General features: G+C 70.4%; 95 protein-coding genes and 1 other RNA gene (1 of these 96 only partly in view). 61 read left to right on the top strand and 35 right to left on the bottom strand.

Annotated features, from left to right (window positions below; genetic code table 11):
* The first annotated feature begins 322 nt into the window (after window positions 1-322).
* Complete coding sequence (gene hpf / locus OHA77_RS13800; protein ID WP_406318469.1) at window positions 323-979, top strand: ribosome hibernation-promoting factor, HPF/YfiA family; 657 nt, start codon at window positions 323-325, stop codon at window positions 977-979.
* A 95-nt stretch (window positions 980-1,074) separates the two neighbouring features.
* Window positions 1,075-1,779 carry a response regulator transcription factor gene (locus tag OHA77_RS13795; RefSeq protein ID WP_326820206.1) on the top strand — a complete coding sequence of 235 codons (705 nt, stop codon included), beginning with the start codon at window positions 1,075-1,077 and terminating at the stop codon, window positions 1,777-1,779.
* Between the two features lie 51 nt (window positions 1,780-1,830).
* Here the strand turns inward: OHA77_RS13795 and OHA77_RS13790 are convergent, their stop codons facing one another.
* Together OHA77_RS13790 and OHA77_RS13785 are read right to left on the bottom strand one after the other, a co-directional pair.
* Window positions 1,831-3,012: a winged helix-turn-helix domain-containing protein gene (locus tag OHA77_RS13790; protein ID WP_406318468.1), complete on the bottom strand. Its 1,182-nt coding sequence runs from the start codon at window positions 3,010-3,012 to the stop codon at window positions 1,831-1,833.
* A 93-nt stretch (window positions 3,013-3,105) separates the two neighbouring features.
* Window positions 3,106-3,378: an HGxxPAAW family protein gene (locus OHA77_RS13785; protein WP_406318467.1), complete on the bottom strand. Its 273-nt coding sequence runs from the start codon at window positions 3,376-3,378 to the stop codon at window positions 3,106-3,108.
* A 237-nt stretch (window positions 3,379-3,615) separates the two neighbouring features.
* On the opposite strand from OHA77_RS13785, the gene secA reads away from it, so the two are divergent.
* Window positions 3,616-6,417, top strand: coding sequence for a preprotein translocase subunit SecA (secA, locus tag OHA77_RS13780; RefSeq protein WP_406318466.1), 2,802 nt, complete (start codon window positions 3,616-3,618; stop codon window positions 6,415-6,417).
* 124 nt (window positions 6,418-6,541) lie between these two features.
* On the opposite strand, the gene OHA77_RS13775 is transcribed toward secA, so the two are convergent.
* The 4 genes from OHA77_RS13775 to OHA77_RS13760 form a co-directional block, all read right to left on the bottom strand.
* Window positions 6,542-7,051, bottom strand: a complete 510-nt coding sequence (locus OHA77_RS13775) for an Rv3235 family protein (RefSeq protein ID WP_406318465.1) — start codon at window positions 7,049-7,051, stop codon at window positions 6,542-6,544.
* A gap of 205 nt (window positions 7,052-7,256) precedes the next feature.
* Complete coding sequence (locus tag OHA77_RS13770; RefSeq protein WP_406318463.1) at window positions 7,257-8,591, bottom strand: PTS transporter subunit EIIC; 1,335 nt, start codon at window positions 8,589-8,591, stop codon at window positions 7,257-7,259.
* 126 nt (window positions 8,592-8,717) lie between these two features.
* Window positions 8,718-10,133 (bottom strand): PTS transporter subunit EIIC, encoded by a 1,416-nt coding sequence (locus tag OHA77_RS13765; protein ID WP_406318461.1) that lies wholly within the window; start codon window positions 10,131-10,133, stop codon window positions 8,718-8,720.
* 36 nt (window positions 10,134-10,169) lie between these two features.
* Window positions 10,170-10,910 carry a GntR family transcriptional regulator gene (locus OHA77_RS13760; RefSeq protein WP_326820213.1) on the bottom strand — a complete coding sequence of 247 codons (741 nt, stop codon included), beginning with the start codon at window positions 10,908-10,910 and terminating at the stop codon, window positions 10,170-10,172.
* 159 nt (window positions 10,911-11,069) lie between these two features.
* On the opposite strand from OHA77_RS13760, the gene OHA77_RS13755 reads away from it, so the two are divergent.
* The 5 genes from OHA77_RS13755 to ptsP all read left to right on the top strand — a co-directional run bounded on the left by OHA77_RS13755 (window position 11,070) and on the right by ptsP (window position 15,002).
* Window positions 11,070-12,104 carry an SIS domain-containing protein gene (locus OHA77_RS13755; protein WP_326820214.1) on the top strand — a complete coding sequence of 345 codons (1,035 nt, stop codon included), beginning with the start codon at window positions 11,070-11,072 and terminating at the stop codon, window positions 12,102-12,104.
* Between the two features lie 52 nt (window positions 12,105-12,156).
* The gene (locus OHA77_RS13750) at window positions 12,157-12,393 is read left to right on the top strand and encodes a PTS glucose/sucrose transporter subunit IIB (protein WP_326820215.1); all 237 of its coding nucleotides are present in this window, start codon (window positions 12,157-12,159) and stop codon (window positions 12,391-12,393) included.
* A 52-nt stretch (window positions 12,394-12,445) separates the two neighbouring features.
* Window positions 12,446-12,895 (top strand): PTS glucose transporter subunit IIA, encoded by a 450-nt coding sequence (locus OHA77_RS13745; protein ID WP_406318458.1) that lies wholly within the window; start codon window positions 12,446-12,448, stop codon window positions 12,893-12,895.
* Between the two features lie 170 nt (window positions 12,896-13,065).
* The gene (locus OHA77_RS13740) at window positions 13,066-13,323 is read left to right on the top strand and encodes an HPr family phosphocarrier protein (protein WP_326820217.1); all 258 of its coding nucleotides are present in this window, start codon (window positions 13,066-13,068) and stop codon (window positions 13,321-13,323) included.
* Window positions 13,320-15,002, top strand: coding sequence for a phosphoenolpyruvate--protein phosphotransferase (gene ptsP / locus OHA77_RS13735; protein ID WP_406318457.1), 1,683 nt, complete (start codon window positions 13,320-13,322; stop codon window positions 15,000-15,002). Before OHA77_RS13740 ends, ptsP begins: the two co-directional genes overlap by 4 nt.
* Before the next feature lie 121 nt (window positions 15,003-15,123).
* Here ptsP and OHA77_RS13730 read toward each other — a convergent pair whose 3' ends face one another.
* A complete protein-coding gene (locus OHA77_RS13730) occupies window positions 15,124-15,837 on the bottom strand; it encodes a hypothetical protein (protein WP_406318455.1) in 714 nt (237 codons plus the stop codon).
* Window positions 15,838-15,939: 102 nt separating this feature from the next.
* Between OHA77_RS13730 and OHA77_RS13725 the strand changes: the two genes are divergently transcribed.
* The 3 genes from OHA77_RS13725 to OHA77_RS13715 are packed head-to-tail and all read left to right on the top strand — an operon-like array spanning window position 15,940 to window position 18,203.
* Window positions 15,940-16,581: a TetR/AcrR family transcriptional regulator C-terminal domain-containing protein gene (locus tag OHA77_RS13725; RefSeq protein WP_406318454.1), complete on the top strand. Its 642-nt coding sequence runs from the start codon at window positions 15,940-15,942 to the stop codon at window positions 16,579-16,581.
* A gap of 42 nt (window positions 16,582-16,623) precedes the next feature.
* Window positions 16,624-16,851 (top strand): hypothetical protein, encoded by a 228-nt coding sequence (locus OHA77_RS13720; protein ID WP_406318453.1) that lies wholly within the window; start codon window positions 16,624-16,626, stop codon window positions 16,849-16,851.
* Window positions 16,852-16,889: 38 nt separating this feature from the next.
* Window positions 16,890-18,203, top strand: a complete 1,314-nt coding sequence (locus OHA77_RS13715; RefSeq protein ID WP_406318452.1) for a glycoside hydrolase family 3 protein — start codon at window positions 16,890-16,892, stop codon at window positions 18,201-18,203.
* A 139-nt stretch (window positions 18,204-18,342) separates the two neighbouring features.
* On the opposite strand, the gene OHA77_RS13710 is transcribed toward OHA77_RS13715, so the two are convergent.
* From OHA77_RS13710 to OHA77_RS13700, 3 genes are all read right to left on the bottom strand, one after another.
* Window positions 18,343-18,468 (bottom strand): hypothetical protein, encoded by a 126-nt coding sequence (locus tag OHA77_RS13710; protein ID WP_326820223.1) that lies wholly within the window; start codon window positions 18,466-18,468, stop codon window positions 18,343-18,345.
* Between the two features lie 80 nt (window positions 18,469-18,548).
* Window positions 18,549-22,907: an HAD-IC family P-type ATPase gene (locus OHA77_RS13705; RefSeq protein ID WP_406318450.1), complete on the bottom strand. Its 4,359-nt coding sequence runs from the start codon at window positions 22,905-22,907 to the stop codon at window positions 18,549-18,551.
* Between the two features lie 84 nt (window positions 22,908-22,991).
* Entirely contained in the window at window positions 22,992-24,092 is a 1,101-nt protein-coding gene (locus tag OHA77_RS13700; protein ID WP_406318449.1) for a hypothetical protein, read from the bottom strand.
* Between the two features lie 282 nt (window positions 24,093-24,374).
* Here OHA77_RS13700 and OHA77_RS13695 point away from each other — a divergent pair, with 282 nt between their 5' ends.
* From OHA77_RS13695 to OHA77_RS13675, 5 genes are all read left to right on the top strand, one after another.
* On the top strand, window positions 24,375-25,019 hold the full coding sequence (locus OHA77_RS13695; protein WP_406318447.1) for an HAD family hydrolase: 645 nt from the start codon (window positions 24,375-24,377) through the stop codon (window positions 25,017-25,019).
* Between the two features lie 152 nt (window positions 25,020-25,171).
* On the top strand, window positions 25,172-25,678 hold the full coding sequence (locus tag OHA77_RS13690; RefSeq protein ID WP_406318446.1) for a DUF6912 family protein: 507 nt from the start codon (window positions 25,172-25,174) through the stop codon (window positions 25,676-25,678).
* 133 nt (window positions 25,679-25,811) lie between these two features.
* Window positions 25,812-26,249, top strand: coding sequence for a DUF2690 domain-containing protein (locus tag OHA77_RS13685; RefSeq protein ID WP_406318444.1), 438 nt, complete (start codon window positions 25,812-25,814; stop codon window positions 26,247-26,249).
* A gap of 137 nt (window positions 26,250-26,386) precedes the next feature.
* Complete coding sequence (locus OHA77_RS13680) at window positions 26,387-27,022, top strand: HAD family hydrolase (protein ID WP_406318442.1); 636 nt, start codon at window positions 26,387-26,389, stop codon at window positions 27,020-27,022.
* Between the two features lie 129 nt (window positions 27,023-27,151).
* Window positions 27,152-27,823, top strand: coding sequence for an HAD family hydrolase (locus OHA77_RS13675; RefSeq protein ID WP_406318440.1), 672 nt, complete (start codon window positions 27,152-27,154; stop codon window positions 27,821-27,823).
* A gap of 21 nt (window positions 27,824-27,844) precedes the next feature.
* On the opposite strand, the gene OHA77_RS13670 is transcribed toward OHA77_RS13675, so the two are convergent.
* Window positions 27,845-29,272 carry a pyridoxal phosphate-dependent decarboxylase family protein gene (locus OHA77_RS13670; RefSeq protein ID WP_406318439.1) on the bottom strand — a complete coding sequence of 476 codons (1,428 nt, stop codon included), beginning with the start codon at window positions 29,270-29,272 and terminating at the stop codon, window positions 27,845-27,847.
* Between the two features lie 125 nt (window positions 29,273-29,397).
* On the bottom strand, window positions 29,398-30,924 hold the full coding sequence (locus OHA77_RS13665; RefSeq protein ID WP_406318437.1) for a penicillin-binding transpeptidase domain-containing protein: 1,527 nt from the start codon (window positions 30,922-30,924) through the stop codon (window positions 29,398-29,400).
* A gap of 110 nt (window positions 30,925-31,034) precedes the next feature.
* On the opposite strand from OHA77_RS13665, the gene OHA77_RS13660 reads away from it, so the two are divergent.
* From OHA77_RS13660 to OHA77_RS13650, 3 genes are all read left to right on the top strand, one after another.
* A complete protein-coding gene (locus tag OHA77_RS13660) occupies window positions 31,035-31,955 on the top strand; it encodes a LysR family transcriptional regulator (protein ID WP_406318436.1) in 921 nt (306 codons plus the stop codon).
* Entirely contained in the window at window positions 31,952-32,803 is an 852-nt protein-coding gene (locus OHA77_RS13655; RefSeq protein WP_406318435.1) for a serine hydrolase, read from the top strand. The genes OHA77_RS13660 and OHA77_RS13655 overlap by 4 nt, the downstream gene beginning before the upstream one ends.
* Before the next feature lie 73 nt (window positions 32,804-32,876).
* The gene (locus tag OHA77_RS13650) at window positions 32,877-34,814 is read left to right on the top strand and encodes an acetoacetate--CoA ligase (RefSeq protein WP_406318433.1); all 1,938 of its coding nucleotides are present in this window, start codon (window positions 32,877-32,879) and stop codon (window positions 34,812-34,814) included.
* A gap of 33 nt (window positions 34,815-34,847) precedes the next feature.
* Here the strand turns inward: OHA77_RS13650 and OHA77_RS13645 are convergent, their stop codons facing one another.
* Window positions 34,848-36,302, bottom strand: coding sequence for an FAD-binding oxidoreductase (locus OHA77_RS13645; protein ID WP_406318431.1), 1,455 nt, complete (start codon window positions 36,300-36,302; stop codon window positions 34,848-34,850).
* A gap of 998 nt (window positions 36,303-37,300) precedes the next feature.
* Here OHA77_RS13645 and OHA77_RS13640 point away from each other — a divergent pair.
* Window positions 37,301-42,178: an NAD-glutamate dehydrogenase gene (locus tag OHA77_RS13640; protein WP_406318430.1), complete on the top strand. Its 4,878-nt coding sequence runs from the start codon at window positions 37,301-37,303 to the stop codon at window positions 42,176-42,178.
* 181 nt (window positions 42,179-42,359) lie between these two features.
* Here OHA77_RS13640 and OHA77_RS13635 read toward each other — a convergent pair whose 3' ends face one another.
* Window positions 42,360-43,400 carry a hypothetical protein gene (locus tag OHA77_RS13635; RefSeq protein ID WP_406318429.1) on the bottom strand — a complete coding sequence of 347 codons (1,041 nt, stop codon included), beginning with the start codon at window positions 43,398-43,400 and terminating at the stop codon, window positions 42,360-42,362.
* A gap of 99 nt (window positions 43,401-43,499) precedes the next feature.
* On the opposite strand from OHA77_RS13635, the gene prfB reads away from it, so the two are divergent.
* The gene (prfB, locus tag OHA77_RS13630) at window positions 43,500-44,618 is read left to right on the top strand and encodes a peptide chain release factor 2 (protein WP_326820239.1); all 1,119 of its coding nucleotides are present in this window, start codon (window positions 43,500-43,502) and stop codon (window positions 44,616-44,618) included.
* A gap of 90 nt (window positions 44,619-44,708) precedes the next feature.
* Here the strand turns inward: prfB and OHA77_RS13625 are convergent, their stop codons facing one another.
* Entirely contained in the window at window positions 44,709-44,900 is a 192-nt protein-coding gene (locus OHA77_RS13625; protein ID WP_406318428.1) for a hypothetical protein, read from the bottom strand.
* 235 nt (window positions 44,901-45,135) lie between these two features.
* Between OHA77_RS13625 and ftsE the strand changes: the two genes are divergently transcribed.
* The 9 genes from ftsE (at window position 45,136) to OHA77_RS13580 (ending at window position 56,229) form a co-directional block, all read left to right on the top strand.
* The gene (gene ftsE, locus OHA77_RS13620) at window positions 45,136-45,825 is read left to right on the top strand and encodes a cell division ATP-binding protein FtsE (protein ID WP_012888192.1); all 690 of its coding nucleotides are present in this window, start codon (window positions 45,136-45,138) and stop codon (window positions 45,823-45,825) included.
* 30 nt (window positions 45,826-45,855) lie between these two features.
* Entirely contained in the window at window positions 45,856-46,761 is a 906-nt protein-coding gene (gene ftsX, locus OHA77_RS13615) for a permease-like cell division protein FtsX (protein WP_406318427.1), read from the top strand.
* An 86-nt stretch (window positions 46,762-46,847) separates the two neighbouring features.
* Window positions 46,848-47,315 (top strand): SsrA-binding protein SmpB, encoded by a 468-nt coding sequence (gene smpB / locus OHA77_RS13610; RefSeq protein ID WP_184755839.1) that lies wholly within the window; start codon window positions 46,848-46,850, stop codon window positions 47,313-47,315.
* Between the two features lie 2 nt (window positions 47,316-47,317).
* Window positions 47,318-49,204 (top strand): penicillin-binding transpeptidase domain-containing protein, encoded by a 1,887-nt coding sequence (locus OHA77_RS13605; RefSeq protein ID WP_326820242.1) that lies wholly within the window; start codon window positions 47,318-47,320, stop codon window positions 49,202-49,204.
* A 338-nt stretch (window positions 49,205-49,542) separates the two neighbouring features.
* Window positions 49,543-49,927, top strand: a transfer-messenger RNA (tmRNA) gene (gene ssrA / locus OHA77_RS13600).
* Between the two features lie 162 nt (window positions 49,928-50,089).
* On the top strand, window positions 50,090-52,081 hold the full coding sequence (locus tag OHA77_RS13595; protein WP_406318425.1) for a protein kinase domain-containing protein: 1,992 nt from the start codon (window positions 50,090-50,092) through the stop codon (window positions 52,079-52,081).
* 3 nt (window positions 52,082-52,084) lie between these two features.
* Window positions 52,085-54,952 (top strand): BTAD domain-containing putative transcriptional regulator, encoded by a 2,868-nt coding sequence (locus OHA77_RS13590; protein WP_406318424.1) that lies wholly within the window; start codon window positions 52,085-52,087, stop codon window positions 54,950-54,952.
* Between the two features lie 79 nt (window positions 54,953-55,031).
* A complete protein-coding gene (locus OHA77_RS13585) occupies window positions 55,032-55,652 on the top strand; it encodes a hypothetical protein (RefSeq protein ID WP_406318423.1) in 621 nt (206 codons plus the stop codon).
* Entirely contained in the window at window positions 55,636-56,229 is a 594-nt protein-coding gene (locus OHA77_RS13580) for an OmpA family protein (RefSeq protein WP_406318422.1), read from the top strand. Before OHA77_RS13585 ends, OHA77_RS13580 begins: the two co-directional genes overlap by 17 nt.
* A 17-nt stretch (window positions 56,230-56,246) precedes the next feature.
* On the opposite strand, the gene OHA77_RS13575 is transcribed toward OHA77_RS13580, so the two are convergent.
* The gene (locus tag OHA77_RS13575; protein WP_406318421.1) at window positions 56,247-57,137 is read right to left on the bottom strand and encodes a S1C family serine protease; all 891 of its coding nucleotides are present in this window, start codon (window positions 57,135-57,137) and stop codon (window positions 56,247-56,249) included.
* Between OHA77_RS13575 and OHA77_RS13570 the strand changes: the two genes are divergently transcribed.
* Window positions 57,124-57,330, top strand: coding sequence for a hypothetical protein (locus OHA77_RS13570; protein WP_406318420.1), 207 nt, complete (start codon window positions 57,124-57,126; stop codon window positions 57,328-57,330). The genes OHA77_RS13575 and OHA77_RS13570 overlap by 14 nt on opposite strands.
* A gap of 84 nt (window positions 57,331-57,414) precedes the next feature.
* On the opposite strand, the gene OHA77_RS13565 is transcribed toward OHA77_RS13570, so the two are convergent.
* Window positions 57,415-58,878, bottom strand: a complete 1,464-nt coding sequence (locus OHA77_RS13565) for an AMP-binding protein (RefSeq protein WP_406318419.1) — start codon at window positions 58,876-58,878, stop codon at window positions 57,415-57,417.
* 133 nt (window positions 58,879-59,011) lie between these two features.
* Between OHA77_RS13565 and OHA77_RS13560 the strand changes: the two genes are divergently transcribed.
* The 9 genes from OHA77_RS13560 to OHA77_RS13520 all read left to right on the top strand — a co-directional run bounded on the left by OHA77_RS13560 (window position 59,012) and on the right by OHA77_RS13520 (window position 73,278).
* The gene (locus OHA77_RS13560) at window positions 59,012-60,004 is read left to right on the top strand and encodes a hypothetical protein (protein WP_406318418.1); all 993 of its coding nucleotides are present in this window, start codon (window positions 59,012-59,014) and stop codon (window positions 60,002-60,004) included.
* A 54-nt stretch (window positions 60,005-60,058) separates the two neighbouring features.
* Window positions 60,059-62,272 (top strand): acyl-CoA dehydrogenase, encoded by a 2,214-nt coding sequence (locus tag OHA77_RS13555; RefSeq protein ID WP_406318416.1) that lies wholly within the window; start codon window positions 60,059-60,061, stop codon window positions 62,270-62,272.
* Between the two features lie 66 nt (window positions 62,273-62,338).
* Entirely contained in the window at window positions 62,339-64,159 is a 1,821-nt protein-coding gene (locus tag OHA77_RS13550; RefSeq protein ID WP_406318415.1) for a hypothetical protein, read from the top strand.
* A 133-nt stretch (window positions 64,160-64,292) separates the two neighbouring features.
* Complete coding sequence (locus tag OHA77_RS13545) at window positions 64,293-64,424, top strand: hypothetical protein (protein WP_326820252.1); 132 nt, start codon at window positions 64,293-64,295, stop codon at window positions 64,422-64,424.
* Between the two features lie 138 nt (window positions 64,425-64,562).
* A complete protein-coding gene (locus OHA77_RS13540) occupies window positions 64,563-65,900 on the top strand; it encodes a glycosyltransferase family 4 protein (RefSeq protein WP_406318414.1) in 1,338 nt (445 codons plus the stop codon).
* Window positions 65,890-70,152 (top strand): alpha-(1->3)-arabinofuranosyltransferase family protein, encoded by a 4,263-nt coding sequence (locus OHA77_RS13535; protein ID WP_406318412.1) that lies wholly within the window; start codon window positions 65,890-65,892, stop codon window positions 70,150-70,152. Before OHA77_RS13540 ends, OHA77_RS13535 begins: the two co-directional genes overlap by 11 nt.
* Window positions 70,149-71,222, top strand: a complete 1,074-nt coding sequence (locus OHA77_RS13530; RefSeq protein ID WP_406318411.1) for a DUF3068 domain-containing protein — start codon at window positions 70,149-70,151, stop codon at window positions 71,220-71,222. The genes OHA77_RS13535 and OHA77_RS13530 overlap by 4 nt, the downstream gene beginning before the upstream one ends.
* Window positions 71,219-72,076, top strand: coding sequence for a hypothetical protein (locus tag OHA77_RS13525; RefSeq protein WP_406318410.1), 858 nt, complete (start codon window positions 71,219-71,221; stop codon window positions 72,074-72,076). Before OHA77_RS13530 ends, OHA77_RS13525 begins: the two co-directional genes overlap by 4 nt.
* A complete protein-coding gene (locus OHA77_RS13520) occupies window positions 72,046-73,278 on the top strand; it encodes a hypothetical protein (protein WP_406318408.1) in 1,233 nt (410 codons plus the stop codon). The genes OHA77_RS13525 and OHA77_RS13520 overlap by 31 nt, the downstream gene beginning before the upstream one ends.
* Here the strand turns inward: OHA77_RS13520 and OHA77_RS13515 are convergent.
* Window positions 73,259-74,002, bottom strand: coding sequence for a class I SAM-dependent methyltransferase (locus OHA77_RS13515; protein ID WP_406318406.1), 744 nt, complete (start codon window positions 74,000-74,002; stop codon window positions 73,259-73,261). The genes OHA77_RS13520 and OHA77_RS13515 overlap by 20 nt on opposite strands.
* Window positions 74,003-74,145: 143 nt before the next feature.
* Here OHA77_RS13515 and OHA77_RS13510 point away from each other — a divergent pair, with 143 nt between their 5' ends.
* Complete coding sequence (locus OHA77_RS13510; protein ID WP_406318405.1) at window positions 74,146-76,023, top strand: hypothetical protein; 1,878 nt, start codon at window positions 74,146-74,148, stop codon at window positions 76,021-76,023.
* A gap of 608 nt (window positions 76,024-76,631) precedes the next feature.
* Here the strand turns inward: OHA77_RS13510 and OHA77_RS13505 are convergent.
* Window positions 76,632-77,849 carry an acyltransferase family protein gene (locus OHA77_RS13505; RefSeq protein WP_406318403.1) on the bottom strand — a complete coding sequence of 406 codons (1,218 nt, stop codon included), beginning with the start codon at window positions 77,847-77,849 and terminating at the stop codon, window positions 76,632-76,634.
* A 118-nt stretch (window positions 77,850-77,967) separates the two neighbouring features.
* On the opposite strand from OHA77_RS13505, the gene OHA77_RS13500 reads away from it, so the two are divergent.
* The 7 genes from OHA77_RS13500 (at window position 77,968) to OHA77_RS13470 (ending at window position 84,873) form a co-directional block, all read left to right on the top strand.
* Window positions 77,968-78,885 carry a DUF3068 domain-containing protein gene (locus OHA77_RS13500; RefSeq protein WP_406318402.1) on the top strand — a complete coding sequence of 306 codons (918 nt, stop codon included), beginning with the start codon at window positions 77,968-77,970 and terminating at the stop codon, window positions 78,883-78,885.
* 263 nt (window positions 78,886-79,148) lie between these two features.
* A complete protein-coding gene (locus tag OHA77_RS13495; protein ID WP_406319820.1) occupies window positions 79,149-80,021 on the top strand; it encodes a decaprenyl-phosphate phosphoribosyltransferase in 873 nt (290 codons plus the stop codon).
* Complete coding sequence (locus OHA77_RS13490) at window positions 80,018-81,343, top strand: FAD-binding protein (protein ID WP_406318400.1); 1,326 nt, start codon at window positions 80,018-80,020, stop codon at window positions 81,341-81,343. The genes OHA77_RS13495 and OHA77_RS13490 overlap by 4 nt, the downstream gene beginning before the upstream one ends.
* A 114-nt stretch (window positions 81,344-81,457) precedes the next feature.
* On the top strand, window positions 81,458-82,201 hold the full coding sequence (locus tag OHA77_RS13485; RefSeq protein WP_406318398.1) for a decaprenylphospho-beta-D-erythro-pentofuranosid-2-ulose 2-reductase: 744 nt from the start codon (window positions 81,458-81,460) through the stop codon (window positions 82,199-82,201).
* Window positions 82,202-82,295: 94 nt separating this feature from the next.
* Window positions 82,296-83,408 carry an NAD(P)H-dependent flavin oxidoreductase gene (locus OHA77_RS13480; RefSeq protein WP_406318397.1) on the top strand — a complete coding sequence of 371 codons (1,113 nt, stop codon included), beginning with the start codon at window positions 82,296-82,298 and terminating at the stop codon, window positions 83,406-83,408.
* A gap of 602 nt (window positions 83,409-84,010) precedes the next feature.
* Complete coding sequence (locus OHA77_RS13475; protein ID WP_406318395.1) at window positions 84,011-84,400, top strand: hypothetical protein; 390 nt, start codon at window positions 84,011-84,013, stop codon at window positions 84,398-84,400.
* On the top strand, window positions 84,397-84,873 hold the full coding sequence (locus OHA77_RS13470) for a hypothetical protein (RefSeq protein WP_406318394.1): 477 nt from the start codon (window positions 84,397-84,399) through the stop codon (window positions 84,871-84,873). The genes OHA77_RS13475 and OHA77_RS13470 overlap by 4 nt, the downstream gene beginning before the upstream one ends.
* 555 nt (window positions 84,874-85,428) lie before the next feature.
* Here OHA77_RS13470 and OHA77_RS13465 read toward each other — a convergent pair.
* Window positions 85,429-85,695 (bottom strand): hypothetical protein, encoded by a 267-nt coding sequence (locus OHA77_RS13465; protein WP_406318393.1) that lies wholly within the window; start codon window positions 85,693-85,695, stop codon window positions 85,429-85,431.
* Window positions 85,696-85,801: 106 nt separating this feature from the next.
* Between OHA77_RS13465 and OHA77_RS13460 the strand changes: the two genes are divergently transcribed.
* From OHA77_RS13460 to OHA77_RS13450, 3 genes are read left to right on the top strand one after another with little or no spacing between them, the layout of a single operon-like run.
* Window positions 85,802-86,101, top strand: a complete 300-nt coding sequence (locus tag OHA77_RS13460) for a helix-turn-helix domain-containing protein (protein ID WP_406318392.1) — start codon at window positions 85,802-85,804, stop codon at window positions 86,099-86,101.
* Between the two features lie 7 nt (window positions 86,102-86,108).
* Complete coding sequence (locus OHA77_RS13455; RefSeq protein WP_406318390.1) at window positions 86,109-86,579, top strand: DUF5753 domain-containing protein; 471 nt, start codon at window positions 86,109-86,111, stop codon at window positions 86,577-86,579.
* The gene (locus tag OHA77_RS13450) at window positions 86,570-86,809 is read left to right on the top strand and encodes a DUF397 domain-containing protein (RefSeq protein WP_406318388.1); all 240 of its coding nucleotides are present in this window, start codon (window positions 86,570-86,572) and stop codon (window positions 86,807-86,809) included. Before OHA77_RS13455 ends, OHA77_RS13450 begins: the two co-directional genes overlap by 10 nt.
* Before the next feature lie 114 nt (window positions 86,810-86,923).
* On the opposite strand, the gene OHA77_RS13445 is transcribed toward OHA77_RS13450, so the two are convergent.
* Both OHA77_RS13445 and OHA77_RS13440 read right to left on the bottom strand, forming a co-directional pair.
* Entirely contained in the window at window positions 86,924-87,325 is a 402-nt protein-coding gene (locus OHA77_RS13445) for a DUF6247 family protein (RefSeq protein ID WP_406318387.1), read from the bottom strand.
* Between the two features lie 19 nt (window positions 87,326-87,344).
* A complete protein-coding gene (locus OHA77_RS13440) occupies window positions 87,345-87,506 on the bottom strand; it encodes a hypothetical protein (protein WP_406318385.1) in 162 nt (53 codons plus the stop codon).
* A 415-nt stretch (window positions 87,507-87,921) separates the two neighbouring features.
* Between OHA77_RS13440 and OHA77_RS13435 the strand changes: the two genes are divergently transcribed.
* Window positions 87,922-88,293: a DUF6247 family protein gene (locus OHA77_RS13435; protein ID WP_406318384.1), complete on the top strand. Its 372-nt coding sequence runs from the start codon at window positions 87,922-87,924 to the stop codon at window positions 88,291-88,293.
* Window positions 88,294-88,542 (top strand): hypothetical protein, encoded by a 249-nt coding sequence (locus tag OHA77_RS13430; protein WP_406318383.1) that lies wholly within the window; start codon window positions 88,294-88,296, stop codon window positions 88,540-88,542.
* 179 nt (window positions 88,543-88,721) lie between these two features.
* Here the strand turns inward: OHA77_RS13430 and OHA77_RS13425 are convergent, their stop codons facing one another.
* Both OHA77_RS13425 and OHA77_RS13420 read right to left on the bottom strand, forming a co-directional pair.
* On the bottom strand, window positions 88,722-88,940 hold the full coding sequence (locus tag OHA77_RS13425; RefSeq protein ID WP_406318382.1) for a hypothetical protein: 219 nt from the start codon (window positions 88,938-88,940) through the stop codon (window positions 88,722-88,724).
* Window positions 88,941-89,064: 124 nt separating this feature from the next.
* Window positions 89,065-91,986 carry a S8 family serine peptidase gene (locus tag OHA77_RS13420; RefSeq protein WP_406318381.1) on the bottom strand — a complete coding sequence of 974 codons (2,922 nt, stop codon included), beginning with the start codon at window positions 91,984-91,986 and terminating at the stop codon, window positions 89,065-89,067.
* 155 nt (window positions 91,987-92,141) lie between these two features.
* Here OHA77_RS13420 and OHA77_RS13415 point away from each other — a divergent pair, with 155 nt between their 5' ends.
* Window positions 92,142-93,140 (top strand): hypothetical protein, encoded by a 999-nt coding sequence (locus OHA77_RS13415; RefSeq protein ID WP_406318380.1) that lies wholly within the window; start codon window positions 92,142-92,144, stop codon window positions 93,138-93,140.
* A gap of 447 nt (window positions 93,141-93,587) precedes the next feature.
* Here the strand turns inward: OHA77_RS13415 and OHA77_RS13410 are convergent, their stop codons facing one another.
* Entirely contained in the window at window positions 93,588-94,403 is an 816-nt protein-coding gene (locus tag OHA77_RS13410) for a crotonase/enoyl-CoA hydratase family protein (RefSeq protein WP_406318379.1), read from the bottom strand.
* Window positions 94,404-94,613: 210 nt separating this feature from the next.
* Here OHA77_RS13410 and OHA77_RS13405 point away from each other — a divergent pair, with 210 nt between their 5' ends.
* The 5 genes from OHA77_RS13405 to OHA77_RS13385 all read left to right on the top strand — a co-directional run bounded on the left by OHA77_RS13405 (window position 94,614) and on the right by OHA77_RS13385 (window position 100,981).
* Window positions 94,614-96,164: an acyl-CoA synthetase gene (locus OHA77_RS13405; RefSeq protein ID WP_406318378.1), complete on the top strand. Its 1,551-nt coding sequence runs from the start codon at window positions 94,614-94,616 to the stop codon at window positions 96,162-96,164.
* Window positions 96,165-96,308: 144 nt separating this feature from the next.
* Complete coding sequence (locus tag OHA77_RS13400; protein WP_406318377.1) at window positions 96,309-97,196, top strand: Zn-ribbon domain-containing OB-fold protein; 888 nt, start codon at window positions 96,309-96,311, stop codon at window positions 97,194-97,196.
* On the top strand, window positions 97,197-98,216 hold the full coding sequence (locus OHA77_RS13395) for a thiolase domain-containing protein (RefSeq protein WP_406318376.1): 1,020 nt from the start codon (window positions 97,197-97,199) through the stop codon (window positions 98,214-98,216).
* Window positions 98,216-99,367 carry a thiolase domain-containing protein gene (locus OHA77_RS13390; RefSeq protein WP_406318375.1) on the top strand — a complete coding sequence of 384 codons (1,152 nt, stop codon included), beginning with the start codon at window positions 98,216-98,218 and terminating at the stop codon, window positions 99,365-99,367. The genes OHA77_RS13395 and OHA77_RS13390 overlap by 1 nt, the downstream gene beginning before the upstream one ends.
* An 18-nt stretch (window positions 99,368-99,385) precedes the next feature.
* Window positions 99,386-100,981: an acyl-CoA synthetase gene (locus OHA77_RS13385; RefSeq protein WP_406318373.1), complete on the top strand. Its 1,596-nt coding sequence runs from the start codon at window positions 99,386-99,388 to the stop codon at window positions 100,979-100,981.
* A gap of 113 nt (window positions 100,982-101,094) precedes the next feature.
* On the opposite strand, the gene OHA77_RS13380 is transcribed toward OHA77_RS13385, so the two are convergent.
* Window positions 101,095-101,655 carry a hypothetical protein gene (locus OHA77_RS13380; protein ID WP_406318371.1) on the bottom strand — a complete coding sequence of 187 codons (561 nt, stop codon included), beginning with the start codon at window positions 101,653-101,655 and terminating at the stop codon, window positions 101,095-101,097.
* A 359-nt stretch (window positions 101,656-102,014) separates the two neighbouring features.
* On the opposite strand from OHA77_RS13380, the gene OHA77_RS13375 reads away from it, so the two are divergent.
* Window positions 102,015-102,407 carry a DUF1622 domain-containing protein gene (locus tag OHA77_RS13375; RefSeq protein WP_326820309.1) on the top strand — a complete coding sequence of 131 codons (393 nt, stop codon included), beginning with the start codon at window positions 102,015-102,017 and terminating at the stop codon, window positions 102,405-102,407.
* Window positions 102,400-102,642 carry a hypothetical protein gene (locus OHA77_RS13370; protein ID WP_406318370.1) on the top strand — a complete coding sequence of 81 codons (243 nt, stop codon included), beginning with the start codon at window positions 102,400-102,402 and terminating at the stop codon, window positions 102,640-102,642. Before OHA77_RS13375 ends, OHA77_RS13370 begins: the two co-directional genes overlap by 8 nt.
* Before the next feature lie 136 nt (window positions 102,643-102,778).
* Here OHA77_RS13370 and OHA77_RS13365 read toward each other — a convergent pair whose 3' ends face one another.
* The 9 genes from OHA77_RS13365 to OHA77_RS13325 all read right to left on the bottom strand — a co-directional run.
* The gene (locus OHA77_RS13365; RefSeq protein ID WP_406318369.1) at window positions 102,779-103,162 is read right to left on the bottom strand and encodes a YbaB/EbfC family nucleoid-associated protein; all 384 of its coding nucleotides are present in this window, start codon (window positions 103,160-103,162) and stop codon (window positions 102,779-102,781) included.
* Window positions 103,163-103,244: 82 nt separating this feature from the next.
* On the bottom strand, window positions 103,245-103,544 hold the full coding sequence (locus OHA77_RS13360; protein WP_406318367.1) for a hypothetical protein: 300 nt from the start codon (window positions 103,542-103,544) through the stop codon (window positions 103,245-103,247).
* Window positions 103,541-109,360, bottom strand: a complete 5,820-nt coding sequence (locus OHA77_RS13355; protein WP_406318366.1) for a T3SS effector HopA1 family protein — start codon at window positions 109,358-109,360, stop codon at window positions 103,541-103,543. Before OHA77_RS13355 ends, OHA77_RS13360 begins: the two co-directional genes overlap by 4 nt.
* Entirely contained in the window at window positions 109,360-109,701 is a 342-nt protein-coding gene (locus OHA77_RS13350) for a hypothetical protein (protein WP_406318364.1), read from the bottom strand. Before OHA77_RS13350 ends, OHA77_RS13355 begins: the two co-directional genes overlap by 1 nt.
* Window positions 109,702-110,143: 442 nt before the next feature.
* A complete protein-coding gene (locus OHA77_RS13345) occupies window positions 110,144-111,457 on the bottom strand; it encodes an ABC transporter substrate-binding protein (protein ID WP_406318362.1) in 1,314 nt (437 codons plus the stop codon).
* 247 nt (window positions 111,458-111,704) lie between these two features.
* On the bottom strand, window positions 111,705-112,619 hold the full coding sequence (gene murQ, locus OHA77_RS13340; protein ID WP_406318361.1) for an N-acetylmuramic acid 6-phosphate etherase: 915 nt from the start codon (window positions 112,617-112,619) through the stop codon (window positions 111,705-111,707).
* Between the two features lie 37 nt (window positions 112,620-112,656).
* On the bottom strand, window positions 112,657-113,664 hold the full coding sequence (locus tag OHA77_RS13335) for an ABC transporter ATP-binding protein (RefSeq protein WP_406318359.1): 1,008 nt from the start codon (window positions 113,662-113,664) through the stop codon (window positions 112,657-112,659).
* Window positions 113,661-114,674, bottom strand: a complete 1,014-nt coding sequence (locus OHA77_RS13330) for an ABC transporter ATP-binding protein (RefSeq protein WP_326820318.1) — start codon at window positions 114,672-114,674, stop codon at window positions 113,661-113,663. The genes OHA77_RS13335 and OHA77_RS13330 overlap by 4 nt, the downstream gene beginning before the upstream one ends.
* A 4-nt stretch (window positions 114,675-114,678) precedes the next feature.
* A protein-coding gene (locus tag OHA77_RS13325; RefSeq protein WP_326820319.1) for an ABC transporter permease crosses the window boundary here: on the bottom strand, window positions 114,679-115,343 show its 3' portion. Its footprint extends 265 nt past the window's final position; the window shows 665 of its 930 coding nt (coding positions 266-930); its start codon lies off the right edge, out of view; the stop codon is at window positions 114,679-114,681.

Genomic DNA, 115,343 nt, shown 5'->3' with positions numbered 1-115,343 from the left:
GATGCGGATAGCGTCTGAGCCATGGCACCCGCTCGGGTCCGTGGTTGCGCCGGGCCGACTCCCGTAAGAGAGCCGGTTCGGTTAGCCGATGCCAGCCGCAGGCCAAACGGTCCACGTAAGACGACTTCTTGTCGATCGATCACGGTGCGGCTTAGAGGTAAGTCCTGCCTTCCCGGGGAGCCAGATGTTCCTCGCCAGAAGAGAAGGGCATGTAGTGGCAAAGAGCTGCGAAACCCTCAGCAGGCGGATGTGGGGACGAAGACCAGGTCGGCCGAGCGGGTGCCGCAGCACTACATCGCCGAGGTTCGAAGGGGGTCCGTGCATGGACATCATCGTCAAGGGTCGGCACACCGGAGTGAGTGACCGATTCCGTGACCATGTGAACGCCAAGCTGGCCAGGATCGAGCGTCTGGACCACAAACTCATCAGTGTCGATGTGGAGGTGACCAAGGAGAGCAATCCGCGGATCACCGACCAGCGCGAGCGGGTCGAGCTCACCATCCACTCGCGTGGCCCCGCCGTACGGGCCGAGGCCACGGCCGACGACCGTTTCGCCGCCCTCGACATCGCGCTCGGAAAGCTTGAGGGAAGACTCCGGCGCCTCGCTGACCGGCGAAAAGTCCACCACGGCAACCACTGCCCGCCCTCGGTCGCCGAGCTGACCGCCACCGCCCTCGCGGAGACTCTCGAATCCGCGCCCGCGCGGCTGTTCGACGGCGCCGGGCTCGAGCAGGAGGCCCGGGAGGGTGCTCCCGAGGACAAGGCCATCATCCCGATCCAGATGGACGGTGACGGGCCGCTGGTCGTCCGGGAGAAGACCCACCAGGCCGATCCGATGACCATCGACCAGGCTCTCCTGGAGATGGAGCTGGTCGGGCACGACTTCTACCTGTTCCGTGACAAAGAGAGCGGTCAGCCGAGCGTCGTATATCTGCGACAGGGCTACAACTACGGCGTTCTGCGCCTCGTCGAACCCTGACCAACACGTTTGAAGATCCTCTCCGACCAACCCGCGGACCCGTCAACCCGTGTAATCATTGCGGTCCAACGGCTCTGGCCCCCCGAGGAGGAGGCGTGACGGAACCCGACGAGGCGACCCGCCCTGCCAGGAGCGGCGACCCGATCCGCGTGCTGATCGTCGACGATCACGCGCTGATCCGGCGCAGCCTGGAAATGGCCCTGTCCGCGGAGACGGACATCGAGGTGGTCGGTGAGGCGAGCGACGGCCAGGAAGCGGTCGAGCTCGCCGACCGTCTCACCCCCGATGTCATGCTCATGGACGTACGGATGCCCCGGAGGAGCGGCATCGAGGCCACCCGTGAGATCAAGGCCTCGGTGCCGAGCACGCGGATCATCATGCTGACCGTGAGCGACGAGGAGGAGGACCTCTTCGAGGCGATCAAGGCAGGCGCCACCGGTTACCTGCTGAAGAACGTCCAGCTCGACGAGGTGCCCGAGGCCGTGCGCGGGGTCCACGAGGGGCAGTCGCTGATCAACCCGGCGATGGCGGCCAAGCTCATCAGCGAGTTCGCGAACATGAGCCGCAAGGAGGCCGAGCGGCCTCCCCAGCTCCCCGTCCCCCGGTTGACCGACCGGGAGATGGAGGTGCTCCGCCTGGTCGCCAAGGGGATGAACAACCGCGAGATCGCCAAGCAGCTGTTCATCTCCGAGAACACGGTGAAGAACCACGTCCGCAACATCCTGGACAAGCTCCAGCTCCACTCCCGGATGGAAGCGGTGGTCTACGCGGTCCGCGAGCGGATGCTCGAGATCACCTGACGCGCCGGATGCGGCGCCCCGGCCAGGGGCGCCGCACCCGCGCGCAGGGGATCAACGGGTCAGGGCGTCCTGGAGGGGCGTCGACAGGTCCGGATCCACCCGGTCGACGCGTACGGCGTCGCAGCCCACCCAGCTCGCGGCCTCCCACAGGGCGTCGGCCAGTGCCCCGGCGCCCCTGTGCCGGTTGACGCCGGGCTCCAGGCTGACCTGGCGGCCGACCAGGGTGGAGCCCTCGCGTGCCGGGTCGACCCGGCCGATCAGCCGGCCTCCGGCGAGGACGGGCATCGTGAAATAGCCGTGGACGCGCTTCTCCCTGGGGACGTAGGCCTCAAGGCGGTGGTTGAAGCCGAACACGCGGGCGGTCCTGCCGCGGTCCCAGACGAGGGAGTCGAACGGCGACAGCAGGGTCGTGCGGTGGCGGCCGCGCGGCTCGGTCTCCAGGGCGGCGGGATCGGCCCATGCGCTCGCCGACCGGTCGGGCCAGCCGGAGACCCGGACCGGGGTGAGACCGGCGTCTCCGCCGAGCAGCGCGCCGTCGAGAAGGGCCGCCGCGGCGGGCTTGAGGCGGAGGAAGTCGACAAGGTCGGCCCGGGTGGCCACGCCGAGGGCGCGTCCGGCGATCCCGGCGAGGCGGGTGACGCACTCGGCGTCGGAGGGGTCTTCGGCCAGGAGGTGGGCGGGGATCGCGCGCTCGGCCAGGTCGTAGACGCGGCGCCAGCCGACGCGGCGGGTGCAGACGACCGCGCCGGTGTCCAGCAGCCACTCGATGGCGATCTTCGAATCCGACCAGTCCCACCACGGGCCGCCCTTCTTGGCGCCCCCGATGTCGGCCGTGGTGATGGGTCCGTGCTCGCGGACCTGCTCCAGGATCTTGTCCACGCTGTCGGGCAGCTCGTGCCAGCGATACCTCCTGGCGTGGAAATACCTGCGCCGGAAGGCGTAGAGCGGCCAGTGGTCGATCGGCAGGACGCAGGCGGCGTGACACCAGTATTCGAAGGCCTGGGCCGGGTCGTCCCAGTAGGCGCGCTCGACGTCCTGCCTGCCGACGGCGCCGAGGCGGGCGTAGGCGACGAGTTCGTGCGAGCGGGCCAGGACGGAGATCGTGTCGAGCTGGACGGCCCCCAGCCGGCGCAGCGTCGCGGGGGCGCCGCCGCGACGGGAGCCGGCGCCCAGAAGACCCTGGGCGCGGAGGATGACCCGGCGCGCCTCGTCGGCGGAGAGGGCGACCGTCATGATTGATCCGCGGGAGGGGAGACCGGCAGGCGGTGGAAGGTCGGCATGACGCAGAGGGTAGCGCGCCACACCGACAAAATAGCTACACCGGTGTCAGTCGGACCGATCCCCGGGAGGCGACCGGTACGGCACGCGCGGGTCGTCGAGGACGGTGTCCCGGAAGACCCCGAAGACGGGCAGGAGGATCCCGCCCAGGACGCACGCGGCCACGCCCATCCAGAACAGCGCCCACATGGGGCCCAGGCACAGGCCGGCTCCGCCGACGGCGAAACCCGAAATGACCACGGTCACGGCCAGCCACGAGGACGCCCTGCCCGTATGGACCGTCCGGGGCGCGTCGTCCGCCATCGCCGTGCCTTCCTTCATGGTGCGACGCGCCGTATGCTCAGGCTCTTCACGATGCGCGTTTGCAAACTGACATACCCTTTAGGGTGGTCACTACTCCCTATAAAAGGGACGTGAGGAACTCCGCAGACGCCCGATGCGTCTTTCAGGGTGGCTGTGCCTGGTGGTAGAACCGCCTACGATGGCAGCGGAGAACCGTGTCTCGTCCTCATCCGGGCCGGTCCGGCCACGGAAGACCTGCGAGGAGCTTTACCTAAAGTGCCAGCCTTTCTCGATAAGATTCTTCGCGCAGGCGAAGGCAAGCTTCTGCGTAAGCTCAAGCGCATCGCCGACCAGGTCAACTCCATTGAGGACGACTTCAAGAGCCTGACCGACGCCGAGCTCCGTGCGCTGACCGCCGAATACAAGGAGCGGCACGCCGCGGGCGAGACGCTCGACGACCTGCTTCCCGAAGCCTTCGCCACCGTCCGGGAGGCCTCCCGGCGCGTGCTGGGCAAGCGCCACTTCGACGTGCAGATCATGGGCGGGGCCAGCCTGCACATGGGCAACATCTCCGAGATGCGCACCGGCGAGGGCAAGACCCTCACCTGTACGCTTCCCGCCTACCTCAACGCCATCTCCGGCAAGGGCGTCCACGTCATCACGACGAACGACTACCTGGTCAAGGTCGGCGCGGACGAGATGGGCCGCATCCACCGCTTCCTCGGTCTCGAGGTCGGCGCGATCCTGGCGAACATGGCGCCCGACGAGCGCCGCAAGCATTACAACGCCGACATCACCTATGGCACGAACAACGAGTTCGGCTTCGACTACCTGCGCGACAACATGGCCTGGTCGCTGGAGGAGTGCGTCCAGCGCGGCCACAACTTCGCCATCGTCGACGAGGTCGACTCGATCCTCATCGACGAGGCCAGGACGCCGCTGATCATCTCCGGCCCCGGCGAGCAGTCCGGCAAGTGGTACGCCGAGTTCGCCAAGATCGTCCCCCGGCTCCGCAGGGGCACCGAGGGCAAGGACGGCGAGGAGAACACCGGCGACTACGCCGTCGACGAGAAGAAGCGCACCGTCGGCATCTTCGAGTCCGGCGTGGAGAAGGTCGAGGACTGGCTCGGCATCGACAACCTCTACAAGCCCGAGCACACCCACCTGGTGGGCTTCCTCAACAACGCGTTGAAGGCCAAGGAGCTCTACAAGAAGGAGAAGGACTACATCGTCGTCGACGGTGAGGTCCTGATCGTCGACGAGTTCACCGGTCGAGTCCTGCACGGGCGCCGCTACAACGAGGGCATGCACCAGGCGATCGAGGCGAAGGAGAGCGTGAAGATCAAGGACGAGAACCAGACTCTCGCCACGATCACGCTGCAGAACTACTTCCGCCTCTACAAGACGCTCTCCGGCATGACCGGCACCGCGGTCACCGAGGCCAACGAGTTCCACCAGACCTACAAGCTCGGTGTCCTCCCGATCCCGACGAACCGGCCGATGATCCGCAAGGACCAGGCCGACGTGGTCTACAAGACCGAGGACGCCAAGTTCCTGGCCTGCGTCGAGGACATCAAGGAGCGCTACGACAGGGGTCAGCCGGTCCTGGTCGGCACCACGAGCGTGGCCAAGTCCGAGCGCCTGTCCAAGGAGCTCAAGCGCAAGGGCGTCCCGCACGAGGTCCTCAACGCCAAGCACCACGCGCGTGAGGCGGCGATCATCGCCGAGGCGGGCCGCAGGGGCGCGGTCACCGTCGCCACCAACATGGCCGGTCGAGGCACCGACATCATGCTCGGCGGCAACCCCGACTTCCGCGCCGACGTGGAGCTTCGCAACCGCGGCCTGGACCCGGTCGAGACCCCCGACGAGTACGACAAGGCCTGGGCCGAGGCGCTGGACAAGGCCAGGGAGGCCGTGCAGGCCGAGCACGACGAGGTCACCGAGCTCGGCGGCCTCTACGTCCTGGGCACCGAGCGGCACGAGTCGCGACGGATCGACAACCAGCTCCGCGGCCGGTCCGGCCGCCAGGGCGACCCGGGCGAGTCACGCTTCTACCTCTCGCTTGAGGACGACCTCATGCGCCTGTTCAACTCGGCCAGGGTCGAGATGATCATGACGCGGCTGAACATCCCGGACGACGTCCCGATCGAGTCGGGCATCGTCTCCAAGGCCATCGCCTCCGCCCAGCACCAGGTCGAGCAGCAGAACTTCGAGATCCGCAAGAACGTTCTGAAGTACGACGAGGTCATGAACCGGCAGCGCAAGGTGATCTACGCCGAGCGTCACCGGGTGCTGGAGGGCGCCGACCTGCACGAGCAGATCCGCAGCTTTGTCAACGATGTCATCGACGAGTACATCGCCGGCGCCACCGCCGAGGGCTTCTCCGAGGAGTGGGACCTCGACAAGCTCTGGAAGGCGCTCGGCCAGCTCTACCCGCTCACCCTCACCATCGACGGTGTCCTCGAAGAGGCCGGCGGCCGTGAGGAGCTCACCGCGGAGTTCCTCGCCGAGAAGGTGAAGGCCGACGCGGCCGCCGCCTACGACCGCCGTGAGGAGGAGCTCGGCGCCGAGGCGATGCGGGAGCTGGAGCGCAGGGTCATCCTGTCGGTCCTCGACCGCAAGTGGCGTGAGCACCTCTACGAGATGGACTACCTCCAGGAGGGCATCGGCCTGCGGGCCATGGCGCAGCGCGACCCGCTGATCGAATACCAGCGTGAGGGCTTCGACATGTTCTCCCAGATGCTCGAGGGCATCAAGGAGGAGTCGGTCGGTTACCTGTTCAACCTCGAAGTCGAGGTGCAGACCAACCCGATCGTCGAGGAGCACGACCACGACCACGAGGACGCGGCGATCTCGGAGACCCGTTCCATCATCGCCCGCGGCCTGCGCGGCCCGCAGCGTCCCTCCGAGCTGGAGTACACCGCGCCCGGAGAGAGCGGCGAGGTCGAGCACACCCGGATCAGCAGCAAGGAGGAGCGCGACGCCTACGGCAACGTCGAGCGTAACGCCCCCTGCCCCTGCGGTTCGGGTAAGAAGTACAAGCGCTGCCACGGCGATCCCAAGAACGTCCAGGCCTGACGGCTGATCGGAAGGGCCCGCACATCGTGCGGGCCCTTCCGCCTCTCACCAGGCTTTCCCGCGGTACGGCCCGCAGCCAGGGAGTCGTCTCGAAGTCCGGGCTTTCCCGCGGTACGGCCCGCGGTCAGGGAGTCGTCTCGAAGTCGGTGCACAGCCACTGCACGCCCCTGCGCTCCAGGCGCAGCGCCAGCACGCGCGACCGGTCGCCGCAGTGCACCAGGACGCACATCTCCACGACCCCGTCCTTCGGCTGGGAGATGTGCGGGGTGCCGACCAGTGGTGGCCGCGTGCAGTTGATGATCTTTCCACTCCGGACCAGTTCGGCGCGGGTGCGTTCGGCCAGTTGCGCGGAGACGCTCGAAGGCGGCCGCCTGCCGGACAGGACCTCGGCGATGGCCTGGCTGAGAGCCCGTAGCCGTCGTTCGTCGGGGATCGCACCCGGTGGCCCCCAGACCAGCGGTTCCCTGGCCGGCGGCTCGGCGACCTCGGGCTCCCAGGCGAGGGCGAGCGTTCCCTGGACGTACGGCGGGGCGGCGGGGATGTCCGCCGAGGGACGCTCGTCGTCGTAGGGCGGCTCGGCGGAGAGGGACGGCGCGATCCGGGGGAGGGGGACCGGCCGTGAAGTACGGGACATGGCAACTCCGGTTTTGGTCGGCTGAACTGCTGCATCTAGGAGTTTCCGGTCCCCTGTCCAGATACGTCGGGCGCCAACTTCCTCGTCAGCCCCGGCGTTTCGCCCGGCTAGGCGGAGAAGATCACCTCAAGCTGGATCAGTCCCCGTCCGCCGGGAGCGGGTTCCGGAATGGACGGTGACCCGCATCGGGCGGCCGAAACGCCGCTCAGGGGGCGGAGGGACCGGCGGCGGCCGTACCCGGTGGAGCGTCGGCGTCCTGCGGCTCGCGACCCGGCGTGGCCAGGTTCAGCTTCTTGATCAGGAGAGTGAACAGCAGGTAGTAGACGACGAAGTAGATCAGCCCGAAGACGACGACCAACCCCAGCCGGTGGGTGTTGGACTTGCCGGCGTTGAGGAGCATGTCGATGCCGCCCGCGGAGAAGGTGAACCCGAGCCGGGCCCCCAGTTCGGCCATCAGGGCCATCGACAGGCCGGTGAGGAGGGCGTGCACCACGAACAGCACGGGCGCCACGAAGATGAAGGCGAACTCCAGGGGCTCGGTGATGCCGGTCACGAACGAGGTGAGACCGGCCGACAGCATGATGCCGCCGACGGCCGCGCGCCTGCCCGGCGGAGCCGCCCGCCACATCGCGATGGCGGCGCCGAGCAGGCCGAACATCATCATCGGGAAGAAGCCGGTCATGAAGATCCCGGCACCTTCCTGCCCGGCGAAGTAGCAGTTGAGGTCACCCGAGGCGTTCCTGGTCGCGCCGTCGACCCCGGCCCGGCACTCGGGGAGGGTGAACCAGACGATCGTGTTCAGGAAGTGGTGCAGGCCGATCGGGATGAGCAGGCGGTTGGCCACGCCGTAGATGCCCGCCCCCAGGGTGCCGTGGCCGGCCAGCCAGTCCCCGACGCCCGCCAGCCAGTCGCCGACCGGCTGCCAGAGCAGGCCGAGGAGCACGCCGAGGACCAGCGCGGTGACGGCGGTGACGATGGGGACGAACCTGCGTCCGCCGAAGAAGGCGAGCCAGGAGGGAAGCTTGATGCGGTAGTAGCGCTGCCAGAGCAGGGCGGCGGTGATGCCGATGACGATGCCGCCCAGAACTCCGGTGGGGTTCTGCACGCCGAGGTTGAGGGCGGGCAGCGGGCGCCCGTCGGGTCCCACGACGTTCAGCGCGATCTTCTTGTGGACCTCGGAGGCCGGCGAGGCGGCGAAGAACAGGGTCCTGCTGACCCGGTCGAAGACCAGGTAGCCGACCAGCGCGGCGAGCGCGGTGGAGCCGTCGGCCTTGCGGGCGAACCCGATGGCGACTCCGACCGCGAACAGCAGCGGCAGATTGTCGAAAAGGGCACCGCCCGCGGCGGCGAAGACACCGGCCACCTGGTCGAGGAAGGCGTTGTCGGTCCGGCCGAGCAGGTCATCCTGGCCGAACCTGAGCAGCAGGCCGGCGGCGGGCAGCACCGCGATCGGCATCATCAGCGAGCGCCCGATCCGCTGGAGGACCGCGAAGATCGACGACCATGTCGACGGACCGTGCCCCACGGCTGCCGTGCTCATCCCCGAACCCCCCGCGCGCCGTACGAGGGGGATGGTTGGTATGTACCACACGGCGCGGTGGATACACGGCCGGGGCCGTCCGGGGCGGGTGTCACCCCGTTCCCGGACCGTCCCGATCAGGCGGGCTCAGACCGGATCGGCGGCCGGCGGGGCAGGAGGCACGGCGGCGGGGGCGGGGGACGCGGTGGCGGTCTCTCCGGAGTCCACGGCGGCGGGGGCGGAGGGCGCGGTGGCGGTCTCTCCGGAGTCCACGTCGGGCTCGGGCTCCCTGCCCGGAGTCATGATGTTCAGCTTCCTGATCAGGAAGCTGAACAGGAGATAGTAGATCGCCGCGTAGACCAGGCCCATCACGATGAGGGTCGCGATGCCCCGGGCGTTGGGGGCGGTGCCGTACAGGACGAGGTCGATCAGCCCGGAGGAGAAGCTGAAGGCGAGCTTGGCGCCGAGGGCGGAGGCGATCGCCAGGGAGAGGCCGGTGAGCACGATGTGCACCACGAACAGCACGGGCGCCACGAAGATGAAGGCGAACTCGATCGGCTCGGTGATCCCGGTGAGGAAGGCGGTGAGCGCGGCGGAGATCATGATCGAGCCGACGGCGGTACGGCGGTGCGCCGGGGCGGCCCGCCAGATGGCGACCGCCGCGGCGGGCAGGCCGAACATGAGGACCGGGTAGAAGCCGGCCTCGAAGCCGCCGAAGCCCACGGCGCCGTTGTTGAAACAGACCAGGTCACCGGCGAGCTGCTTGCCGTTGACCACGCAGTCCGGCACCTGCGTCCAGACCACGTTGTTGACGATGTGGTGCAGGCCCAGCGGGAGCAGCGCGCGGTTGACCATGCCGTAGATCCCGGCGCCGACCGTGCTGTTCTCGGCGAGCCAGGTGCCGAAGGCACGGACCCAGCCGCCGAGCACGGGCCAGAGGAAGCCGAAGACCACGCCGAGAACGAGACCGGCGAGGGCGGTGAGGATGGGCACGAGCCGGCGGCCGCTGAAGAAGGCCAGCCAGGTCGGCAGCTTGGTGCGGTAGTAGCGCTGCCAGAGCAGCGCGGACACGATGCCCATGACGATGCCGCCGAGCACCCGGGTCGGGTTCTGCGCGCCGAGGTTGAGCGCCAGCTGCGGGACGCCCGGGTTGGCCGGGTCGAACAGCTGGTTGGAGATCGTGGCCTTCAGCTTGTCGTCGAACAGGTTGAAGAACATGGTCATGCTGACGGCGTGGAAGACCAGGTAGCCGACGAGCCCGGCGAGCGCGGTGGAGCCGTCGGCCTTGCGGGCGAACCCGATGGCCACGCCGATCGCGAACAGAACGGGCAGGTTGTCGAAGAGCGTGCCGCCGGCGGTGCCGAGAACATGGGCGACGTTGTCGAGCAGCGCGTTGTCGGTCCGGCCCACGAGGTCGTCCTGCCCGAGCCGGAGCAGGAGGCCGGCGGCGGGAAGGACCGCGATCGGCAGCATGAGGGAGCGGCCCAGACGTTGGAGCACGCTCATGACGGCGGAGCCGGACGGGGAGGCGGGAAGGCCCGCGTCCGCTGTGGTGGTGCTCAAGGGACAGTCCTCCAGGGGGTGGGGGGTGGGAGGAGGTCAGGAACGGCGCGTCGGTGTCTCCAGGACGGTGCGGAGCTGGTAGCGGTCGGCGCGGTAGGTGGAGACCCCGAGCTCGGCGCAGACGCCTCCGGCGAAGGAGCGTCGCTGTAGCAGCAGAACGGCTCCCCCGCGGGGCAGTTTCAGCAGGTCGGCGTCGCCGGGGTCGGCGATGCCACCGTCGATGGTCAGTTCGCCCGCGTCGAGCAGCAGGCCGTAGCGGGTCTCCAGCAGCGCGTAGAGGGAGCGGCCCGTCAGGTCGTGGGTGTGCAGGTCGGGGGCGAGGGAGACCGGGATGTGGGCCCGTTCGATGCACATGGGCTCTTCGGCGGCGGTGCGCAGCCGCTCGATGAAGTGCACCTCGTCGCCGGGCCTGATGCCGAGCTCTCTGGCCAGATGCGCGCTGGCCCTGACGATCCGGCGGTCCAGGTCGCGGGACCCGGGCTCCATGCCCCGGGCGCGCATCTCGTCACTGAAGGAGGTCAGCCGGAGAGCCATCTCGATCTTCGGGTGGGCCACGAAGGTGCCCTTGCCCGCCACGCGCTGCAGCCTGCCCTCGGAGACCAGATGGTCGACGGCCTGCCGCACCGTCATGCGGGACAGCCCGAAGCGCTGGCAGAGCTCGCGTTCGGAGGGGATCGCCATGCCGATCGCCAGCTCGTTGCTCTCGATGAGGTCGAGCAGGATCTCCCGAAGCTGGAAATACTTCGGTACCGGGCTATCGGGGTCGATCTGAACCACGAGATCCTCCCCTCTCGATCTGGGGCGTAGTGATGAGTTATGGTTCGTACTGGTCTAGTCCGGACTAGACCACAGGCCGGAAAAGGGTGTCAACGTACGGACCGGCGACGGATCGATAACGGCCCGATCTCGCCGGTCTGAGCCGAAGGACAAGCACTGATGACGAGCAAGATGCGCAGCGAGATCGCCGAGCAGCCCGCTGCGTTGCGGGCCACTTTGGATGCCCTCCTTCCCAGGGTCGGCGAGGTGGAGCGGCTCGCGGGGCAGACCCGCCAGCTGCTCTTCATCGCCCGCGGCACCTCGGACAACGCCGCGGTTTACGGCCGCTACCTGGCCGAAGCGCACGCGGGCCGGCTGTCCACGCTCGCCGCGCCCTCGATCGCCACCACCTACCGGCGCAAGCTGGATCTCGACGGCGTCCTGGCCGTCGCGCTCTCCCAGTCCGGCCGGACCGAGGAGATCGTCGAGACCCTCGCCTGGGCCAAGGACTGCGGCGCCCGGACGGTCGCCATCACCAACGGCGGCGAGCAGAGCCCTCTCGCCCAGGCCGCCGACCTCGCCCTGTGCACGCTCGCGGGCGAGGAGAAGGCCGTCCCGGCCACCAAGACCTACACCACCCAGCTCGCCGCGCTGGCCGTGCTCGGCCTCGGCCTGGGCGCCGACGTCGACCCCGCCGATCTGCAGCGGGTGCCGGACGCGGTGGAGAAACTGATCGCGGAGCCGGGTGCCCTGGAGGAGATCGTCGAGGGGCTGGCCGACAAACCGGGCGTCGTGGTCTCCGGCCGCGGGCTGGCCTTCTCCACCGCGCTCGAACTGGCACTCAAGCTCAAGGAGGCGTGTTACCTGCACGCCATGGGCCTGTCCTACGCCGACCTGCTGCACGGCCCGATCGCCGTGGTCGACGCCGACACTCCGGCCCTGCTGGTCGCGGCCGGCGAGGGGCCGACCCTGGCCGGGACCGTGGCGCTCGCCGAGCGGGTCACCGGCGCCGGGGCCGCGGCCTTCACCGTCGGTGGCGGCACCGCGCTGTCGGCGGTCTCCACCGCCGCCCTGAACGGTCCCGACCTCCCCGAGTGGGTCGCCCCGCTCGGTCTCATCGTCCCGGGTCAGTTGCTGACCGAGGCCCTCGCCCGCAGGCTGGGCATCGACCCCGACGCGCCCCGCGGCCTCAACAAGGTGACCCAGACCGACTGATCTCGCAGTGTCGTCTAGCCTGTTCACAGAGCGATCTCACCTGGAGGGCGACATGGCGGCCAACGCCGACGCGATCATCGCGGGACTCGGTGGTGCGGACAACATCATCGAGATCGAACCGTGCATCACCCGGCTCCGCACGGAGGTACGTGACGCCTCCAGGGTCGACCAGGCGGCCCTCAAGGCCGCCGGGGTGCACGGCGTCATGGCCTCGGGCAACATCGTCCAGGTGGTCGTGGGTCCGGAGGCGGACACGATCGCCAGTGACATCGAGGACATCATCGGCTGAAAGGGCCGGGCCGTCCCCGCTCTCGTGGGCGGGATCATTCGGAGAGGGTGCGATGACCACAGTTCTGGCTCCGGTCACGGGGGTAGCCGTGGGCCTGGGGGCGGTGCCCGATCCGGTGTTCGCCGAAGGCATGGTCGGGCCCGGTGTGGCGATCGAGCCGGACAGGGAGCCCGGCGAGGCGGTCTCGCCCATCGCGGGCACGATCGTCAAGCTGCATCCGCACGCGTTCGTCGTCGTCGGTGACGACGGCAGGGGGGTCCTGGTCCATCTGGGCATCGACACCGTGCAGCTCAAGGGCGCGGGTTTCGAGCTGCTGGCGTCCGAGGGGGACCGGGTGGGCGCGGGGCAGCCCGTGGTGGCCTGGGACCCCGTGGAGATCGAGACGGGCGGGCGTTCCCCCGTCTGCCCGGTCGTGGCGCTGGACGCCGCCGAAGGGTCCGTCACCGCGCTCGCCGACGGCACGGTCCACGCGGGAGACGAACTCTTCCGGTGGGCGGAGTGACGGCGGTGAGCCCGGTGACGGCTGTGGGTATGACGACGGGCCAGGGGGGAACGGGACCCGGCGAAACTGATCTCGAGGTCCCCGGCCCGGTATGGGCCGGACGGCCCTTGTCGACCGATCGATGAGCCGGGCGGTCCAGACCGCCCGGCCTGATTCTGCAGGAGGAGCACGTGGCCGAGCGCCAAGTCACCGTTGAGGCCGAGGTCGGCCTGCACGCCCGCCCCGCGGCGACGTTCGTGCAGACCGCGGCGGCGGCCCCACTGGACGTCACCATCGCCAAGGGGGCCGGGCAGCCGGTGAACGCCAAGAGCATTCTCGCCGTCCTGTCGCTCGACGTCAGGAAGGGCGACACCGTGGTGATCAAGGCGGAAGGCGACGGCGCGGACGACATCCTGGACCGGCTCGCCGTCATCGCCTCGGCCCCATGACCGCGCTCACGGGAGTGGGGGTGAGCCCGGGCATCGGCTTCGGGCCCGCCTACGTGCTGGCCCGTGAGACCCCGGTGCCCCCGTCCGACGCCCGGCACGGCGGGGACGCGCAGGCCGAGCGGGCGAGGGCCGCGCGGGTGCTGGAGCAGGTCGCCGCCGACCTGGAGGAACGAGGCGTCCGGGCGGGCGGCGAGGCTCAGGAGATCCTGAACGCCCAGGCGATGATGGCGCGCGACCCCGGTCTCGCCACCGGGGTGGCCGCCCTGATCGACGCGGGCGGCAGCGCGGCCCGCGCCGTCTACGAGGAGTTCGGCCGATACCGCGAGCTGCTCGTCGGGGCGGGGGGATACCTGGGCGAGCGTGCCGCCGATCTGGACGACATCAGGGACCGGGCCATCGCGCTGCTCGAAGGTCTGCCGATGCCCGGCCTGCCGTCCCAGGCGGCGGAGCCGTACGTCCTCGTCGCCCGTGACCTGGCGCCCGCCGACACCGCCCTGCTCTCCGCGGACGTGGTGGCCGCCTTCGTCACCGAACAGGGCGGGCCGACCAGCCACACCGCGATCCTCGCCCGCGCGATGGGAGTGCCGGCGGTCGTCGCCTGCCCCGGGGCGACCTCGATCTCTCCCGGCGCGCCGGTGCTGGTGGACGGGGCCTCCGGTCTCGTCCGGCCCGCGCCTTCGGAGGAGGAGGTGACCACGGCGAGGAACGCCGCCTCCGCCAGGGAGGCCGTGCTCGCGGCCGCCACCGGACCGGGGATGACCTCCGACGGGCACGCGGTGCCGCTGCTGGCCAACATCGGCGGGCCACGTGACGTGGACGCCGCGCTGAAGTACGGCGCGGAGGGCATCGGGCTCTACCGCACCGAGTTCCTCTTCCTCGACCGGACGTCCGCGCCGTCCGACGAGGAGCAGGAGGCCGCGTACCTGGACGTGTTGAACGCCTTCCCCGGTGGCCGGGTGGTCGTGCGGACCCTCGACGCGGGGGCGGACAAGCCGCTCGCCTTCCTGCCACCGCAGGAGGAGGAGCCCAATCCGGCGCTCGGCCAGCGTGGTCTCCGGCTGCTGCGGGCATATCCGCAGATCCTGAACGCGCAGCTCGGGGCCCTCGCCAGGGCCGCCGCCAAGTCTTCGGCGAAACTTCAGGTGATGGCTCCGATGGTGGCCACCGCCGAGGAGACCGCCTGGTATGTGGCGGTCTGCAGGGAGGCGGGCCTGCCGTCCGCGGGCGTGATGATCGAGATCCCGTCGGCCGCACTGCGCGCCTCCGACCTGGCCGCGGAGGCCGACTTCTTCTCCCTGGGCACCAATGACCTGGCCCAGTACACCTTCGCCGCCGACCGTCAGGTGGGCACGTTGACCGCGCTGCAGGACGCCTGGCAGCCCGCGCTGCTCGACCTGGTCGCGCTGGCCGCGACCGGGGCCGCCGAGCGCGGCAGGCCCTGCGGGGTGTGCGGAGAGGCCGCGGGCGATCCGGTCCTGGCCTGCGTGCTGGTCGGGCTGGGCGTCACCTCGCTGTCGATGGGCGCTCCTGCGCTGCCCGCCGTACGGGCCGCGCTGTCACGTCACACCCGTGAGCAGTGCCTCCTGGCCGCGCAGGCCGCGCTGACCGCCGTCTCCGCACCGGAGGCGCGTGAGGCGGCCCGCTCCCACCTGCCGGGGCTGGCCGGGCTGGCGCTCTGAGAGAGCGAGCCGCGGCGTGCGGCCGGGTCTGGGATTGAGACTGGTGCGGCCGTCGGCGCTGAGAATGATCTTGACGGGGCTGGGGTCCCGATAGCGCTTGGCGGCTGGCTGGTGTGCTGTTTCACCGTTTACCGACGATCGCCGCCAGCGAGGCCATCGTCCTTCGCGGGGGCTGCTGGAGGTCACGTTCGGGGCGGAGCGCGTGGCGCCCCAGACCCCAGGCGACGGCGCCGATCGCGAATCCATACGTCGCCACCAGCCCGTGGCCGTTGGCCTGGGCGAACCACAGTGCCAGGCCGAGCGCCGGCACGCCGAGTGCGAGGAACCTCTCCTTGGGGGCGCGGCTGCGCAGCAGTAGGGCGGCGGCCAGCGTCGCGGCGAGGAAATACGTCGCTCCGGAGCTCCCGGCGAAGTTGCGAGGGTCGGCGCTGCCACTCGTCGCCCCGAGCAGTACGTCGATGAGCTGCGGCAGGAACGCGCCCGCGGCGAACAGCACCAGCATCAGTGGGCCGCTCCAAAACCACTCGGCCAGGGCGGCGATGACGGCGAGGGTGACGATGTTCCACACGGTCCCGACAACGCCTCCGTTCTGCATGAAGATCGATGTGAGCCCCCGCCACCAGCCCGACTTGCTCGGGTCGGCATCCAGGGCCGCCATCGCTCCGTGCCAGCAGAGCTGAGTCACCACCCCGGCCAGCGCCACCGCCGTCAACCCGGCTGCGGCCCAAGGGATGCGGCGCAGCCCTATCGTGTCCTCTCCGATCAGGGTCCGCGCGCAGGTGAACATCAGCACCATCAGTGCCGCTGTGGTCAGGTTGAACAGCAGTGCATCCATCTCGGCCCCCTTTTTGAACAGCGTTTGAATCTGCTGCCGTGACTGTAGCGCCGACGACGGCAAAATTCAAACAGTGTTTGAAAAGTGAGTTAGGGTGGTGCCGTGAAGCTGACCACAGACCGGATCGTCGACGCAGGCATGGCCGCCTTCAACGAGGTGGGCTATCAGGGGCTGTCCATGCGGCAGGTGGCCGAACGGCTCGACGTGCACGCCGGGAGCCTCTACTACCACGTGCGGAACAAGAGCGCCCTGCTACAGCTGATGGCGGATCGGGTGGCTCAGCAGGCGTACGACGCCGGCAGTGCCGCCCTGGCCGAACTGGCCGAGGATGCGGACTGGCAGACGCGAATCGAGGCTCAAGCCATCACGTTGCGCGAAAGCATCAAGCGGCACCCGGGCGGGCCGATCCTGCTCGCCGACAGCCCGAAGGTGCTCAGTCCCGGAGCGCTGTCCCTGATGGAGCGGCTGCTGCAGACCTTGAGCGATGCCGGCGTGCCCGCCGAACACCAGATCATCGTCGCGGACACACTGCTCAGCCACATCACTGGATTCGTGCTGCAGGAACAGCGCGAGCCACTCACCCCCGCCGTCGATGCCAAGGACATCGCCAGCCTTGGCAAGCGCTTCCCAATGACCATCGCCAGCGCACCCGTCTACGACCAGGACGAGAAGTTCATCCGAAGTGTGCGACTGCTCTGCGCCGCCGCCCAGGCACAAATCGTCTCTGTAGCAGGTTCTAGGTGAACAGCTCGATGATTCAAGATCACGAAAATGATGGAGCATCCAATGCCGCTTGAGGGACGACGTGTGCTGGTGATGGGCGGTAGCTCGGGGATCGGCGAGGCCCGCGCGGCCTTGTTCGCCGAGCACGCCGCCATGCTGCCGGTCGGCCGGGTCGGCACGGCCCAGGACGTGGCGCAAGCCGTCGTACTCGCGGCCACCAACGGCTTCATCACCGGCAACGTGATCGAGGTCAACGGAGACCTCACCCGGGGCGGCCAACTGACGGGGTAGGGCGCCTACTGTCGCCCGGCGCGGATAGCGTGGGACGCATGGTTCGGTTCATGCGTACGACGGGGCTGGCAGCGATCGCGACTATGGTGGCCGGATGCGCCGGTGCGGGGGCGGGGACGCCTCCGCCGGCGAAGTCCGCCGCCGGGCAGGTCGGTGCGGTGGCCACGAGCTCCGCACCGTCAAGGTCGGTGATTCCCAAGCCCTCCGGAGTGGAGGCGGTGCTCGCCGGGATGAGCGTGGAGGACAAGGTCGGGCAGCTCTTCATGCCCGTGCTGTACGGCTCGGCGGCGGATGGGTCGTCCGGGGAGAACCAGGCCCGGTTCGGCGTGGGCACCCCGGCGAAGGCGGTCGCCAAATACCGGCCGGGCGGGGTGATCCTGTTCCCCTGGGCGGGCAACGTCAAGAACGTCCGGCAGGTCGTGGCGCTGACCAACGGGCTGCAGAAGGCGTCGCCGGAGATCCCGCTCCTGATCGGTGCCGACCAGGAGAACGGCAAGGTCTCCCGGCTTGCTCCCCTGGTCACCGAGATGCCCGGTGCCTCGGTCATCGGTTCGACCGGCGACCCCGCGATGGCCCGCAAGGCGGCCAAGGTCACCGGCACCGAGCTGCGCGCCCTCGGCATCAACCTCGACTTCGCCCCGGTCGCCGACGTGAACATCAACCCGCGCAACCCGGTGATCGGCTCCCGGGCCTACGGCTCGGACCCCAAGAAGGTCGCGCCCATGGTCGCCGCCGCGGTCCAGGGCTTCCACGACGCGGGGATCGCCAGTACGGCCAAGCACTTCCCCGGCCACGGGGACACCAACGTGGACAGCCACACCGGGCTGCCGGTGATCCAGCACTCCCTGTCCCAGTGGAGCAGGCTGGACGCGCCGCCGTTCGCCGCGGCCATCGGCAAGGACATCGACGCGATCATGAGCGCTCATGTGGTCATGCCCAAGCTCGACCCCTCCAGGGATCCGGCCACGCTGTCCAAGCCGATCCTGACCGGGCTGCTCCGCGAGAAGCTCGGCTTCGACGGGGTCGTCTCGACCGACGCGCTGGACATGGCGGGGGTGCGCAAGAAGTACGGTGACGGTCAGGTGGCCGTGCGCGCCATCCAGGCAGGGGTGGACCTGCTGCTGATGCCGCCGGACTTCCCCACGGCGTATCAGGCGGTGCTGACGGCGGTGAAGTCTGGGAAGATCTCCACCCGGCGGCTCGACCAGTCCGTCCGGCGGCTGCTGAAGCTGAAGGCCGCGCGGGGCCTGCTGGAACGGGCTCCGGTGGCCGATCCGGCCAAGGCCGAGCGGGTGCTGCGTTCGCCGGAGCACCGTAAGGTCGCCCAGCTCATCAACGCCCGGGCCCGCTGACCGAACCGGCCCGGTTCGAACCGGCCCGGCTAGAACCGGCCCAGCTCGATCTGACCGGTTCCGATCCGATCAGGACCGGTTGTCGTCCGATCAGGACCGGTCGTCATCGGGCCAGGACCGGTCGTCGGCCGGGCAGGTGTCACGCGGGCAGCAGGCCACCGCGCCGGGCCATCGCCAGGACGAGGGACTGGACGAGACGCATGACGAGTGCTTCGAGGAGGAGGAAGGCCGCCTTGGCGAGAACAGAGGACAGGAATCCAGACATAACAACCTCGCAGGGCTAAGAATCTCTTAACCTGATTTTTCCGGACAAATTTATATGAAACGGTACACGGAGATTGCCGTTCAGTGAACGGTCGATGACGTCTCGCGCATCGAGGCCTGGACCGCCGCCCCGGCAACGGTCGCGGCGGCGGCACTCCCGAGGGCGATCGTCCATCCCACGGGTCCGAGCGGACGGCAGCCGAAGAAACGGCACAAGCCGGGCAGCGAGACGGTCAGGCACAGCACGGCCAGAGACCCGAGCGAGGCCAGCGCGACCACGCGGTCCCGGCCGCCCAGGACCAGCGTCTGGAACAGCTGGGCCGATACGAGCGCGACCAGCCCGATCGTGTCGGCCCTCCGCTGTGTGCCGGTCATCCGACCGACCGACCACGCGACACCGGCCGCGGCCGTGGTGACGGCGGCACGCAGATAGATGTCCCGGGTCAGGGAGGTCGCCAGGGAGGCCTCCGGGCCCTCGGCGAGCAGCCGTTCGGGGCTGGTCGCCGCCGGAGGGCGGACGGCCACCGCCATCGCCGGCAGCATGTCGGTGAGCAGGTTGACCAGCAGCAGCTGGCGGGCGTTCAGCACGTTCCGGCCGCTGATCAGACTGGATGCGACGGTGAACACGATCTCGCCGACGTTGCCGCCGAGCAGGATGCTCAGGGCGTCCCTGACCGAGCCCCACATGGCCCGGCCCTCGATGATCGCGTCGACGATCGTCTCGATGCGGTCGTCGGTCACCACGACGTCGGCGGCCCCCCGGGCCGCCGGGGTGGCACGGGACCCGAGGGCGATCCCCACATCGGCGGCGCGGATCGCGGGAGCGTCGTTGGCGCCGTCTCCGGTGACCGCCACGACCATGCCGGAGCGGCGCAGGCAACCGACGATCCGTGCCTTGTGCGCCGGGGTGGTCCGGGCGAAGACCGTCGCGTCCGGCAGCACCTTGACCAGGTCGTCGTCGTCGAGGTCGTCCAGTTCCGGACCGGTCATGATCCGTCCGCCGTTCAGTACGCCGAGCTCGGCGGCGATCGCCTCGGCGGTACTCGGGTGATCACCCGTGATCATGACGACCCGGACGCCCGCCCGCGCCAGGCGGCCGACGCTCTCGGCCGCCGTGGGCCGGACGGGGTCGGCCAGGCAGAGGAAACCCATGAAGGTCAGACTCTCGATGCGGGACTCGTCGAGGTCGCGGCGGTCGGAGGTGGGGCGCTCGGCCACCGCGAGCACCCGGTAGCCCTGCAGGGCGAGCCTGTTGACCTCGTCTTCGAGCTCCACCCGGGCGGATCCGTCGAGGGCGACGAGGTCGCGGGCGCGGAGCAGGCCGGTACAGCGGGTGAGCACGGCCTCCGGGGCGCCCTTGACGCTCAGCAGGTAACCGGAACCGCCCACGCCGAGCACGGCGTGGTAGCCGCGTCCCGGTTCGAAGGGAAGCTCGTCGATCCGCTGCCAGGTGTCCTGCCCCTCTTCGGGGGTCACGTGCAGCCGCCGGGCTCCGTCCAGCACGGCACGGTCGGTGGGGTGGGCGGCGGGCCGCCCCTCGTCGGGACGCGGGCTCGCGCGCAGTGCGGCCGCCATGATCCGTCTCAGCTCGGGCACCGGCTCCCCGACCGGATGTTCGACGCGCCCGTCCGAGACGCAGCGCAGGCTGATGTGCCCCTCCGTCAGGGTTCCCGTCTTGTCGAAGCAGAGGACGTTCACCCGGCCGAGGGCCTCGATCGTGGAGGGGTTGGGCACCAACGTGTTACGGGTCGACAGCCGCCGGGCGGCGGCGAGCTCCGCCATCGAGGCGACGAAAGGCAGCCCCTCGGGCACGGCGGCGACGGCGAGGCTCACCGCAGGGGCGAGAGCCTCGGTCATGGGCCTGCCGCGGAGTAGCTCGGTGGCCAGCAGGGCGACGCCGGAGCCGACCGCGACCGGCAGAACCCGCCTGCTCAGTGCACGCAGCCGGAGCTGTACGCCCGTCGGTGGGGGCCCGCCCGTGGCGAGCATGGCGGTCCGGGCCGCTTCGGTCGCCTCGCCGGCGGCGACGACCACGGCCAGCCCATGACCGGCCGCCACCGTCGTGCCCTCGTAGACCATCGAACTCCGGTCGGCGACGGCGGCGGTGGTGACGGGCTTCGGTGACTTGGCGACGAGCTGGGACTCACCGGTCAGGGCCGCCTCGTCGACCTCCAGGCCCATGGCACTGAGCACGCGGCAGTCGGCCGGTACGGCGTCGCCCGCGTGTAGTTCGACGACGTCACCCGCCACGAGGTCGTCGACGGTCGCGCTCATACCCCCGCCGGGGCGGCGAAGCCGCACGCGGACCGTCACCGTCTCCGTCAGACGGTGCAACGCCCGGTCGGCGGTGAACCGCTGTCCCCCGCCGATGAGCGCGTTGATGATCACGACTGCTCCTATCAGCACCGCGTCGGAGACCGAGCCGACCAGGGCCGATGCGCCGGCCCCGGCCGCCAGCACCGGGGTGAGCGGGTTGGCCAGCTCGTCGGCCGATATGCGAAGCAGCGAGTCGGGGCCCTTGGGCCCGCCGGCCCCCGGTGCGGTCCTGCGGCGCAGAGCCTCCGCCTCGGTGAGCCCGTCGGGGGAGGAATCGAGCCGGGACAGCACCTCCTTGACCGGCATGGAGTGCCAGGGGGTGCGGTCGGCGCGGGCCGGGACCGCCGTGCGCCCGGCGTTGTGGCCTGCCCACTCACCCATGACGATCGCGGCCAGTGCCGTGCAGTCACTCACCAACTGGGCCCTGTCCACCGCCTCCCGCCGCTCTCCGGCGGTCGTCAGCGTGGCTCCGACGGCCGCCCCCGCCAGGCTCAGCCACACGCACCGCTCGCTTGTCCTTCTCGCCGGTGCCAGGCAGCTCAGCAGCAGGTGGACCCCGTCGAGCCCGCTGATCACGTCCGCGTCCCAGGGCATGCGGCCCGTCCGGTCCGGGACTCCGATGCCCAGGTCGGCCTGGGCCAGTCCGGCCCTGGAACGCCTCGACACCACGACCACTCCGTGACCGTCGGCCTGGAGTGCGCGGACCGACGCGGCCAGCCGTGAACCGCCCGGTACGGACGCGTCGACGCCGAGCCGGCTTCCGAGCCCCGGGTCTCCTCCCGCCAGAACCACGGTGCAACCGCTCCGGGCCGCGGCGACGACGGCGTCGGCCAGCGGGTCGAGCTCCGGCGCGAGCCCGGCCACGGCCACCAGCACGCCGTTCCGGCGGACGCCGACGGGCCGTAGTCCCAGTGCCTCCCATGCCGGGGCGTCCGCCGGAATGACCCCGGTCAGATCCGCCAGCGGTTCGGCCGCCCAGGTGTCGCGTTCCCGCCGGGCGCCGGGGTCGGTGAGGTCGACCAGGGTGTAGAGCCACGTGTGAAGCCTGCCGGCGTCCAGATCCCCGGTGAGGGGGACGAGCCGGTCGATCGTCCAGGAACCCGTGGTGAGCAGGGCGGCGTCCAGGACGACGGTGTCCATGCCGTCCATCCGGCGCAACGCGTCCCGGTTGAGAACGAGCGCGCCGCGCCTGGCCAGAGCCCGTCCGACCGCGCCGGCGAAGGCTTCGCCGCCCGCCTTGGAGGCCTTGGGCGTCGTGGCGATCAGCATGGCGAGGCCCCGCTGGGGGCTGGCACTGGCCAGACGCGTCAGCGCCGACGCGCTCAGCGCCACGGGGGGCACGAGGCGCTGGAGCCGTTCTGCGGGGCTGTGCGCCAGAGGGACCGGGCGTGGCCTCTTCGCAGACCGGATATGCCGGTAGGCGCCTTCCCGGGAGGCCAGCCGCTGCCCGTGGAGTTCCCAGGCCTGCCGCATGCCGCGCGCCTCCACGTAGCGGGTGGTGGCGGTGATGGAGTGGACCAGTAGTCCCAGCGGGCGGAGCGCGAGCGTGTTGGTCACGATGTTCGCGGTGGTGAGCAGGGAGTCAGCGGTCGATCGGCCGAGGTGGCGTTCCAGCTCCGCGCGGATTTTCGGGGCGGATTCCACCAGGTGCAGAACAGCGGGCACGGCGGGGGAGAGCGGAGGCAGCCGGGCCACGCGCCCGGCCAGCGCCAGCCCGGTGCCGAGCAGACTCGCACCGAGCCTGATGCCCGCCCGGGTGTGCTGCTCCACCACTCCGGAGAGTGACGGCCCCTGGCCCTGGTCGGCGTCCTGTCCGGCGTCGAGCTCCTCGACGACCGACAGGAGGCTCTCCAGGTCGACCGCGTCGACGTCGCATCCCACGAAGACGGCGCCGAGGGCGCCGTTGACCTCCGCTCGCTCCACCCCGTCCAGGGCGAGCAGCAGCGCTTCGAGGCGTCGCGCGGCCCGTTCGGTGCCCGGCCCGCCGATCGCGCGCAGGTCGATGTGGAATCCGCCCGGGCACGTACGGCGCCCACGGGGACGCGGCAGGGCGTTCCGCATCACGTCGGGCATGACGCCCCACAACGCCTCGGTGGAAACGGTGAGCACCCGCGCCAGCAACATTCGGCTCTCCAACAGGAAAAACACTCAGACCGTCAGGTCGTGGCCGTCCATGACCCGACCGGCCGCGTCACCGGACCGTTGTGATCACGCGGATGTGCTTCTGTGGCCTGAGACGGCCGTCCTCCGAGGAGCGAACCTCGTCGGCTGACTCCCTCTGCGGGCCCGTTGGGCGATCAGTGTTCCGACTCCGATGGCCGCCGCCACCGGCCATTCGATCAGCCCCACCACCGCGAGCGCGCCGAGTCCCCCGTAGTAGGCCATGCGCTCCGGCGGGGGAAGGAACGACTTGGCGGCGTCCACGGCCTGGCCCGCCTCCTGCCGGTTGACATGCGGCAGGTGAAGATGAGGCGGCCGGAACTGCACCGTCATCATCGGCAGGTCCACTGTGAACGAATGCCCGTTGTGCCCTGTTGCCACTTTTTGCGGTTGAGTGGACACCTGTGCGGTGGGCTTGATCTCTGCGGTCTTGCGTTGGGTGGCCGTCCGGGTGGCGGGTCTGCGCTGTGTGGTCGCCCGGGTGGCGGGCCTGCTCTGTGTGGTCGCCCGTGTGGTGGGTTTCTTGTCCGCGGTCTTGCTCTGTGCGGTTGCCCGTGTGGCGGTCTTGCGCTGTGCGGTCGTCCGGGTGGCGGCCTTGCGTTGCGTGGTCGCCTGTGTGGTGGGCTTGTCCTCTGCGGTCTTGCGCTGTGCGGTCGTCCGCGTGGTGGATTTCTTGTCCGCGGTCTTGCGTTGAGTGGTTGCCCGGGTGGCGGGCCTGCTCTGTGCGGTCGTCCGGGTAGCGGGCTTGTCCTCTGCGCTCTTGCGCTGGGTGGCCGTCCGGGTGGCGGTCTTGCGTTGGGTGGCCGTCCGGGTGGCGGGCCTGTGCTGGGCGGTTGCCCGGGTGGCGGGCCTGCTCTGTGCGGCCGCCCGTGTGGTGGGTTTCTTGTCCGCGGTCTTGCTCTGTGCGGTTGCCCGTGTGGTGGGTTTCTTGTCCGCGGTCTTGCGTTGCGCGGTCGTCCGGGTGGCGGCCTTGCTCTGTGCGGTTGCCCGTGTGGTGGGTTTCTTGTCCGCGGTCTTACGCTGTGCGGTCGTCCGTGTGGTGGGCTTGTCCTCCGCGGGCTTGCGCTGCGCGGGTTTACGCCCTGCGGTCGTGGTGGATTCGGACGGCGTACGGGTACGCGATCCGCGAACTGTCTGACCTACGGTCATGGCCCCTCCTCAGAAGAAGTCGAGGGATCGGTTCACATGGTGCCCGCGGAAGGTCGACAGTGCCTTTCACGTGCGATTACCTGGCTTCAGAGCCACCCTCTTAGACGTTCCTCGAACCGTCGTCCTGAAACATGATCCAGCCCGATGAAACAGACATTGAGCCGGAAACAACCAGTCGTGTACCAAGACGTGCAATTAACGGTGGCCGGTCTGGCGCCCCGTGTTCCGTCGCGCTCATCGGCTGGGCCTAATCTGGAGCCGGTTTCTGATCAGGGAGGCGGAATGTTCAAGGGTGTGCTGATCGACTGGGGCGGCGTGCTGACCACGGGCCTGTCCGAGGCGATCGCCGAGTGGATCGTCGCCGACCGGATCGACGCCACCCACTACCGCGACGTGATGCGGGAGCTGGTCCTGCACGCCTACGAGGGCTCCGAGAGCGGTGAGAACACGATCCACGCACTGGAGCGGGGTGAGATCTCCGGACTGGAGTTCGAACGGGGACTGGCCGCCCGGCTGGTCACGACAGACGGCGTGCCGCCGGTCGCCGAAGGCCTCCTGACCAGGATGTTCGCCGGCTTCCAGCGGGTCGAGCCGATGTACGACATGCTCCGCCGGGCGCGTGCCGCCGGACTGCGGACCTGCCTGCTCTCCAACTCGTGGGCCAACGAGTATCCCCGCGAGGGCTGGGACGAGTTCTTCGACGAGGTCGTCATCTCGGGGGAGATCGGCATGCGCAAACCGGAGGCGAGGATCTTCGAGCACGCGCTCGGCAGAGTCGGCCTGGCCGGGCACGAATGCGTGTTCGTCGACGACATCGAGGCCAACATCACGGCGGCCCGCGCTCTCGGCATCGTCGGGGTGCACCACAGGGAGCCCCAGCTGACCATCACCGAGTTGGAGGGACTCCTCAGCGTGCCGCTGCGGTGACGGCCACGCCGGGGTCCGGGACGCGTGCCCACGGGAACGGCTCGCCGGGCCGTTGCGCCACCGGACCTCGCGACCGGGTCGCCGGGACTGGCACACTCAAGGGTGATCGGCGTCGAACCGGCGCCGGTGTCGAGATACAGATCGAGGCATGGATGCGCGTCTACCTGCCGTGCACGCTCCCCGCGCTGGCCCGTGTGGTCACCCTGGGGGAGTTCGGCCCGGCCCCGCTGACCGGTTACGCGGTGACCCCCGCGCTGACCGAGTGGTACGCCTCGGGTGACACCGAGGAGTTGGAGTACGTCGCCCTGACCGAGGCGGCGAGGGCGTCCCTGCGGATGCTGGCCGCCGACCGCGCCGACGGGGTGGACGTGGCCCCGCGCCGGGTGGTGATCGCCGCGGAGGTGCCGGACGGGCGCGTGGGCGTGACCGCCGAGTTGGAGGAGCGCGGCCGGGTACGGCTCGCCGAGGCGGTCGCGCTGGCGGACGTCGCCGCGGTCCATGTGGACGACCTGTCCGCGATGAAGGACGTGGAGGCCGCGATCGCCGCGGTGCCCGCGGCCGACCGGGGCGATGACGACGCCCGGTTCGTCCTGGACGGCGCCGAGGCCAACGAACTCATGTGGTTCGCGACGCAGGAGATCCCCGACCTGCTCGGCTGACCTCCTGGGAGCGTCGTAGCCGTCGGCCGCAGATTACGGTACTGACCGAAAAGTTCTATTTTCTTGGTTCTTTCTTGACGAATCTGGCTAGGATCACCCGGTCCGATTCCGTAGTGAGAAAGAGTCGATGCCCATGAAGATCCGAGTAGCCGCGACCCTCGTGGCCGCCGTCGGCCTGTCCCTGTTCGGCGCGCTGCCCGCGAGCGCGCACACCTACGACCACAAGGACCCGTACCGGTCCGGCTGTGGCAACACGAAGCGGGTGGTCAAGTCCGCCCCCATCAAGAGCCGGCTGGCCGAGCGGGTCGGGACGATCAAGCTCATGTGGTCGTCCTCCTGCAAGACCAACTGGACCGAGGTCTCGGTCCCCACCTCCGCGCATGGGACGATCAACGTCTACACCAACCGGGGCTCTGACAGGTTCATCTTCAAGGCGGGCAACGGCGGCCGTCACTGGGGCAACATGATGCGCGCCCCGGGTGTCTGCGCATGGGGCGGCGTCGCGGTGCAGTGGAACGGTGGTCGCGGTGGCCAGAACGGGCAGGGCGTCACCGCCAAGGCCTGCGGCTGATCGTCTCCACTCCACCGGGTGGTGAGCACGGAGACCCGTGGCCGGTCCCCGGATCGGCTGCGGGTCTCCGCTCTCCGGCACCCGTGTGCCGGACGCCGCGCTGAGATGTCACACCGGGTGGCTACCCTTTGAGGTATATGAAAAGACACATCATCTGGGATTGGAACGGCACGCTCTTCCACGACGTCGACGCCGTGGTCGGCGCGACGAACGCGGTGTTCGAGCCGTACGGGCTGAGCCCCTACGACGCCGACGGCTTCCGGGCGGTCTACACCCGCCCCATCTGGACGGCCTACGAGCGGATGCTCGGCAGGGCACTCCACGACGGGGAGTGGGAGCGGCTCGACCTCGGCTTCCACGAGCACTACCACCGGCTGATGCTGGAGTGCGGCCTCGCGGCGGACGCCGCCTCCACTCTGGAGAGCTGGGAGAGGGAGGGCGGCAGGCAGTCGCTGCTGTCCATGTGGGCGCACGAGCGGCTGGGGCCCAAGGTCGCCGAGTTCGGCATCGACCGCCACTTCGCCCGGATCGACGGGCTGCGCAGCGCGTCCGGCGGGCACAAGGCCGACTCGATGGTGGCCCATCTCGCGGCGCTCGGCGTGGACCCCGCCGAGGTGCTCGTGATCGGCGACAGCGTGGACGACGCGCACGCCGCCCAGCACGTCGGAGCGCGGGCCGTGCTCTACACCGGCGGCATGACCAGCCGGACGGATCTGGCGGCGTTCGGCGTCCCGGTCGTGGATACCCTCGCGAATGCCATCGACTACGCCTGAAAGGGATGTTTTCGGCATTCCTGGCGGTCGGGGCACGGCCAGGGCCGTACCCTGAGCATCCGCACCCATTCCGGGAGGCCCTCGATTAACCGTCTCGTTCTCTGGAACGTCGACCTCACGCTGGTTGACGTGTCCATCGTCACCCGTGACGCCTATGCGGAGGCCTTCCGTCAGGTCACCGGGCGCCCCCTGGTCAAGCTGACCCAGCACAACGGCCGTCCGGACTCGGAGATCGTCTTCGAGACGCTCGCCATCAACGGGATCGTCGCCGAGGACGCCCACCTGCCGAAGTTCCTGGACGCGCTCGCCGAGGCCTTCGGAGCCCGGCGCAAGCGCCTGGTCAAGGACGGCCGGATGATGTCCGGAGCGGCGGACGCGCTGAAGGCCGTCGCGAAGCTCGACGGCACGGTCCAGTCGGTGCTCACCGGCACGATCAAGAGCAACGCCGTGCACAAGCTGAAGGCCTTCGGCCTGGACCGGCAGGTGGACTTCGAGGTCGGCGGCTACGGCGAGGAGGTCTACCCCAAGGCCACCCTGCTCCAGGTCGCGCAGGGCAGGGCCCGGCAGAAGTACGGCGGGATCTTCGACGGCGGCAACACCGTGATGATCGGCGACTCGGCCAGAGACGTCCAGGCCGCCAGGATCGCCGGAGCCGCGATGATCGCCGTCGCCACCGGCCGGTCCCTCCCCGCCGAGCTCCACGAGGCGGGAGCCGACGTGGTCCTGCCCGACCTGTCCAACCCGTCGGAGGTCGTCGCCGCCGTGGCCGGGCTCACCTCGCCCGCCCGCCGGGCCGGCTAGACCTCCGGCGAGGCCGTACGGTCACCCCGTACGGCGGGCGGCGATCTCCCGGACCACCGAGGCCAGGAGGTCGATGTCGGCCTCGGTGGTGCGCCAGTTGAGGATGGCCGGTCGCAGGGCGGTCATGCCCCGGTAGGTGGTGGTCCCGGCGTACACCCGGCCGTCGGCGAGCAGCTCCTCGCCGATCCGCCTGTTCAGCTCGTTCAGCTCCTCCTCGGGGACACCCGGCGGGCGGTAGCGGAAGCAGACCACGCAGAGCCGGACCGGTGCGAGCAGCTCCAGGTCGGGAGCCTCCTCGACGATCCGGCCCAGCCGCAGGGCCAGATCGTGGTGGCGCTCGACCATCTCCCGGTGACCCTGCCTGCCGTACGCCCGCAGGGTCGCCCAGACGGGCAGCGCCCGTGCCCGCCGGGAGGACTCCGGGCCGAGGAAGTTGTAGTTGACGTGCGGGTCGTCTTCGGCGGGGAGGTACGCCGCGCCCCACGGGCCGAAGGTCCGGCCCATGATCTCCTGATCGCGGACGAAGGCGAACCCGCTCTCGTAGGGGACGTTGAGCCACTTGTGTCCGTCCGAGGTCACCGAGTGCGCCCGTTCCACCCCCTTGACCAGGTGGGAAAGGCGGGGTGAGGCCGCCGCGAACAGTCCGAAGGCCCCGTCCACGTGCAGCCAGGCACCGTGCCGTTCGGCCAGGTCCGCCAGGTCGTCGATGGGGTCGAAGTCACCGGTGTTCACCTCGCCCGCGTTTCCGACGATCACCGCCGGGCCGTCGATCCGTTCGAGCTCCCGGTCCATGGCGTCCAGATCGACCCGTCCCGCCTCGTCCCGGGTGAAGATCCGGGCGCCGTCCCGGCCGCAGCCGAGCATCAGCAGCGCCTTGCGGCTGCTCGGGTGGAGGTAGCCTCCGGCCAGCACGGGCATCCGCGGCAGTCCGGCCAACCCGTCGGCCGCCACGTCGGCGCCGTGACGCTCGCCCCACCACTGCCGGGCGCATGCCAGCCCGGTGAGGTTGGCGAAGGTGGCGCTCGGCGTCAGCACGCCACCATAGGACTGGGGCAGCCCGAACAGGTCCTTCAGCCACCGCAGCACGACGGTCTCCGCCCGGGTGGCGAACGGCGACGTCAGCCAGAGCCCACCGGCCTGGTCCAGCAGCGAGGTCACCCAGTCGCCCGCCTGGGCCGCCGGGGTCGAGCCGCCGACGATGAAATGGAAGAAACGCGGCCCCGAGGAGTGCGTCGCCGCCTCGGTGCCGACGTGCAGCAGCCGTTCGACGCTGTCCAGGGTGCCTTCGCCGTGTTCGGGCAGCGGGCCGTCGAGCAGGTCGAGCAGGCCGTCGGCACCGTGGTCGTGGACCAGGCGGTCACCGAGCGAGTCGAGGTAGGGTCCGGCGGCCTTGGCGACCATGTCCAGTGCTGCGGTGACCTGGTCGCGCTCGTTCAAAGGATCACTCATCCCTCAGCAGAACACATCCGGCCGCCTTCCCGCCAGCCCCCTTTTCGATCTTCGATGTGCCGGTGCCCCAGACGGACTTCGCCGTCGGCACTCATCAGAAACCGGACAGGTCGCGCGACGGGCCGTCAGGGTGCCGCCGTGAGCCCGGCGAGGAACCGGCTCGCGACGGGCGCGGCCACGGCGGCGCCCGCGCCGCCGCCCTCCACGATCACCGAGAACGCCAGGTCACCCCGGTAGCCGATGAACCAGGAATGCGACGGGGGCTCCTTGCCGGAACCGAACTCGGCGGTTCCGGTCTTGCCCGCCGTACCCGGGGGGAAGGAGACCGTGCTCGCCGTGCCCTCCACCACCACGGCGGGCATCAGCGTACGCAGTGCCCGCACCACCGCGGGCTCCAACTTTCTCGACTGCGCCGGGGGAAGCAGGTCCGCGTCCACCAGCCGGGGCGGGCGCCAGGAGCCGTCGGCGATCGCCGCGGCGACGGTGGCCATGTTCAGCGGGCTCGTCAGGACCCGGCCCTGCCCGATCGAGGCCGACGCCAGGTCGGTGTCGTCCTTCGGGTCGGGGAACTGCGCCCGTACGGCGGGCACCCCGGGGTCCACCGGCCCTCCGAACCCGAAGCTCGCCGCCACCGAGGCCAGCCGCCTCCCGCCGAGCCGGTCCACGCTCAGCTTCCCGAACGTGGTGTTGCACGAGTGTGCGAACGCCTCGCGCAGCGCGATCGTGCCGAACTCCTCGAACCCGGCGTTGTGGAACGGGAAGCCCCCGATGTTCTGCTCGGCGGGACAGGGCACCGACTCGCCCGCGGTCATGCCGTCGGCGATCAGGGCCGAGGCCGTGACCACCTTGAAGGTCGAGCCCGGAGGGTAGTGGCCGAGCAGCGCCCGGTTGAACCCGCCGGGTTTGTTGGCCACGGCCAGGATCTCGCCGGTCGAGGGCCGGAGCGCGACCAGGGAGGCGGGCTTGTCCACCTTCTCCAGTGCCGTGGCGGCGGCCCGGTGGACGCGGAGGTCGATGGTGGTCCGCAGTTCCGTGCCCGCCTTCGCCTTGGCGGTGGCGAGCGTGGCGACCTGCTCGCTCCCCTGGACCAGGTCCACCCGTGCCGAGGAGGTGCCGGTGAGGCGGGAGGCGTACTTCTCCTTGAGCCCCTCGACGAGCTGCTGCACCGAACCCGGCGTGCCGGCGGTGTCGATGCGGGTCCCTTCGGCGTCAAGGATCGGTGCCTGCTCGGCCTTGACCAGCACCGTCTTGAAGCGCAGGCCGGGCTTGAGCCGCGGGTGGACCGCCGCGGGGCTCCACTTCACCTGCCAGGCCCGCTCGTGCTCGACCAGGGCCAGCGAACCGTCGTAGGTCCAGTCCACCGGTCCGTCCAGCGTCGCGCGGAAGGAGACCTCGGCGTCGGTGCTCCCGGTGATCTCGAAGCTGGCCCCCGACAGCTTCAGATCGGACCGGAACCGCTGGTACCAGCGGTCGAAGTCGCCCGGTGGCTCGACCGTGAGCGCCCGCATCGCCGGGTAGTCCTGCCTGGTCCAGGCGGCCAGGAACTCCTGAGCCGTCTCCTCGGCCGACCCCTGGGTGCGCAGCGCCCATGCTCCCGCGCCGATCGCGGCGATCGGCACCAGCGCCGCCGCCACCAGGTGTTTCAGCTTCATCGAATCATCCCCCTCGATCCTTGCGGATTGAGGAGACCAGAGAGATACTCCCTATGTCCAATATTGATATAGGTGTCTCATTCATAATGAAACGGATATAGTCCCTGCTCATGGACATCGTGCGGCACTTGCGCTACTTCACGGTCGTCGCCGAAGAACTGCACTTCGGCAATGCGGCGATCCGGCTCGGCATGGCCCAGCCGCCGCTCAGCCAGCGCATCCGGCGGCTGGAGGAGGAGCTCGGCGTGCGGCTGTTCGACCGCTCCAGCAGACAGGTCCGGCTGACCGAGTCGGGGCGGGCGCTGCTGGCCGAGGCCCGTGAGATCGTCACGCGGGTGGACCGCCTCCGCGACCTGGCCGGACAGGGGGAGAGCGCGGTGCTGCGCGTCGGGGTGACCCCCGACCTGGGATCCTCGGTGATCGCGGCGCTGATCGCCGGATTCCGCGAGCAACTGCCCGAAGTACGGCCCGCACCCGTCGAGATGTGGAGCGCCGACCAGGTCATCGCCCTCACCGACGGCACTCTGGACGTGGGCCTGCTCCGCCATCCGGTGACCGCCCCCGGGCTGAGCTTCGGTCCGGTGCTCGTCCAGCGCCCCGGTGTGGTGCTGGCCGAATCCGACCCGCTCGCGGCCCTGTCGTCGGTGCACCTGGCCGACCTGGCGGGCAGGCAGCTCGTGCTCTTCCCGCGGGAGCCGGGCCTGCACGAGGAGACGCTCACGGAGTGCCGCCACCACGGGTTCGTCCCGGAGCAGGTGCACGAGGCGCAGACCCTCGGGCTGGTCCTGGTCGGTACGGCCGTCGCCTTCGGGCCCCGGGTGGAGCTGCCCGGCCTGCGGTGGAGACCGCTGCTGGGCGGTCCGCTGGCATGGCGGATCTCCACGGCCTGGCGGGGGCAGGCCGGAGACGCTGCCGTAGCCTTCGGGGCGGTGGCGGTACGAGTGCTGAAGGAGAGAGCCGGGATGACGGACGACGGCACGGCACCGACGCGGCGGGTGCGCGCCAGGCCCGCCTCTGGATTTCTGTCATGAGCGACCTGGGCGGGCTGTTCCGCGCGGCGGGGGTGACCGGGTTCCTGCACGCGGTGGACCTGGACACCGGAGCCGAGGTCGGCCATGGCGCCGACGAGCCCGTGGTCCTGGCCTCGGTCTTCAAGGTGGCGCTGCTGGTGGAGTTCTTCCGGCAGGTGGACGAGAGCCGGCTGGACGAGGCTGAGCGGATCACGGTCCCCGCGGACCGCCGCACCCCCGGGGCCACCGGGGTTTCCGTGATGGCCGACGACGTGACGATGTCCCTGCGCGACCTGGCCTACCTGATGATCGCGGTGAGCGACAACACCGCCGCCGACGCGCTGATCGGCAGGGTCGGCCTGCCGGCGGTCAACACCATGCTCGCCGCCATGGGCCTGGACGGGACGTGGATCGAGCACGACTGCCACAGCCTGTTCGCCAGCATCGTCGAGGACACCGGACAGCAGGAGATGCCCACCGACCCCGCCGTGGTGACCCGGCTGCGGGCGCTCGACCCGGCGCGCACCAGCCGGAGCACCCCTCGCGACATGACCCGGCTGCTCGGCATGATCTGGCGCGACGAGGCGGCCTCGGCCGAGTCGTGCGCCTCGATGCGCAGGCTGCTCGGCCTGCAGGTCTGGCCGCACCGGCTCTCCGCCGGATTCCCCTACGACGACGTCGCGGTCAGCGGCAAGACCGGCACGCTGCCCACGCTCCGCAACGAGATCGGTGTGGTGGAGTATCCCGACGGCGGGCGCTACGCCGTCGCCGTCTTCACCCGGTCGTACGGCACGGCGCAGAACCAGCCCCGTGCCGACGCGGTGATCGGCACTGCGGCACGGGCCGCCGTGGAAGGGATACGTGGCTGATCCACATCGGGACGGCCCGAGGTTGTGAACGGCCGGGGGTGACATTCCGGTGGGCCGCCGAGAAGATGGGGCCATGGTTGAGGAAGGTGCGCTGCTCTGGGAACCCACCCCGGAGGTCGTGAGGAATGCCAAGATCACCCGCTACCTGGCATGGCTCGGCCGGTCCGGTGACTACACGTCCCTGTGGCAGTGGTCGGTGGACGCCCCGGCCGAGTTCTGGTCGTCGATCTGGGACTATTTCGACGTCGTGGGTGCGCGTGGTGACGGGCCCGTCATATCTGGGACGATGCCGGGGGCCGAATGGTTCACCGGATCGACGCTGAACTACGCGGCGAACGCGCTGCGCCTGGCCGCCTCCGACCCCGACCGGCCTGCGGTGGTCTTCCGCGACGAGACGGGCGGGCGGCGGACGCTCACTCTGGGCGAGCTGGCCGAGGAGGTCGCCCGGGTCCGCACCGGCCTGGCCGGGCTGGGCGTCGGGCGGGGGGACCGGGTCGCCGCGTATGCGCCGAACGTGCCCGAAACGCTGATCGCCTTCCTCGCCACCGCCTCCCTGGGCGCCATCTGGTCCTCCTGCTCACCGGACTTCGGCGCGCCCAGCGTGATCGACCGCTTCACCCAGATCGAGCCGAAGGTGCTCATCGCGGTGGACGGCTACGCCTACAACGGCAAGTGGTTCGACCGTGCCGAGGTGGTCAGGGACATCGCCGCCAAGCTGCCGACCCTGGTCGCGCGGGTGCGGATGGCACCGGGCGCGGAGCCGGAGGCGCCGCCCGGGGCCGCCGTCCGCACCCTGGGCTGGGCGGACCTGCGCGGCTCCGCCGGGCCGATGGCCTTCGAACCGGTGCCTTTCGGCCACCCGCTCTGGATCGTCTACTCCTCCGGCACCACCGGGCTGCCCAAGCCGATCGTGCACGGTCACGGCGGCGTGGTGCTGGAGCACCTCAAGGCGCTCTCCTTCCACCAGGACCTGGGTGCGGAGGACGTGTTCTTCTGGTACACCACGACCGGCTGGATGATGTGGAACTACCTCATCGGCGGCCTGCTGGTCGGCGCGACGGTGCTCCTCTACGACGGCTCGGCCACCCATCCGGGGACCGACACGCTGTGGCGGCTGGCAGCCGAGGAGAAGGTCACCTATTTCGGCACCGGCGCACCGTACCTCATCGCCTCCATGAAGGCGGGCCTGCGGCCCGGCGGGCTCACGGCGCTGCGCGGTCTCGGCTCCACCGGCTCACCGCTGCCTCCCGAGGGGTTCGCCTGGGTGCACGACGCGCTGCCGGAGGTCCAGCTCGGCTCGTTCTCCGGTGGCACCGACGTCTGCACCGGCTTCGTCGGCGCGGTCCCGCTGCTCCCGGTCCGGGCGGGCGTCATCCCGTGCCGCTGCCTGGGGGCCAGGGTCGAGTCCTTCGACCCGTCGGGCGCGCCGGTGATCGGAGAGGTCGGCGAGCTGGTGGTGACCGCCCCGATGCCGTCGATGCCGGTCATGTTCTGGAACGACGCCGACGGGTCGAGATACCGGGAGAGCTACTTCGCCGACTACCCGGGCGTCTGGCGGCACGGCGACTGGATCAAGATCCTTCCTGACGGCGGCTCCGTGATCTACGGCCGATCCGACTCCACGCTCAACCGGGGCGGCGTCCGGATGGGGACCAGTGAGTTCTACCGCGTGGTGGAGCGCTTCGACGAGATCGCCGACAGCCTGGTCATCGACACCGGCCAGCTCGGTCAGGACGGGCGCCTGCTGCTCTACGTCACCCTGGCCGAGGGCGCCACCCTGTCGGATGAGCTGGTCATGAGCCTGCGGCGCGCCCTGCGGGAGGGGCTGTCCCCCCGGCACGTGCCGAACGAGATCATCGTGGTCCCCGGGATCCCGCGCACCCTCAGCGGCAAGAAGCTGGAGGTCCCGGTCCGCAAGATCCTCCTCGGTGTCCCGCCGGAGAAGGCCGCCAACCTCGACGCCATGGCCAACCCCGAGGTGCTGGCCCACTTCACCCCGACGGAGCAGTGAGCCCGGCAGGACCGCCGCGGGTTTCCCAAGGCCTCAGATGCCCTGCGGGAGGCGGAAGAGGCGGCCGGGGTCGTGGACGGCCTTGATCCGGGCGAGCCGTCCGGCGTTCGCCCCGTAGTAGGCCGTGCGCCAGCCGGCGAGTTCGGGGTCGATGTAGTTGACGTAGGCGTGGTCGCCGAAGTGGGGGCGCATCCGGGTGTGCGCGGCCCTGGCCCAGCTCGCCGCCCCCGCGCGGTGGGCGTAGTACTGCACGCTGTAGAGGGCGGTCCGGTGCGGGAAGGCGGTGGCCTCGGGGCGGACCCTGCCGACGGCGCCGCCGAGGGCGTCCAGCAGCACCGTGTGGTTGCCCGGCCGGGCGACCTCGGCGACCAGCGCCCTGGCGCCGGCCTCCGACAGCGGCCGGTAGGCCAGGTGAGACTTGGCCGCGAAGGTGTCGCGCGGCAGCCTGCCGTCACGGGTCTGACCGGGCAGGGAACCGCCCTGATGGCACTGGGAGACCGACCGCGTGGCGCACCCTGCCATGATCATCATGGCCTGGCGGTAGGACGTCTGCCGGACGGAGCCGGAGGAGACCGCGCCGATCCGGTCGGCCAGCCGGTCCAGCAGCCGCTCACAGCTCGCCTTGTCCCCCAGGTGGAGACCGGCGATCTGCACGTCCGTCCCGCCGTCGCGGCTCAGGTGCATGGTGGACCACAGCTCGTCGGGCACGGAGGGCGCCCACGCCTGCCACGCCCGGAGCGCCGTGGCGGCCTTCGCCCACGGCCAGTGCAGGAAGAACACCGTGACCTCGCGCGTGGGGTGGGTCCGGAAACCGAAGGAGACCGCCACGCCGAGGTTGCCGCCGCCCCCGCCACGTGAGGCCCAGTAGAGGTCGGGGTTGTGGTCGGCGTCGCAGGTCAGCAGTCGGCCGTCCGCCGTGACGATCCGGACGGACTCCATCACGTCGCAGGTCAGGCCGTACTTCCTGGACACCACGCCGATCCCGCCGCCCAGCGCCAGCCCGCTCACTCCCACCGTGGGGCAGCTCCCCGCCGGGATGCTGACCCCCCTCGCTCCCAGCCTGTCGTAGACGTCGACGAGTTTGGCGCCGGCCCCGACGGTCGCCCGGCCGGACGCATGGCTGATCTCGTTCAGCCGGGAGACGTCGAGGACCAGGCCGGTCCCGGTGGACCAGCCGGCATAGGAGTGCCCACCCGACCGTACGGCCAGCGGCACGTTCATCCGGCGGGCGAAGCCGACGCACTCGACCACGTCGGAGGGGGTGGCGCAGTAGGCCACGCCCGCGGGCCGTACCGTGTCGAAGGCGGGGTTGAACAGGCGGCGGGCCGCGTCGTAGGTGGCGTCGCCGGGGCGGATGAGCCGGCCGTCCAGTCCGCCCGCGAGGGCGTTCCAGTCCGACCGGGAGGGGACGGCCGTCGCGGGCAGCCCGGCTCCCAGGGACAGGGCGGCCATGCCGCCGATCTGAAGGAACGTCCGTCTGTCCGGCACAGGCCGCATGATCGTCTCCCGAAGTTTCGATCTTCCGCCTGTTGAGACGACCGCCTGGCCCATCCGGTTGGTCACATTCGCATCACTTCACCGGGTGCGTCGGAGGCGTGACGGCGCAGGTTTCCGGAGGCCGGCGTCGGAGGCGTGACGGCGCAGGTCTCCGGAGGGTCGCGTCGGAGGCGTGACGGCGCAGGTCTCCGTATGCCGGCGCCGTCGCCGGACAGGCGTCCCCGCGGTCCGGCCGCCCGGCCCGGTCTCGGCGGGCGATGGGGCGGTGAAAGACGGGCAACTCTCCGACGGTTCCCGCCGCGGCCTCTACGATTGGTGAGGGGGAGGGAATCCCGGCTCCCGGAACCGGATGAGAGAACCCACCCCCGGGCGTCGCCGAGTGAGATCGTCCCGATATCTTCAGCAGTGAGAAGACCGCCAGGTTGACGGGCGAGAAGGCCGCCACGTTGACGTTTTACGTATTTTCGGGTGGTATCAAGGGCGGCGGCATGCTTCGGTCAACGGGGATCGAGGCGAGTGGCCGCTGGAGGTGTCGTGCCACGGGCCAAGCCCGGTGAGCGGAGTGACGTGAGCTGTCTGGGTCGCCCGAGGGGGACCGGTGATACCGGAACCGTCCGGCGGCGTCGCCGCTCCTCCGGGTCCACAGCGTGCGATGCTGTTCCCATCGCCCTCTCCCGGCGAGGATCCGCCGTCTCCGACCAGGAGGCCTCCGGCTCCACGCCGATGGCGGCCGGGCACCGCGGATCCCATGACGATCCGTGGCCACCGGCCGCGGGTCGGCTCGCTCACGACGAGGCGGCCCCGCCGCGGGCCTGTCACATGGCGGAACCGTGGATCGACCCGGAGCCGGACGCGCGTGGTCCGTCGGAGACGCCGTACCTCCCGGAGCGCACGCTCCAGTACTACTTCCCCTTTCTGTGGGAACTACGGACTTGTTCCTAGATCCCTGCCAATTTGCAAAAAATCCCTCACAAAGGAGTGAGAGCGACATGCCGCTCGACGAGGCGAAGGACGAGCTGCTCAGGAGTGCCGCGGAGATGTGCGCGCACACACCGGGCAGCGATCACCTGGGTGTTGAGGAGGCGCTCGCCTATCTCAGGCTCTACTACCGGCATGTCGCGCCAGAGGACCTGCTGAACCGCAACCCGGTCGACGTGTACGGCCCGGCCATGACCCAGCGGCAGCTCGCGGAGAACCGCCCCCAGGGCCGTGCCCTGGTGCGGGCCTACACGCCGACCCTGGAGGAGCACGGCTGGGACCCCGGATCCTCGGTCATCGAGGTGGTCACCGACGACATGTCCTTCCTGGTCGACTCGGTGACGATGGAGCTCGACCGGCACCACATCGGCACCCGGCTCGTCGTCCACCCCCAGATGCGGGTGCGCAGGGACATGACGGGCAGGATGCTCCACAAGGACCGGGACGACGTGACCGGGCAGACGCTCGTCGAGTCCTGGATACACGTCGAGATAGACCGGCAGACCGACCCGGCCGCCCTCAGGGAGCTCGAAACCGACCTGCAGCGGGTCCTGGGGGATGTGCGCTACGCCGTCGAGGACTCCGTCAAGATGCGGGCCCTCGCCCTGCAGACCGCGGAGGACGTGTCGGTCAGTCCGCCGCCGCTGGACCTGGCGGGTGTCGAGGACAGCCTGGAGCTGATGCGCTGGCTGGCCGACGGGCACTTCACCTTCCTCGGCTACCGCGAATACCGCCTGGAGGAGGGCGAGGAAGGCGCCGCGCTGCGCCCGGTGCCCGGGACCGGGCTGGGGATCCTCCGCCACGACAAGGCGGGCTCCGACAGCTTCGCCGCGCTCTCTCCCGAGCTGCGTGCCAAGGCCCGTGAGAAGCAGCAGATGCTGATCGTCACCAAGGCCAACACCCGCGCCACCGTGTACCGGCCGACCTACCTGGACTACGTGGGCGTGAAGCTCTTCGACGCCGCCGGCGAGGTCGTCGGCGAGCGGCGCTTCCTCGGCCTGTTCACCCACGTGGCCTACAGTGAGTCGATCTCCCGCATCCCGGTGCTCCGGCGCAAGCTGGCCGAGGTCCTCGACCTGGCCGGGCTGGCCCCCGACAGCCACGACGGCAAGGACCTCATCGAGATCCTGGAGACCTTCCCCCGGGACGAGCTCTTCCAGACCTCGGTGGAGCAGCTTCTGCCGATCGCGCTCGGCGTGCTCAGGCTCCGGGAGCGCAAGCAGGTCAAGGTCTTCCTCCGCCCGGACGACTACGGCCGCTACGTCTCGTGCCTGGTCTACCTGCCGCGGGACCGCTACACCACCAAGATCCGCGTCAAGATGCAGGAGATCCTGCTCAAGGCGGTCGGCGGCACCTCCTTCGACTACAGCGCGATGATCGGAGAGTCGGCCCTCGCCCGGCTGCACGTGGTCGTGCGCGGCGAGCGGGGCAAGCCGCTGGACGCCGACGCGGTCAACGTGGAGGAGCTGGAGGCCAGGCTGGCCGGCGCCACCCGGTCCTGGGACGACGACCTGGCCACCGCCATCACCGAACTGAGCTCCGAGGAGGACGCGCCCCGGCTCATCCGCCGGTACGCCTCCGCGTTCCCCGAGGGCTACAAGGCCGACTTCCCGGCCCGGATGGCGGTCGCCGACCTGCGGCGCCTGGAGGTGCTCGCCGGTTCCTCCGACGAGATCGGGATGAACCTCTACGAGCCCTACGAGGCCGTGGACGGTGCGCGCCGGTTCAAGCTCTACCGGATCGGCGCGCCCATCTCGCTGTCGCACGTGCTGCCGCTGCTCCAGCGGATGGGCGTCGAGGTGGTCGACGAGCGGCCGTACGAGATCGACCGCGACAACGACCCGGACACCAAGGACGCCTGGATCTACGACTTCGGCCTGCGTTACACCCCCTCGGCGGAGGTGGACAGGGACGAGTTCAAGAGGCTGTTCCAGGACGCGTTCGACGCGCTCTGGCGCGGCCGGGTGGAGAGCGACGGTTTCAACGCGCTCGTCCTGGCCGCCGGACTGACCTGGGAGCAGGCCGAGATCCTGCGGGTCTACGCCAAATACCTGCGCCAGGCCGGCACCACGTTCAGCCAGGACTACATCGAGCGGGTGCTGCTCGGAAACGTACGGCTCGCGCGGCTGCTGGTGCGGCTGTTCGAGGCCAGGCTCGACCCCCGTCGCTCGGAGGAGGTCCGCTCGGAGCTGCAGGAGGCGATGCAGGAGGAGATCCTCGGCGCGCTGGACGACGTGGCCTCCCTGGACGAGGACCGGATCCTGCGGGCCTACCTGGAGATGATCAAGGCGACGCTGCGGACGAACTACTTCCAGACGGTGGACGGCGAGCGCAAGCCGTACATCAGCCTGAAGTTCGACTCGCCGTCGATCAGCGTGCTGCCGCTGCCCCGGCCGAAGTTCGAGGTCTTCGTCTACTCGCCCCGGGTCGAGGGCGTGCACCTGCGCTTCGGCAAGGTCGCGCGGGGCGGCCTGCGCTGGTCGGACCGGATGGAGGACTTCCGTACGGAGGTTCTCGGGCTGGTGAAGGCGCAGATGGTGAAGAACACCGTCATCGTCCCCACCGGCTCCAAGGGCGGCTTCGTCGTGAAAAATCCGCCTAAGTCGGGTGCACGGGAGGACGTGCTCGCCGAGGGCGTCGCCTGCTACCGGATGTTCATCTCCGGCCTGCTGGACCTCACCGACAACCTCGTCGACGGCCAGGTGGTCCCGCCCGCCGACGTGGTCAGGCACGACGGGGACGACACCTACCTGGTGGTCGCCGCCGACAAGGGCACCGCGACGTTCTCCGACATCGCCAACGACGTGGCGAAGAAGTACGGCTTCTGGCTGGGCGACGCCTTCGCCTCGGGCGGCTCGATCGGCTATGACCACAAGGGCATGGGCATCACCGCCCGCGGTGCCTGGGAGTCGGTCAAATACCACTTCCGCACGACCGGCGTGGACATCCAGACCACCGACTTCACGGTGGTCGGCGTCGGCGACATGTCCGGCGACGTGTTCGGCAACGGCATGCTGCTCTCCCAGCACATCAGGCTGGTCGCCGCCTTCGACCACCGGCACATCTTCGTCGACCCCGACCCGGACGCCGCGCGCGGTTACGCCGAACGTGCCCGGCTGTTCGCGCTGCCGCGCAGCTCGTGGGCCGACTACGACACCTCGCTCATCACCCCGGGCGGTGGCGTCTGGCCGCGCACGGCCAAGTCGATCCCGGTGACCCCGCAGATGCGCGCCGCGCTCGGCATCGCCGACGGTGTGGCCTCACTGGCCCCCAACGACCTGATCAGCGCCATCCTGCGGGCCCCGGTCGACCTGCTGTGGAACGGGGGCATCGGCACCTACGCCAAGGCGTCGGGCGAGTCGCACGCCGACGTCGGCGACAAGGCCAACGACGGCCTGCGGGTCAACGCCGCCGAGCTGCGCTGCAAGGTGATCGGGGAGGGCGGCAACCTGGGCTTCACCCAGCTGGCCCGGATCGAGTTCGCGCTCGGCGGGGGGCTCGTCAACACCGACTTCATCGACAACTCGGCGGGGGTGGACACCTCCGACCACGAGGTGAACATCAAGGTCCTGCTGGACCGGGCGGTCCGCGACGGCGAGCTCACCGACAAGCAGCGCAACCAGCTCTTCCTCGACATGACCGACGAGGTCGGGCAGCTCGTGCTGCGGGACAACTACGACCAGAACGTGGTGCTGGCCGCCGCCCGCGCACAGGCGGCCGAGATGCTGCACATCCACTCGCGCCAGCTCCGCAGGCTGGAACGGGCCGGGCTGGTCAACCGGGAGCTGGAGTTCCTGCCGTCGGACAAGACGCTCGCCGAGCGGCGTCAGGCCGGGCTCGGGCTGACCGCGCCGGAGTTCTCGGTGCTGCTGGCCTACACCAAGCTGGTGGTGGACGCCGAGATCCTCGGTTCGGATCTGCCCGACGACCCCTACCTGGCGTCCTGGCTGGTGTCCTACTTCCCGACGGCGCTGCGCGAGCGCTTCCGCGACTACATGGACGCCCACCCGCTCCGCCGGGAGATCATCACCACCGGCGTGGTGAACGACCTGGTCAACTCCAGCGGAACCACCTTCATGTTCCGTCTCGGCGAGGAGAGCGGCGCGTCCACCCCGGACATCGCCCGCGCCTACCTCGTCACGCGCGAGGTCTTCGACCTGCCCAGCTTCTGGCGGCAGATCGAGGCGCTGAACAACAAGGTGGACACCTCAACGCAGATCGCCATGGAGCTGGAGGCCCGCAAGCTGGCCGAGCGCGGCACCCGCTGGCTGCTCGGCAACCGCCGCGCGCCGCTGGACCTGGCCTCCACGGTGAGCTTCTTCGCCAAGGGCATGAACGGGCTGCTGGCGGACGTGCCCAAGCTGCTGACCGGTTCGGACCTGGTGGCGTTCGAGGAGCGCAGGGACGGTTTCGTCGCCCGGGGCGTGCCCGCCGACCTGGCCGAGCGGGTCGCCGCGATGGTCCCGGCCTACTCCACGTTCGATCTCGTGGAGGTCTCCTCCTACACCGGCAGGCCGGTGAGCGAGGTGGCCGAGGTCTACTTCGACCTGGCCGACCGGCTCCAGCTCTCCGGGCTCCGTGAGCGCGTCATCGCCCTGCCCAGGGACAACCGGTGGAACTCCATGGCCAGGGCCGCGCTCCGCGACGATCTCTACGCCGCGCACGCCACGCTCACCCGTGACGTCATGATGCACAGCACGCCGGGGCTGTCGCCCGAGGAGCGCCTGGCGCACTGGACCGAGGCCAACTCGGCGGCGATGAGCCGGGCCCGGCAGACCCTGTCGGAGATCTGGGAGAGCGACAACTTCGATCTCGCCACGCTCTCGGTGGCGCTGCGCGCGATCCGCACGCTGGTGGCGGCCACCAACCTGCCGCACAGCGAGGCCTGACCGGCCCGCGGCGATCCGGGCCCTCGGACGGGGCCCGGATGGCCGTCCCGTGGAGGACCGTGCCCGCCCGGTCTCCAGGGCGCTCAGCGGGCCCTCGGAAAAGACTCTCGGAAGGGCGCTCAGCGGGCCCTCGGCAGGGGCGCTCGTCAGGGGCGCTCGGAAGGGCCCCTGGGACGCTCTCTCAGGAGGCGAAGACCTTGGTGATCCCGCCCAGGTAGCCGATCACCCTGGCCGGCCGGTGGCTGTTCCTGGCCGGGACGGTGCTCACGTACAGCTGCGTCTCGACGGTGCGCAACTGCTTGTTGGCGGAACTCGCCCCGGCCAGCTTCCGGTCCTTCGGCGGCACCCGGACCTCCGTCGCGCAGGGGTGGAGCACGGTGGTCACGGTGGTGGTCCTGATCAGTGAGTAGGTGACCATGGCCCCGCCGTCGACGGTGCGCAGGGCGTGCACCGGGTAGCTGCTCGCGGCGAAGATCGAGTCGTAGTCCATGCACTCCTCCCCCCGGTAGCGCCTCCGGTTGTCGGTGATCTCGTCGGCGTAGCCGGTGGTGCGCGGGCCCTCCGCGACCAGCCCGGCGGTGAACCCCCCGGTGCCCTCCTCCGCCGAGGTCGCGTGGAGCGGAGCCATGAGCCGCGGGCTGATCGCGACGGTCATGTCCTCGGAGTCCAGCGCGGTGGCGTAGCCCTGCGGGTCCTTGGCGATCTCCGGTGCCCGGGTCCCCGGCTCCAGCAGGGAGGTGGAGCTGAGCGACCAGCCCTTCTCCTCGTGCTTGAAGGTCAGTACGGCGGTGCGCGTGTCACCCGTTCTGTCCCAGCGGTTCACGATCGCGGCGAACCAGTAGGAGCCCCGCTGGGCCCGGGGGACCAGCAACTGCGGCCTGCCCCAGGTGTAGCGGGGGAGGGTGCCCACCAGGCCGCCCGCGGCCACCCGGGCGAGGGCCTGCTGCCCGTCGCTGGTCTGCTCCAGCAGGTTCCTGACGTCGGCGTCCTGACGCGGCGTCGCACGGCTCAGCACCTCCTGCGCGCCCAGGATGCCCGCCACCACCCGCTCGGCCTCGGCGAGCGTGACCGGGGGCTCGGCCAGGGCGGCCGGGGACGGGGTGGCGCCGGCCGCCGAGGGTGTCTTCTCCGCCGGGGCGCCGCCGGAACCCGAGCAGGCCGTGGCCACGGCCATCAGGACCAGGACGGGCGCGAGCAGATTCCGTCGACCACGTCCCCGCACGTCCGCCTCCCGATGGGTCTCCTCCCGCGCCCATGCTAGCCATGGCACAGGTGCGTGCCGTACACAACGGGGTTCGGTGGTCGCGTACCCTTTACAGACGTGGCACTCATCGACCCGGCAGAAGAGATCACCGAGCTTACCGGCACCCTGAACAGCATTCAGGACGTGCTCGACGTCGACGCGATACGAAAGCAGCTCGAAGAGCTCGGGGAGCAGGCCGCCGCGCCCGACCTGTGGAACGACCAGGAGCATGCCCAGAAGGTCACCAGCAAGCTCTCCTACCTGCAGGGTGAGGTCAACAGGGTCGAGACCCTGGGCCGGCGGCTGGAGGACCTGAGCGTCCTGTACGAGCTCGCCGCCGCCGAGGACGACGAGGAGACCCGCGAGGAGGCCGACCGCGAGCTGGCGTCCCTGCGGAGCGACATCGGCGCCCTGGAGGTCCGCACCCTGCTCTCCGGGGAGTACGACGGCCGTGAGGCGGTCGTCACGATCCAGTCCCAGGCCGGTGGCGTGGACGCCGCCGACTGGGCCCAGATGCTCCAGCGGATGTATCTGCGGTGGGCCGAGCGCAAGGGCTACCCGACGGAGGTCTACGAGACCTCCTACGCCGAGGAGGCCGGGATCAAGTCGACGACCTTCACCGTGAAGGCGCCCTACGCCTACGGCACGCTCCGCGGCGAGCACGGCACGCACCGGCTGGTCCGCATCAGCCCGTTCGACAACCAGGGCCGCCGCCAGACCTCCTTCGCGGGCGTCGACGTGGTGCCGGTCGTCGAGACGACCGACCACATCGACATCAACGAGGACGACCTGCGGGTCGACGTCTACCGGTCCTCCGGTCCCGGCGGTCAGGGCGTCAACACCACCGACTCCGCGGTCCGCCTGACCCACCTGCCCACCGGCATCGTGGTCTCCTGCCAGAACGAGCGCTCCCAGCTGCAGAACAAGGCGACCGCGATGGCGGTCCTGCAGTCCAAGCTGCTGGAGCGCAAGCGGCAGGAGGAGGCCGCGGCGCTGAACGAGATCCGGGGCGAGTCCACCACCTCGTGGGGCACCCAGATCCGCAATTACGTGCTGCACCCCTACCAGATCGTCAAGGATCTGCGGACCGGCACCGAGGCGGGCAACCCCAGCACGGTGCTCGACGGCGACCTCGACGAGTTCATCGAGTCGGAGATCCGCTGGACCCGTCGCCAGGAGTCGGGCGTCGAGCAGTGACGCCGTGGCACCGGGGGCGCGAGGGTGCCTCTGGCACGCCCCCGGGTGCCCCGTGAAGTCCTTGTCGAGGTCCCTTCCGAGGGGAAGGCCTCAGGCGCCCGTGAGGTGCTTCAGGGCGAGGGTGAGGAAGAACAGGGCGAGCAGCGCGAAAGAGATCAGCGCGGGGGTCATCCCGCCCAGTCCATGATGGTGCATCCGCTCCCGGTTGGCGCGGCACATGGGGCAGCGGCCCTCCGCGACAGGGTGCGCGCACCCCGCGCAGACGAGGTCTTCACAGCTCATGTTGTCCTCCCTCTTCGAGGTCAGAACTACTTTATGTGGTCATTACCGTGCGCCGAATCGTTTTGTTTCCGTTATGGACTTTCCATGCCAGTCTTCCCCCTAGACTGGGCTCCGGCCAACCGGAACGTCGATCACAAGTAAGGATCGGCGCCCCCCGGCCGGCGAGAGGCGGAAGTGGACCTCTGCCCCTCCCGCGACCGTCCTACCCCCTAGACTGGCATGCCGTGATGCGCCCGTGATCCATTTTGATAATGTCACCAAGGTCTACGCGAACCAGAACCGCCCCGCGTTGGACCACGTCAGCGTCGATGTCGACAAGGGCGAGTTCGTGTTCCTCGTCGGCCCCTCGGGCTCGGGAAAGTCGACCTTTCTCCGCCTGGTCCTGAAGGAGGAGCGCCCCAACTCGGGGGCGATCCATGTGGCCGGCAAAGATCTCGCCCGACTGTCCAATTTCAAGATCCCGCACCTGCGCCGCCGGATCGGCTGCGTCTTCCAGGACTTCCGGCTGCTGCCGAACAAGAACGTGTACGAGAACGTCGCGTTCGCCCTGGAGGTCATCGGCAAGCCCCGGCGGTTCATCCGCAAGGTCGTGCCCGAGGTCGTCGAGCTCGTCGGCCTGGAGGGCAAGGCCCATCGGATGCCCGATGAGTTGTCCGGTGGCGAGCAGCAGCGGGTCGCGATGGCCCGCGCCTTCGTCAACCGGCCTATGATCCTGCTTGCTGACGAGCCGACCGGAAACATCGACCCGGCGACGAGCATCGGCATCATGAAGGTGCTCGATCGGATCAACCGGACCGGCACTACCGTCGTCATGGCCACGCACGACGCGGCCATCGTCGACTCCATGCGCAAGCGCGTAGTGGAACTGGAGGACGGAAAGATCGTCCGAGACCAGTCGCGTGGCGTGTACGGCCAGGCGTACTGACCCAGGACCAGAGACAGCGACAGGAAGAGCATGCGGGCAAACTTCATCTTCTCCGAGGTCTGGATTGGCCTCCGCCGTAACCTCACGATGACCGTCGCGGTCATCGTGACCGTGGCCATCGGCATGGCGCTGCTGGGTGTGGGTCTGATGATCAACACCCAGATCTCCAGCATGAAGGACTTCTGGTCGGACAAGGTCGAGGTCTCCGTCTACCTGTGCAAGAAGAACGACGTCTTCCCGGTGTGCAAGGGCAGCGGCGGCGTCAACGCGCAGGAGCAGGCAGAGCTCAAGACGAAGATCGAGGCGATGCCCGAGGTCCAGCGGGTCGAGTTCGAGGACGCGGCCGCGGCCTACAAGAACTGGCGGGCTCAGAACGCCAGCAACACCGTGATGCTCTCCGCCATTCAGGCGGAGGACATGCCGGAGTCCTTCCGGGTCAAGCTGAAGGATCCGAAGACCTACCCGGCGGTGATCCAGAACCTCCAGGGCACCCCGGGGGTCTCCAACGTGATCAACCAGCAGGCGCTCCTGGAGAACTTCTTCGGGCTGCTGGAGGTCGTCGGCTGGGCGGCCCTGGTGATCGCGATCACCCTGGTCTTCGCGGCCGCGCTGCTGATCGGCAACACGGTCCGGCTGTCGGCCTACAACCGCCGACGTGAGACCGGCATCATGCGGCTGGTCGGGGCCTCCAACCTCTACATCCAGCTCCCGTTCGTGATGGAGGGGGTCATCGCCGGCCTCCTCGGCGGCGTGGTGGCGGCGGTGCTGCTGATCGTCAGCAAGGTGTTCATCTTCGACAAGGTGCAGAAATTCCTGGCCAACAGCGAGCTCACCTGGGAAACCGTGGCGACGGTGATCTCCTTTACGATGGTCATCGGCGTGGTCATCTGTGTCCTCGCCTCGTTCTTCACGCTCCGCCGCTACCTGCGGGTGTGACGGGGCCATGCTCATGACCCGCTCGCCCGGGCGCCTCCCGCGCTCGGGCGCGGTCCGCCGCTCCGGACCCCGGTAGGCTCAAGGACATGCCACGTGAGACCGGGCGGAAGGTCATCGCCCAGAACAAGCGTGCCTGGCACGATTACCACATCGAGGACACCTACGAAGCTGGTCTCGTGTTGCAGGGCACCGAGGTCAAGTCGCTCCGCCTCGGCCGAGCCTCCCTCCTTGACGGCTACGCGGTGATCAAGGACGGTGAGGCCTGGTTGATCAACGTCCACATCCCCGAATACACCATGGGGACCTGGACGAACCACGCGGCGCGGCGCACCCGCAAGCTGCTGCTGCACCGCAAGGAGATCGACAAGCTGGTCTCCAAGACGAAGGAGGGCGGCCTCACCCTGGTGCCGCTCGCGATCTACTTCAAAGACGGCAAGGCCAAGATCGAGATTGGCCTTGCGAAGGGCAAGAAGGACTGGGACAAGCGGCAGACGCTGGCCGAGAATCAGGCCAAGCGTGAGATGGCCCGCTCACTGAGGTACAGGAACAGGTAATTGTGACGGGGAAGGCTCGGCGGACCGTTGCCGCGGCGCTCGCGCTGGCGGTGACGACCCCCATGCTGTCCGCGTGTTTCGAGGAGCCGTCGGCCCACGAGGCGGTGCGTGACTTTCTGGTCGGCTGGCAGACCGGCGACTACGCCATGGCCGCCCGGCGTACCGACGGAGACCAGAAGGTGGTCCGCCGGGCACTGGAGGACGCCAAGATCCACCTTGACGCGGCCTCGTTCCGCTTCAGGCTCAACGGGCTCCGGAGCGTGGGAGAGCGGACCGAGGCCGACTTCGAGGCCGAGGTCGACCTCGGAGAGAACAACCCCCTGTGGGAGTACGCCGGCCGGCTCCCGCTCCAGCTGGTGGACGGCCAGTGGAAGGTGCACTGGTCGCCCAGCGTGATCCACCCCCAGTTGCACGAGGGCGAGCGTTTCGCCGTGGACGTCACGCCCTACGGGCGCAGATCGATCCTCGACCGCACCAACGATCCGCTCCAGCAGCCGGCGACCCTGTACGTGGCGACCGTCGTCCCGTCCATGCTGAAGGATCCGGTCGCGGTCTGCCGGCAGCTCTCCAAGATCACCGGATTCCCGCAGGACCGGCTGCTCAGCAAGATCCGTTCGGCGATCCCCAACGCCCAGGTGCCGCTGGTCACCTTCGGCCGGCTCAAGTACGACCAGCTCCGTGCGCGCCTTGAGGCCATCCCGGGAGTCACCACCTCCCCGGAGCCGCTGCTGATCGATCCCGAGTCACCCGCCCAGATCGTCGGCTCCGTCACCGCCGTCACCCCGGAGAGCGAGCAGCAGCTCGGCGGGCCGCAGCGGGCCGGAGACACCGTCGGCCGCAGCGGCCTGCAGAAGGCCTACCAGGAATACCTCACCGGATCCACCGAGACCCGTGTGATCACCCTGAACGCCAAGACCTCGAAAGAGGTCACCGAGCTGCGCAAGTGGCCTCCCAGCCGGTCCAACTCCGAGGTGCGGACCACGCTCGACCGCTCCATCCAGAAGGCCGCCGACACCGCGCTGCTCGGCGACGGGGTGCCGGCCATGCTGGTGGCGGTCCAGGCCTCGACCGGCGAGGTGCGGGCCGTCGGCACCACGAAGGAGTACAACCAGGAGAGGCAGGCGCTCGCCGGGAAGTTCCACGCGGGGAGCATCTTCTCGATCATGTCCGTCGAGGGGCTGCTCAAGGCCAAGGTGAGCTTCAAACAGAAGCTCGCCTGCCCGGTCGACCGGACCGTGGGCGGCGCCCAGTTCCACCAGACCGCGGCCCCCGCCGGGAGCACGCTGAGCATCCAGGGCGCCTTCGCCAACGGTTGTGTGACCGCGCTGGCCTCGCTGGCCCGCAGGGTCGACGGTGCGGAGCTGGCGGCCAGCGCCGCGCGGTTCGGCATCGGCTCCCAGTGGAGCCTGCCGCTGAAGACCTTCAGCGGCAAGGTGAGCCAGATGAAGAACGACGCCGCCACCGCCAAGGCCATCGCCGGGCAGAACGTCCTGGTCAGCCCGCTCTCCATGGCGCTGGTCGCCGGGGCGGTCGCCCGGGGCACCTGGCGGCCGCCCGTCCTGGTCACCGAGCCCAGGACCCCGGACCCCTCGGCCGAGGCCGCGCCGCCGAAGGCGCCAGATCCGATCGACATCGACCCGGCGACGATCAGCACCCTCAAGTCGCTCATGCGGGCCGGCGTGTCCTCGGGCTCGGCCCGTTCGGCCGCCGCGGCGGGCGATCCGGTCTACGGCATCACCGCCTCCGCCGCCCAGGGGCGCAAGCCGATGGCCTGGTTCGTCGGCTGGCAGGAGGACGTGGCGGTGGCGGTGCTGGCGCAGAGCTCCGACTCCACCGCGGGGGCGGCCATCGCCGGACGGTTCTTCCAGGGGCTGCACACCGGGTTGTAGCTCAGCGGAACATTCTCAACACTCCAGGCAACCATCGCGCGCCCCGGCTGCGTCTTTCCAGATGACCGGGGGCCGCTCGGGGGTTGCGGCCCCGGTCGCCGCGATGAGACCAGGGTCCCGTTTCGGGGGAGGCTCTGGCCGTCCGGACCGGCACGACCCTGCCGGTCGACCCCGGGGACGTGTGCGACAGCGCCGCGTTCCCGGGGTTTCGGCACCTCCCGTACGGCCTTCCCGACCTCGGAGCGGTCGGCCGGCCGGGAATTCAGTTGGCGTTACCCGTGTTGTAGCGGGTATCTTCGGATAGCTCGGTCCCTCGGGATCGGGTTGAAAACTCAACAGGGGGTGACTGGTTTCGACTTTGACTTTGCAATTCAGGGGAAGCGGGCCGAGGACTGCGGACATAACCTCGTTAACACTGTGACCGCGACCAACAAGTGCCAATAAGACGCACTCCGAAGTCAGCCAGGGCAACCTGGCACTCGCCGCCTAAGCAGCGAGTGACTTCTGCCGGCCCGGGAGCGCCTCCGGCCCGGATCCGGCATCGCTAGGAGGCTCAACCGATCGACCCGGCCACGGGGAAGATCGGGAAATCAAACAGTGGCTGAGCCCGTCGGCGTCTTGCCTGTGTGATCGCCGGGGCTGAGAAAAGCAGAACAGGCTGTGCCCGGAGAAGCCCTGTTTTGGAGTTGAAGGACGCGGGTTCGATTCCCGCCACCTCCACCCCCGTTCCGCATTCGAACGTGCGGAGCAGATCGTCGAAGGGCGGTCGGCCGGCGATGTCGCCGGCCGACCGCCCTTGATCTTTTTCTGGGCGAGGATCGCCGTTGTGCACGTCACGGAGTACGGGGAAGTGGGACGAACGTCGGGAAAGCTAGGCTAACCCCGATGAATCCTTCGGAACAGGTCACACCAGGCGATTCGCCGGTGATCGGCGGCTACACGCTCCGGCGCGTGCTCGGGCGCGGCGGCATGGGCACCGTGCACCTCGCCACCACCCCGGCCGGTGCGCTGGCCGCGGTGAAGGTGATCAATCCGGAACTGGCCCGCGATCCGGCCTTCCAGCGGCGTTTCGAGCGCGAGGTCGCCGCCGCCCGCCTGGTGGCCCGGTTCTGTACGGCCCCCGTGCTGGACGCCGGGTTCGACGGGGACGTGGCCTACCTCGTCACCGAATACGTCAAGGGCCCCGACCTGGCGCATGCCGTACGGGAACAGGGGCCGATGGCCGGCTCCGACCTGGAGGCCCTGGCGGTCGGCATCGCGGTGGCGCTGAACGCGATCCACGGAGCCGGGGTGGTCCACCGGGATCTCAAGCCGTCGAACGTGCTGCTCTCCCCGCTGGGCCCACGCGTGATCGACTTCGGGATCGCGAAGCTGGTCGAGGGGGACAGCCTGGTGACCCAGGCGATTCTGGGGACGCCCGCGTTCATGGCTCCCGAACAGGTGCGTGGGGAGCCGATCACCCCGGCGGCGGACGTCTACGCCTGGGGCGGTGTGGTCGTGTTCGCGGGGACCGGGCGGTTGCCGTTCGGCGGTGGGGCGCCCGCGGAGGTCCTCTACCGGATCGTCAACGAGGGGCCGCACCTCGACGGGCTGGACGGGCGGATGCGCGGCTTCGTCGAGCGGGCCATGGCCAAGGACCCGGCGAGCCGGCCGAGCGCCCGGGAACTGCTCGGCGAGCTGGTCGGCGGCCCGGACGCGACACCCGCGACGGCCATCCGGGTGGTCGAGCGGACCTGGACCGGTCAGCCTCCGGCCGAGGCCGATCCGACCCGGGCCCAGGGCATGGGCGAGCAGCCCGCTCCGGACCGGTCGCACGGCACGTCCGGACAGCCGGGGCGATCAGTACAAGCATGGCCGCAGGGCATGTCCGGACAGCCGGCTCCGAGCTGGTCACCGGGCCCGCATGGTCAGGGCGGTCGGTCCGGGCAGGGTGACCGCGCCGAACAGGGCTGGCCGCCGGGTCCGCCCGGTCCGCCTGGTCGGTCCGGGCCGGGCGACCGGCCCGGACCGGGATGGCCGCAGAACCTGCCCGAATACTCCGGTACGGGCATCGCCGGACAGGACCGGACGGATATGACTGGGGGACGTCCCCTCGGCCCGCCGCCGTATACGGCCGTGGGCGGCGGCACGCTGCCGGTCGGGGTCGGTGGGCCGGATCTCGGCCCGCCGCCGGTCGGGGCCGGAACCGCCGGGCGGGACCGGCCGGCGGCCCCCCGGGGCAGGCGACGGAGAAGGCTGCTCGCCGGGCTGGCCGCCCTGACCGTGGCGGTGGGGGCGGCGACGTGGTGGGCCGTGGCGAGGCCCGGCGAGGAGTGGCCGTTCCATGCCGACTTCGGTGCCGCGGACCACTCCTGGTCGGTGGGTGCCACCGAGGCCGGGCGCGCGGAGACGGCCGACGGGGCCTACGTGCTGACCGTGAAACCGGGCTGGCGGCTGTGGAAGTCGGCTCCAGGCCCGGCCGAGCCCGAGTCGGGGGTGGTCATCAGCGGCGCGGCACGCCTGACCGAGGGGTCGGGGGAGTTCGGTGTCTGGTGCCGGGGCGACGCCGGCACCGGTGACCGATATGAGTTCGGGGTCAACGACGCCGGGACGGTCTCGATCACCAAACGCCAGGCCGGGCAGCAGGGCGTCGTCCTGTACGGCCCCGTCGAAAACACGAACATCAAGAAGTCGGCGGACAACCGCATCGTCGCCGAGTGCCGTCCCGACGGGACGAAGCTCGCCCTGCGGATGTGGGTCAACGACGCGTTCGCCGGTGAGGCCGTCGACGACGCCCCCCATGCTCCCGGACTGACCGGCCTGTATGCGGCGCCGGACGGCGACGCGGAGCTGCGGGTGAGGTTCGACTCGTTCGACCTGCGCCCGGCAGGCGGATAGCGCATGCGGTTCGGTGTGCTCGGTCCCCTCCAGATCCTCGACGGCGAACGGATCCTGCCGCCGCCGGGCCCGGCCAAGCACCGTGCGGTCCTGGCCGCCCTGCTGCTGGGCGCGGGACGCGTCGTGACGCTCGACCGGCTGGTCGCCGTGGTGTGGGGCGAGGACCCGCCGGCCTCCGCCGAGCCGGTGCTGCGGGTCTACGTGAGCGCGCTGCGCCGTCTGGTCGGAGCCGAGACCATCCGTACGGTCCCCGGGGGCTACCTGATCGCCGTCACCCCCGACCAGGTGGACGCGCACCGGTTCGAGCACATGGTGGAGCGGGCCCGCCGGAGCCGCGACGCGGGGAGGGCGGCCGAGGCGGCCGACGAGCTGCGTGCCGCGCTGGGGTCGTGGCGCGGACCGGCGCTGGCCGACGTCGACTCCGGCGAGCTGCGGCAGGCGCACGCCGTACGCCTTGAGGAGCTGCGCCTCGGCGCCACCGAGGACCGGATCGACCTCGACCTCGCGCTCGGACGCCACGGCGAGGTCGTCGGTGAGCTCCGTGCCCTGGTGGCCGCCTACCCGCTCAGGGAACGCGCATGGGGACAGCTGGTTCTCGCACTGCACCGGGGAGGGAGGCGTTCCGAGGCGCTCGCGGCCTACCAGGACGCCCGCCGCCTGCTGGTGGAGGAGCTGGGCCTGGAGCCGGGACCCGAGCTGCGGGCGGCCCACGACAGGGTGCTGGCGGGAGAGAGCCGGGAGCCCGGTGCCCGGACGCAGGAAGCGCCGAACGAGACGCCGCCCGACATCGCCGACTTCACCGGCCGCACGCAGGTCCTGAACTGGATCGCCGGGGAGACACCCGCTCCCGGCGGAGCCCCGGTGCATCTGGTGCTGCACGGTTCCGCCGGTTCGGGCAAAAGCGCGGTGGCCGTCCGCGCGGCCACGCTGCTGGGTGCGCGGTTCCCCGACGGCCGGCTGTACGCCGCGCTGCGTGCGGGCGACCGGCCGGTCGGCGTGGGCGCCGTGCTGGAGGACCTGCTGCGCTCTCTCGGCTGCCCCGAAGGTGCCGTGCCCGCGGGTATCGAGGACAGGGTGCGGCTCTACCGCAGCATGACGGCCACCCGGCGGCTGCTGGTGGTGCTGGACGACGCCGTGGGCGAGTCCCAGGTCAGGCCGCTGCTGCCGACAGGACCGGGGTGCCTGACGCTGGTGACCAGCAGGTCCCCGCTGTACGGGCTGGAGGCCTCCCGTGCCTTCGAGCTCGGCGTGCTCGAAGGCGCCGAATCGGTGGCGATGCTGGCCGGGGTGGTGGGGGAGCAGCGGGTGCGGGCCGAGCCGCAGGCCGCCCGGCGGATCGCCGAGCTGTGCGGCGGGCTTCCGCTGGCGCTGCGGATCGCGGGGTCCCGGCTGGCCAGGCGGCCCGGCTGGACCCTGGAGCACCTGGCCGGGCGGTTGAGTGACGAACGGGTGCGCCTGGACGAGCTGGCCGCGGGCGACCTGGCGGTGCGCAGCAGCCTCGGTCTCGGCTATCGCGGTCTGGCGGAGGAGGAACAGCGGCTGCTGCGGCGCCTGGGGGCGCTGTCGGCGCCGGATGTGGCGCCGTGGGCCGCCGCGGCGGTGTTCGGCGGTCTGCGGGTGGATCGGATCCTGGAGGAGCTGGCGGCGGCCGGTCTGCTCCAGGAGCGCGGGCTGGACGACGTGGGCCAGGAGCGGTACGGCCGGCATGACCTGACCCGGCTCTACGCCGCCGAACGCCTCGTCGAGGAGGAGGGCACGGCGGCGCGGGTGCTCGCCGTACTCGCGCGAGAGGTCCTGGACCGGGTCCGGCGGGCCCGTACCCTGCTGCTGCCCGCCGAGCCGGGCACCGGCCGGACCGTCGCCCGCACGGCGGGGCAGAGCGCGGCCGTGGAGACGACGCACCTGCGGGAGTCGGCCCGGTGGCTCGCGGCCGAACGGGGGTTCCTGGTCGCCGCCGTCGCGGACTTCCACCGCGCGGGGCTGGCCGAGGCGGCCTGGCGGCTGGCGTTCTACCTGACGCCGTTCTTCGAGCTGCGTGCCCACCACGAGGACTGGCACGCGACGAACCGGATCGGGCTGGAGGCGGCGCGGCAGGCGGGGCACCGCCATGGCGAGGCGCTGCTGCTGAGGGCGCTGGGCGACCTGCACCGGATCGAGGGGCGCCTGGACGACGCCGTGCGGGCGCTCCAGGCTGCACTGGCCCATTTCCGGGATCTCGCCGACGGCGCCGAGGAGGCGCGTGCGCGCTACCGTCTCAGCCTGGTCCTCATCGCCCAGGACCGTCCGGCCGAGGCGGAGCGGTCCCTGGCGGCGTGTCTGACCGCGTTCGAGTCGGCCGGTGACGCGCGTGGCCGGGCGGACGCGCTGCGCTCGCTGGGTTCGGTACGACGGGCCGAGGACCTGCTGACAGCCGCCCTCGACGCCTACCGGGAACTGGGCGACCCCCGGGGCCAGGCGGCGGCCCTGCGCGAGCTGGCCCTTCTCCACCTGGACCGGCGGAGCCTGCCCGCCGCCCGTGACTGCGCCGAGCGCGCCCTCCGCGTCGACCGGCGGTTGGGGGACCGGCTGCCCGAGGCCTCGGGCCTGGTGCTGCTGGCTCGCGTGGCGCGCGCCGAGGGTGTGCCGGGGACGGCGCGGGCGGCGGCGACGGAGGCCCTGACGATCTTCAAGGAGTACGGCGACCGCCGTGGGACCGCCCACGCGCTGCTGGTCCTGGCCGGGGCGGATCTCGATGACGACGAGATCGACGGGGCCTTCACCGCGATCTCCGGCGCCGTGGAGGAGTTCGACGCTCTCGGCGACCGGCGAGGTTCGGCCGAGGCGGAGGAGCTCGCGCGGGAGGCGCGCCGCCGCCGTGGCCTCTGGTCATAGCGGACTATACGGATCCTGAACGTCGCACCTCTACATTCATGTCCGACCCTGACCCCCCGACAAGCAGAGGTGACAGAGCATGCGAAGGAAGATCGCGCTCGCCGTGGCCGCCCCGGGACTGGTGGTGGCCCTGACGGCGTGCGGCGCGCTCGGCGGCCAGCAGCAGGGCAGCAGCGGCCAGGAACGTCAGTCCCGGCAGACCTCCGAAACCGCGGCCACCGGCGCGTCGTCGTCCGAGGCGGCGCGGGACCAGGCCCCGCCCGAGGCGACGGCGAGCGCGCCGTCCCAGCAGGGGAAGGTGATCGCCACCCGTGAGGTCAAGGCCGGAGGAGCCGAGCTGACCGTGGACATCACGGGGCTCCGGCGGCAGGGACGGCTGATCACGCTGAGCTGGACCGTCACCAACACCGGCGACGCCGTCTGGGACATGAGCAGCAATCTGGGGGACACGCCCGCCTATCTCGGCCTGACGGTGGCCGGGGTGAGCCTCGTCGATCCCGTGAACGCCAAGCGTTACCGGGTCGCCCGTACCGGAGAGAAGGGCACCGCCGAGTGCGCGTGCTCGGACTACGACGTCACGACCGACGCGGGGGAGGTCGTCCCGCTGTACGCGACGTACGCCGCGCCGCCGCCCGACGTGCAGAAGATCAACGTGGAGATGCCCGTCCTCGGGGTGTTCACCGATGTCCCGATCTCCTGAGTCCGCCTGGCGAGTCCTGGGCGCCGCGGTGCTGGCCGCGGTGCTGGCTGCGGGGCTCGTCGCCGGAGCCGCGCCGGCGGCGTGGGCGGAGCCGGACCCGCCGGCCGACGCCACGGCGCCGGTGGACGACCTCATCCTGCCGGTGGACGACCTCCTGGCCGAGATCGAGTCCCTGGACGGCAGCGAGAGCGAGTCCAAACAGGGCGAGACGATCACCCTCGCGCTCACCAGCGACGTCCTGTTCGCCCTGGACGAGGCCGCGCTGACGGCCAGGGCGACGGCACGGCTGGGGAAGGTCGCGGACAAGATCAGGCAGGAGTCGACCGGAGGGCTGATCAAGATCATGGGACACACCGACGACCAGGGCACCGACGCCTACAACGACCGGCTGTCCCTGCGGCGGGCGCAGGCCGTACAGGAAGGGCTCCGCACGCTGCTGGCCGGGCAGGGCGTGTCCTTCCGGGCCGACGGCTTCGGCGAGCGGCGGCCGAAGGTGCCCAACGTCGTCGACGGCGAGCCCGTCGAGGAGAACCGGGCCAGGAACCGCCGCGTCGAGATCGTCTTCACCGCCAAATGACTTCGGGCGGCCGCCGGTCAGCCGCCGGGGAGTTCGCTCAGACGTACGGTGACCGTGGTGGTGGAGCCGTCGGGACGCATGATCTTCACCTTGGTCCGGTCCCCGGGGTTCAGCGAGGTGAGGACCTCCGACAGGGCCTGCGTCGTCGGGGTGGGTGTGTCGTTGACCGAGGTGATCAGGTCGCCCGCCCTGATGCCCGCCTGGTCGGCGCTGCCGCCCGGAGTCACGCGCGCGACGCCGACGCCCACCGGCTGACCCTCGGTGTCGACCACCGTCTGGACGGTGACGCCCAGGGCGGCCCGGTGGGTGTTGGTCACCTTGCCGCTCTTGATGATCTGCTGGGCGATGTCCGTGGCGGTGTTGGACGGGATGGCGAAGCCGATGCCGGGGGCCTGTCCCCCGCCGAGTTCGGGGTTGACGGCGGCCAGGGTCGGGATGCCGATGACCTCGCCGGCGAGGTTGACCAGGGCGCCGCCGCTGTTTCCCGGGTTGATCGCGGCCGAGGTCTGGATGGCGCCGGTGATCGTGGCGCCGGGGGAATCGCTGTCCGTGGGCTCGCTGATCGTACGGCCCAGCGCGGAGACGATGCCGTTGGTCACGCTGCCCGACAGGCCCAGGGGGTTGCCCATGGCCAGCACGATCTGGCCGACCCGCAGCCGGGCGGAGTCGCCGAACGGGGCCGGTTTGAGGCCGGCGGGGTCGTCGACTTTGATCACGGCCAGGTCGCCGAGGTTGAAGGCCCTCACGAGCTTGGCCGTCCGGGGGGCGCCGCCGCTGGCGAGGGTCACCTCGAAACGCTTGGCCCGGCCGACCACGTGGGCATTGGTGACGATGTGTCCGGAGCTGTCGTAGACGATGCCCGAGCCGAGGCCGTTCTCCGTGGTGATCTGCACGATGGAGGGCAGCACCTTGGTGATGACCTCCTCGTACTTCCCTTCCAGGGAGGCCTCGCCGTCGGGGGCCCGGGACGGGGCCGACGGCGAGGCGGTCGGTGACGGAGCCGGCGACGAGGCCGGTGGCAAGGCTGGAGACGAGGCCGGCGACGAGGCGCTGGGCACGTTGGTGGGCGTCGCGCCGGACAGCTGTGATCGCACGGTCTGACCGCAGCCGGCCAGTGCCAGGACGACGGCGGTGAACAGTGCGACACGTGAAGTTGATCCCCCCATAAGGGGATATCTGCCCAGCTCAGAGTGGAAGATACGTCTCGCGGAGGTTACTCCGGCTGAGCTTTCCGGTGGGGGTGCGCGGCAACCGGTCGCGATACTCGATCACGCGGGGGTGCTTGAGGCGCGCCAGCCGGGGCGCGCAGTGGGCCAGCAGGTCGGCGGTGAGGCCGGGGCCGGGCTCGGCGCCGGGGGCCGGTTGCACCAGGGCGACGACCCGTTGCCCCCACTCCGGATCCGGTACGCCGATCACGGCCACGTCCGCCACGGAAGGATGCTCCAGCAGGGCCGCCTCGACCTCGGCGGGGTAGATGTTCACCCCGCCGGAGATGATCAGGTCGGTCCGCCGGTCGCAGAGGAACAGATAACCCTCCTCGTCCAGGTAGCCGATGTCGCCCGGGGTGTACTGGCGGCCGCGCATGGCGGAGGCGGTCTTGGACGGATCCCGGTGGTATTCGAACCGGTTGATGCCGCCGATGTAGACCAGGCCCGGCTCGCCGGGCGGCGGTTCCGTGCCGTCGTCGGCGACGATCGTGAACTCCAGGCCGTCGACCGCCCGGCCGACCGTGCCCGGCCTGGCCAGCCATTCGGCCGAGGAGACCATGGTGGCCACGGCGGCCTCGGTCGAGCCGTAGTACTCCCACAGCACCGGACCGAGCCAGTCGATCATGGCCCGTTTGGTGGCGGGCGGGCAGGGGGCAGCGCCGTGATAGAGGTGAGTTAACGACGATAAATCGTATTTTGTCTTTATTGAAGCGGGCAGAGCCAGCAGCCGGTGGAACATGGTCGGCACCATGAACGCGTTGGTCACCCGGTGCCGCTCGATCAGCTCCAGTGTCTCCGCCGCCTCGAACTTCTCGGTCACCACGAGCGTGTGGCCGAACTGCAGCGCCATCATCGCCTGGCCGTACGGGGCGGAGTGGTAGAGCTGGGACAGGACCAGGTGCACGCCGTCGGGTGGCAGCGCGAAGTGCCGCCAGCTCTTACGCATCAGGATCGGGTAGAGGCCCTCGGGATCGAGTTCGATCAGCCGCCTCCGGACCCCCTTGGGCCTGCCGGTGGTGCCGGAGGTGTAGAGCATCATCGATCCGGCCCGGCGGTCCTCGGGCGGCGTCGTGGGCCGCCCCTCGGCGATCTCGCCGACTCCCGGGGAGCCGTCCGGCAGGGCTCCCGGGTGGCGCTCGGAGCCGACCACCACGCGCGCCGCGCAGTCGGTGACGATGTAGCCGATCTCCTCGGCGGTGTAGTGCCAGTTCACCGGGACGTGGTAGGCGCCGATCTGGTAGGTCGCGAGCATCATCGTGACCGCGTCCGTCCCGTTGGGCAGCACCGTCACCACGGCGTCGCCGGGGCGGACGCCACGGGCCACGAGACCGTGGGAGACCTGGTTGACCCGGTCGTGGAGCTCGCCGTATGTCGTGGTGGTGTCCGCGGCGACGGCGACACGTGCGGGGTCGGCCGCGGCGATCTCGTAGAAGCCCCTCATAGGCGCGACCATACAGAACGACATTCTGTTTGTGGAAGGGGAATGTCGGCACCAGGGAAAATGGTCACCTCGTGGCTTAAGCGTAATTATGTCGCGGTGTGTCGATCAGGCCAGGTGACGTAATGTGACGCCTATGGCGGACGTTGGTGGAAACTCTTCCGGGCGTTCTCAGGAGAGATACGTCCCCTCGTACGAGGCGCTTACGGCACCCATACCCGTCGTCCGCGACGACGACGGTTCGATGATCGGCACGCGGGTCCCCCGGCGCTTCCCCATCGGGGACGGTGAGGAGACCGTGCTCGTCCCCCGGCGCGCCGATGGATCGTTCCGCACGCCCGGCCAGCCCCCTCCGTGGGGTGCCGCGACCGGCGCTCCCGGCGCCGTCGAGCAGCCCGGTCCGCAGGTCCGCCGGGGGAGCACCCGGATCCGGGCCGTCTACAGCGTCGCCGCCGCCGTCGTCACCGCGGCCGCGGTCGTCCTGACCTTCGTGCTGTTCTCCGGGGACGAGCCCGACGACTCGGTGCAACTCCCGCAGGCCGACGCGGCGACCGAGCCGATGCGCCCCCGGGCCGCGCCCACGATCACGCTTCCCGGACTGCCCAGGGTGAAGGCCCTGCAGGCGCTGCCCGGCACGCCGAGCCCGGTGCTGGGCGCGGTGACCGACGCCAAGGCCGCGATCACCTACGTCAAGCTGGGCAAGCCGTGGGCGGTCAGGGCCATCCCGTCGTTCTCCGTCGGCCAGCAGGTGGGCGCGGTACGGCGGCCGCCCACGATGGCCGCCTCCGGGCCGCTCCCCGGCGCGACGCCCGCCTCCGCCCTGAAGACGGGGGCCGAGTTCCGCAAGGCGGCGCTGAGCGCGGTCAGGTGGACGATCCGCAACCACTATCCGGCGGGCAGCAGGGTCACCTGGACCGCCTCGCAGCAGCCGGCCACGGGCCGGGGCTGGACGTTCGGCTACCGGGTGACCTACCGGGTGCAGGGGAAGGCCCGCACATCGCAGGCGGCGCTCTCGCTGCTGGACGTGGGTCGCAGGAAGCCGGCGATGCTCTTCGTGACCGTCTCCGACACCAACAAGAAGCTCTGGGCGGACATCGCCCCTCTGGTGGCCAGTGCCCGCGCGTTGTGATGGAAGTACATTCTAGAATATGGTTCTGCCACTGAACCGTTTCTGGAGGCTGTCATGGCGATCGGGTTGAGCGAGGAGCACGAGGCGCTCCGCGAGTCGGTGAGCGGCTGGGCGGAGCGGAACATTCCCTCCGAGGTCGTGCGCGCGGCCGTCGCGGCCGAGGGTAAGGGGCGCCCCGCCTTCTGGTCCGGCCTGGCCGAGCAGGGGCTTCTCGGCCTGCACCTGCCGGAGGAGCACGGCGGCAGCGGGTACGGCCTGCTGGAGACGGCCGTCGCCGTCGAGGCTCTCGGCGAGCGGGTCGCCCCCGGCCCCTACGTCCCGACCGTGTTCGCCTCCGCGGCGATCCTGGCCTCCGACGGCAAGGCCCACGCCGAGCTTCTGCCCGGCCTCGCCGACGGCACGCTGACCGGCGCGGTCGCGCTGACCGGCTCGATCACCGGCAGCCGGGGCGAGGACGGCACGCTGATCATCGGCGGCACCGCCGAGCCCGTCCTGGGCGGCGCGCTCGCCGACGTCCTCCTGCTCCCGGTGCACACCGACCAGGGAGAGGAATGGGTCGCGCTGGACGCCTCCCAGGCCACCGTCACCCCGATCAAGTCGCTCGACCTCACCCGCGGTGTGGCCAAGGTGGAACTGGACGCGGTGGCCGTGCCGGCGGGCCGGGTGCTGGACGGCCTGCAGGGCCCCGCGGTCCTCAACCTCGCCGCGATCCTGTTCGGCGCCGAGGCCGCGGGCGTCGCGTCGTGGTGCGTGCGCGCCGCGGCGGACTACGCCAAGGTGCGCGTGCAGTTCGGCCGCCCGATCGGCCAGTTCCAGGGCGTCAAGCACAAGGCCGCCCGGATGCTCGTCGCCCTGGAGCAGGCCCGCGCCACCGTGTGGGACGCCACCCGCGCCGGGGCCGAGAACGCCGCCGGGGAGGAGGCCGCCTACACCGCCGCGATCGTCGGGGTGGTCGCCCCCGACGCCGCGGTGCAGTGCGCCAAGGACGCCGTGCAGATCTTCGGCGGCATCGGCTACACCTACGAGCACGACGCCCACCTCTACTACCGCCGCGCACTGACCCTGCGGGCGCTGCTCGGCTCCTCCGCCGAGTGGGCCGAGTCCGTCGCCACGCTGGCGCTGAACGGTGTCAGCCGGGAGTTGGAGATCGACCTGCCGGACGACGCCGCCGCGCTGCGTGAGGAGATCCGGGCCGAGATTGCCGAGATCGCCGGGCTGGAGGGCGCCGAGCAGAAGCGGGCACTGGCCAAGGCCGGTTACGTCATGCCGCACCTGGCCCGGCCGTGGGGCCGCGACGCCAAGCCGCTGGAGCAGGTCCTCATCTTCCAGGAGCTCAAGGCCGCCCGCGTCAGACTGCCCCAGATGATCATTGGTGCCTGGGTGGTCCCGTCGATCGCCGCATACGGCACGCCCGAGCAGCAGGAGCGCTTCCTGCCCGCCACGCTGAGCGGCGAGATGATCTGGTGCCAGCTCTTCTCCGAGCCGGGCGCCGGCTCCGACCTCGCCTCGTTGCAGATGAAGGCCGAGAAGGTCGAGGGCGGCTGGAAGCTCAACGGCCAGAAGATCTGGACCTCGGTCGCCCATGTGGCCGAGTGGGGCATCTGCATCGCCCGCAACTCCTCCGCGGGTTCCAAGCACGACGGCATCACCTACTTCCTGGTCGACATGAAGGGCCAGGGCGTCACGGTCCGGCCGCTGACCGAGATGACCGGTGAGAACCTGTTCAACGAGGTCTTCTTCGACGACGTCTTCGTCCCGGACGAGCAGGTCGTCGGCGAGGTCGGCCAGGGCTGGAAGGTGGCCCGCAACACCCTGTCCAACGAGCGGGTCTCGCTCTCCTCCGGCTCCGGCGGCACCGGCTCGTCGGTCCCCGACCTGGTCGGGCTGGCCGGTCGGCTCGGTCGCGAGCTCACCCCCGCCGAGCGGCAGGAGCTGGCCCGGGTGGTCTGCGAGGGGCACTCGATCAACGCCCTCGGCCTGCGGGTGACGCTGAAGCAGCTCACCGGCGTCGAGCCGGGCGCCGACGCCTCGGTCCGCAAGCTCCTGTCCACCTCGCACGCCCAGCACGTCTCGGAGTGCGCGGTCGGGCTGCTCGGCACCTCCGCCGTCATCGCCGCCGACATGAAGCTCGGCGACGCGGGTTACTGGAACCGGGCGGTGCTGGCCACCCGCGCCATGACGATCTACGGCGGCACCACCGAGGTGCAGCTCAACATCATCGGTGAGCGCATGCTGGGGCTGCCCCGCGACCCGGAGCCCGGCAAGTAATCAGCTGAGACGGTGCCTCCGGATATGTCAGTGCATATCCGGATGCACCGTCTAAGGTCGGTCAGCATGCGGAGCGGCTGGGTCGAGACGGCGGAGCGGCTCGCGCCCGCCCTGCTCGGGCTGCTGCTCGGCCTGCTGGCCCTCGGGCCCGCGCTGGGCCCGGGTTTCGTGCTCAGGTACGACATGGTGTTCGTGCCCGACCCGCCGCTGGTCCTGCCGGGGCAGGGATTTCCCCGGGCGGTCCCCAGCGACCTGGTGGTCGCCCTGCTCTCCCGGGTCGTGCCCGCCCAGCTCGTCCAGAAGACGGTCCTGATCGGGATCTTCGTGCTGGCCGCCTCGGGCGCGGCCGCGCTGGTGCCCTCACGGTGCCTCGGGCCCCGGCTGGCCGCGGCGGCCTTCTACGCCTGGAACGCCTACCTCGCCCAGCGGCTCCTCCTCGGTCAGTGGGCGCTGCTGCTGGGCGTCGCCGGGCTGCCCTGGGCGGTGCGGGCCGCGGTGCTCGGCGGCCGGGCGCGTCTGGCCGCCGCGCTGCTTCCGGCGGCGGTGGGCGGGTTCCAGGCGATGCTGGTCTCCGCGCTGACGCTGCTCGCCACGGTGGCGACCTCCCCGCCGCCCGGCGGTCGCGCGCTCCGGCGGCCGGATGGCAGCGGTGCCGGCGATGGGATCCCCGGCCGCGTTCCCGGGCGGCCGTTCGGCGGCCGCTCGGCGATGCGGAGATGGTTCGCCGGAGGCCGTCCGGTGCCGAGGGTGCGGCGGGTGGCCGAGGTCATGTCGGTCGTGGGGGCACTGAGCCTGCCGTGGCTGGTGCCGGCCCTGCTCAGCCGGGCGGTCACCGACCCGGCCGGAGCCCAGGCGTTCGCCGCCCGGGCCGACGGGCCGCTCGGGACGGTGGGGAGCCTGCTGTCGCTCGGCGGGATCTGGAACGCCAACGCCGTCGTGCCGGGGCAGGGGTCCTGGTGGTCGGCGATCGTACGGCTGGCGCTCGCCGCGGTCGCCGTCTGGGGATTCGCCCGGCTGTCCGGCCCGCGGGCCGGGCCGTACGGCGGCACGGGGAGGCGGGTCTCCGGACCCGGTGCCGCGCGGGCCGGGCCGTACGGCGGCACGGGGCGGAGAGTCCCCGCACCCGATGCCGCGCGGGCGGCGGCCGGGTGCGGGAAGGCCCGTTCCGGCGGCACCGCGCGGGGGGAGGCGCCGCCGTACCGGACCGGGCTGGCGGTGGCGGCGGCGACGGGGCTGGCGGTCGCCCTGGCGGGGGCCTTCGCGCCCGGCCTGCTGGGCGGCCTGATCGCCTGGTGGCCGGGGTTCGGGCCGCTCCGGGACGGACAGCTCTACCTCGCCCCGTTCGCCCTGCTCCAGGCCGTGGGCCTGGCCTGCGTCGTCGCGCGCTGGGACTCGCGCGCGGTCGCGGCCGTCGCGGTGGCCGTCCCCGTCCTGGCCCTGCCCACCTTCGCGCTGGGCGCCTTCGGGAGACTGTCGGCGGTCGACTACCCGGACGAGTGGCGCCGGGTCCAGGCGATCGTGAACGCCGACCCGGCGCCGGGAACGCTGCTGTCGCTGCCGTGGGGAGCGCACCGGGCGTTCTCCTGGAACCAGGGCCGGGTCATCCTCGATCCGGCGACCAAGATGTTCCGGCGTCCGGTGCTCTGGAACGACGCGTTGCTGGTGGGCGTACCCGATGGGGCCCGGTTGCGGATCGCGGCGGAGGATCCGGCGGTGGCCGGGGCGGAGGCGGCCCTGCGCACCGGGCCGGCCGGGCGGGCGGACGCGCTGGCGAGGCTGGGGATCCGCTACGTTCTCGCCCAAGCGGGTGATAACACGTTCCAGGGCGCCGCGACGGTGTTCCAGGGGCGCGAGATCCGCCTCCTGCGCCTTGAACCGCCGTCCTGAGCCGGATGTATCCCCAGCTCCTGGAAGTACCCGACGGTAACTTTCTTTGTCACGGTTTCACTAAGCCTATGGCTTATGAGATGAATCACGTTCTACTCTCGGCACACTGTCCGGTATTTGGAGGGAGAGCCCAGTGATACGCGTGATCACCGCCCTGGCCGTTGGGGCAATCCTCGCGGTCGGTGCCTCCGTGGCCGTGGTGAACGTGGCCTCGCCCACCCCCGAGGCCCCCAACCGTCCCCTGTACAACTACGGCGAGAGGTGATCTGAGGGGCCGGCCGAAGGCCCTGCCGACACCGTTCCTCCCAGCCCGCCGGGGCTGAACAGCAGTCACCAGAACGAGGTGTGGCTCCGCCATGCCCTGGTTCAGGCGTGCGTCGCCGTAGCGGACCGAGGAGACATCGTGGCCGACATCGTGGCCTTTTCCGGTGGGAGCGCGAACGCCGGATCGCGTCCGCTGAGCCCGCCGCGGCCCGCCCTGGACGTGCAGGTCACGCAGGCCCCGGAGGCGTCCCTGCACGGGGTCAGGGTGGCGGTGCTGAACTTCCGCGAGCCGGGACAGTCGGTGGCCGGCGGCGCCGAGGAGTACGCCTGGCAGGTCAGCCGCCATCTCATCGCCCAGGGCGCGTCCGTCCACTTCCTGACCGGCCGCGAGCCCGGTCAGCCGAGATCGGAGCGGCGCAACGGCGTCGAGCTGCGCCGGATGGGCAACCGCTACCTCGTCTACCTGCTGATACCGCTCTGGCTGCTGCTGCACCGCCGCCGCTTCGACGTGGTCGTCGACTCGATGAACGGCATCCCTTTCTTCTCCCCCCTCGTGGTACGGCGCCGCACCACGGTGATCTGCCTGGTGCACCATGTGCACGACCGGCAGTTCCACGCCTTCCTGCCCCCCTGGCTCGCCAGGATCGGCTGTTTCATCGAGGGTCCGGTGGCCCGGCTGCTCTACCGCCGCCGCACGACGGTCACGGTGTCGGAGTCGTCCAGGCAGGACCTCCGCACCCGGCTGCGCTGGCTGGCCCCGATCCAGGTCGTCCCCAACGGCAGCCCGGTGGCACGCTCGATCACCCGGCACGCCCTCCCCGGCGACCCCGCCGTGGTCTACCTGGGCAGGCTGGTCGGCCACAAGCGGGTCGAACGCGTGGTCGGCCTGGCGGCCGAACTGGGGGAGAGCCGTCCCGGCCTGCGGGTGCACGTCGTGGGCCGGGGTCCGGAGGCCGGGGCCCTCGCCGTCCGGGCGGCCGAGCTGGGGGTCGCCGATCGCGTGCACCTGCACGGTTTCCTCACCGAGCCGGAGAAGAACGCCGTGCTCGGCTCGGCCCTGCTGAACGTGACCGCCTCGGAGTTCGAAGGCTGGGGCCTCACCGTGATCGAAGCCGCGGCCTTCGGTGTCCCCACGGTCGCCTATGACGTCGCCGGGCTGCGCGACTCGATCCGCGACGGCGTGACCGGCTGGCTGGTCCGCGACGGCGAGGCGCTCGCGGACGTGGTGGAGCGGGCGTTCGAGGAGCTGACCGACCCGGTACGGCGCACGGAGATCCAGCGGGCGTGCCGATCCTGGGCAGGGGAGTTCACCTGGGGAAAAACCGGCGCTACGATAACCAGGCTCATCACCGCGGAACTCTCCGCGGTGGGTCACCGGCACCAGCCCCCGAGCTCTGCGGGCCCGTCGGCCCGGACCTCCGACCCCCGTCTCGCCACCGGTGAGACCGACCCCCTCGAGTGCCGCATTGACCCCTGACCGCACGGACACCGGGCCCGCCCGGCTGCGGCACCGGCTGCACCTGCTGGCGGGCTTCCTGCTGCTCGGCGCCGTCGCGTTCAACACCGCGCCCGGCCAGGTGATCTCCGAGACGAAACTCGACATGGCGCTCAACCCGCTCGGCTTCCTCGCCCGGGCGGTACACCTGTGGGACGGCGCGTTCTTCGGCCACCTGCAGAACCAGGCCTACGGCTACCTGTTCCCGATGGGCCCGTTCTACGCGTTCTTCCAGGCCCTGGACATGCCCGCGTGGAACATCCAGCGCCTGTGGATGACCCTGGTGCTGTGTGCCGCGTTCGCCGGTGTCGAGCGGGTCGCCCGCGCCATGGACATCGGCACCCCGGCCACCCGCGTCCTGGCCGGTCTCGCCTACGCCCTGGCCCCGCACGCCCTCACGCTGATCGGGGTCAACTCCTCGGAGTTCCAGCCGAGCGCCGTACTGCCCTGGATCCTGCTGCCGCTCGTGCACGGCACGCGCCCGGGGGCGGATCCGCGCAGGGCCGCGGCACTGTCGGCGCTGGCGTTCCTGTTCGCCGGTGGGATCAACGCCGTCGCCGTGCTCGCCGTGCTCGTCGTGCCGCTGCTGTACCTGCTGACCCGGCAACGGGGCCGTCACCGGCGACGCCTGCTGCTGTGGTGGCTGGGCTGTGTGGGCGCGATGTCGATGTGGTGGCTGCTGCCCCTGCTGGTGATGGGCCGCTACATCTTCTCCTTCCTGCCGTTCATCGAGACCGCCGACGCCACCACCGGCGTCACCTCACTGATCAACACCCTGCGGGGCACCTCCGGCTGGATCGCCTACCTGCCGGTGGACGGGCAGCCCTTCCTGCCGGCCGCGTTCGAGCAGGCGACCGGGCCGGTGCCGATCTTCCTGACCGCGCTCGTCGCCGGCCTCGGCCTCGCCGGGATCGCCGCCCGGGCCACCCCGGAGCGGGTCTTCCTGGTGACCGGCCTCCTGGCCGGGGTCGTGATCGTCTCCGCCGGGCACGCCGACGCGTTCGCCCACCCGTGGACGGAGCAGGTGAAGGCCCTGCTGGACGGCCCCCTGGCACCGTTCCGCAACCTGCACAAGTTCGACGCGCTCATCCGGCTCCCGCTCGCCCTCGGCCTGGCCGCCCTGCCCCTGGCCGGTCCCGTACGGCTGCGCAGACCCGTCCTCGTGGCGTCCGCCGTACTGGCCGCCCTCGCCGCGCTGCCCGTCGCCACCGCCGGGGCGTCGCCCGCGGGAGGGTTCGCCGAGGTCCCCTCCTACTGGCGGGACGCCACGACCTGGCTGAACCGGAACACCGGGAGCGGCATGGTCCTCGCCGCGCCCGGGTCGCGCCGGGGCGAATACCTGTGGGGCCGCCCGATGGACGAGCCCATGCAGTCGCTGCTGACCGTGCGCTGGGCCACCCACACCAACGTCCCGTGGGGATCTCCCGGACTGGCCCGGCTCGTCCAGGCGGTGGACGAGCGCTTCGCCACCGGCAGGGGATCGCCCGGCCTCACCTCGGCGCTGCGCCGGATCGGGGTCACCTACCTGCTCGTCCGCAACGACCTCGCGAGAGAGAGCCTGGGGACGGCCTGGCCCGCGCGGGTCCACGAGACACTCGCCGAGTCCACCGGCCTGGAACGGGTCGCCACCTTCGGGCCGGAGGTCGGCACCACGGCCAACTCGACGGCCGCGGGCTGGTTCGAGCAGCACTACCCCGCGCTGGAGGTCTACGCGGTCCCGTCCCCCGCGCCACTCGTCGCGACGGTGCCCCGCGACGGGACGCTCCGGATCGCCGGGGCACCCGAGGCGGCGCTGGCCCTCGCCGAGGAGGGCCTGCTCGACGACGACCGGCCCACCGTGGTCGGCGACGAGCCGGCCACGGGCACGACGCCCGCGGCCCGCAGGGTGGTGACCGACACGCTGCGCCGCCGCGAGATCGTCTTCGGCGACCTGCGCCGGATCGGCACCGCCACGCTCACCGAGGACCAGCCGCCGGAACGCGGCAGGGAGTCGGACCTCACCGACCCCGCCTGGACCGCCGCCACCGCGACCGCCCGCTACTCCGGCATCCAGGACGTGCGGGCCTCCTCCGCCGAGTCGGGGATCGGGGCCGGCGACCGGCGTGATCCGGGGCGGCAGCCGTACGCGGCGTTCGACGCCGACCCGCGCACCGGATGGCGCTCCGACGGCTGGAACGGGGCCGTCGGGGAGTGGCTGGAGGTGCGCTTCGTCGAGAGCGTCGACCTGCCGAAGATCACCGTCGCGTTCGAGAAGGGGGCGCTGGGGCCTCCGGTGGCGGAGGTCGCCCTGGAGACCGCGACGGGAACACGCCGGGTGCCGGTCGGGGACACGGCCGACCCGCAGCTCCTGCACCCACCGGCCGGTGCGACCTCATGGCTGCGCGTCCGGGTGACCCGGCTGGCCTCCGAACCCGGCTCACGGGTCGGCACCCGCGTCGGCATCACCGAGATCGCGATTCCCGGGGTGCGGGCCGGCCGGAGCATCGCCGTCCCCGCGGACGGCGCCCAGGATCCCGGCACGGTGCTGCTGACCCGGCAGGGTTCGGCCTCGCCGTGCATGCACGGGTCCGCGACGTGGACCTGCTCGCCGTCCCTGCAGATCACCGGCGAGGACGGCTCCGGCTTCGACCGGACCTTCGTCGTCCGGGACGGCGGGGAGCGCGCGGTCACCGGCCGCGCCGTGCTCACCGACCCCGTCTCCGCCGGGCTGCTCACCACCATCCCCGGTGTCTTCCCCCGGGTGACCGCGTCCTCCACGCTGGTCGACCACCCGGCGGTGCTCGGCCGCTCGGCCATGGACGGCAACCTGGACACGGTCTGGTACGCCCAGACCTTCGACCCGCACCCGACCCTGACCGTCAGGCTCCGCAAGAAGATCACCATTTCGCAGATCATGGTCCTCTTCCCCGACTCGTTCCTGGGGCAGCCGCCGGTCAAGGTGAGCGTGCGCGGCGGCGGCCGGACGGCACAGGGCTGGGTCGGTGCCAACGGGAGGGTCGCCTTCGCCCCGATCCGCACGGACCGCCTGGAGATCGGTTTCACGGCTCCGGCGTCCCGGCCGATCGAGGTGTCGGAGCTCACCATCCCGGGGGTGAAGCCGATCGGCTCGCTGACCCCGTTCCCGTTGAGACTGCCCTGCGGCTACGGGCCCACGCTCACCCTCAACGGCAACGCCGTACCCACCGAGATCGTGGACGGCACGCTGGGCGACGTGGTCGACGGCCGCCCCCTCGGATACCGGGCCTGCGAGCCGGTCGAGCTGGGCGCCGGCACGGCGCGGGTCACCGCCGCACCCAGCGACGCCTTCAGGATCGAGTCGGTGGTCGTGCGGACGTCCGCCGAGGGCACGCGGCACGCGGTCACGGCCACCCCCGCCGTCGCGGAGACGTGGGGGCCGGAGGAGCGCCGGGTCCGGGTCTCGGCCGCCGCCCCCTCGTACCTCGTGGTGAACGAGAACCACAACACCGGCTGGCAGGCCTACCTCGACGGCAGACGGCTGACCGCGGTCAGGCTGGACGGCTGGCGGCAGGCCTGGGAACTGCCTCCCGGGCAGGGCGTCGTGACCATGCGCTACGAACCCGACGCCGCCTACCGCGCGGCGCTGCTCGGCGGCGGCGCCCTGGTGCTCCTCGTGCTGGTGCTCGCGGCCGTTCCCGCCCGGCGGCTCCGCCCGTCCGGGACGGCGCGGGCCACAGGGCGGACACCCGGGACCGGGACCGGCGGGCTCCGCCCGTTCGGGCCGGTGCCTGCCGCGGTCCGGAATCCCGGGCCGATGCCCGCTGCGGTCCGGTATTCCGGGACGGGGGCCACCGGGGGACGCGCGATCTGGATCTGGCCGCTCGCCCCGCTGGTCGGCCTGTGGACCGGGGGGTTCGCGGGCGCCGCGATCGTCACCGGGGCGGTGGCGCTGTCCGCCTGGCTGAGGGCGGTGGCCGAGGCCAGGCACGCCCGGCTCCGGGTCCTGCCCGGTCTCGCCCGCGCGGCGGCCTCGCCCTGGGCGCTCGTGGCACTGCCGGGCCTGGCCGGCCTCGCGCTCGCCGCGGGCACCCTGTACGGCGGGGCCGAGGCCACCGAGGCGTTCACCGGGCCCCTGACGGGCGTCGTGCCACAGGTGCTCTGCCTCCTGACGCTGGCGTGGACGATGACGGCGGTCCCCCGGCGGACCCCGGCCCTGCCGCCCCCGCCGCGCCGTTCCGCGGCCCGGCGGCCCGAGCCGGCGGCGGCGGGCCGGTGAACCGCGTCCGTGGCGACGGTGCGCCCGTGATCCCGGCGGTGGAGGACGGTCCGGTGGGGCGTGCCGGAGGCGGCGGCGTGCCGGTGGTCCCGGCGACCGGGAACGGTCGGGGGAGCCGGCCCAGGATTCCCCAGGCGGTGCTCGCGGGCGCGGGTGCCTTCCTTGTCACGCTCGCGGCGCTGCTGCGTTTCCACGTCTACGACAGCGTGCTGCTCCTGCCGCTGGAGCAGGGCAGGACCTACCGCATGGTCGCCCCGGCCGCCGACTACTTCGACACGGCCACGCTCACCTCCCACACCGGTGTCCCGCTGGTGTCCACCACGACACTGAGCGGCGACGCCGGCGCCGGGAACCGCGACACCGCGGTGTGGGTGGAGTTCACCTCACTCACCACGGCCTCCGGCGACCGGATCGACTACCACGAGCGCCGGACCGCCTTCGACCGCCGGACGGCCATGACGGTCGACTGCTGCGGGGGCTACGTCGACGAGGACGCCGGCGCACGGCAGTCGGGCCTGGCCTTCCGCCTGCCCTTCCGCGCCGAACCGCGCACCTATCCGATGTACGACACGACGCTCCGGACGGTGGTCCCGCTCCGTTACGAGCAACAGGAGCAGATCGACGGCCTGCGGACCTACCGCTACACCTACACGGCGGGCCCGGCCAAAATCGAGGACTTCCCTCAGCAGTTCCCCGGCAAGGTGCTCGGCCTGCCCGGGTGGCGGGCTCTGGGCGTCTCCCGCTACGCCGAGGTCACCCGCACGCTCTGGGTCGAGCCGGAGAGCGGCCTGACGGTGAAGGTGGCGGAGAAGCACCGCCAGGGCCTGCGCACCCCCGACGGGTACGAGCGCAGGATGAGCCTCCGGGCTGACCTGGTGATGTCCGACGAGGACGTCGGCGCCAAGGTCGCCGACGCCCGTGCCTTCCTCCGCTGGGTCCTCGTCATCCGTGACCTGCTGCCCGGCCTCTTCCTCGCTGTCGGACTCCTGCTGATCTTCCTCGGATCTCGCCCCCGCAGACCGGCCGGGACATCCGGGTCCGGTGGCGCCGGGCCCGAGGGGGCCGGGTGAGCACCGGCCCGGTCGAGGTGGAACTGCGGCTGCCGGGGTGGGCGCGAAGCCCGTCCGTCCGGCGGCACGGGCCGGCGGTCGCGGCGCTGTGCCTGCTGATCGCGGGGCTCGTGCTCAAGGGCTGGCTGCTGAGCCGATCCTTCTTCGTCGAGGACGACATCGTCTTCATCGGCCGGGCCGTAGACGAGCCCTTCGACTGGGACCATCTGTTCCGGGTGCACATCGGACACCTGATGCCGGGTGCGTTCGCCCTGGTCCGGGCCGTCACGGCGGTCTCCGCCTACGACTGGGCCCTGGTCTCGGCCGTGATCATGGCGCTGTACGCCGGTGCGGCCCTGGCACTTCACCGGCTGCTGCGCCTGCTGTTCGGCGCCCGGCCCCTCATCCTGGTCCCGCTCGCCCTCTTCCTGTTCGCACCCGCCAACTTCCAGGCGGGCACCTGGTTCGCGGCGGCGCTCAACATCCTGCCGATGCAGGTCGCCCTGCTCATGGCCGTGTGCTCGCAGGTGCTGCTGATCCGTACCGGCAGGGCCCGGCACGCGCTCGCCGGGATCGCCTGGACCTGCGCCGGTCTGCTCTTCTTCGAGAAGGCGGTCGTCATCCCGCCGGTGCTGTTCCTGCTCACGGTGCTGCTCCTGGCGCGGGAGCACGGTGTGGCCGGGGCCGTGCGCAGACACCTGGGCCTCTGGCTGGCATACGCGGCGGTGGGCGGCGCCTACCTGGCCGGCTACGTTCTGGCCGCGGGACGGCCCGGTGGGACGGCGCTCGTGGGCCGGAGTTCTACACCGCGACGGACTACCTCGGCAGCTTCCTCGGCGGTACGGTGCCGACGCTGCTCGTGGGGGGCCCGCTGAACTGGGGAACGGTGACCAGCGCCGGCCTGCTGGTCGCCCACCGGCCCGTCGAGGTCGCCGTGGCCTGGCTGGTCCTGGCCGCCGTCGTCGTGGGCACCTGCCGCAGGCGTCCCGAGGCGGCCGGCGCCTGGGCGCTCGCGGCGGGCTACCTGCTGGTCGCGGACGGTCTGCTGATCATGGTCAGCCGGGCGGGTTCGATCCAGCACGCCCTGGAGAGCCGCTACATCGCCGACGCGACGCCCGTGCTCGCGGTCTGTCTGGCCCTGGCTCTGATGCCGTGGCGCGACCTGTCCGCTCCGGACGGCGTCACCCGGCGCGACTCCCTGCGGAAAGCGGTGGCCTCCCGGCGCGACCCGTCCGGAGGGGAACGGCACGACGTGTCCGGAGGAGAACGACATGACCTGTCTGAAGGGGAACGGCACGACGTGTCCGGAGGGGAACGGCACGACCCGTTTGAAGGAGAACGGCGCGACCCGTCCGGAGGAGCCGGAACCGTGGGCTCGGGCAACGGGCCGCCTCCCGCTGTGTCGCCGCTCGTCCCCGTCGCCACCTGCGCCTACCTGGCGCTCGCCCTCGTGTCGGCAGTGGGCTTCGCCCAGGGGCTGCCGGGCGGCAACCGCGCCTACTTCGAGGTGGCCCGCGCGGACCTGGCCGCGCTCGGCCCGGAGACGGGCGTCTACCCCTCGTTCGTCCCCGACCGGATGCTGTTCCCCTGGCAGGCCGTCGAGGACCGGCTGACCTCGCGGGCGCTCAGCCCGCTCGCCGAGGGCGCGCTGCGGGAGAAGGTCAGGCATCCGGGGGCGGCCCGCCGCGCGGTGACCTTCGACGACCGCGGCCATCTGGTGCCCGCGACGGTCTTCGGCGGTTACCTGACGGCCAAGGAAGGCTCCTGCCTTCCGGCGCGAAACGGCACGGTCGTCGCCGAGTTCCCCGCCGCCGGTGCGGGGAACGTCGCCCGCATCGACTACCGGGTGACGCGTGACACCCGCGCGACCGTGCTCAGCGGGGACCGGCGGAGCGAGGTCCTGCTGCGGGCCGACTGGGACCGGACCTACTTCCCGGTCCCGGCCGCCTCCGGACCGGTGCGGATCTCGGTCCCGGAGGACGGCGTCTGCCTCCGGCTGGCGACGGTCGGCGCGGCCGTACCGGAGGGGGCGGGGGACGGAGGCCCGCGGGAGGTGGTCAGTGACGGCGCAGGATGAGCAGCAGGTTCCAGCTCACGATCTCGCGCAGGGCGGGGACGCGGATCACCGGGGTCGCCCAGCGCGGGTGGTAGCGGGGCAGGGCGTCCAGGACCGTGGCGTCCGGCTGCCGCCTGGCCCAGCGCAGTGCCGCGCCGACCGAGACCGGGTAGAGGCCGCTGCCGTAGACGTTCTTCGGGGACCTGCCGTACACCCGGGTGTAGCGGGCGGTGGCGCGGTGGCCGCCGAGGTAGTGCCAGGGGGAGGTCTCGTGGCCGCCCCAGGGGGACAGCCAGTTGGTGAAGGACAGGTAGACCACGCCGCCCGGCCGGGTCACCCGGACCATCTCGTCGGCCATCCGCCACGGGTCGGGCACGTGCTCCAGCACGTTGGAGGAGAAGCAGACGTCCACCGATCCGGTCGCCAGCGGCAGGTCGAGCGCACTACCGAGCACCGCCCCCTCCGGGGCGGCTCCCTGGCGGGCCATCATCTCGCCGGCGTCGCAGTCCACGCACACCGGGCGCGCCCCCACGACCCGCAGCACGTCGGTGAAGTAACCCGGACCGCCGCCCACGTCGGCGACGAGCGCGCCGTCGAGCTCGGTGTAGGAGGCGAGCTGGGCCACCGTGTCGCGGGCCAGCATGCCGTAGAAGAAATCCGGGTCGCTCTGCTCCTTGCGGAAGGCGCCGAGCAGCCTGATCGACCGGCCAAGAGTGGCCCGGAACGGTGCCTGAGGGGTCTCCAAGGGTGCTCCTCCAAAGGCCGGCGACGCTCCATCACAGAGCGGAGCACATCGGGTGCGCCGGAGCATAACACCGCACCGCTCCACATCTTTTTCGGGCTCGTAGGGTGTTCCACCGGAACACGGGGATCAGAGGGAGAGGACTGATGGAGGCCACGGAGACCGGGCGGCAGGATTCGCCGGTGCTGCGGATCACGCTGCCCGGCTGGCTGGCCGCGCTCCGCAGCCCGGTACTGCTCGGCGCGGCCCTGCTCATCGCGGCGTCGCTCGTCCTGCGGGTGCTGGTCCTGCGCGACTCCTACTTCGTCGAGGACGACCTGCTGTTCGTGGGGAACGCCTACGAGAACGACCTGACCCTCGACTTCGTGACCCGGGTGCACAAGGGTCATTTCATGCCCGGCGCGATCGCGCTGACCTGGGTGCTCTCGCGGATCGCCGCCTATGACTGGCTCCTGGTGGCCGGGGTCACGTTCGTGGCCCAGGCGCTGCTCAGCGTGCTGGCGCTCCGGCTGCTGCGGACCCTGTTCGGCACCCGGGCGGCGATCCTGCCACCCCTGGCCCTGTTCCTGTTCTCGCCCCTGACGATCCCGGCGTTCGGCTGGTGGGCGGCGGCGATCAACGCGGTCCCGCTCCAGCTCGCCCTGGTGCTCGCACTGACCGCCCAGGTCCGCTTCGCGCGCGGTGAAGGTGCCCGGTACGGCCGGCAGGCGCTGGCCTGGTGTGTGGCCGGCATGGCCTTCAGCACCAAGGGCGTCTTCGTCACCTTCCTGCTCTTCGCGTTGACGACGGCGTGCCTCACCGGCCGGGAGACCGGCTGGGTGCGGTCGATGCCGGGCGAGGTGCGGCGGCACTGGCGGCTCTGGTCGGCACACGTCGCGGTCCTCGCCGCCTACACGGCCGCCTACCTCGCCAGGATGGGCACCGCCCCGGGAGAGGGGGCGACGGTGCCCAAGCCCGGAGTGGCCCTGGACCTGATCTCGCTGCTGCTGGGCCGTACGTTCCCGAGCGGGGCGGTCGGCGGGCCGCTCGCCTGGCTGCCGACCCCGGCCGGGGGGCTGGCCGGTCCCTCCGACGCCGTCGTCGCCGTCTCCTGGGCGGTCCTGGGGGTCATGCTGGTGATCAGCGTCGTCTACCGGCGCCGTGCGCTGCGGGCGTGGATCGTCCTGGGGGGCTACCTGATCCTCGCCGACGCCATCTCGACGGTGGTCGCCCGGGGCAGCTACACGCCGCTGGTGGGCCTGGAGAGCCGTTATGTCGCCGACGCCGCCGTCGTCTTCGCGGTCTGCCTGGCGCTCGCGCTGCTGCCGGTCAGCGGGGAGAGCGACGCCTACCGCCGCCCGCGGCCCGCCCGGTCGTGGCTCACCCTCGCAGCCGTGCTGACCGCTGGGGCCTACCTCGTGCTGTCGGTGATCTCCATCGAGGCCTATCGGGAGACCCTCAGCGGGGACCGGGTCCGCGCCTACCTCGACACCGCCGCCGCGCAGCTCGCCGCGGCACCGGACAGCATCGTGATCTACCCGACCCCGCTCCCCGCCGACATCGTGCTGCCGGTGAACGGCGACCGGCGGCTCAGCAGCCATCTGCTCGCCCCGCTGGCCCGCCCGGTCCTGCGGGCCAGGATGGCCCATCCCGAGCCCACCGAGGACGCCCGGGTCTTCAACCGGGACGGCAGGCTGGTGCGGATGAGCGTCGCCCCCGGCTTCTTCGCCCTCCGGGGCAAGGACGAGCGCTGCATGCGGACGCTGATGGGCGCGATGTCCTTCCCCGACGCGATCTCCTTCGGCGGGCAGAACACCGTGGGCGGGCTGGCATACTCGGCGGGCAAGGCCGCCTCGGTGACCGTGGAGGTCGGCGAGGAGCGGATCGTGCTCTCCCTGCGGGAGACGCCCATGGGACTGATCCACTTCCCGGTGCGGGGGGTGAGCCGGGGGATCAGGATCGTGATGGACGACCCGACGGCCCCGATCTGCGTGACCGGCGTGGCCCTGGGCGCCCCGGCCGCCGAGGGCGAGAGCCCCGCCTGACCTCGGTCTCCGGACGGCTTCCGGACCGCTCTGGTACGGCAACTGCAGATCGTTGAGTGCGGCGGCAGAGGTCGTGTGATCGACCTGCGGTGAGTGGGTGTTCCGGAAGGGCCTGTCGCCGTGCGCGCTGCGGTGGGTGGGTGTTCCGGCCGGCCGTCGCAGTCGTCGTCTCGTTTTTCAGGCCTCCGGCCTGGCGGGCGCGCTGGTTGCGCTTTTTTATAAGCCGGCCGGAACACCCACCCACCTCCGCGCCAGGCTGGCTCGCCGTACGGCGTGCGGACCGTAGCCGCTCCCTTCCGGACCGCCCAGCGATCTCGCTGACGCTGAAGCGATCCGTACGGGACCGTGCAGGGCCGATCGCCGTAGCTGACGCGTTCCTCTCCGACCAGTGCAGGGCCGAGCGCCGCAGAGAGGAGGATCGGGAGGGAAGTGCGGGCTCGCCGACTTCTGGCTGGGGTGAGCTGGGCTGTAGCAACGCGAAAATCGCCTTGCCCCCACAGAGGGCAGACATTGATCCGGCGAGTGCGCATCGACCACGACATCGCTGTGATCAGGGGTGTCGCCGGGCCTTGTCGGTGAACGCCGCTACGGCACACGCGGGGACGGGCTCAGCGCACCAGGTGGTTGAGGCGGCGGAGGGGGCGTTCCACGTACCGGTGGGTCAGGGTGGCCAGCAGGAGCGTCATGGCGGTGACGGGCACCAGGTTGACCAGGAAGCCGCCGGTGAACTGCTGCTGCGCGGTGAAGCCGTACCAGAGGTAGATGGCTGCGAACTGCCAGAGGAAGACGCCGTAGGAGATGCGGCCGAGGAAGCCCATCACCGGGTTGGCGAGCAGGAGCCGCACCGGAGAGTCGCCCGGCGGCGGCAGCGTGGCGGGGACGAGCAGGCAGAAGGCCACGACCGTGTAGAGGGTCAGCTCGAACAGGCCCGACCAGACGCCGTCGATGCCGAGGAAGCGGGTGCCGGTCACCGGCGAGGCGGCGACGGCGTACGCCAGGGCGGCGACCAGCCACCACGAGCCCGGGGAGGCCGACATCGCCCGCCGCAGGCGCCGGGCGGGGGAGTCCTCGTCCGGGTCCGCGTGCACCCAGGCCAGTAGCACGGCCAGCGCCATCCCGGCGGCGAAGAAGACCATCGACCGGGGCGGCCAGCTGTTCAGGAAGGGCCGGTAGGCCGGATAGTAGGTCAGCAGCGTCCACCCGAAGGAGAGCGCGGCCAGCGCGCCCAGGCCGATCAGCAGCCGCCGGGCCCGCCGGTGCACGTCCCCGCCGCCGCGCCGGGCGAAGGCGGCCAGTGCGGCGGCCAGCAGGGGGAGCAGGACGTAGAAGGCCACCTCCACCGACAGGCTCCACATCTGGGCCAGGCCCTTGGGGCCCAGGCCGTACCACCAGGAGCCGGTCGCGTAGTTCTGGCTGAGGGTCAGCAGGGTCAGCCAGCTCCAGCCGTCGGACAGGTGGTCGCGCGACCAGATCAGCATGGCCACCACGACCACCAGCCAGTAGGCGGGGAGGATGCGCACCGCCCGCTTCCACAGGTAGACCCGGACGCGGACGGGGGAGTCCCCGCGCAGCAGCGCGGCCGCGAAGGGGCGGTAGAGCAGCAGCCCGGAGAGCGCGAAGAAGATCGGCACGGCCACGTCGCCGCGGGAGAGCAGCGCGCCACCGAAACCGTCGCGCAGGGCGGCACCGGACTCGCTCGCGACGTGGAAGACGAGCACCGCGAACGCGGCGATGGCGCGCACGCCGTCAAGGGTGTCCAGATGGCCGTCGACCTCGGCGGGCGCCGGTCCGGCAAGGGACTCCGACCTGGAACTTGTTTCGGTCACTTTTCCGCATCCCTTGGTGACGCCGGTCACTCTCGGCAATTAACATACCGGCGAGTAGCTTTGTTAATCCAGATATCTCCCCCTAAACCCCCCAAGCTGTAATCCCCCAGGAGGGTAGATGCGCCGGATCATCGGAGTAGTCCTCTTAGCCGTCGGGACGTTTCTCATCGTGCTGGCGCCGCTCGTGCGCTTCCAGATCGGCGGCAGCCTCATCGCGGCCCCGGCCGCGCAGTACGGGATCAGCAAGCTGGAGGCCCAGGGGGCCCAGTACTTCTACCCCAAGGCGCTGAAGGTGCTGACCGGCGACCTCGGCATCACGGTGACCACGAAGGGGGACGTGTCCCAGGCCCAGGGCGACCGGGTCGTCTGGGACGAGTTCACCGCGGTGTACGACGTGGCCAACGGCAACCCGGACGTCTCGTACGGCGAGCGGCGCAGCGCCTTCAACAAGTTCACCGGCGTCGGCATCAACTGCTGCGCGGTGAACGTCGACACCAAGCCCAGCACGCTCGAAGGCCAGATCTACAAGTTCCCCTTCGACGTCGAGAAGAAGACCTACAAGGTCTTCAACTCGGTCGCCGGCGCGGCCTACGACGCCAGGTTCGTCGGCGAGGAGGACGTCAACGGGCTGCGGGCCTACAAGTTCGAGCAGGACATCCCGGCGACGAAGACGGAGACCCGCACCGTCCCCGCCTCGGTCATGGGGGTGACCGACACGAAGGGTGACGTCCAGGCGGACCGGTTCTACGACGGCAAGAACACGTTCTGGATCGAGCCCGTCACGGGTTCGCCGGTCAAGCAGGAGCAGCAGCGTCACGACGTCCTCACCACCCAGGACGGCGCCCACACCATCACCGCCTTCTCGGCGACCGCCAAGATGACCCCCGAGACGGTCAACGGCCTGGTGGACGATGCCGTCGAGGGCAGAGGACAGATCACCATGCTCAAGGTGACGATCCCGCTCGTCCTGCTCCTGCTGGGCCTCGCCCTGCTGATCGGCGGGGCCGTCGCGCTCCGCGGCACCCGCAGGACCTGACGATCCGCGATCCGTTGGACTTCGGCGAGCAGGACCTGGCCGGCCGGGACCCGGCCGGCCTCGACGGTGTGGCCCGGGGCTCGGACCCGGTGGGCCTCGACGGTGTGCCGGAAGGTCCGGCCCCGGCGGGCCTCGGCGGCGGTGTCCTGGAGGGTCCGGATCCGGCGGGCTTCGGCGGCGGTGTGCCGGGAGGCTGGGACCCGGCGGTTGAGCGGTCCCCGACGGGTTCCGGCGTTGCGCCGGAAGGTCCGGACGCGGCGGTCGTGCGCGGCGGCCGGGGGTTCTCGCCCGTCGCGCTCGTCCGGGCCTGCCGACCCCGCCAGTGGCTGAAGAACGCCCTGGTCTTCGCGGCACCGGCGGCGGCCGGTGTGCTGGGGACCGCCCAGGGACTCCTGGACGCCCTGATCGCCTTCGCGGCGTTCTGCGTGGCCGCGAGCGGCACCTACCTGCTCAACGACGCGGCCGACGTCGAGGCCGACCGGCGGCACCCGCGCAAGCGTCACCGCCCGATCGCGGCCGGCCTGGTCCCGGTACGGCTCGCCTGGGCGGCCGGTGTCCTGTTCGTCGCCCTGGCCCCGGCGGTCGCCGCGCTGTCCGGAAGCTGGCGGCTCCCGGCCGTCGTCACCGGATACCTGGTGCTGACCTTCGCCTACACCTACTGGCTCAAACACCAGGAAGTGGTGGACCTGGTCGCTGTCGCCGGCTGCCACGTGATCCGCGCCTGGGCCGGCGCGGTCGCCGTGGACGTGCCGGTGACGAGTTGGTTCCTCGTGGTGATCTCGCTCGGCTCGCTCCAACTCGTGGTGGGCAAACGGGAGGCCGAACTGCGCGCCTCCGGCGGCAACTCCACCCGGGCGATCCTGGCCGCCTACACCCCCGGCTACCTGGCCGGCGTCCGGATGATGTCCTCCGGCGCCATGATCGTGACCTACTGCCTCTGGGCGCTCACCGACCGTCCCACACCGTTCTACGGGCTGAGCATCGTCCCCTTCGTACTCATCGTCCTGCGGCACAATCTCCTGGTGGACAGAGGTGTCGGCGAGGAGCCCGAAGAGCTCGCCCTGCGTGACCGGCACCTCCAGGTGTTCCTCGCCCTCCTGCTCGCCTCACTCGTCCTCGGGATCTACCTGACATGACCTTCCTGACCGGCTGGGGCCGTACCGCACCGACCCCCGCGCGCCTGGCCCGTCCCCGCTCGGCGGAGGAGGTCGCCGAGCTGGTACGGCGGGCACCCGGCCGGGGCGTCGCCGCCCGGGGGCTCGGCCGCTCCTACGGCGACGCGGCGCAGAACTCCGGCGGCCTGGTCCTCGACTGCACCGCGCTGACCTCGTGGTCGCTGGACGAGAGCACCGGCCTGGTGACCGCCGCCGCCGGGGTGAGCCTGCACGACCTGATGGCCGCCCTGGTGCCCAGAGGCTGGTTCGTCCCGGTGACCCCGGGCACCAGATACGTGACCGTCGGCGGGGCCGTCGCGGCCGACGTGCACGGCAAGAACCACCACGCCGAATCCTCCTTCGGCGCCCACCTGCGCTCCCTCATCCTGGTCACGGCCGACGGCGGCAGCCGTACCCTCACCCCGGACAGCGCGCTGTTCTGGGCCACCGTCGGCGGGATGGGGCTCACCGGGGTGATCACCGAGGCCGTCTTCCGCTGCCTGCCGATCACGACCTCGCGCATGCGGGTGGACGTCGAGCGCACCCGCGACCTGGACCACACCCTGGAGACGATGACCGCGACCGACGACCGCTACCGCTACACGGTCGCCTGGATCGACCTGCTCGCCTCCGGCGGCCGGATGGGCCGCAGCGTGCTCACCCGGGGGGATCACGCCGACCGCGACGAGCTGCCGCGCGGCGCCGACCCGCTGGCGTTCGCCCCCGCCTCCCGGCTGAAGGCCCCGCCCTGGGCGCCGAACGGCCTGCTCAACCCGGTGACCGTGCGGGCGTTCAACGAGGCCTGGTACCGCAGGGCGCGTCCCCGGACCGGACTCGTCCAGGGGATCGCGCCGTTCTTCCACCCGCTGGACTCGGTGGACGGCTGGAACCGGGTCTACGGCTCGAACGGCTTCGTCCAGTACCAGTTCGTGGTGCCCTTCGGAGCGGAGGCGACGCTGCGGCGGATCGTCTCCCGGCTGTCGGCCGAGGGCGTGGTCTCCTTCCTCAGCGTGCTCAAGCGGTTCGGCCCCGGAACACCGGGGATGCTGTCGTTCCCGGTCCCCGGATGGACGCTCGCCCTGGACATCCCGGCGGGCCGGCGGGGGCTGGCCGGGCTGCTCCGGGAGTTCGACGACTGGGTGGCCGAGTCGGGTGGACGGATCTACCTGGCCAAGGACTCGCGGATGCCCGCCGAGACGATGGCCGCGATGTATCCGCGGCTGGGCGAGTGGCGTAAGGTCCGCGACGAGGTGGACCCCGGTGGGGTGTTCCGCTCCGACCTGGCGAGAAGGCTGGGCCTGTGAGGCGTCCGTCGCGGGCGGCCGGTCCCGGTGAGGTCCGCGGCGGCCCCGTGAGACTCTCGCTGTGACGTCCGTTCAACGGAGACCGTTCCCATGGCCGATGAGGAGGCCCCGTCGATGAAGAACGCCCTAGGCTCGGTGGACACCGTGCTGCTGCTGGGCGGGCGCAGCGAGATCGGGCTGGCGATCGTCGAACGGCTGGTCCGCGACGGTGCCCGCCGGGTCGTGCTCGCCGCCCGTGACGCCGGTGACACGCCTCCGGTCATCGGGGCCGCCGAGGTGCACCTGCTGGAGTTCGACGCCTCGCGCCCGGAGACGCACGGCGAGGTGATCGAATCCGCCGTGAAGCTGGTCGGCGACCTGGACGTGGTGATCCCGGCCTTCGGCGTCCTGGGCAGCCAGGTGGCCTACGACGCCGACCCGGTGGCCGCCGCCGAGGCGGTCGCCGTCAACTACGGCGGGCACGTGTCCGCCGGGCTCTTCGCCGCCCGGCGGCTGCGTGAGCAGGGTCACGGCACGCTGGTGGTCCTCTCGTCGGTGGCGGGGGTGCGGGTTCGGCGGGCCAACTTCGTGTACGGCTCGGCCAAGGCGGGCCTGGACGGCTTCGCGCAGGGACTGGGCGACGCGCTGCACGGCTCGGGTGCCCGGGTGCTGGTGGTACGGCCCGGCTTCGTGATCGGCAGGATGACCGAGGGCATGTCTCCCGCGCCGATGTCGTCCACTCCCGGCCAGGTCGCCGACGCGGTGATCGCCGGGCTGCGTTCGGACGCCGAGGTGGTATGGGTCCCCGGCAGGTTGCGGGCGGTCTTCGCGGTGATGCGGGTGCTGCCCCGCGCGATCTGGCGCAGGATGCCTCGCTGAAACGAGTTCTTGCCAAGAACGCTCGTATGTGAAGGCAGAAGGTTCTTAAGTAGAACGCGTTGCAGTTGGCTGGATGCCGTCATAGCGTGAACGCATGCGGACACGTGTCACAGACATGCTCGGAGTCGAGTTTCCGATCTTCGCGTTCAGCCACTGCCGGGATGTCGTCGCCGCGGTCAGCCGCGCCGGCGGGATGGGCGTGCTCGGCGCCCTCTACTTCACCCCGGAGGAGCTCGAGATGGAGCTCAAGTGGATCGACGACCACGTCGACGGCAGACCGTACGGCGTCGACGTGGTCATGCCCGCCTCCTACGCGGGAGCCGACCTGGGCGTCGACTCTCCCGAGGACCTGGTGGGACGGCTGCAGGGGATGATCCCCGACGGCCACCGCGCGTTCGTCGACGACCTGCTGGCCGCGCACGGGGTGGCCGAGCTGTCGGGCTCCGACGCCGGGAGGGTCCTGCTCGGCTGGACCGACGCCACCGCCCGGCCGCAGGTCGAGGTGGCGCTGCGGCACCCGATCGCCCTGCTGGCCAACGCCCTCGGCCCGCCGCCCGCCGACGTCGTCGATCTGGCCCACGCCAAGGGGGTGAAGGTGGCGGCGCTGGCCTCGACCCCCCGGCACGCGGTCAAACAAGTCGAGGTCGGCGTGGACATCGTCGTCGCGCAGGGCACCGAGGCCGGTGGGCACACCGGTGAGATCTCCACGATGGTGCTCATTCCGCAGGTCGTGGACGCGGTGGACGTGCCCGTGCTGGCGGCGGGGGGCATCGGCGGCGGCCGTCAGATGGCGGCGGGCATGGCACTCGGCGCCGAGGGCGTGTGGACCGGATCCATCTGGCTGACCGTCGAGGAGGCCGACACCCCGGAGATGGCCCGGCGGCGCATCCTGGAAGCCACCTCCCGCGACACCGTCCGCTCCCGCTCGTGGACCGGCAAGCCCGCGCGCCTGCTGCGGAACGAGTGGACCGACGCCTGGGAGGCCGCCGACTCGCCCGGCACGCTGCCGATGCCGCTGCAGTTCATGCTGGTCTCCGACGCGTTGCGGCGGATCGGCCGCTCCGACGCCGCCGAGCTGGCCACGTTCCCGGCGGGGCAGATCATCGGGGCGATGAACCAGGTGAAGTCGGCGAGGGACGTCGTCTTCGAGATGGTCGAGGAGTACATCGAGGCCGTGGAACGCCTGGGGCGCCTTACCCGGGAGTAGGGCGCCGCCGCGTCTGTGCCGGGGGTTTCGCTGTTCTCGGCCTGCCGCCGTGCGTGCTGGGGGGTAGGGGACCGCTGTCCGTGAGGTGTTTCCCGGGTGAGCTTTCCGGGAGTGGGTGGCCGTGCGCGCTGCGGTGGGTGGGTGTTCCGGCCGGCCGTCGCAGTCACCGTCTCGTTTTTCAGGCCTCCGGCCTGGCGGGCGCGGTGGTTACGCTTTTTTATAAGCTGGCCGGAACACCCACCCACCTCCGCGCCAGGCTGCCTGGCCGTACGGCGTGCGGACCGTAGCCGCTCACTCTCCGGCCGCCCAGCGATCTCACGGACGCTGAAGCAATCCGCGCAGGGGCCGTGCAGAGGTGCCCGCCGTAGCTGACGCGTTCCTCTCCGGCCAGTGCAGGGCCGAGCGCCGTGGAAGCGGTGAAGCCTCTCTGTTCCCACGCAGGGTCGGCTCCCGAATCGTCCCAGGGTTCGATCCTCGTGAAGCCGGCGTCGATTTGCAGTTCGGCGTGAGTTTGACAGTGAGCCCATTCCAACTCGATCTTGCAGGTCGTGGGTCGGTTGCGGCCGAGCCGTCTTAGACCGTGATTCATTTGGTCATGCGGCGTGGGCGGGTGGTCCTCGGTCCGCGCTCGGGAAGGCGACCAGTACTGCATCGGCGGCGCCAGCTCGAATCCCGAATCCAACGGCCAGATCTGCCGCTTCAAGGTCACCGACATCGCCTGGAAGATCGACTATACAGACCCGAAAACCGGAGAACACGACGGCACGGTGCGGTGGGTTCAGGTTGGCAAGAAAACCGGCAGGTGTCCGGTTGGCGGTGATTCAGGCGCGCCGGTCTACACTTTCCGCCAGAGTGATGGATACGTGGTGGCCAAGGGCATTCTCAGCGGCGCAGCCGGTGATAACGAGCCTGTCCAGTCCCCCTGCGTGAGTTACTTCACCGACTTCCATGACGTGCTGAAGGCCGTCGGCAAGGACGTCTACAAGAAATGAACCCCCTGGGCCCGTCCTTCCTGTGGCGCATGTTCTGCCTCCTGGTGCTGGCCGTCGCCGTCTCCATGGTGGCTGGCATGCGGGAGTCCCGGCCGGTCGAACCGCCCTTTCCCGGGCGGATCGACACGGTCATGGTGGAAGGACGGGTCCTCATCCTGCAGGTCTTCGGCGGGGCGAGCGACTCGGCATGTCTCCAGACCGACAAAGTCGAAGCCGTCGAGTCCGAGGAGAGTGTTCGGCTTCGGATAGTGCTTCGTGATGCCTGCCCGCCCCCCGGACGCACGCTGCTGGAGATGTGGCGGGACGAGTTGTGGCCGCCTGCCGTGCTCGACATCCTCCGTGGCGTCGAAGTGCCCGTCCTGCTCGAGCGGCCCTTGGGACGCAGGAAGGTCTTCGACGAGGAGGGCCGCGAGATCCGGGTCTGCCCGATCATGGGCTCACGATTGAAGACCATGCGACAGTGCCTGAAGTAGGGCGTGGGTGCCGAATGCCCTGTCATGTCATGTGACCTGCTGGTATTCGGGATCTGGGGAACATCGGAACCGGATCGTGCGCTTGTACGCTCCGTCACGATCTACCGCGGACAACTGCCGAAGATCTGCGGCTTCCGGCCTCGCACTCCCCATGGAGTATGGACGGGAACCTTCGGGGATAGCTGACTCCGCATGGTCATCTCCGACAACGATCTCGGTTTGCCGTGCGAGCGATCACGCAGAGTACAGCCGCACGATTCGGTTCCGATGTTCCTCAACCCCCAGGGCGGAGGAAACTGGGTATGCGCGTGTCCTTCGGCACTGCCCCGGCTCGGCGGACCACGGCGCGCACAGTCGCCGACAGGTGCGCCACCAGTGCGGTCGGCCCATGGATTTTGAGCTCCGCTGCCCGTGCATGCCCACGTGGCCGTCGAGACTGATCATTCGACTCTGCTTGCCCGGCGAACAAGTCAATGTTCAGCTAAGACCCAGCGCATCCTGCATAAACTCCGCTTTTTCTCTGCCGCAGTGATCGGTTCATCATGGTCCGCAGCCTCAGGCCCGCAAAACCAGATGAAAAAGACTCAGTGCGTTCCGCTTGACCTCCAGGCCGGCGGTTTCCGGGATGCCTTTCGCCGTGTTCCGGTCGATGGTTGTGTCGCGCACGAACCGGCGGCTGCTCGCCACGTTCCGCTCCTCGGGCTGTATCCATTTCTCGCCGAGCTGAGGAAATGCAGAATCCAGCGTGTAGCGAAGCCTGGTCAGCGCCGCGTACCCCTTGAGGGCTCTGCCCAGAGCGTTTCTTCTTTTCCCGGAATCCATATGTTCAGCGTGCCGAATCATGGATACTCTCGGTAGTCGAATAGTTGCCGAGGGCAAGCGTTGAATTCGTGGCGCTGTCCTTGAAGTCCGGCAAGGAGGGCATCTCATGGCCAACCTCTACACCCCCCAGGCGATCTGGGGCCGGGAGCTTCGTCACTACCGCAAGGGCGCGGGCCTCACCCAGGGCGAGCTCTCCCAGAAAATCCACTTCAGTGAGTCCCTGATCAGTGGGGTGGAGACCGGCCAGCTCCCCGCCAGTCTGGAGTTCGCCGAGACCTGCGACGAGGCCCTCGGTACGGGCGGCGCCCTGCACCGCCTCCTCGACTGGCGGAAAGGGCAGGTCTTCCCTTCCTGGTTCGGTCCGTGGCGGGAGGGAGCGGGAGGCTACTGCCCTTCGGGCCTATGAACCGCTCGTGATCCCTGGCCTGCTCCAGACCGAGGCATACGCTCGCGTACTGCTGCGCGGCAATGAGGCCGCTGTGGAGGCTCGTTTGGACCGGCAGACCATCCTCACCAGGCAGGACCCACGTCCACCGTCCTTCCGCTGCGTGATCGACGAGGCGATGCTTTATCGCCCGATCGGCGGCCCCGAGGTGATGAGGGAGCAGTTGGAACACCTTGTGTCGATGACCGACGAACGTCTCAGCATTCAGCTGATTCCGAACGGAATGCACTCGGGGTTGATGGGCGGCTTCGCAATCGCCACTCTGGAGACGGGCCGCGACGTACTGTATGCCGAGACGGCCGTACGCGGTATCACCACGAACGATCCGGAGGACGTCGCCGTGGCCCTGGAGCGTTTCGACGCCATCCGGAGTGAGGCGCTCCCGATAAACATGTCTATCGATCTCATCAAGAAGGCGGTAGCGGAAAAATGGACCTGAGTGACGCCAGATGGGTCAAGGCCAGCTTCTCCGGTGACAACGGTGGCAACTGCGTTGAGGTCGCGGAGCTTACGGAGGTCGGTGACGGTCCCGGCCATAAGGCCGACTACCCCGAGCTGATCGCCGTACGCGACTCCAAAGACCCTGACGGCCCCAAGCTGTTCTTCACCTCCGCCGAGTGGGACGCCTTCCTCAACGGTGCCAAGGCCGGCGAGTTCGACCGCCACTGACCCGCCAACCCACCGGCCGCCGAGGTGCTCCTCGGCGGCCGAGGCGGACGCTGGATCGGAGAGCTCATCGATCTGATCTTCGGCGGTTTGGTTGGCGACATTGACGTCATACGCCTAGATTCGGCCCTCCCGCCGGGTCAAGATCTCGGCCAGCGGGGTTCCTGACGAGCGCTGTCCGGACCGGATCTGCTCGGCCTCGTCGTGCATACGTTGCCAGTCTTCCCTGTTCTGCGCCGCTCTGGTGGCAATACGCCACCAACTGGTGAGAAAGTCATCCAGAGCGGCCAGATTCACTACAGGTGCGTGGGTGATCCGGGTCAGTTCGGCATCGAAAGCAGCCGCATCGACGGGGGGGGGCAGCGCTGCACACACTGCGGCGAAGGTCCGTTCGATCGCCGGTTCGGAGGCTGCATGGGTTGGGCTGCCATGGCGGCGACTCCTCCCGGTACTTCCTAGCAGACTACAGAGCCCCGCTCCTGCAACATGCCTCACCTGCGCATAAAGACCAGATCTCATTATCGACGGGCTCTCACGGTCAGGCGAGTAGATGGAACCAGACGGACTTGCCGTACGGGCTGAGGGTCCAGCCCAGTTGTGGGCGAGATCCATCGACGATGGACAGGCCGCGGTCGGAGGTCTCCAGGTCGGATGGCCTGCGCATCCGAGGGAGCTCGATGGAGGAGTCATAGACGTCCACGACCAGCAGCGCGCCCTGCTTGCCGACCGCGACCCAGATGACGTTGCGGGCGGGGCATCGGCCATGCCGTACGCCATGGCGTTGGTGGCCGGTTCGGAGACGAGCGGCTCGGCGACCTCCGGCACGTCGTCCGCCGCGTTCCGGTCATCGGCCGTGTCACGCATGAACCGACGGACGGACGCCACGCTCCGCTCCGCGCGGGTAATCCATTTCTCGCCCAGCAGGAAAAGGGCGGAGCTGCGCGAGGAGGCCGAACGGTGTTTTCGGCGCGCGGCCCGCGCCACCGCGCGCATCCGGCATCCCAAGCTGCCGGTCATCTATGACAATGGACGACAGGACGGTCGGGGGCTTACTGCGTGACCCACGCCGCTCCTGGTATGTAGGCTGCGAGGTAGTACCGGAAGGAGCCGCGACCATGACCGCCCAGCCTCACGGGCCCGCTGTCACGCTGACCCCCCAGGAGATGCGGGTGTCGCTGCACAACGACCGCAGCCCGCGCAACATTCGCGCCTGCCTGCCGGTCACCGATCACATGGCGTTCGATGAGCAATATCGCGAGGCCCTGCGCCGGGCCGCCGATGAACTGGATCTAACACCGCTACATCAATGCGTGGAGTCATGGCGGCGGCTGGCCATCGTCAAGACCGATCCTGGTGGCTACGCGCAGATGATGGAGAGCGCCGAACGCATCCAGCGTCAGGTCGAGCGCGGCGAGTCCACCGACGGCGTTGTGTGGGACGACGCTTTCACTGAGCGTCTACGCGCCCGCGCGGCGGGCGGGCGATAGGTGTACGTCGTTGAACTCGACCCGGTTGCCCGGGACCAGGCTGACGCGCTGCCGGCCGAGGCGATCAATCCGTTCCTCGAACTTCGGGCGTTGCTGGAGCTGCATCCATTAAGCGGGCTGCCGCTCCACCCCGACAATCCAAAGGCCAATATGCTGACCCACGACTTCGGCGAGTCCGGGATGGCGACGTACTTTGTCGTGGAGCACCTGCGCCGGGTATACATCGTCCGGCTCGACTGGCTTGGATGACCTATGTCGGTCCCGATGGGGGCTACCCCAGAAGCTCCTGCAGGCTCTGGGCGGTGCGCACGGCCCGTCGACAGCGGGCGACCACCTGTGCCATACCCGGACTCTGGCTTTTCGTTGCTCATGGTCGCCCGGTAAGCGATCAAACTTCCATGTTCATGTGTTCGAATAACACCAGCCGTTCAACTGAAGTGTCGGGTTTCTCTTTTCCCGGCGACATCAACGCTGTGCGTGCCATGGAAGTGGACGCTGGCCAGGTCAAAGAAGGCCCGGACGATGTGGGGACGTTTCTGCGGCCGGCACAGGCTGCGGTGCATGGCTGCGGCCAGTTCGTGTTCATCGGCGACCGCCTCACGAGCCGCTCGGACCTTGAGGTTCTGGTTGGCCCACTCAACGGTCATGAACTGCCGCCTCAACCAGGCTTTCTGCGTGGCGGCGCTCGGGCGGCGGCTCCGGGCCGGCAGGGGGACACACGTGAAGCGGGCCGCTCCCCGGAAGGAGCGGCCCGCATCGGATCGGTTCGGGTCAGTTGATCGTCACGATCGTGCCGGCCCCGTTGGGGTAGCCGATGTAGCCGGTCGCCGTCCGGTCCGGCTGGCCGGACCAGGTGGCCGTCAGCGGGAACGTCGTCCCCGGCGTGACCTTCGGTCTGTCGGGCGTCACCGTCAGCGCACCGGACCCGGAGTCGGCGCCCACGACGTTGATCTGGGTGCTGAACGGCGTGTCGGCGCTCCCGAAGGTGAGCACGGACAGGGTGTACCTGCCGGGCCTGGGATTGGCCAGGACCGCGCGGTAGTCCTCCCATGAGGTGACCCAGGCCAGGCCCTGCGCCGCGCCGCCCTCGGTGTAGCCCAGGATGGCGCCGACCTCCGTCGCTGGGTCGCCGGGGATGAGCTTGAAGGAGACGGCCTTGGCGCCTTCGGGCACGACGACGGAGACTTCCTTGCCCCAGATGTCGCCGGGACTCACGGTGCCGGGCACCGGGTCGGCGGAGACGGGGCCGTAGGCCTTGACCGGGAACTTCGACACGCCGGGGGTCACGTCGAAGGTGAGCGAGCCCTGCGGGCCCGTGCCCTTGACCTCGGCGGGTGCCTTGGCACTCAGCGGGGTGACCATCACGGGGCTGCGGACGGCGGTGTCCTCACCCTGCCAGGTCAGCGAGCCGACGATGGCGTCGCCGCCGGTCTGGGGCGTCATCTCCATGGCGACGGTGAACTCCTTGGTCTCACCCGCCTTCTTGAAGACCAGCGTGGAGGGCTTGACCTTGGTCTTGATGCCCGGCAGTTCGACGGCCGCGCGGTAGACGCCGGGGGTCAGCGCCGTGACCCTGCGGGTGAGGGTCCTTGAGCCGAACAAGGCGCCGACCGCGATGCTGGGGTAGTTCAGGTCGCTGGTGGCGACGGGCGCGGCGCCGGTGCCGGTCTTGACGCCCAGCCCTTCCAGGTACCCATACCAGTCCTGGGCCGCGGCATCGTAGACCAGGCCGGGCTTCAGCATGCGGGCGGGGTCGACGTGACCCGAGCCCTGCGCGAAGAGGTCGGGCGTCTTGGTGTCGTAGGTGGTGGTCATCATCGCCGACTTCACGGCGGCGGGCGACAGGAGCGGGTTCGTGCCCAGGTAAAGGGCGGCCAGACCGGCGATGTGCGGGGTGGCCATCGAGGTGCCGGAGTAGAAGTCGAAGTCCTTGCCCTGGTTTCCGGGGGGCGCGACGGCGGCGAGGATCGACACGCCGGGGGCGGCGATGTCGGGCTTGATCAGGTCGCCGTTGTTGCTGAGGGAGGGGCCGCGCGAGGAGAAGCTGGCGATCTGCGGGTATTCGGCACCCTCGGTGGAGGAGGCGGGAAGCAGCGTCACCGTCGCGCCGGGGGTGGCGGCGTAGGCGAGGACCTTCTCGGTGTCGGGGGTGTTGATGTGCACGGTCGGTACGGCGTGCACGTCGGCGCCGGTGTCCTGGTCGCTGGGGTTGCCCAGCACCATGCCCACGCCGCCGGCGCGCTTGACCTCGGCGGACTTGTCCACGCGCGCGGTGACGCCACGCACGCAGTAGATGACCTTCCCGGCGGCCTTGGCCGGGTCCAGCGACCCCTCCGCGCAGATCTGGGCGTCGGAGTCGGCGGCGGCGGCGTTCTTCACCGACACCGAGGTGGCCAGCGGCTTGGGCCCGAACGGCGCGCTGACGGTGGTGCTGGCACCGCGGAAGGTGCTGCCGTCGCCCAGTCGCACGTCGGCCAGGTAGGGAGCGACGGTGCTCGCGGCGACGGTGGTCGTCCACGGGGCGGTGTTGTCCAGGGTGGAGGCGTCGGGGCCGGAGTTGCCGCCCGCCGTGGCCACGAAGACACCGGCGTCCGCGGCGGCCAGGAAGGCCAGCTGGACCGGGTCGTCGGCGGCGGACTCGAACTGACCGCCGACCGAGTAGTTGATCACGTCGACGCCGTCGGCGACGGCCTGGTCGATGGCCTCGATGATGTCGGAGGTGTAGCCGGTGCCTCCGTCCGGGCCTTCCCACAGCGCCTTGTAGACGGAGACGGCCGCTCCGGGTGCGACGCCGGAGATCTGGCCGAAGTCGATGCCGTTCGCGGTGGCGGGGACGGCGTGGTTGCCCGCGGCGGTGCTCGCGGTGTGGGAGCCGTGCCCGCCCCGGTCGCGCGGCGAGGCGTACTCGCCGGTGGCGGCGGGGTCGTTGGCGTTCAGCCAGGCCTTGCCGAAGTATCTGGCACTCACCAGCTTCTGATTGCACAGATCGGCGGTGAACTCCGTGCCGGTCTCGCACAGGCCGGTGAAGGTGGAGCCGTCGGCCTTCTTCATGACCGTGGCCGTCCCCTGGCGGTAGGGCCGGTAGGGGTCGGCGGCGGTGGGCGCCTCGGTGCCGAGCGAGGGGCCGGCGAAGGAGGGGTTCTCCGGCCAGACGCCGGTGTCGATGACGCCGACCACGATGCCCTTGCCCGCCTTGGCGGTGCCGCCGAGCGAGGCCCACACGCCCTTGTCACCTGACAGGCCGAGGAAGTCGCTGGAGTTGCGGTCGTCCAGAGCCTTGCGCAGGGTGTCCTGGACGACGGACACGACGCCGCCCGTCCGGTGCAGCCGCAGCGCCTGAGCGGGGGTGAGTTCGGCGACGAAGCTGTTGGAGGCGACGGAGTTGTGCCGCTGCGCGGTCCCGCCGACACTGCGGGCGACCTCGTCCTGGCGCTTGGTCAGGTGCTCGCGGTAGCGCTTGGCGTCGGAGCTGGCCGTGTCGACCTTCCTGCCCTTGCCCTTGCCCGGTTTGGTGGCGGCGATGCCGTCCACGCCACCGCCGTAGGTGGCGAGCGGCTGCCCTGCGAGGGTGACGACGTAGGTGGAGGGGGTGCCTGTCGCAGCGGGTTCGGCGAGCGCCGGTGCCGCGGCGGAGGTGACCGCCAGCGCGGCGGCGAGTGCCAGGGCGCTGTAGACGCGGGGGATGCGGGACATTGCTCCTCTTGAGGGGATGAGGCTGCCACCCGCCCAGCAAAGATCGCCGGAGGGGCCGGGGAGCAGTCAACGGCCTGCGAGGATCCCTTGTCGAGATATGGTTATGACATTTTCGGCCATATGGCCAAAAGGGACACGATTCGGTCAGGTGGCACGTGGAGGAGCGGCGGGTTCTCGGCGGGGTGGGGATCGCGGAGTTCGACGAGCGGGTGTATCGGTTGCTACTGAGGCAGCCGGGCCGACGCACCGCCGAACTCGCCGCGGCCCTCGGGGCCACCTCCTCACGGGTACGGCTCGCGCTGCGCCGACTGGCCGAGGTGGACCTGCTGCGCAGAACCGGTCCCGGCGGCTACGAGCCGGTCTCGCCCGAGGCGGCGCTCGGCTGGCTGGTGGACAGGCGCCGTCTGGAGACGGAGGCGAGCCTGGCCGGGGTGCGCACCATGGTGGGCGACTTCGCCCAGCTCTACCAGTCGGGCCGGATGTGGGTCGAGCCCGCGGGCGTGGTGGAGATCCTCTCCGGCGAGGATGCCGTCAAGCGGCAGATGACCGAGCTGGCCCGCTCGGTCACCACCGAGCTGCTCTGCTTCGACAGCCCGCCGTACCTGGGCTACCCCGAGGCCTCCCGCGACACCAACGAGTCGGAGCTGGGGGACACCAGGGAACTGCTGGCCCGCGGCGTGGACATCAGGGTGATGTACTGCCCCGGCTCGCTCGACAGACCGGGCCGCATGGAGACCCTGTTGCGCCTGGCCGAGGAGGGCGAGCGCTCCAGGTTCCTGTCGCGCCTGCCGTTCAAGCTGCGCATCGCCGACCGGAGGGTCGGACTGCTGCCCTTGGTGGACGGCGTCTACGACAACATCGCGCTGCTGCACCCCTCGCGGCTGCTGGACGCGCTCATCGAGCTGTTCGAGGTCTACTGGGAGCGTGGCCAGCCGCTCACCGGCGACTCCCCACCGGCGGATGACAGGCCCGCCGAGGAGGACCTGCTGGTGCTGCGGCTGCTGAACTCGGGACTCAAGGACGAAGCCATCGGCAGGCACCTGGGCGTCAGCACCCGCACCGCGACCAGGAAGATCGCCGCGGTCGTGGAACGGCTCGGCGTGACCACCAGGTTCCAGGCGGGCGTGGAGGCCGCGGCGCGGAGCTGGCTCTGACCTTCCCTTGAGCCACCGCCCGGACCGTGATGAATGGTGATCTTTGACGTCCCCGAGCACGCGCGCTACTGCGCGAGCTCATCACGAGAACAGGCGGATCTCGCCCTACGGCGCTCGGCCCTGCACTGGTCGGAGAGGAACGCGTCAGCTACGGCGACCGGCCCTGAACAATCCCGTACGGATTGCTTCAGCGTCAAAGAGCCCGCCGGCGGCCCGAAAGCAAGCAACTACGGTCCGCACGCCGTACGGCGGGGCCGTCTGGCGCGGAGGTGGGTGGGTGTTCCGGCCGGCTTATAAAAAAGCGCAACCAGCGCGCCCGCCAGGCCGGAGGCCTGAAAAACGAGACGGTGACTGCGAAAGGCCGCGCACCGCGGCAAACCCACCCGGAAAGCTCACCCGGGAAACACCTCACGAACAGCGGAACCCCCGCAGGCGCGCGCAGACAGGTCAGCTGCCCCGGTAGACGGCCGGGCGCTTCTCCCGGAACGCCCGTGAGCCCTCCTTGGCGTCCTCGGAGCCGATCACCGGCCAGCCGATGCCGTCGGAGACCTTCAGGGCCTCGTCCTCGGGCAGGCCGAGCGTCTCGCGGTAGGCGCGCAGGATGGCCTGGACGGCGAGCGGCCCGCACTCGGCGACCTGGCGGGCGATCTCCAGGGCGGTCGTCAGGGCCTGGCCGTCCGGGACGACCCGGTTGACCAGGCCCATGCCCAGCGCCTCCTGGGCGGTGACGGCCCGGCCGGTCAGCAGGATGTCCATGGCCAGGGCGTACGGGATCTGGCGCGGGAGCCGTATCGCGGAGCCGCCCATCGGGAACAGCGCGCGGCGGGCCTCGAACAGGCCGAGGGTGGCGGACTCGGCGACCACGCGCAGGTCGGTGCCGACGAGCAGTTCGGTCCCTCCGGCCACGGCGTATCCCTCCACCGCGCAGACGATCGGCTTCGAGGGCAGCGCGGCGGAGTCGCGGAGCAGGCCCTTCCAGTGGTAGTCGGGGATCTCCGAGGCGCGCTTCCGGACCCGGGGGTCGCTCGACGGGACACCCATGGCCTTCAGGTCGGCACCCGCGCAGAAGGTCCCGCCCGCGCCGGTCAGCACGGCGACGCGGACCTCGGGGTCGTCGGAGACGTAGGCCCAGGCGTCGGCCAGGCCGACCAGCATGTCCGTGGAGAGCGCGTTCCTCGCCTCGGGCCGGTCCATGGTGACGACGACGACGTGACCGTCGCGCTCGACACGGCAGTGCGGCGTGCTGATGGGCAGGAGTTCCATGGACGACCTCCGCTGGTCCGGGGGATTCGACAACAGGATCGTATTGAAATCAAGCGCTTGTTCGGCATGTCTCGGCCGGGTTAGCCTTCCTCTGCGTATGAGAACAGATTCTTGTTCCATCCTTCCCGTGTCGCCAGAGTCTTTTACAAATATCTAGAACGTGATTCACTTTGGCCGTCCGGGGGACCTTTCGACGAGAGAGGACGACCGATGGGCACGCTCGGCTTCTGGAGACTCGCGCAGGCGGATCCGGACTGGATCGCCGCGGTGGATCCGGACGGCACCGAACACCGCGCCGGCGACCTGCTCGCCCGTGCCAACCGCCTCGTGCACGGCCTGCGGGAGCTGGGGCTCAAGCCCGGCGACGGCCTCTGCGGCCTGGTGCCGAACGGTTCCGACGGACTGGTGCTCTATCTGGCCGCGCTCCAGGCCGGGTGGTACTACACACCCATCAACTGGCACCTCACCGGCCCGGAGATCGGCTACATCGTCGCCGACAGCGAGGCCCGGGCCTTCTTCGTCGACGAGCGCCACGCGCGGGAGGGCCTGCGCGGTGCCACGGAGTCGGGCATCGCTCCCGACCGGGTCTTCGCGTTCGGGCAGGTGGAAGGGGTTCGCCCGGTCTCCGAGCTGACCGCGGGGCGGCCCGCGACGGCGCCTGCGGACCGTACGGCGGGTGCCGCCATGCACTACACCTCCGGCACCACCGGCAAACCCAAGGGCGTGCGCCGTCCGCTCAGCGGCATGGACCCGGACGACGGGGCCGAGCTGATGACGGTCCTGCTCAGCCTCTTCGGCATGACCCCGGGCGAGGAGAACGTCCACCTGGTCACCTCGCCGAACTACCACACCGCGGTCACCCAGTTCGGCGGTACGGCCCTGCACATGGGCCACACCCTCGTCTACATGGACAGGTGGGACGCCGAGGAGACGCTCCGACTCTGCGAGAGGTATCGCGTCACCAATTCGCACATGGTCCCCACCCACTTCAAGCGGCTGCTCGCGCTCCCCGACGAGGTGAAAGGCAGATACGACCTGTCCTCGCTCCGGTGGATGATCCACGCCGCCGCGCCCTGCCCGGTCCCGGTCAAGTGGGCGATGTTCGAGTGGTGGGGCGACTGCATCTACGAGTACTACGCCGCGACCGAGGGCGGCGGCACCATCGCCACCCCCGAGGGCTGGAAGAAGCACCCCGGCACCGTCGGCACCGCCTGGCCGATCAGTGAGCTGCTCATCGTGGACGAGAACCTCCAGCCGGTCCCGACCGGCACGCCGGGCACGATCTACATGAAGATGATGGGCGTCCGCTTCGAGTACAAGGGCGACCGGGCCAAGACGGAGGCGGGCCGTCTGCAGGACCACTTCACCGTCGGCGACATCGGCTACCTCGACGAGGACGGCTTCCTGTTCCTCTGCGACCGCAAGGCCGACATGATCATCTCGGGCGGGACCAACATCTACCCGGCCGAGATCGAGAACGAGCTGATGGTCCACCCGAAGATCGCCGATGTGGCGGTGTTCGGCATCCCCGACGAGGAGTGGGGCGAGCAGATCAAGGCGGTGGTCGAGCCCGCGACCGGTGTCGCCCCCTCGCCCGAGCTCGCCGCGGAGCTCATCGAATCGCTCAAGGGCCGCCTGTCGAAGATGAAGTGGCCCAGGTCCATCGACTTCATCGAGGAGATGCCGCGCGAGCCCAACGGCAAGCTCCTCAAACGCAAGCTGCGCGACCCGTACTGGGAGGGACGAGACCGTGCGATCTGAGAACGGCGTCGCCGGACACCGGCATCCGACGGGAGACGGACACCGACGTCGGGTGGGAGCGGGACACCGGCATCCGACGGGCGCGGGACACCGGCATCCGACGGGAGCGGGACACCGGCATCCGACGGGAGAGGAGCGGCACGGATGACGCTGGAAGCGCGGCACGTGCTGGAGTTCCCCGGCGGCTACACCCGCACGACCGGCCCGGTGATCGGGCGGTTCCTCACCGAACTGCGGGACGGGCGCGTCGTCGGGGTCCGTACGGCGGCGGGCCGGACGCTGGTTCCCCCGCTGGAGTATGACCCCGACACCGGTGACGCCGTCACCGGGGACTTCGTCGAGGTCGGCCCGGCGGGGACGGTCGAGAGCTGGGCGTGGGTGCACACCCCGCGAAAGGGCCACCCGCTGGACCGGCCGTTCGCCTGGGCCCTGATCCGGCTGGACGGAGCGGACACCTCGCTCGTGCACGCGGTGGACGCCGGCGACGTCAAGGCCATGCGACCCGGCCTGCGCGTCCGCCCCCGCTGGCGGGCCGAGCGCACCGGGCACATCACCGACATCGAAAGCTTCGTCCCCGAGGTCACGAAGATCGTGTCCCCGGTCCGCGTCGAGTACGTCGTCACGCCCGGCCTCGCGCTCACCCGCTTCCTGGCGGGCATCGCGGAGGGTGTCTTCGTCGGCTGCCGATGCGGCTCCTGCCACCAGGTCTACGTGCCCTACCGGCTCTCCTGCCCCGAGTGCGGCGTCGCGGTCACCGAGGAGGTCGAACTGCCGGACACCGGCACGATCACCACCTTCGCGATCAACAATCTGCCCGATCCGCGCGCCCCCGAGGTGCCGTTCGTGTCGGCCTACATCCTGCTCGACGGCTCCGACATCCCGATGATCGCCCTGGTCGGCGGGGTCCCGGCCCACGAGGTACGGCAGGGCATGCGGGTGCGGGCCGTGTGGATCCCCGAGGAGGAGTGGACGCCGTCCATGGACAACATCAGGTGGTTCGCCCCCACCGGCGAACCGGACGTGGAGCTGTAGATGCGTGAGGTAGCGGTCGTCGCGTTCGCCCAGACGCGGCACAGCGCGACCGACGAGGGACAGAGTGACTCCGAGCTGGTCATGCCCCCGCTGGAGGAGGTCAGAGAGAAGACGGGCCTGCGGACGTTCGGCTTCACCTGCTCGGGGTCGTGCGACTACCTGGCGGGCGCGCCGTTCTCCTTCGTCTCCGCGCTCGACGCGCTCGGCGCCTGGCCGCCGATCTCCGAGAGCCACGTGGAGATGGACGCAGCGTGGGCGCTGTACGAGGCCTGGGTCAGGCTCCAGCACGGCGACGTCGACTCGGCGCTGGTCTACGGCTTCGGCAAGTCCTCCCCGGGGGACCTGCGGGAGATCATGACACTCCAGCTCGACCCCTACTACCTGGCCCCGCTCGGCCTCGACCAGGTCTCCTCCGCCGCGCTCCAGGCCTCGGCCGCCGGAGTCGGCCGGGCCGAACTGGACGAGATCGTACGGCGGAGCCGCGCCGCCGGGCGGGTCAACCCTTACGCCCTCGATCTGCCCGACCCCGACGGGGAGGCCTTCGAGGTCGAGCCGCTGCGGCCGTACGACGTCGCCCCGATCACCGACGGCGCCGCCGCGGTGGTGCTGGCCGCCGGGGACCTCGCCAGGGAGCTGTGCGAGCACCCGGCCTGGATAACGGGCATCGCCCACCGCATAGAACCTCATTACCCGGGCATGAGAGACCTTGCCCGGTCGGCCTCCGCAGCCGAAGCCGCACGAGCGGCGGGGGTCGACAAGGGTCATGTCGACGTGGCCGAGCTGCACGCCCAGTTCAGCCACGAGGAGGTCATCCTCCGCCGGGCGCTCGCACTCCCCGAGACCACCGCCGTCAACCCGAGCGGCGGCCCGCTGGCGGCGAACCCGGTCATGGCCACCGGCCTCATCAGGGTCGGTGAGGCCGCCCGGCGCATCCTGGACGGCACGGCGAGCCGTACCGTCGGGCACGCCTCCAGCGGCCCCTGCCTGCAGCACAACCTCGTCACCGTGATGGAGGCCTGATGGGTAACCCGTGTGCGGTCATCGGGATCGGCCAGACGCACTACACCACCCGGCGGCGGGACGTCTCCATCGCCGGGCTGGTCCGCGAGGCGGCGCTGCGGGCGCTCCAGGACGCGGACCTGACCTGGAAGGACATCGACGCCGTCGTCATCGGCAAGGCACCCGACCTGTTCGAGGGTGTGATGATGCCGGAGGCCTATCTGGCGGACGCGCTCGGTGCCGCGGGCAAGCCGATGATGCGCGTGCACACCGCCGGCTCGGTCGGCGGGTCGACCGCGCTGGTCGGCGCCTCACTGATCCAGGGGGGCGTGCACGACCGGGTGCTGGTGGTCGCCTTCGAGAAGCAGTCGGAGTCCAACGCGACCTGGGCCCTGTCCACGCACCTGCCGTTCAGCGCCTCGCTGGTGGTCGGCGCGGGTGGCTACTTCGCCCCGCACATCCGCGAGTACCTGCGCCGCTCCGGAGCTCCCGCGCACATCGGACACCTGGTGGCGGTCAAGGACCGGCGCAACGCCCTGAAGAACCCCTACGCCCACCTCCGGATCCCCGGGATCGACCAGAAGATGGTCGAGTCGACCCCGATGCTCTGGGAGCCCATCCGCTACCTCGACACCTGCCCCTCCTCGGACGGCGCGTGCGCGATGGTCCTGTCCGCCGGCGACAAGGTCACCGGCGGCACTCCCGCCTGGGTGCTGGGTACGGCGATGCGCTCCGAGCCGATCTTCCGGGCCGGGCGGGACACCGTGAACCCGCAGGGCGGCAAGGACTGCGCGGCCGACGTCTACCGGCAGGCCGGGATCACCGATCCGCGCCGGGAGATCGACGTGGCGGAGGTGTACGTGCCCTTCTCCTGGTATGAGCCGATGTGGCTGGAGAACCTGGGGTTCGCCGCCGAGGGGGAGGGGTGGAAGCTCACCGAGTCCGGGGCCACCACCCTGGACGGCGACATCCCGTGGAACGCCTCGGGCGGGGTGCTGTCGAGCAACCCGATCGGTGCGTCCGGACTGATCCGGTTCGCCGAGGCGGCGCTCCAGGTCAGGGGGATGGCGGGGGAGCACCAGGTCGACGGCGCCCGGCGGGCCCTGGGGCACGCGTACGGCGGGGGCGCCCAGTTCTTCGCGATGTGGATGGTCGGCAGCGACAGACCCTGATCCCCCCGGGAGGGCCCGATGGAGTTCAACCACGCAGATCTGTTCGAGGGGCTCGCGGACGCGATCGGGGACCGCACCGCCGTCGTCTGCGGCGGCAGCCGCCGCACCTACGCGGAGCTGGACGCGGACGCCAACCGGCTCGCCCACTTCCTGCGGAGCCGGGGCGTGCGGGCCGGGCAGCACATCGGGATCCATCTCTACAACGGCGTCGAGTATGTCGTGGGACTGCTGGCCACGCTCAAGATCCGGGCTGTGCCGGTCAACGTGAACTACCGCTACATCGAGGCCGAGCTGCTCTATCTCTATCAGGACTCGGACATCGTGGCCCTGCTGTTCGACGTGGAGTTCGACGGCCGGGTGGCGGCCGTGGCCTCGCAGGCTCCGGAGCTGAGGCACCTGATCGCGGTGGGCGGCACGTCCGGGATCGAGGCGGCGGTGCCGTACGAGGAGGCGCTGGCCGGGCAGCCGGAGACGAGGGGATTCCCCGCACGGTCGGGGGACGACGTCTACATCATCTACACCGGTGGCACGACCGGGATGCCCAAGGGGGTGATGTGGCGCAGCGAGGACCTGTTCTTCGGCTTCGGCGGGGGCAACCCCTACGGGGAGCCGCGTGCCACACCGGACGAGGTGATCGAGGCGGCCAGGACCTCCGGGCCGATGACCATGATGGCCGCGGCCCCGCTGATGCACGGCGCGGCCCAGATGGCCACCTTCATCTCCTGGTGGATGGGCGGCACGATGGCCTACGTCCGCAGGTTCGACGCGGCCGAGGTGCTGCGCGTGATCGACCGGGAGAAGGTCGTGTCGATCAACATCACCGGCGACGCGATGGCCCGCCCGCTGGCCGACGAGATCGCAGGAGGCGGCTACGACCTGTCGTCGCTGTTCGCGGTCAGCTCCACCGGCGCCATCCTGACCGGCGCCGTCCGTGACCGCCTGGCGGAGCTGCTCCCCGACCGGATGATCATAGACAGCTTCGGGTCCAGCGAGTCCGGCTACACCGCCTCGGCGGTCCCCGGCTCCTCTCCCGAGACGGGTCAGCGATTCCAGTCCACCGCGGCCTCCAACCTGGCCGTGCTCAACGAGGCCCTGGAGCCGGTCAAGCCCGGATCGGGTGAACTGGGCACGGTCGCCAGGGCCGGCCGGATCGCCTTCGGCTACTACAAGGACGAGGACAAGACCGCGCGCACCTTCGTGACCGACGGAGACGGCGTCCGCTGGCTGCTCACCGGCGACATCGCCCGGGTCGAGGAGGACGGCACGATCGCGATCTTCGGTCGCGGCTCGGTCTGCATCAACACCGGCGGGGAGAAGGTCTTCCCCGAGGAGGTCGAGGCCGTGCTCAAAGGCCACCCGGCGGTCTTCGACGCGGTCGTCACCGGCATCCCCGACGAGCGGTGGGGCAGCCGGGTCGCCGCCGTGGTCGAGCTCAGGCCGGGCACGACACCGTCGGCCGAGGAGCTCGACGCCCACTGCCGGCAGCGGCTGTCCGGCTACAAGGTGCCCCGCACCTTCGCCTTCGTCGACGAGATGGTCCGTTCCCCGGCGGGCAAGGCCGACTACCGCTGGGCCAGGGAGACCGCCCAGGCCGCCGACCCGTCCGGCGGCTGACGTTCAGGGCGGTCACGGCTATCGATGACGTCCGGGGGGGCGGCCGTGACCCTCCCCTCGTACTGTGAAGATCTGGCCTTAAAAGAGGTCGGATCGTGGGAGAGACCAGCCGGTCAACCGCTGCCCCCGCCCGAGGGGGAGAAGGGCGGAAGCGGACGACCGTGGCGTACCAGCAGCGTCAGCGGCCGGGTGGGCTCGTCCTCCCCGACCGCCCCCTCCGGGACCACAGGCCTGCCGGATATGTCGAGGGTGTCGCGCCTCGGGTAACCCCAGGGCCGACCAAACCTCTCATCTTCTCCGGATGCGCGGACGAACACCCGGCCGCGGATGTCGATGACGAGGTCCCCTGGCTGCCACTGCTCCGGCCAAGCGGCGACCATGCCCGGGGCGACGGGTCCAGGGACACTCGTACGCCCGGGAGCGGGGCTGCCGGCCCCGTCCTTCTTCCCCTTGCCGCGTCTCCCGGCGATGATCATGATCAGGCCGGGGATGAGGAAGATGAAGGCGAGCAGAAACCGTCCGCTCTGTTCGCTGGGACACTGAAAGTAACCGTCAGGGATGAACGCGCTTCCGCAGGTATTGTCGCCATTATGCGGAATAGGGGACAAGCCGATGAAGAGTCCCACGATGGTCGCGGCGATGCCCAGTGTGCGCAATAAGCGCTCTCTGCTCATTTCCCTCCCATGGTCACGTGAGGTGAAGTCTCCTTCCTCTCCGATCCCCTCGCAAGGTCCCTGGCTCCATGGGTCTGACCCGTCCGCCGGGAGCCGGTGAAGTGATACTCCGATACGGCGGGCCGGACCGAGAGCCGCCAAACGTGATCTCATCCCGCCGGCCGTCAACGAAACCCGTCGCCTGCTGGTCCGTCTCCTCCTGCAGCCCGTTCACCCGACCGGCCACGTCCTCGATCGGTCATGCCGGTGCCGCCGACGGCAAGCCCGAGCCCGCCGTGCCCACTACCGAAAACATGGCCACACCATCACATAAGCGCCGTTGCAGTATTAGAAGGACGATCACCGGGTAACAGCAGCACATGTTTGAACTGCTGCCCGAGGAGACGCTCCGGGAGGTCGTCAACCTGCTGGTCCGTCTCGTCGAGGCGGCAGGCGCGCTCATCATCTTCGCGGGTGCGGCCGTGGCCTTCGTACGTTTCCTCCTCGTCGCCGTACGGCGGGGCGGCGCCGACGGGTTCGTGACGGTCCGGCTGTTCCTGGGACGATTCCTCGCCTTAGGGCTGGAGTTCCAGCTCGCCAGTGACGTGCTGCGCACGGCCATCTCGCCGAGCTTCACGCAGATCGGGCAGTTGGCGGCGATCGCGGCCATCAGGACCGCGCTGAACTTCTTCCTGAGCAGGGAGATCGAGCGGGAGGGGCGCACGGTGGCCGAGGCCCGTCCCCGATCCGTGCCCGGTGCCGACCGTGGCTGAGCTCGTCCGGACGGCCGCCACCCTGGTCGCCGCCATGGGCCTGGCCGCGGCGTTCGCCGCGCTGCTCTCCGGCGGCGGGCCCAGGACCGCGATGGCGGTGCTGCTGGACTTTCTCGTCGCGGCGGGGCTTCTCCGGCTCTCCCTGGCGGGGGCGTGGACGGCGATCGCCGTGGCGGCGCTCACGATAGTGATCCGCAAGGTGGTCGTCGCCGGATTCGCCCTCTCGGCGAGATAGCGCGCCCGGCCGTACCCCTCGGGCTCAGGGAGACAGGGCGCCCGGCCGTACCCGCGGGCTCAGGGAGATAGGGCGCCCGGCCGTACCCCGCGGCGAGCCTGCCGGCCGACCGTACCGTCTCCGTCGGTCCACCTGCTCACAGCGTGTCCTTGTCGATGGTGGGCAGGGCCGACCCGAAGTCGGTCTCGGGGTCGAGCAACTGCTCGATGTCGACGCCTTCGGGCACGAAGGGCGCCATCAGCCGGTGCGTCTGCTCGGTCACATCCGCCGTCGCCGCCTGGATCTGCTCCATGAGCGACGCGGAGATCTCCGACGCGGACAGCTTCTTCGTGATGCGCGGGTCCAGGTCGATGCGCATGATGCGGCCTTGCGGCCCCGCCTTCACGGTCACCAGGCCGTCCTTCGAGGTCGCCGAGGCCTCCACCTCGCGGAGCCTGGCGTAGGCCTCCCGCATCTGGGCGGCCTGCTGGTTGTACTCCTCGACCATCGCCTCAAGTTGTGCGTGCAATTCCTCGTGCACAGCGCCTCCTTCTCGGCTGTTGGTCGATCTTAGTGCGATCGCGAAACCTGCTGTTCCGATCCGGCTCCCAGGGCGTGCCTGTCTATCTTCCGGGGTCCGGCATATGACGCATCAGGTTGGGGTCCTCATCGCGGAGAATCGCATAGCCCTCCGCGTAGTTGGTCATCATGGGGCAGAGAAGCTCGGCACGCCGGGACAGAGGCCAACGCCGGTCTGCGAGCTGTTGGAGAATCCAGCTTGGAGCTCGCGCATCGATTTTGATCACAGCGAACATCAGGACATCCTCTCCGAACAACTCGGGGTTCGTCGTCTCGTCGATCTCTTCGCGGAGGAACCCTGTGACGAACTCACGGGCGGAGTCGAGTCTGCCGTCGTCGATCATGGCGTTTCTTCCGGAAGGTTGGCATGGGGTTTATCGAAGTCGACGCCGAATGCTAGAAACATCTTGGAAACATTCCGCATGAACATATTAATGTCGCCACCCACTTCCCTGGTCATGTCCAGTGCATCAGAGATGGCCTTGGAGCGCACGAGACCGAAACTTGCTCCGGCGGCGAGGGGTTCCGCGCCGCGGCTGATGCCATCCATGACCTTCTGCGTCATCGGCGGTGTCTCTTGCATGAAGGCGGCCGGGTCTTTTTGCTGGTATTCGCGCAACCAGGCGACCACATTCGCTATGGCCGTGTCGTCATCCGCATAGATCACGATATTGTCCGCTCGTCTGGTGACCGCCTGATAGCCGCTGACCTTTGCCGCGTATACTCCGGGGAACCGGTCTGGAACATCCACCACTTCCCGCACCAGAGCCTCCATCAGTTCTGGAGCTTTGTCCGCGTTGGCGTTTACGTACAGCCGTTCTGTGATATTACTTCCAGATTCATGGGCGCGGATGAAGGGGAAGAAATCTCCGCCGACTTCAGGGGTGGCAGGTTCACCCTCGAGCGTCAATACGCTCTTCCGGGTTGCCTGGATCACCGAGCGGGCGTGGGGAGGCCTATCATGTGCGATGTTCACGATGCTGTCCATATAGGACTGAGGTGTGCGGTTGAGCGGGTTGCTCTCGCTGGAGCGATTGTAAAGTGAATAGATGTCACCCGTATAATAAATTTCGCTCTGCTCCAGCCATACCTTCCAGAGGAAGGCATCGAGACTCTCCCGGGACAGGGCGGGGGGCTCAAGGCCGTGAGCGTGATACGAGAGCAGTCGCAACTCCTCGACCTGTTCGAAGGACAGATCCACGTCGAGCCTTTGCGCCTCCTCTTTGAGATCATGGTGCGAGCGCGGGATCTCCACCAGTTCAGGATGGCGGTCGACGAGGTGGGTAAGCGCCTCACGCGCGGAGGGTGAAAGTGCGCGAGGCGTGTCTTGAACCGTATGGCGGATATCGTGGAAAGCGTCCGGAACCTTGTTGAAAGAGGGGTCGGCGACCCGTCGAGGGTCCGGCGCTGGATGTCCTTCCGCCCTTGCGGTCGAAGTGGCAGGGGCGGCATCCCCGGCCGCACCATGGACCTTCGGCGCCTCGGCGACGATGCTGTGCCCGTCCAGCCCCAGATCCGCCCGTAAGGCGGTGACGAGTTCGGCGCTGTTGGCCGCCTGGACGACCGGCTCATGGCCCCGCCGTACCGCATCCAGGTACTTGTCGATCAGTGCCGTGGGATGTCCTAGTTCGGCGCGGAGTTCGCCGAGGGGCGTCAGCACGTCGGACTTCAGCCAGCCGCCGACCAGTTCCGGTCCGGCCAGTTCCGCCAGCCGACCGATGGCGGCGTAGTCCGCCTCCCCGTATCTGGGCCCGTCGATCCTCGGTCCGATCTTCTCGCCTAGCCACAACCGGCGATCCGGCGCGTCCATGTAGTCTCTGAGCCACGCTCCGGGATCCCTGACGTGATCGAGTGAGGCGTATGCGCCTCCCTTGCGTTCCAGGTCCAGGTACGCCTCGAGTGTCTCTCGAAGGCCTCGCTCCTGCACCAGCCGGTGCATCTTTGTGGGGAGCGCCACGCCGGTCCGCTCTTCGAATCCGATCCGCATGTTCAGTCGGCCGAGCGCCCGTGCTTCCAGGTCGGTCAGTCCGTGTATTCCGGCTTCGGCCGCGAGTTGCCTGCCTTCGTTCAGGTGAAGGCCGGTCGATTCGGCGAAGTCCACCAGCGCGTCGGTCAGCCCGTCGTGGTCCCCGTCGCGCAGTGCCCAGTGGGTCCTGGGGTCCTCCTGGTCCAGTGCGCGCATCGCGGTGTCGAACATCCCCCGCCGACCACCCAGTGCGTGCTCGGCCCGTTCCTCGGCCATGTCGGCGCGATGGTCGTTCCGGAAGAGCTCCGAGACCTCATGCACGTGCCGTGCCTGATCGTGCGACAGGCGGGGCAGCCCGACCCGGTCGGCGATCTGCCGGCCCGACCAGTACGGCCTATCCAACGGCAGGTATATGTCCATGGCCGCGGCCAGGGCATCGGGGGTCGCGGCGGTTGTGACGGGCCCGAATCTCTCAACGGTCGCCCGGAGGTACGCCTCGGCCAACCTCTGATAGCCATAATCCAAGATGAGGTGGTTCACCGGGGAGCCCAGCGGATCCGACATGTTCGCCACTTCCGGCGCCAGCCTGTTGAGCCGGTTGAGGGCCTGCGCCTCGGCAGCCGTCAGATCATCCAGACCAAGCCGCTGGCCCAGCTCCCGAGCGGTCCTGAACTCCGTGACGGCCTCGATGAGCTGAGCGGCGTTCACGGTCTTGTGCGGGGCGTGTCCAGCGGCTTCGGCTCCGGCGTACGCATCGAGGAGGCCGGCGAAATCGCCCTCCGCCAGTCCGAACCGCTCAGGGAGGTGAAGAAAGTTGTCCCGTGGTCCTAGACGGAACGTGCTCCTGATGTGCTGGAGATCCCGCGCCTGCCTGTCGGTGGGATGCTCGATGTCCGCCTGCCGGGCGAGTTCTCTTCCCCACTCCAGGAGTCGCGATTCGAAGGCCGGATGACCTCTCAGCGCCATGGCGAGGTCGTCCCCGGTTTTCGCGAAGACGACCTCCGTGCTCTCACTCGCCTGCCGGTAGAGCAGGTACGCCTTCTCTGCTCCTCCCACGTCGTGGATCAGGTCGCCCATGGCGGTGCGTACGTCCGGTGCGAACAGGGGATTCGTCAGTTCCGGGCCGGCCAGTCCGATGAGCCGGGCGGTGGCCCTGGCGAGGTTGTCCGGCACTTCCCGCATGCCCCACAACATCCGCTCCATCGACTCGGCCACCTTGCGCCCCAGCCACAGGTCTTTGTCGGGAGCCGCCAGATAGTCGCGCAGCGTCTCTGCCACCCTGTGCGGGCTCTCTTGGGAACCGAACACGTGATCGCCGCCATCGGCCTGCAATCGCAGATAGGTCTCGACGACCTTCGCAGGCCCCTCCGCGGCGATGAGCTCGCTCATGGGGCCGGGCAGCAGCGGGGGCTCGCCATGGGTCAACTCGGGGCCGACCATCGCGCCCAGACGGCCCGCTGCCTGCAACTCGGCGTCGGTGAGATCACGGCCGAGCCGCTCCTCGACCATCATCCCGTGTTCCCGCACGAAATCGGTGGCCCTGGCATGCTCCTCGAGCAGGTGTCCCAAGGCGCGGTCGTCTCCGGCCGCCACCATGGCCGTGATCTCCTCGCCACGCTTGGCGTGCAGGTCGAGTGCCACTTCGAGGAGCGCCCTGATGCTGCCCACATGGAACTGGGCCCCGTCCATGGGGGTGTAGCCCGTGTCCACGAACTTCGAGACCAGCCCCGGCAAGCCGACCTTCCCGAACCTGCCCAGGAACCGTGCCTGCCCGTCCGTCAACTCAAGATGACCGCTCCACCGGGCGGCCTTGCGTCCAAGCCAGAGATCCGCGTCCTTGTCGACGTACCGTTGCATGGCGTCGACGAACTCTCGATGGTCCATCCTGTCCAGCGCGGCTACGACGTCTGCGGCCTCCCGGTGCCCCCGAGTGGCTTCCGCGGCACCCGACGTCTCATCCACCGCGCGGAGGGCGGCCCCGACGAGCCCGCCGTCGTCGTGGACCCCCAGGCTCTCGGAGAGGAGTGTCGAAGGCACATCGATGGCAACGTTGCCGTCCGGCGTCAACCGGCCCTCGAACAGTTCGTTCAGCCGTGCCATGGTCCGGGCCTGCTCGTCCGACCTGATGGGTACGCGGATCGTTTCGGCGATCTCCCGCCCGGCTGTGACCTCGGGGTCGACGCGGGCCGCCGCCGGAGTACGGCCGTCGCCTCCCCCGGGATGCGACGGCGTGGTCCCGCCGGCTCCGTCCTCCGCGCCGGGTCGAGCGGGCTGTCCGTTCCCCCAGCCATGCGGATTGGGCGGGCCTACGGGGTCGTGGTGGTACATCACCGCGCCGGCCTGCAGCCCCGCGAAACCACCCTGCTGTGCTCCCCTGGCCGGCGGCTCGATCACTGTGTAGAGCCCGTCTCCCGTCGCCCGGATGTCGGCGGCCGTCGTGGCCTGCCTTTCGGGTGCGGGAGCCTGCCGGGCCGCCTCCCTCTCACGCACGGCAGGTGCGGCGTCGGAGCCGGGGTGGGACGGCGCCGGGCCGCCGTCGTGCCCGGCGGCGGGCACGACCGGCCCGCCCTGCTGGTCGGCCGCCCGGGGTACGGCCTGGCCGCCCTGGCCGTCGGCCGCCCGGGGCGCGGGCCCGCCTTCGGCCGCGGGTCCGTCGACCCTGGTACGCGCTACGGGAGCGTCCCCCTCCACAGGGCGAGCGGGCCGGGCACCGTCGCCGGCAGGCGCGACGGCTCTCTCTCCCGGCGCACCGCGCCCGGACACCCCATCGCCGCCCTCCGGCGCCACCCGCTCACCCGCCCTACCGGCCCCCTCCACTCCGGCCCTGCCGGCCGGGTGCGCGGGCACGGCTCCACCAGCCGCAACCTGCGCGGGCACCACCCCGTCGGCCGCCGGACGGGCAGGCCCGGCCCCCACGCCACGATCAACACCCACCTGACCGTTCGAACCACCGCTGCCGCCGCTGCCGTCGCCGGGCGCACCACCGCGATCACCGGCAGCCCCCTCGTCAAGCGCGGCCAGAGACGTCCTGTCCGGCGACAACCCCAACGGCACCGACGGCGATGAACCCTCCAGCGGCGGTGTCAGGCCCCGCCCCTCGGGCACGCCCCCCGGCCGGACCCCACCACCGGGACCGCCACCGAAACCATCAACAGACCCGCCACCGGACCTATCACCGGACCCGCCAGGCCCGCCATCGGCGCCACCGGCCCCTTCACCGGCCCCTTCACCGGACCTGCCGGTGACCGTATCCGGATGCACCGCGATCGGCCCGACACCCCCCACCACAGCCGCGACCACCGAGTACAACACGTGCTCGGCGTCCAACTGCCCGTTCATCGCCAACATCGGCACACTGGCCGCGGTGGCCGCCGCCCCGCTCATCACCGCCCGCCCCGCCACCGTGTTCGGCGCCCCCGCCACCAAACCACGCAGACTCCCGGCCCCGTCCTTGGCGACCACCCCGACCATGTCATCGGTCACCAACCGCGACGCACCGACCGTCATCCCACCGAACAACAACCCGGTCAACATCCCCGTGCCCGCCGACCACGCCAGCGAGCCGCCATTGAACTTCTTCCGATGCCCGGCCAGCCACTGCCCCCCCTGAACGCCGGCATCCAACCCGCCCATGATCCCGCCGAACACCACCATGTTCTTCAGCAGCTCAGCCTTGATCAGCTGGTTCTCCATCCGGGTGAACGCCAACCTGCTCCAGATCAACGGCGTCACCCCGGGATTGGCCACCGCTAATATCCGCAACCGCACGATCACCGCAGCGGCCGCCACCACCCCGACGATCATCATCCACTGGGTGTGATCGATATCGGTCGCGTGCCGCCGCGTCGCGACCGCCTCCCGGCTCACCAAATCCTTCACATACGCCAACACCGCCACCGGATCCCCGCCACCCGGCCCACCACCCTGCCCGGCCGCACCACCCGCCGACGCCACCAGCTTGCCGAACAGCCGCGCGAACTCCTCCTTGGCCGCCCCGTCCCACGCCCCCGACTCCAGCAGATGAGCCACCGCCCCACCCGACTCCAGCTGGAAACGCCCCAACGCCTCCGCCAACCCCTCCAACTCCGCCGCCTTAGCGGAGATCTGCGCATAAGACCCCTCCGGGAACGCACCCCCCGCGATGAACGGCCAGAACGGCTTGATCAGATCCGGCACGAAAACATTCGGATCCATCAACGCCCCCCACTCACAGGGCCCGAAACCCCGGCACCCGCGCCCGCAGAAGCCGCGTCCGCCTCCTGGTAACCGACCCGGGCGTGGCCGAGGTTCTCCCCCTCGCACAGGCACCTGCCGGCCAGGAAACGCAACAGCTCCCCGACCGTCTCGAACGTCTCCCCGTGAAGGCGCCAAAACTCCTGGCCGTAGTCATCGTCGGTCACCGCGGCCCGCGTCGCGTAAGCGGCCCCCACATGCCCCGCGGCCACTCCCGCGACCCCGCCCCCCAGCTCATTCACCATGTCGCTCAACGCCAGCAACTGACGCTCGGCATAGGCCATACCGTCCAAAGAGCTCAAGAGGCAGCCTTTCCTCGTCAGCCCGCCGCGTCCCCGGGCGCGACTCAGAAGACGACCGAAAGGCAAGCGGCCCGGCAGATGAAACGGTCCGAAAATCCTGAACGATCACTTTCCATCCATCCGGGCGATAAATGCAAGCTGTAGGACCGTTCCAATGGCCATTCCCCCCGAAAAGGGACGCTTCCCGAAAGGGCGCTTCGCGTCAGGGTCGGCCCTCTCCAGCGGACTACCCCTGAAGGGGGCATGGTCAGTCCTGACCTGGGGGACGGGGCACTCCCCGGCTTTCAGCAACCGGTCCGAGCCGTACCCGGGATCGCTGTCGTGGTCCGCCACGGGCCAGGTGGGAGGGAGGCTCCGTACGGCCGCCCCGAGGGTCTTCCGGGTGTGCAGGGCGGGCGCTCCCATGCCCGGGGAGTAGGAGCGCCCGCGACAGGGGTACGGCTCAGCCGCTGTTGCGCTTCTTGTAGGAGGCCTGGGCCGCTGTCAGCTTGGCGGCGAACCTGTCAAGGAAGTCCTTGGCCGACAGCGTGCCCCGCAGGACCTTCTGGAACTCCGGCTCCATGGCGGTCTTGGTGATCGTGTTGAACTCCGGCAGGTAGTACGGCATCTGCACGACCTTGGCCGTCGGGTCGTTGAGCACCTTGACCGCCTCGGCCATGTGTTGCAGTCCCTGGATCCAGGGTTCCTCGTTGACGTCGGTGTTGGCCGGGAGCACGCCGGTCTTCTCCGACCAGTAGCTGTTCATCGCCTTGGAGACGGCGAACTCGGCGAACCTGTAGGCGGCGTCCTTATGCCGGCCGCTCGCGAACAGCCCGATCCCCGCGACCGGGTTGGACAGGACCACCTGGAAACCGGCGGCGGACTTCGGCACGGCCATGGCGGCCACGTGCTCCCTGCCCAGCGCCTTGACGTGGTCGTTGAACGACCCCAGGTTGTGCTGCATGATCGCGATGTTGCCGGCGTCGAACTGGGCGACCATCTTCACGTAGTCGTTGCTGACGTCGGCCTCGGGGGTGACCTTCTTGTAGAGCCCCGCCAGTTTCGTCAGGGCCGCCACGTTCCTCGGGTCGTTGACCGTCGCCCTGCCGGAGGCGTCGAAGATCTCGGTGATGCCGGACTGGCCGTACACCATCTCCAGCATCTGCGCGATCGAGCCCGTGCCGCCGCGGATGGTGAAGCCGTGGCGGTCCTGGGCCGCGTCGGTCAGCCGCTCGGTCGCGGTGAAGAAGTCGTCCCAGCTCATGGGCGCTTCGAGTCCGGCCTCCTCGAACCAGTCCGTCCGGTACCAGAGCACCCCCAGGTTGGTGGAGAGCGGCATCATGTAGGTCGCACCGTCGGGCACGGTCGACTTGACGGCCGTGGTGACCTGCTCGTTCAGCTTGCCGTTCAGCGCGCCGCCGGAGATCCGGTCGTCCAGTGGGTCGAGCGCTTTCTGCGCCACCAGGCCGGACAGCATGGCGGTGGAGACGCCGCCCACGTCGGGCAGCCCGCCGCCGGCGATGGCCCTGTCGTACTTCTGCTGGATCTGGGAGATCGGGATGCCGACGTATTTGACGGTGATCGTGGGATTCGCCTTCTGGAACTCCGCGATGATGCGCCGCCACACCGGGGTGCGGGCGGGACCGCCGTTGTCGTCCCAGAAGGTGATCGTGATCTTGCCGTCGGCGGAACCCACGTCCGCGCCGCACGCGGTCAGCCCGCTGCCGAGCATGAGTGCCGCGGTCAGGACCGCCAGGCGCGCAGAGCGTGTCGTCATTGCCCTACCTCTCCGTGTCATGTCCCCCGACATCGCTGTGACGGTTGAACCGCCGGATCCGGTGCGATCGGCAGCCGGTGCCGTGTCGTGGTGGCCGCCGGCCCACGGCTCGCACGTGCCGATCGGAGACAGGGTACGGCTCCGCGATCGGTTCCGGGTGGTGGCCACGACCATTGCCATGCCCTGCGTCCCGAGCCGGGGAGTTCACCTCCTCGGCCGGCTGCCGGCTCCCCGGTACGACCCGGTCTCAGGCGTCCTGACCGGCATGGCGCAGGGCGTCTCCCAGCCGGCCGCCGTGCGCGGCGAGCAGCGAGCGCGCGCCGTCCGCGCCGAGGCGCCGTTCGATCATCACGACGGCGGTCTTCACGTCGTTCCCGGCCTCCCGCAGGGCGCCGGCGGCGACGAGGGGGGCGGCGCCGGTGATCTCGGCGACCATGCGGGCCGCCCGGTCGGCGAGTTTCGCGTTGCTCGCCGACACCTCGATCATGCGGTTCCCGTACGTCCGCCCGCACCTGATCATCGTGATCGTGGAGATCATGTTGAGCACCAGCTTCTGGGCCGTGCCGGCCTTCAGCCGCGTCGACCCGGCGACCACCTCCGGCCCGACGACGACCTCGATCGCGTGCTCGGCCCCGGCCGCCAGCGCTGTGCCGGTGTTGCACGCCAGCCCCACGGTCAGCGCCCCCCGGCGGCGGGCCTCGGCCACCGCGGCGACGACATAAGGCGCCTGTCCGCTCGCGGAGATCCCCACCACGGAGTCCAAGGGGCCGACCTTCCTGTCGCGGATCGCGGCGGCACCCGCCTCCGCGTCGTCCTCCGCACCCTCGACCGACCGGACGAGTGCGGCGTCGCCGCCCGCGATGATGCCCTGCACCAGGTCGGGAGCGGTGCCGAAGGTCGGCGGGCACTCCGAGGCGTCGAGCACTGCGAGCCGTCCCGACGTGCCGGCGCCGACGTAGAGCAGCCGGCCTCCGGCGGCCATCCGCCCGGCGACGCCGTCGATCGCGGCGGAGATCGCCGGGCCGGCCGCGGCCACCGCGGCGGGCACCGCGGTGTCGGCCGCGTTCATCAGCCGCACGATCTCCTCCGTCGGGAGGGTGTCGATCCCGCTGTAGCGAGGGTCGTTCCGCTCCGTGGCCAGGGCGGCGAGTGACTCTGTCATGCTTCCGCACCGTTCCATGCCGTCCAGGGGTTCCCGGTCACGCGCCCACCCCCAGGGGGATCACGTTCCGCTGCCGGGGGCGGAAGCACGCGTGCCGCTGCACGGTGTCTCCGTCGTGGCCCAGCACGGGGGTCTCGCTCTGGCAGCGCGCGGTGCCGAACGGGCATCTCCCCGCGAACAGGCAGCCCGTGCCGTCATGCCCTCCGCTGGGGGCCTCGACGGGCACGACCCGCTCGGCGCCCGGCCGTTCCAGCCCGTGCAGCACGGGGATCGCCGACAGCAGTGACTGGGTGTAGGGGTGCACCGGGTCGGCGATGACCGTCTCGGTCGGCCCCTGCTCGACGATCCGGCCCCGGTAGAGCACGTAGACCTCGCCGCCGTCCCCGATGTAGCGGGCGGTGGCGATGTCGTGGGTGATGAACAGCACGCTCACGCCCAGCCGCTCGCGCAGGTCCTTCAGCAGGGCGAGGACGCCCAGCCGCATCGACACGTCGATCATCGAGACGGCCTCGTCGGCGACGAGCATCTCGGGGTCCACGGTGAGCGCGCGGGCGATCACCACGCGCTGGCGCATGCCCCCGGAGAGCTGGTGGGGGTAGCGCGGCAGCACATACCCCGGGTCGAGGCCCACCAGGGCGAGCAACTCGTCGGCCCGCTCGTCGATCCACGACCTCGGCCGGCCGGTCTGCCCGGCGCGCAGGGTCAGCGGCGCCGCCAGTGTCTGGTGGATCGTGCGCGTCGGGTTGAGCGCCGAGTACGGGTCCTGGTGGATGAGCTGGATCCGGCGGAAGTACGGCTGCCGCCGCCGGTGGCTCAGCCCGGACATCGAGGTGCCGTCGATGACGAGCTCGCCGGAGTCGTAGGTCTCCAGCCCGGCGATGATCCGGCCGAGCGTGGTCTTGCCGCAGCCGGACTCGCCGATGAACGACACCGCGCCGCCCCGGGCGACGGCGAAGTCCACGCCCCGCAGGGCGGGCACGTCACGCCCGCCGAGGACGTTTCCGCGCTGCTTGAACGTTCTGGTGATCCCGTTTCCCGTGATCATGCGTACTCCTTCCGTCTCGCCGGCGCGGACGGATGCTCCAGCGCGTGGCAGGCGGCGGTCCTCCCACCGTGAACGGCGGAGGCGGGCTCGGCCGTCTCGCAGATCTCCATGCGCGCGTCGCACCGCTCGCGGAACACGCACCCGGCGACCGGGAGGGTGCCGAGCGTGGGAGGCCGTCCCGGCAGGGCCCGGGCGAGGGAGATGTCACCCGACAGCCGCGGGATGGCCCGGATGAGGCCCCGGGTGTAGGGGTGGGCGGGCGCGCCGATCACCTCGTTGATCGGGCCGTGCTCGACCACCCGCCCGCCGTACATCACGGCGAGGTCGTCGGCGACCTCGGCGACCGCGCCGACGTCGTGGGTGATGACGAGCGTGGTGAGCGCCCGCTCCTCGTGGATCTCTCTGATGATCCGCAGGATCGTCGCCTGTGTGATCATGTCGAGGGCCGTGGTCGGCTCGTCGAGGACGACCACCTTGGCGTTGAGGACCAGCGCGAGCATGATGCCGACCCGCTGGCGCATGCCCCCCGACAGTTCGTGCTGGTGGGAGTCGAGCACCCGGGCGCCGTCCATGCCCATCCGGGCCAGCAGGTCCTTCGCGTCGCGCACCAGAGCCCGCAGGTCGGCCACGTCGTGCGAGCGGCCGAGGTCGAGGAGCTGCTTGCCGATGGTCTTGAGCGGGTTGAGCGAGTTCTGCGCCGCCTGGAAGACGTAGCCGACCTGCCGTCCGCGGGCCTGCCGGAGATCCTCGCCTCCGAGCGTCAGGACGTCCCCCAGGCCGTCGATCTCGACGCTGCCTCGCGCGATCCTGCCCGGCGGCTGGACGGCGTTGAGCAGGGAGAGCGCCAGGGTGGACTTGCCGGAGCCGGACTCGCCGACGATACCGGTGATCGTCCCGGGGGTGAGGTTCAGGTCGACGCCGGAGACGGCGGGCAGTTCGCCCGCCGGGGTCTTGTAGACGACGGTGAGATCACGGATGCGCACGCCGGGCGCCGCGGAGCCGATGGTCATGGGGTCATTCCTCCCGCAGCCGGGGGTTGAAGATCTCGTCCATCGCGTCGATGAGGAGCACGATGCCCAGGGTGAGCAGCAGGATCGCGAGCAGCGGGGCCAGCAGGTACGGCAGCGCCGCCGGGGTGGTGAGCGCCCCGCCGTTGAAGACCGCGAAGTTCAGCATCACGCCCCAGTTGTTGGCGTCGAACGGCAGGACACCCAGGAAGAACAGGCCCACCTGCGCGTAGACGGCACCGGTCACCGCGATGAGCATGTTCATCGCGATGTAGGGCGCCATGCCGGGCAGCAGCTCACGCCCGATGATGTGGGTCGTCGGCAGGCCCAGTCCCCTGGCGGCCTCGATGAACCCCCGCTCACGCAGGGAGAGCGTCTGGGACCGTACGGCGCGGGCCACGCCGCCCCAGCCGAGGAGCCCGAGCACCAGTCCCATCTCCAGGGGGCTGGTGAACTTCCACACGGTGGACAGCACGAGCAGCAGCGGCAGGCCGGGGATGGCCAGGTTCATGTCGGTGATCCGCATGAGCAGGGTGTCCCACCGGCCGCGCCGGAACCCGGCGAACAGCCCGATGGAGGTGCCCAGGGCCACCGTGATGATCGCGGTGGCGAGCCCGGCGAGCAGGACGTACCGTGCGCCGGTGACGACGAGCGCGAGCACGTCGGTGCCCT

The sequence above is a fragment of the Streptosporangium sp. NBC_01639 genome, from assembly GCF_045209755.1.
Classification (GTDB): domain Bacteria; phylum Actinomycetota; class Actinomycetes; order Streptosporangiales; family Streptosporangiaceae; genus Streptosporangium.
Note: the sequence above shows the minus strand (reverse complement) of the source record. Positions and strands in the feature narration are given on the sequence as shown.

Coding starts and splice junctions, on each gene's coding strand:
- OHA77_RS13480 (WP_406318397.1), top strand. CDS start 82,296: ATGCGGACACGTGTCACAGACATGCTCGGAGTCGAGTTTCCGATCTTC.
- OHA77_RS13720 (WP_406318453.1), top strand. CDS start 16,624: ATGCCGCTTGAGGGACGACGTGTGCTGGTGATGGGCGGTAGCTCGGGG.
- OHA77_RS13470 (WP_406318394.1), top strand. CDS start 84,397: ATGAACCCCCTGGGCCCGTCCTTCCTGTGGCGCATGTTCTGCCTCCTG.
- OHA77_RS13660 (WP_406318436.1), top strand. CDS start 31,035: ATGGACATCGTGCGGCACTTGCGCTACTTCACGGTCGTCGCCGAAGAA.
- OHA77_RS13625 (WP_406318428.1), bottom strand. CDS start 44,900: ATGAGCTGTGAAGACCTCGTCTGCGCGGGGTGCGCGCACCCTGTCGCG.
- OHA77_RS13790 (WP_406318468.1), bottom strand. CDS start 3,012: ATGACGGTCGCCCTCTCCGCCGACGAGGCGCGCCGGGTCATCCTCCGC.
- OHA77_RS13395 (WP_406318376.1), top strand. CDS start 97,197: ATGCGTGAGGTAGCGGTCGTCGCGTTCGCCCAGACGCGGCACAGCGCG.
- OHA77_RS13465 (WP_406318393.1), bottom strand. CDS start 85,695: ATGGATTCCGGGAAAAGAAGAAACGCTCTGGGCAGAGCCCTCAAGGGG.
- OHA77_RS13775 (WP_406318465.1), bottom strand. CDS start 7,051: ATGTCCCGTACTTCACGGCCGGTCCCCCTCCCCCGGATCGCGCCGTCC.
- OHA77_RS13770 (WP_406318463.1), bottom strand. CDS start 8,591: ATGAGCACGGCAGCCGTGGGGCACGGTCCGTCGACATGGTCGTCGATC.
- OHA77_RS13335 (WP_406318359.1), bottom strand. CDS start 113,664: ATGATCACGGGAAACGGGATCACCAGAACGTTCAAGCAGCGCGGAAAC.
- OHA77_RS13555 (WP_406318416.1), top strand. CDS start 60,059: ATGGCGATCGGGTTGAGCGAGGAGCACGAGGCGCTCCGCGAGTCGGTG.
- OHA77_RS13695 (WP_406318447.1), top strand. CDS start 24,375: ATGTTCAAGGGTGTGCTGATCGACTGGGGCGGCGTGCTGACCACGGGC.
- OHA77_RS13500 (WP_406318402.1), top strand. CDS start 77,968: ATGCGCCGGATCATCGGAGTAGTCCTCTTAGCCGTCGGGACGTTTCTC.
- OHA77_RS13375 (WP_326820309.1), top strand. CDS start 102,015: ATGTTTGAACTGCTGCCCGAGGAGACGCTCCGGGAGGTCGTCAACCTG.
- OHA77_RS13570 (WP_406318420.1), top strand. CDS start 57,124: ATGGAGGGCAGCACCTTGGTGATGACCTCCTCGTACTTCCCTTCCAGG.
- OHA77_RS13435 (WP_406318384.1), top strand. CDS start 87,922: ATGACCGCCCAGCCTCACGGGCCCGCTGTCACGCTGACCCCCCAGGAG.
- OHA77_RS13685 (WP_406318444.1), top strand. CDS start 25,812: ATGAAGATCCGAGTAGCCGCGACCCTCGTGGCCGCCGTCGGCCTGTCC.
- OHA77_RS13385 (WP_406318373.1), top strand. CDS start 99,386: ATGGAGTTCAACCACGCAGATCTGTTCGAGGGGCTCGCGGACGCGATC.
- smpB (WP_184755839.1), top strand. CDS start 46,848: ATGCCACGTGAGACCGGGCGGAAGGTCATCGCCCAGAACAAGCGTGCC.
- OHA77_RS13400 (WP_406318377.1), top strand. CDS start 96,309: ATGACGCTGGAAGCGCGGCACGTGCTGGAGTTCCCCGGCGGCTACACC.
- OHA77_RS13730 (WP_406318455.1), bottom strand. CDS start 15,837: ATGGATGCACTGCTGTTCAACCTGACCACAGCGGCACTGATGGTGCTG.
- OHA77_RS13785 (WP_406318467.1), bottom strand. CDS start 3,378: ATGAAGGAAGGCACGGCGATGGCGGACGACGCGCCCCGGACGGTCCAT.
- OHA77_RS13745 (WP_406318458.1), top strand. CDS start 12,446: ATGACCACAGTTCTGGCTCCGGTCACGGGGGTAGCCGTGGGCCTGGGG.
- OHA77_RS13410 (WP_406318379.1), bottom strand. CDS start 94,403: ATGGAACTCCTGCCCATCAGCACGCCGCACTGCCGTGTCGAGCGCGAC.
- OHA77_RS13565 (WP_406318419.1), bottom strand. CDS start 58,878: ATGAGGGGCTTCTACGAGATCGCCGCGGCCGACCCCGCACGTGTCGCC.
- OHA77_RS13460 (WP_406318392.1), top strand. CDS start 85,802: ATGGCCAACCTCTACACCCCCCAGGCGATCTGGGGCCGGGAGCTTCGT.
- OHA77_RS13705 (WP_406318450.1), bottom strand. CDS start 22,907: ATGTTGCTGGCGCGGGTGCTCACCGTTTCCACCGAGGCGTTGTGGGGC.
- OHA77_RS13665 (WP_406318437.1), bottom strand. CDS start 30,924: ATGAAGCTGAAACACCTGGTGGCGGCGGCGCTGGTGCCGATCGCCGCG.
- OHA77_RS13650 (WP_406318433.1), top strand. CDS start 32,877: ATGGTTGAGGAAGGTGCGCTGCTCTGGGAACCCACCCCGGAGGTCGTG.
- OHA77_RS13405 (WP_406318378.1), top strand. CDS start 94,614: ATGGGCACGCTCGGCTTCTGGAGACTCGCGCAGGCGGATCCGGACTGG.
- OHA77_RS13670 (WP_406318439.1), bottom strand. CDS start 29,272: ATGAGTGATCCTTTGAACGAGCGCGACCAGGTCACCGCAGCACTGGAC.
- OHA77_RS13715 (WP_406318452.1), top strand. CDS start 16,890: ATGGTTCGGTTCATGCGTACGACGGGGCTGGCAGCGATCGCGACTATG.
- OHA77_RS13490 (WP_406318400.1), top strand. CDS start 80,018: ATGACCTTCCTGACCGGCTGGGGCCGTACCGCACCGACCCCCGCGCGC.
- OHA77_RS13560 (WP_406318418.1), top strand. CDS start 59,012: ATGGCGGACGTTGGTGGAAACTCTTCCGGGCGTTCTCAGGAGAGATAC.
- OHA77_RS13590 (WP_406318424.1), top strand. CDS start 52,085: ATGCGGTTCGGTGTGCTCGGTCCCCTCCAGATCCTCGACGGCGAACGG.
- OHA77_RS13510 (WP_406318405.1), top strand. CDS start 74,146: ATGGAGGCCACGGAGACCGGGCGGCAGGATTCGCCGGTGCTGCGGATC.
- OHA77_RS13485 (WP_406318398.1), top strand. CDS start 81,458: ATGAAGAACGCCCTAGGCTCGGTGGACACCGTGCTGCTGCTGGGCGGG.
- OHA77_RS13330 (WP_326820318.1), bottom strand. CDS start 114,674: ATGACCATCGGCTCCGCGGCGCCCGGCGTGCGCATCCGTGATCTCACC.
- OHA77_RS13680 (WP_406318442.1), top strand. CDS start 26,387: ATGAAAAGACACATCATCTGGGATTGGAACGGCACGCTCTTCCACGAC.
- OHA77_RS13420 (WP_406318381.1), bottom strand. CDS start 91,986: ATGTCCCGCATCCCCCGCGTCTACAGCGCCCTGGCACTCGCCGCCGCG.
- OHA77_RS13750 (WP_326820215.1), top strand. CDS start 12,157: ATGGCGGCCAACGCCGACGCGATCATCGCGGGACTCGGTGGTGCGGAC.
- OHA77_RS13345 (WP_406318362.1), bottom strand. CDS start 111,457: ATGACGACACGCTCTGCGCGCCTGGCGGTCCTGACCGCGGCACTCATG.
- OHA77_RS13425 (WP_406318382.1), bottom strand. CDS start 88,940: ATGACCGTTGAGTGGGCCAACCAGAACCTCAAGGTCCGAGCGGCTCGT.
- OHA77_RS13550 (WP_406318415.1), top strand. CDS start 62,339: ATGCGGAGCGGCTGGGTCGAGACGGCGGAGCGGCTCGCGCCCGCCCTG.
- OHA77_RS13700 (WP_406318449.1), bottom strand. CDS start 24,092: ATGACCGTAGGTCAGACAGTTCGCGGATCGCGTACCCGTACGCCGTCC.
- OHA77_RS13380 (WP_406318371.1), bottom strand. CDS start 101,655: ATGAGCAGAGAGCGCTTATTGCGCACACTGGGCATCGCCGCGACCATC.
- ptsP (WP_406318457.1), top strand. CDS start 13,320: ATGACCGCGCTCACGGGAGTGGGGGTGAGCCCGGGCATCGGCTTCGGG.
- OHA77_RS13655 (WP_406318435.1), top strand. CDS start 31,952: ATGAGCGACCTGGGCGGGCTGTTCCGCGCGGCGGGGGTGACCGGGTTC.
- OHA77_RS13755 (WP_326820214.1), top strand. CDS start 11,070: ATGACGAGCAAGATGCGCAGCGAGATCGCCGAGCAGCCCGCTGCGTTG.
- OHA77_RS13445 (WP_406318387.1), bottom strand. CDS start 87,325: ATGAGATCTGGTCTTTATGCGCAGGTGAGGCATGTTGCAGGAGCGGGG.
- OHA77_RS13690 (WP_406318446.1), top strand. CDS start 25,172: ATGCGCGTCTACCTGCCGTGCACGCTCCCCGCGCTGGCCCGTGTGGTC.
- OHA77_RS13580 (WP_406318422.1), top strand. CDS start 55,636: ATGTCCCGATCTCCTGAGTCCGCCTGGCGAGTCCTGGGCGCCGCGGTG.
- OHA77_RS13450 (WP_406318388.1), top strand. CDS start 86,570: ATGGACCTGAGTGACGCCAGATGGGTCAAGGCCAGCTTCTCCGGTGAC.
- OHA77_RS13360 (WP_406318367.1), bottom strand. CDS start 103,544: ATGATCGACGACGGCAGACTCGACTCCGCCCGTGAGTTCGTCACAGGG.
- OHA77_RS13640 (WP_406318430.1), top strand. CDS start 37,301: ATGCCGCTCGACGAGGCGAAGGACGAGCTGCTCAGGAGTGCCGCGGAG.
- ftsX (WP_406318427.1), top strand. CDS start 45,856: ATGCGGGCAAACTTCATCTTCTCCGAGGTCTGGATTGGCCTCCGCCGT.
- OHA77_RS13595 (WP_406318425.1), top strand. CDS start 50,090: ATGAATCCTTCGGAACAGGTCACACCAGGCGATTCGCCGGTGATCGGC.
- OHA77_RS13355 (WP_406318366.1), bottom strand. CDS start 109,360: ATGGATCCGAATGTTTTCGTGCCGGATCTGATCAAGCCGTTCTGGCCG.
- OHA77_RS13390 (WP_406318375.1), top strand. CDS start 98,216: ATGGGTAACCCGTGTGCGGTCATCGGGATCGGCCAGACGCACTACACC.
- murQ (WP_406318361.1), bottom strand. CDS start 112,619: ATGACAGAGTCACTCGCCGCCCTGGCCACGGAGCGGAACGACCCTCGC.
- hpf (WP_406318469.1), top strand. CDS start 323: ATGGACATCATCGTCAAGGGTCGGCACACCGGAGTGAGTGACCGATTC.
- OHA77_RS13585 (WP_406318423.1), top strand. CDS start 55,032: ATGCGAAGGAAGATCGCGCTCGCCGTGGCCGCCCCGGGACTGGTGGTG.
- OHA77_RS13710 (WP_326820223.1), bottom strand. CDS start 18,468: ATGTCTGGATTCCTGTCCTCTGTTCTCGCCAAGGCGGCCTTCCTCCTC.